We start from the raw sequence: 111,364 nt of genomic DNA on the forward strand, positions 1-111,364 counted from the left end.
AGCGCGCTTTCGCGTGCCGGGCACCGCGTATCGAGCATCGTCATGACTCCCGAACAATCGCCGCTTGGCAAACCGGCCGCCTACACCGAACAATACGATTCGTCGCTGTTGTTTCCGATCGCTCGCGCGCTCGCGCGTGAGGCGATCGGCATCGGCCCGCAGTTGCCGTTTTTCGGCACGGACATCTGGAACGCCTACGAGCTTTCGTGGCTCAACGCGCGCGGCAAGCCGCAGATCGCCATCGCGACGTTCCTCGTACCGGCCGAATCGCCGAACATCGTCGAATCGAAGTCGTTCAAGCTCTATCTGGGATCGTTCGCGCAAACCCGCATCGAGTCCGCCGATGCGCTGCGCGACATGCTCAAGCGCGACGTTTCGGCGGCCTGCGGCGCGAGCGTGTCCGTGCGTCTCGCCACACCGGCGGAGTTCCACAAGCTCGCGATGGACGAACTCGAGGGGCTCTCGCTGGACAGGCTCGATCTCGAAGCCGACGTCTATCATCCCGAGCCCGCGCTGCTGACGGCGGCGCATGGCGAAGCGCCGGTCGAAGAGACGCTCGTCTCGAATCTGCTGAAATCGAATTGCCCGGTCACGGGCCAGCCGGACTGGGGCAGCCTCCAGATTCATTACGTCGGACCTCAGATCGATCAAGCCGGGCTCTTGCGCTACATCATCTCCTATCGCAATCACACGGGGTTTCACGAGCAGTGCGTCGAGCGCATCTTCGTCGATATCCTGCGCGAATGCCGGCCCGTCAAGCTCGCCGTCTATGCGCGTTACACACGCCGCGGCGGGCTCGACATCAATCCGTTTCGCACCAACTACAATCAGCCGATGCCGGACAATGCGCGCACTGCGCGCCAGTGACGCGCTCGGCGCTTGAAAGCCAGCGGCGCTCGGCGCTTAGAAGGCCTGCGGGGAGTCGTCGCCGGTCGCCCGCGGACCACGTGCGACGAAGCAGCCGGCCCGCTCCCCGGTCGGCTCGCCGCCACGATAGCTCGCAACGCCGTTGACCCAGACGGCATCGATACCGACGGCAGCCTCCTGCGGGCGCTCGAACGTCGCCGCATCGAGCACGCGCGCGGGATCGAACAACACGAGATCGGCGTGCGCGCCGCGCCGCACCTCGCCGCGCCCCTCCAAGCCGAAGCGCCGAGCCGGAAGACCGGTCATCTTGCGAACGGCCTCCTCGAGCGGCAGCAGTTGCTCGTCGCGCGCGTAATGGCCGAGCACGCGCGGAAATGCGCCCCATAGACGCGGATGCGGCAGCGGATCGTTCGGTAACCCGTCCGAGCCGATCATCGTCGCGGGATGCGACAGAATCCGGCGTACGTCGTCCTCCGACATGTTGTGATAGACGGCACCCGCCGGTTGCAGGCGCGCAGCCGCTTCCCGTTCGCTGACGCCCCATTCGCGCGCAATTGCCGACACGCGCTTGCCCGCCTGCTCCGGATGCGGCGTCGACCACGTCACCGTGATCTCGATATCGCCCGTCACCTGCGCGAGGTCGAGCGTCGTGGAGCTGCGATCGTAGGGATAGCAGTCGCAACCGATCGGCTGCAAGCGCCGTGCGGAGTCGAACGAAGCGAGGACTTCTTTGCTGCGGCCCCAGTTGCGCGGGCCCGCGCATTTCAGGTGCGAGATGACCACCGGCACGCGCGCATGCCGGCCGATGCGGCAGGCTTCGTCGAATGCCTCGAGGATCGCGTCGAACTCGCTGCGCATATGCGTCGTATAGATCGCGCCGGCCGCCGCGAGCGGTTCAGCGAGCGCCATCACCTCTTCGGTCGGGGCCGCATTGGCGGATCCATACGCGAGCCCCGAACTCAGGCCGAGCGCGCCATGCGCAAGCGCTTCTTCGAGCTGCGCGCGCATCGCCGCGAGCTCTTCTTGCGTGGCGGCGCGATCGAGCCGGTCCATGTGATTGTTGCGCAGCGCGGTATGACCGACCAGCGCCGCGACATTGACCGCGGGCCGCGCCGCATTGACGGCGGCGCGGTAGGCCGCGAAACTCGGATAGCAAAAGGCGTCGGCGCCGCCGAGCAGATTCATCGGGTCCGGCGGATCGCCCGCGAGCGTGACGGGCGAAGCGCTGATGCCGCAATTGCCGACGATCACCGTCGTCACGCCCTGCGTCAGCTTGGGCAGCATCTGCGGAGAGCGGATCGCGTGGATGTCGTCGTGCGTGTGCACGTCGATGAAACCGGGCGCCAGCGCGCGCCCTTCGGCCTCGACGAACTCCTCGGCAACCCAGTTCGACAGGTTGCCGATCGCGGCGATGCGGCCGTCGCGCACGGCCACGTCGCGCTCGACGGGCGGGTTGCCGGTGCCGTCGTAAAGCATCGCGCCGAGGATTAGCGTATCTGCGGCTTCTGGATGGGAATGCATGAACGAGCTCCTACGGCGGATGCGGCGCCGGCAGGGACACGGGCGCGCCATGCGCACGATCGTACTCGACCATTACGCCCGATGCACGCAATGCGCCCTTTTCCGCTGGCGGATCGCCGGCCGGCCTCGTACCATCGTCGTCTGAGCGGCCTGCCTCGAGCCATGCCAGCGCCGCGTTCGAACGCTCCACCAGGATCGCCATGAAAATCGCCTACCAAACCGCCACGATCGACCCTTACGGCAAAGGGCTGGGCTCCGTGCCGAGCGCCAGCGTGCCGCTGAACCAGGCCGTCAACCTCGAGTGGAATCTGTTGGCCGAGGACGTGAGCCTGCCCGCTGCGGTGCTGCGCGCCGACCGCATGGAGCACAACCTCAAATGGATGCAGGCCTTCATGGCCGAGTACGGCGTGAAGCTCGCGCCGCATGGCAAAACGACGATGGCGCCGCAGCTCTTTCGCCGCCAGCTCGCGGCGGGCGCCTGGGGCATTACGCTCGCCACCGCGCACCAGACGCGCGCGGCCTATGCGGCCGGGGTGCAGCGCGTGCTGATGGCGAACCAGCTGGTCGGGCGACGCAATATGGCCATGATCGCCGAGCTGTTGACCGATCCGGATTTCGAGTTTTTCTGCCTCGTCGATTCAGCTGACGGTGTCGATCAGTTGGGCGCGTTCTTTCGTTCCGTGCGCAAGTCGCTCCCCGTGCTGCTGGAGCTGGGCGTACCCCGTGGACGCACGGGCGTGCGTGACGACGCACAGCGCGACGCCGTATTGTCCGCGCTCGAGCGCAACGCCGATACGGTCAAGCTCGCGGGCGTCGAACTCTACGAAGGCATTCTTGCCGACGAGCAGGCCGTGCGCGCGTTCTTGCGCCGAGCGCTCGATACCACCCGCCTGCTCGCGGCGCAAGGACGGTTCGCCCGCACGCTGGCCATTCTCTCGGGCGCGGGCTCGGCATGGTACGACGTCGTGGCCGAAGAATTCGCCCACGAATCGGCCAGCGGGCGCGTCGAAGTGGTGTTGCGCCCCGGCTGCTATCTGACGCACGACGCCGGCGTCTACGCGAAAGCCCAGGCGGGTGTACTCGCACGCAACCCGATCGCCCGCAAAATGGGGGAAGCGTTGCTGCCCGCGCTGCAACTGTGGGCCTACGTGCAATCGATTCCCGAACCGGATCGCGCGATCGCCGGCTTCGGCAAACGCGATACGGCGTTCGATGCGGGCCCGCCCGTTGCCGCGCGCCACTACCGCCCGGGAACACAGGCGCCGCGCGATATCGCGCCCGAGGAAGGCTTCGAAGTCACGAACATGATGGATCAGCATGCCTATCTGCGCATTGCGCCGGGTACCGACCTCAAAGTGGGCGACATGCTTGCATTCGACATCTCGCATCCGTGCCTGACGTTCGACAAATGGCGGCAAATCCTCGTCGTCGATGCCGACTATCGTGTGACGGAGGTCGTGGAGACCTGCTTCTGAGCCGGTTCGACGGTTTGCGCGATGCGCGTTTCGAGCTGGCACAGCGCTGACGACAATGCGGCCCGCGCATCGGCGGGTAAGGCCCCCATCGTCTCGCGCAAGAACGCGTTGCGCCGCGGCAGGCTCTCTTCGACGGCGGCGGCGCCCTCGCGCGTCAGCACGACGTTGGTGATACGGTTGTCGCGCGTATCGGTGCTGCGCGCCACCCAGCCGAGCAGTTCGAGCGCCTTCAATTGCCGCGTGAGCGCGCCCGGATCGATACGGAGTTGCTCGACGAGCCGCTTTTGCGACCACTCCCCCTCGTCCGAAGCCAGCGCGCGCAAGATGCGCCAGCGCGTCATCGGATGCCCGACTTGCGCTTCGAACGCGGACATGAATGCGCGGTAGGTCCGCCCGAATTGCTGGACGGTGGCGACGTAATCGTGTTCTTCCATGGAGCGTGGTGGCTGACTTCCAAATTCACTCTGCGGCGGGCACCGGCTCGGCGGCCCTCGTGATCTTGATGCGCGGCACCCGCCGGCACTGCCAGATCGAAAATACGGCGACCACCATTGCGACGGCGATGCCGGCATGGATGGCTGCGACGAGTGCCTCGCGCGAAGCTTCGATCAACGCAGCGCCGTCGAAGCCTCGAACGGCCAGCTCTCGCGCGAGCGCGCGCTGAGCATCGATATTCACGAGGATTTGCGGATCGCGAAATCGGGCGATCCATGCCGTGGCTCGGTCCGTCGCAAGCGCGTCGCGCACGCCATGCTCGTACATCCGCGTGACGAGCGTCCCCGTAAATGCGGTGCCGATCATACCCCCGATCATGCGCAACAACTGCAAAAGCGCCGTCGCGATTCCCAGATGCTCGCGGCCCGCGGTCTGTTGCGCGAACACCGTCAGATTCGGCAGCACGAAACCCAAGCCGAGCCCGCCGGCCATCATGAATGCCATCAGGACTGCATGCGGCATGGTGCGCGTGGCGAGCACGGTGCCCGAACACGCCAGCGCAACGAGCGTGAAGCCGACGTAGAGCATCGTATTCGGATTGCGAACGCGCGTGACGATCCGCCCATTCACGATGCTGCCGATCGTGATGAACACGACCAACGGCGTGACGACGAGGCCGGCATCGCGCGGCGAAAGGCCGAAGCCGCCTTGCAGCAACAGCGGCGCATAGAACAGCAGCGAAAACATCGAAAAACCGCCGAGCACCGAAAGCGAGAACAGTGCGGCCAGCGAGCGATTGCGAAACATGTCGAGCGGAAGGATCGGTTGGGCGTTCGAGCGTTCCCACTTCAGCAGGCCAAACGCGCAGCCGAGGCCGACCGCGGCCAGCGCGACGACGCTCGGCGTGAATCCGTCGTGCGCGACCCATTCGACGAAAAGCTGCAGCGCGCTGAGCGCCACGGCAATCAAAAGCGCCCCGATCCAGTCGAGCCGTACGCGCACGGTATGGGCGATATGTCGGAGATGCGGCAGATAACGCCACACGAAGACGAGCGAGAGCAGCCCGACGGGCAGATTCACGAAGAATGCCCACCGCCATCCCCAGTACTGCGTGAGAAAACCACCGAGCGAAGGACCGATGGCATTCGCAATGCCGAAGGCCGAACTCATCATGACCTGCCAGCGCAGGCGCACGACCGAATCGGGGAAAAGATCGGCGATACAGGCGAACGCAGTGCCGACGAGCATGCCGCCGCCAATGCCCTGCAGCCCCCGCGCGAGCACGAGGAACAGCATGCTGTTGGCCGCGCCGCATAGCGCCGACGCGCCGGTGAAAAGCGCGATCGATACGAGGACGAAAGGCTTGCGCCCGTAATAGTCGCCGAGCCGGCCGAAGATCGGGACGGTGATGACCGAGGTGAGCAGATACGACGTGGCCACCCACGCGTAGAGCTCGAAGCCTTTGAGTTCGGCCACGATGGTGGGCAAAGCCGTGCCGACCACTGTCTGATCGAATGCGACGAGCATTGTCACGAAAGAGATGCCGAGCATCGCGAGCAGCGACTCACGAAACGGCAGCACCTGCGCACGTGAATGATGAGCGGCAGTATGGACAGCCATTTTTTGTCGATACAATCGTTGATGAGTCAAAGATATCGTAATGCTAGCATGAGGCAGGCGACGGCGCTGCGAGCGCGCGGACCGCCGCTTGCGCAGGCCATCTCGTATTCGAAACAGTTTTCTGACGATGAAAACGATTCCAATCGCTACCACAACGCTGACTGAAGACGACCGCGCCGCTTTGGCGCGCGCGAAGGAAGCGCTGGAGCGCCAGCCGCTTGCCATGAAGCTTGCCTCTGCCGTCGGTGCCCCGATCGAGCGGCTGATCGAGCGGCTGCCGGCGGCAGCGCACGATACGGTCGCCGCCGCGACGCGCGTGGCGCTCGAAAAATGCCTTCATGTGGCGCTCGCGAGCGTCCCCAAATCGGGGCGGAGTGCGCCCGGTCCGCTCCGGCCCGCGCGTGACATCTGGCACAAGGTGGCCGTAGCGACGACCGGCGCGGCAGGAGGCGCATTCGGGCTGATGGCGCTGCCCGCGGAACTGCCGGTGACGACGGCCCTCATGTTTCGCTCGATCTGCGACATCGCGCGCAGCGAAGGCGAAGACCTGAACTCGGCCGAAACACGGCTTCAATGTTTATCGGTTTTCGGGCTGGGCGGCGGTGCGGCGCGGCACGCCAGCACCGACGAGGATGCCGATTTCGGCTATTTCATCGCACGCGGCGCGCTCGCGCAAGCGATCTCGAAAGCGTCGTCCGAACTCGCGTCGAAAGGGGTTGCGGCGCACGGCGCGTCCGCGCTGATGAGGCTCACCAACGCCATTGCGGCGCGCTTTTCGGTGCAAGTCAGTGAACAGGTGGCGGCCAAATCGATTCCGGCCATCGGCGCAGTGCTCGGCGCACTCGTCAATACAGCCTTCATCGATCACTTTCAGCAGACCGCCCACGGTCATTTCGCGGTGCGCCGCCTCGAACGGCAATACGGCTCCGATGCCGTGCGCCTCGCCTATGAGGCGATCGAGCGCTCGGCACGCGGCTGAACACGGCACGCCTTCGCGTGGCGGCACGCGAACGCGGCGGCCCGCTCGAGCGCCGCGCGCCCCTCGGGGATGAACGGCACGAACAATTGCCAGACATGCGGCATCTTCGGCCAGATTTCGAAATCCACTTCGACCTGCACCGCGCGCGCCCGCTCGGCCACCCGCCGGGCATCATCGAGCAGCACTTCCGTGCTGCCGGCCTGGATCAGCAAGGGCGGCAGGCCCTTCAGATCGGCGTAGAGCGGCGAGGCGTAAGGATGCGTGGTGCTCGTGGTGCCGAGATAGAACCGGGCCGCGCGCGCAATGGCGGCGCCCCGGAACATCGGATCCAGACCATCGTTGCTGACGAGCGTCGCGCCCGTCGCGGCGAGGTCGGTCCACGGGGAAAACAGCAAGCCCGCCGCGGGCAACGCATCGCCGGCATCGCGCAGCGCCACGAGCAGCGCCAGCGCGAGGCCGCCGCCGGCCGAATCGCCGGCCACGACGATGGATTCCGGCGGTATGCCGTCCCGGACCAATTGCCGATAGGCTGCCAGCGCATCGTCGAGCGCTGCCGGAAACGGGTGCTCCGGCGCTAGCCGATAGTCGAGAGAAAACGTGCGGGCGCCCGTGTGCACCGCGAGCGGAAACACGAGCGACCGATGCGACTTGGGCGAGCAGAAGTAATAACCTCCGCCATGCAGGTAAAGCAGTGTGCGCACCGGTGCCGCGCGGGCCATATCGGCGATCGGCTCGAGCCATTCGCCAGCAAGCGGCGCGTGGTTGCGCCCGCTGCTGTCGATGAAGCGCCACCCGGCCGGTACGCGCGGCGACCAGATCCGCGCGGCCGTCCTGGCCCGCGCGCGCTCCACGCTCGCATGCGGGTTTTCGGTCTCCGGGCGAAACTGCCGCTCGAGAAGCCAGCAGGCGACCCGGCTTTGCCAGCTCAAGGATTCACCGCTCAGTGCGACGGCTGCAGTTGACCGCGGATCTCGCCACCTTTGTTCTTCGCCGTATGCACGTTGAAGTACCACTTGCCGTTTTCAAGGTCGGCGATCTGCGCATCGGTCAGCGTCTGCGTTCCGGACACGTTGCCGGATGCCGCCTCCGGCACTTTCACCGGGACCACGGGCGCTGCGTTTTGTCCAACCGCCGCCGGCCCGTGAAAGTGCGCCGCCGTCGCGGGCCCGGTCAGTCCTTCATAGCTGATCGTCCATTTGAACGCTTTTGTCGACGTGTCGAGTGTGGCATCTACCGAACCCTTGCCCGGGCTCGTTGTCGGCGGCACTTCGGCCGAACCGGTCAGCGTCGCCTTGTACGCGACTTGCTCTGCATATACGGCGCTCGTCGCCGCGGCCGAAAGCAGGACGGCCATGCTCAGTTTGCGCATAAGTCCCATCTTGTTCTCCTGTCAGTGGATGCCGCCCACGCCGGAACGACGCGCCCGCGAAGCGGTGTCCACATAGTAGGCCATACCCCGAAACATTTCTCGACGCGCTTAGGCCCTTAGACCGTCCGACGGTTCGCGCTGCGCCTCAGCAGACTTTGCGGAACATGATGTCGACGACGGTGCCGGGACCGATTGCAGTCCACTCGGGGCTGGAGGGATGGACGAAGCCTGCGGGGGTGCCGTCAGCGGCGAGGTAATGCGTATCGACCGCGCGCCATCGCTTGTGGCTGCAATCGATCTGATAGCGGGTGAGCGAAACGGCGACGGGCTGAGCGGCGCCCTGCACCTTCTCCGGGACTTTCCACGTCGTCTTTCCGATGTACTCGATGTAGCCGTCGGCGTCGGTGGCGACACTATCGGTATCCACTGCATAGGAGAGATCGCGTTCGCCCGACAGGTAGCTCCACTGCGTGGCTTCCGCATGAACCATGGCGCCCATGGGCATCAGACAGACGAGCAATCGACGGAGCAATTTCATTGGTGGTTCCGATTGTGCGAAATTGGCCCAGGTACGTCGATTGAATTATTCTTTTACTGCTTTTCGCTTATGCGCGCGGCGCACGACGTCGACCGATTCTAGCAGAGCGATCTGCCACGACACCCAGGAATACGAGCAATTCACACGAAACGCGAAGCGCGGCAATTCCGCCGCGCAAAGCCGCTTTAGCGTTCGGCGCTTGCGGTCGTGGCGCTCGCGCCGGCGTTCAATTCGAAATCGCGCGCATGCAGACTCACTTTGCGGGCATAAGCCGTCGAGCCGCCATAGTTCTTGAGTGCGGCGACCACATCTCCCTGAGCAGATTCGATATAGCCGCGCAGGATGGCCGAGCCCGCATCGATATTGGCGGCCGGCTGCGTGAGATCGATATGCTGCACGAGCCGACGGTGCGCCGCGGGAACGACCTGCATGAGGCCCGTCGCGCCATGCGCGCCGCGGGCCGTCTCCTTGAACCTCGATTCGATCGAGATGATCGACAGCACCAGTGCCGGAGGCAGCGAGTACTTCGAGGCCGAAGCCATGACCGCCCGAGTGATCTGCTCCGCCTTGGCTCGCGCAAGACCGAATTTGCGCACGAGCATGCCCGATAGCTTGTGCGTTTCGCCGTCGGCGGCCGAATCGCTTGCAGCGGCCGGGGCAGACGCGAACGCATCCCCCGGTGCCTGGGGCGACGAAGCGGCGATAGCGCGAATCGTTTCGGGCTCCTCAGCAATCGCGTGCGTGAAAGAGCCGAACAAAAGCAACGATGCGCAAAGGATTCGGAGGGTTCGGAGCATGAAACATAATATGAATGAACGCTCCGCATTATAGCGATATCGATCCTTTTGGATAGCGCGCCCTTTCCCATTCAATGCCGGCATAGCGATGCGCTAAAGGAACGTTTAGATCGATTTAAGTAGTAGCTTACCTCCCGGAGGCGGCACAAATCGATCGCCGAATTGGCGAGGGACTCGTCAGGCCGCGACAGTTTCGCGCGCGGCCGCAGCCAATGCGGGCCTTCCGTCGAGCCACGGCGCGGCGCGCTCCACGGCCAGCGCAATCCGTTGCCGCAGGGTCGTGCTCGCGATTTCGTAGTGATCGAAGTCACGCTCCGAGGCATAGACACCGAGGGGCAGCGTGAGCGCTTGAAAGAACGCGAAAAGCGGCCGCAGCTGATGGTCGATGACGAGCGAATGACGCTCGCTTCCGCCGGTGGCGGCAAGCAACACCGGTTTATCGACGAGTGCAGCCTGACCGACCAGATCGAACAGGTGCTTGAAAAGCCCCGTGAAAGAGCCGCGGAACACGGGACTCGCCACCACGAGCGCATCGGCCCCTTCGATCGCTTCGACATGCGCCCTCGCCTCCGGTGGCAATTGGTTGCGATATACGGTCCGTCCCAGCGCGGGAGCGATTTCGCCAAGCTCGACGAGCCGAACGTCGAGCGCGACGAGCGCACTCAACGCCGCCACGATCTCTTCGACGAGCACCAGTGTGCGCGAGGGCCGCTGAAGTCCGCCGGATACGGCAACCAATTTCAATTGCTTCGTCATCGCTCATGTCCTCTTGAATGCCGGATGCAGCACACGCTGCAACACATCGTTTTCGATCGCGGCGAAAGCGGCGGCGCCGCGCGCCCGCGGTCGCGGTAGGTCGACTGCTCGCTCGAGTGCCACGCGCCCGTGCTCGATGAGCACGATGCGCTGCGCCAATGCCACCGCCTCATGAACGTCGTGCGTGACGAGCAGCGCGGTGAACCCGTATTCGCGCCAAAGCCGCTCGATGAGTTCATGCATTTCGATGCGCGTCAGCGCATCGAGCGCGCCGAGCGGTTCGTCGAGTAACAGCAGGTCGGGGCGGTGAACGAGTGCGCGCGCGAGCGCCACGCGTTGACGCTGTCCGCCGGAAAGCTGCGCCGGCCAATCGTGTTCGCGCGCGCCCAGCCCGACCTCCTGGAGCGCCGCGCGCGCATCGTCGCGCGCGGCGCGAGGCAAACCGAGCATCACGTTGCCGAGCACGCTCTTCCACGGCAGCAGGCGTGCGTCCTGGTACATGATCCGGATACGCGGCGGCGCCCCGTCCTCGTCGCGCGCCGAGTCCTGCGCGCGCGCACCGATATCGACTTCGCCGTCGTCGGCTGTGTCGAGCCCGGCCACGAGCCGCAGCAGCGTCGACTTTCCACATCCGCTACGGCCGATGACCGCTATGAAACTGCCTTTGTCGATCGTCAGATCGAGGTGATCGAGAACCGTGCGCGATCCGTAGCGCTTCGTCACCGCGCCTAGCCGGACGGCGGCTTCCAGTGCGGTCGCCGTCATGCCTTCGCTCCCTTGAACGAGCCCGGTGGCCGCCGCATCGCTCTCGCCCAGGGCAACGCACGGCGCCGCGTGCCGGCACTGCGCGCCGATGCGGCGAACGCGGGATGCCACGGCATCAACTGCCGCTCGAGCCAACGGGCGAGCACATCGGCCAGCTTGCCCAGCACCGCGTAGAGCAGGATGCCCAATACGACGACATCGGTCTGCATGAATTCGCGCGCATTCATCGTCATGTAGCCGATACCGGACTGCGCCGAAATGGTCTCGGCGACGATCAGCATCGTCCACATGAGACCCAACGCAAACCGTACGCCGAGCAGTATCGTCGGCAACGCACCCGGCAAAATCACGTCGCGATAGAGCGCAAATCCGTGGACATCGTAGCTCTTCGCCATTTCGACGAGATTCGCGTCGACCGAACGGATGCCGTGAAACGTATTCACGTAGATCGGGAAAAATACGCCGAGCGCGACGAGAAAAAGCTTTGCCTGCTCTTCGATGCCGAACCAGAGTATGACGAGCGGAATCATTGCCAGCGCGGGAATGTTGCGAATCATCTGGACGGTCGAATCGAGCGCCGCCTCGACCGGCTTGAAGAGTCCGCAGGCCAGGCCACACACGAATCCGGCACCGCCGCCGATCGCAAACCCCGTGAGCGCGCGCCACGCGCTGACCTTCACGTCGGCCGATATCTCTCCGCTGCGCCAGAGCCTCCATGCCGCATCGGCCACTGCAAGCGGCTCGGGCAACACGCGCGCAGCGAGCCACCCGGCGCGTGCGCTCGCCTCCCATAGCGCAACGATCAGCGCCGGCACGATCCATGGCGCAACGCGTTTGATCAGGACTCCTTGCCATTTCACGATGCTTTCTCCCAGGTTTGCAGTTGCGGTTATCGGCCCGTCATCAGCTTTGCGAAACGTTCGGCAAATAGCTGTTACCCACCACCTCGCCGAACGGGCCGGACAATGGCGCCTCGATACGTTCCCGAACGCGCCCGGGCAACCGTGGAAAGACGAGCTCCGCGAAGCGATAGGCCTCCTCGAGATGGGGATAGCCGGACAGAATGAATGTCCCGATGCCGAGCTCGGCGTACTCGCTCATGCGTGCCGCAACTTGCTTCGCGTCTCCGACGAGTGCCGTCCCCGCTCCGCCTCGCACAAGTCCGACGCCCGCCCAGAGATTGGGGTAGATCTCGAGGTCCGCCCTTGTACGCCCCTTGCCGCCGTGCAGTGCCGCCATGCGGCGCTGCCCCTCGGAATCCATCTTCGAAAAGGCCGTTTGCGCGCGGCCGATGGTTTCGTCGTCCAGGCGGCTGATGAGCCTGTCGGCTGCAGCCCACGCTTCGTCGGCCGTCTCGCGCACGATCACGTGCAGGCGAATGCCGAACTGAAGATCGCGGCCTTGCTCGCGCGCCTTGGCGCGTACCTCGGCGATCTTTTTTTCGACGGCTTGCGGCGGCTCGCCCCAAGTGAGGTACGTGTCGACGTGCGAGGCAGCGATAGCGTGCGCAGCCGGCGAGGAACCGCCGAACCAGAGCGGCGGATGCGGGCGCTGCACGCTGGGGTAGAGCAGCTTGCCGCCCTTCGAAGCAAGATGCTCGCCTTGATAGTCGACTGTGCCGCCTTCGTGGGCCGTCCGAAGCTGTTCTCGCCAGATCGTCAGAAACTCGTCCGTGATCTCGTAACGTGTGTCGTGATCGGCAAAGACACCGTCGCCCTCGAGTTCCGCCGGGTCGCCCCCCGTGACGACGTTGATGAGCAATCGCCCGTTCGAGAGGCGATCGAACGTTGCCGCCATGCGCGCCGAGAGCGCCGGTGAACTCAACCCCGGCCGTATCGCGACGAGAAACTTCAGGCGCTGCGTGACCGGGATCAAGCTCGAGGCGACGACCCATGCATCCTCGCAGGAGCGCCCCGTCGGCAGCAGCACGCCGTCGTAGCCGAGCGTGTCGGCCGCCACCGCGACTTGTTTGAAGTAATCGTAGGTCGCCGCCCTCGCGCCGTCGGACGTGCCCAGGTAACGCGTGTCGCCATGCGTCGGAATGAACCAGAACACCCGCATCATCGTTCTCCCTCTCGTCTCACGGTTTCATGCAAGCCACTGTGCGTCATGCACGGCGATGCGCTTCGGAATCAATTTGAGTTCGCCGAACGTATCGGCGATCGCCTGCTGCGAGGCCAGCACCTGAGCGGTGACCGGCGTCGCGCCATAGGCCGCGCGGCGAGCCGCGAGTTCGACCGTGGACGCGTCCAGGCCGACGAGCGGCGCAAGCTCCCGCGCCACTTCCGCCGGGTGCGCCTTGGCCCACGCGTCCGCCGTGGCGAGCTCTTCGAGGACCGCATGCACGAGCTTCGGCTCGGCCGCCGCGAACTTGCGCGCGGCGAGATAGAACTGTGTGTTGTCGACGAGGCCCGTTCCGTCCACGAGCACGCGCGCGTCGGCCTGTCGCTGGATAGCCGCAAAGTACGGGTCCCAGATCACCCAGGCATCGACACTGCCTTGCGTGAAGGCCGCGCGCGCATCCGCCGGCGCCAGGTAGGCGGGCTGAATGTCGGCGTAATCGAGACCGGCATGCCGCAGCGCACGTACGAGCAGGTAGTGAACGTTGGAGCCCCGGTTCAGCGCGACTTTCTTGCCGCGTAGATCCGCAATCGTCTTGATAGGCGAATTGCGTGGGACGACGATGGCTTCGGACGTCGGAGCCGCCGGCTCGTTGGCGACATAGACGAAATCGACCCCTGCCGCTTGCGCGAAGATAGGCGGCGTTTCGCCCACCGTGCCGAAATCGATGGCTCCGGCGTTGAGGCCCTCGAGCAATTGCGGCCCGGCGGGGAACTCGAGCCATTTCACTGTGACGCCCTCGTTCGCGACGCGTTTTTCGAGCGTGCCGCGAGCTTTCAGCAGTACCAGAGTGCCGTATTTCTGATAACCGATCCGCAATGTTTTCGCGGGCCCTTGTGCAAATACGGCGGGCCCGAAGCCGGCGGCGGCGGCGCCGGATGCGAGTACCGCACCGCCGAGCACGGCGGCTTTCAGCCAGCGGCGGCGGGCCGCCACGTGTTGGTCGTCGTTTTTTGAAGACATAGATTCCCCACGGAGCGTTTGACGCGCCAGTCAAAATATTCAGGTGTGCAAATTGATCGGAACAAAGGCACCGTTGCGAACGCAACCGGAAGAGGCAGTCTAGAAAACGATTCGCTCGGCGTGAACGATTGATTTCAGCTTTGCTCGTGACGAATCGTCATAACCGGCGCGTGCTTATTTCTTGTTGGATTTTTATTCTGGATACTTGCATGTCGAACTCATCGAGAATCTCGGGGACCACGACATGCGCGCTTTGGACCCTCATGAACGCGACAACCGCCCGAACACAGGCAGCCCGCCCCCCGCCAGCGTTGCGGCTCGGGAACGACCGCCCTCGCCCGGCAACGGCCGCATCGATGCGCGCCTGCTGAAGGCCGTTTTCGCGACTGCGCTCCTCAATGGCCTCGAACTCTTCGACTTCACCGTATTTGCCTTTTTCGGTGCAATTATGGGCGATCGATTCTTTCCGTTCACCCAACCGATGACTTCGCTGCTACTCGCCGCGGCGACGTTCGGCGTCGGTCTTCTTGCGCGCCCGCTAGGCGGCTTGCTGCTGGGCGCCTATGCCGATCGCTGCGGACGGCAGCCGGCGCTGCTCTTGAGCTGCTGGTTCGCCACGCTCGGCACGGCGGCGATTGCCCTCGCCCCGACCTACGAGCAAATCGGCATTGCCGCGCCACTGCTCGTCGTCGTGTCGCGCGTGCTGCAGGGCCTTGCCGTTGGCGGTGAAATCGGTCCCGCCGCGGCGCTTGCGATGGAAGCGGCGCCGCCGTCGAAACGCGGCTTCGTCATCGGTTGCCAATTGGCCGGCCACGGCATTGCACCGCTCTTCGGCGCATCGCTCGGCGCGCTGCTGAGCGGCATGCTGACGCCCGCCCAGCTCTTCGATTGGGGCTGGCGCGTCGCGTTCGCCATGGGGCTACCGCTGATCGGCATCGCCTACTATCTGCGCCGCAAATTACAGGAAGGCGGCATCTCAGACAGGACCGCCACGGGCGACGCACGACGCCGCCCGGTCGCGCAGCTCTTTCGGCATCATCGACGCATCATTGCAATGGCGACATTGCTGATGGGCTTTCGTACCGTACCGCTTTACGCGGTCGTCTATTTCCTGCCCACGTATACGGCGCACGTCATACACCAGCCAATGCTGAACGGCTTTCTCGCATCGACACTTTCGGCCGTGCTGCTGATCGCATTGTCTCCGGCGGCCGGCATCGTCATCGACAAGCTGCCGCGGCGCAAACCTCTGCTTTTCGCCACCGCCAGCGGGACCGCGATCGGCGTCTATCTGCTCTTCGTCGCCATGACGCCCGCCGCCACTGCGGCACGGCTCTTGATAGGCATTGCTTCGATCACCGCGTTGATCGTGCTCGGCGGATGTGCCGCCACCGTATTGGTTTTGGAAGCCTTGCCGCACAATGTGCGTGCAACGGGACACGGCTCGACCTATGCGCTCGGCACGGGGATGTTCGGTGGCACCGCGCAACTCGCCGTGGCCGCGTTGATGAAATGGACGGCCAACCCGATGTCGGTCGCCTGGTATGTCGTGCCCTGTTGCCTGCTCAGCGCGGGCGCGGCAATCGCGTTCAACGAGCGACGTCCTGAACGCTGAATATCGGAACGATGCGCCGGCATGCTCCGATGCCAACACGCTTCCCGCGAAAACCCGCACTGCGTAGCAACGCCCGAGTGCAAATTGGAGTGCCCTGCCTCGTAAGAGGTCGCAATCGCGGTACATTTGCCTCGGACATCTCCTGAGGGGCACCCATGGCAGCGCAATTTGACGACGACACACTGATCGCCGACATCTTCCGCGAAGCCGCGCGAAAAAATCTGCCGCAAAAGGAACTGGCGTCGCGAGCACAGCTCTCCGAAAAAGCGCTATCCCGCATGAAAAAACGGGGCTCCGCGCGCCTGTCCGCAGTCATGAGACTGGCCCGCGCTGCCGGCGTGCGTATCGCGATCGTCCCGGAAACGTCGGACTTGACGGCGATGTGTGCCACATCGGAAGGACCCGCGACAATTGGAAGTCCCAAACGGTTTCGCGATCGACATCCTGAACTCGTATGGTCCAATCGCGGCGCCGACGACGCCGTTTATATCCAGCGCGCCTTGCTTGATCCTCGGTTCACCACGCTGCTCGACGCAGCTCAGGAATTCGGGATCGCCCGGCTCGAACAGGAATGGGACAAATTGGCGGCCTCGCCAAGCAAGGAGGTTCAACGCGTACAGCCAGCGACAAGCCGTATGTTGAGGAACATTCGCCATGGATTCGAGCAAGCTTCGCGTTGATACGCGTGTGGTCTGGGAGCAATTGGATGGTCACCCGCTTCTCCCAAATCCCGAATGCAGCAGAGCCGGTTGCCTCATCACAGCAACCGGCTCTTGCCCGGGTGAATAGCCGGCCCCCACGGGCCTCTGGCTGTGCCGTCAGTATCGATGCGGCTCGTCATCGTCGCGATGATGGCGAATGCGACGTTCGTGTTCGTGAAGCCAAGGGTCGCGATCGCGTGGGTGGTCACGACGCCATTCGTCATGCGCCCAATAGCGGTGACCATCCCAGTACCGGTCGTTATGCACGCCAATCTCGATACTGGCACCCACCGGGATCAACCGCGCCTGACCATATGCGGATTGAAATGGTGAGTGTTGTGCGAACGCAGTTCCTGTAGTGAACGCTGCCCCTGTAGCTGCGACCGAGATCAAAGCTGAATAAATGATGGAACGTGCTTTCATGATAGAGCCCTCCCTGTTCATTTCAGCCCACCGACGCGCGCGGCCCCGACTGCAGATGGTATGCCCGTCGCCATGGCTTGCAATTCACTCTAGCGGCGATGGTTATGAGCACCTGTGCCAAGTTGTAAGGATAGATTTATCAGGTGCTTAGCCTTTGCGCATGTCTTATGTCTGCTACGTCGGAGCCTAAGGGGCTACAGCCGATGCGAGAAGAGAAGTCCCACGGGCGCTGTTAATCCCTGGTTACATCCCGGTCCTTTTTCCCCAAATGGTGGGATGAAAGACATGTAAGGCGAACGTTGAAACAGCAGACCTTCAGATCCGCTTTTTACCCCATGCCGGCGGACAAGCAATTGCTGCCATCCGCACGTAAATTGCAGGATTCCCTTACAAGCGCAAACGTTAAAACGCAACATTCGCGCGAATACAATTTCGTGCGGAACGACTTGTAACGGTTCACCTTGGCGCATTGTCTTGCGCTCGATAAAAACGAAGTACAACGACAGGTGGGTGTGGCAATGACGACAAAACGCAAATTAGGCTTCCTCTTTACCGGATTTCTCCTCGCCGCCGGATCCGCGCACGCACAGACGCTTGCGACGGGCGATAGCCGGGCGGTAACGGAGCCTACTTATCCTATCGTCTGCAAGACGCTTTACGCGAATTTCTCCAGTTCGATGCGTTCATCGCCGCCGAGCACCGATGATACGAGCCGCATCCAGGACGCGTTAAGTGCATGCGCGGGTACGGGACAAAGCGTGGTGCTTGCACCGTCCGGCCCCAACAACGCCTTCTACACGGGAAGCCTGACGATCAAGGGAGCAGGCCTCGTCATCGGTTCCGGCGCAACGCTGATCGGGAACAACTATGCGAGCAAGGCTAACCTGCTGGCATTCTCGGGCACCAACGCATCGTTGATGGGACCGGGTACGGTCGATGGGCGCGGCGACATCATCTCCGGAACGCCGAGGCTCGTGCAGGCCAGCAAGGTTTCTAACTTCATCGTCTATAACATCACGCTGACACAGGCCGCGCACCCGAATCTGTACGTCGAGGGCGGCAACGGGTTTACAGCGTGGGGCGTGTCTATCCGTACACCCGCGACGCGCAAGAACGCGGACGGTATCGACATCGATAGCCTGACCAACGCCACGGTGATCCATTCGACCATCGAAGCCGGCGACGACGGCATCGCCATCAAGACCAATTCCGGAAACATTTCGAACGTCACTGTATCCGACACGAGGCTGTACGGTACCCATGGTTTGTCCGTCGGCAGCATCGACAAGAACGCGGTCTCGAACATTCTGTTCAAGGACAATTACGTGTACGGCTACGACTTGAATGGCACGTTGTCGACGAACGACAACGGCATCAACGTCAAGACCGGACCATGTTCGCTGACAGTGAAGAATGTGAGCTACGTCAATACGTGCATGATCCATGTCAAGCACATGATCGTCATGGATACGAACTACAACAGTTGCACGACCGGCGGCAGTCCTGCGCTGTCGAACATCTTCGTCAATGGGGCTTACTCGATCCAATCGGTGTCGGGCGCGTATACGAAGATCGCCGGGCTCAACGCGAGTTACCCGGTCGGGGCATATCTGGCAAACGTCAATCTCGATGCCACTGCGCAAAGCGGGGATCAGTATGCCAAGGTTGGTTTAGATAACTCGAACGACGTTCCAGCGGGAACGGGCGTGACTACGTCGAACTTTACGACGTCGGGCAGCGTGCCGAGTTGTTCGTTCTAATGCTGTTACTGCATCGGTGACGCTTCTGCAAACGTCATGAGGCGGCGCGGCGAGACGCATCGAAGCGTCGGCCCGCTTCTACGTCGGACTCCCACCAGATTTGGGAGTGAGCAACACGTGCCGTCGACGTCGTATTTGCCGTAGCATTCGGATTCGTAGTTCTCGAATACGGCTTCATGGCTCCCGAACAGACGAACCTGCCTGCTTCAAACGACCGCCAGGCGCTCGAACGAGCGCTTGCCGAGCTGCAAGGATCGGCCTCGCAATTCAGCGCCAGCTGCATTCGCGAATGCGCTACGCCCATGACATTGCGGCAAGCTCAACGGAATTACGCGAGGCGGTCCGCGCCGGGTAGCATATGGCGCCGATGCGGGCTTCAGCGTGCTTTACCCTCGGCCCACGCGGTGACGATAGTGCGCGAACTACTGGACACCCAACGTCGAGCACCTGTGTGGGAAGCACTCGCCGAACTATTCGTCGGCCGGGAGTTACAGGAATATGACTACGTTGCAATTGCTCAGACGCTGCGTGCGTCGGGGTACGGACGCGAGGAACTCGAACGGATACTCAGAGATGAAGTCGCGCCGGCGTTGCGGGGCAACCTCTCGCCATGGGCCGTGCCGGAGATGGAAGGCTGGTCTCAAGAGACCGTGGTAGCAGTCGTACGCGGGTATATGGAACGTCGACCTGGCGGTCTGTCGAGACTGCTGAACCGCCTGTCGGGACGTCGTGCAGTGCCACAAGTTGCCCATGCTCGATGGCTTCGTGTGCTTGCGCGGCTGATCTAAGCGAATCGCCGCTTCGCGTATTCCATTGTCATTTCCAGCGGCCCGCGCGATAAGCTGGCAGATCGCATCGCGCCAGTAATCGGCAAACGCGGGACACTCCGTCCGTAGGATTCATCGCTGCGGTAGCGGCGCGCCTTGCGGCGAGCGCGCCGGACATACCGCCGACTCACTGGCCGATCTTCTTGCTCACCTGGTTTTCCTGCTGGTTCAACGTGCGCCGCTCCTGTTTGGCGATGTGGCCATTGTTCTGGCTCGCCATCATCCGCTCTCCGCAGCGAATTTTCCGGTCGTCCTTGCGGAGCTTGGCCGCCTGAGCGCGCGAGATGTCGCCTTCACGGACTTCATCATGGATGCGGCGATTCTGACCACGCGCGTGAGCGTTGTTGTGGAAAATACAACGGCAGTTGTGCAATCTACAACATAGCTCGCAAAATCGGGGACGCAGGCGTTGTTGGTTTCAACGGGCGTGCCCAGACCTCCTCAAATAGTCGTAGCCTTTCCCCTTCGATGAACCTTTCTCTGCATCCCCTATCAGGAGAATCGAAATGGCCAGCAAAAACACGATCTGTCTTTGGTACGACGGCACCGCGTTGGACGCCGCGAAGTTCTATGCCGAAACGTTCCCGGATAGCGCGGTGGGCGCAGTCCATCGCGCTCCCGGCGACTACCCGGCGGGCACGCAGGGCGACGTATTGTTGGTCGAATTCACGGTGATGGGCATCCCCTGCCTCGGCTTGAACGGAGGCCCGGGAATCAAGCACAACGAGGCATTCTCATTCCAGGTTGCGACCGATGACCAGGCTGAAACGGATCGCTTATGGAATGCGATCGTTCAAAACGGTGGCCAGGAAAGCGAATGCGGCTGGTGCAAGGACAAGTGGGGCGTGTCATGGCAGATTACTCCACGCGTTCTGATGGCCGCGATCGCCGATCCTGATCGAGCGGCGGCCAAGCGCGCGTTCGACGCCATGATGGGCATGAAAAAGATCGATATCGCGACAATCGAAGCTGCTCGACGCGGCTGACGTTGCAGCCTCCAAACCGTCCGCACCCGAAGGGGTGCGGAGCAAGCAGTCGACCAATCAGCCGAAAGTGAAGGCAAATGCGCCGACGCCGGGATCAAGGAAACGAATTTCGAACACGTGTTCCTTCACCACGCCGGACTGGCGCACGAGCTGGTAAAGACGCGTCTGGGTAACGATGCCATTGCCTGCGGGATCGGTGTCCGAACCGTGATTTTCGCCAGGCGCATGTCCATCAATCCTGACTTGAAAACGCACTGGCGTGCCATCGGCACTGGGCCCGAGAACCAGGTGCAAGTCGCGTGCAGCGAACCGATAGGCAATGCTGCCGCCCGCCCTGTTCAGGCTCGTGCGCTCCGCCCCGACGGTCCAATTGCCACCGAGGCTCCATTCGTTCAATCCCGGGTCGCTGATCGAGTAGTCATAGGCAAGGTCCCGCTTCAAGCCGCTACGCGAAACGAAGTTCGATGCTTGTTCGTAGCCGACATAGGTTTCCCCGGAACGCAGGTGCGCAATATCGGGCGCGGCCTGTTCGCCGCTGGCCTGCGGGGTGGTCAATGCGCCCATCGCGTCGCGCTTGCCGGCTTCCGCCAACAACGATTGGATGATTTTCTCCGTCTTGTCATAGTTTCCTTCGCCGACGAAATGCGCCCGTACCTGTCCTTGCGCGTCGGCGATGTAGAACGCGGGCCATACGTTGTTGTGAAAGGTGTCCCAGACGCGATGCTCGGTGTCGACGGCGATCGGATAGTCGATCTTGAAACGTGCGACCGCCTTTTCGATATTCGCGGTGTCTTTCTCGAAACTGAATTCCGGCGTGTGCACGCCGATCACGACCAGACCCTGATCGCGGTATTTCTCGGCCCAGGCGCGCACATGCGGCAAAGTGCGGATGCAGTTGATGCAGGAGTAGGTCCAGAAATCGACCAATACCACCTTGCCGCGCAACTGTGCCGTATCGAGCGGCGGCGAGTTCAGCCATGTCGTCGCGCCTGCCAGCGAAGGAAGCGCGCCCAGAAAAGGCAGGCCGCTGCGATAGGCCTGGCTTGCGTTGACACTGCCTCCGGCGGCGTCGGCAACCGGCATGCTCTCGAACATTGCAGCACCCGCACCAAGTGTGACGAGAGCGGCACCGGCGAGCCAAGCAAGGCGCTTGTGAAAAAGCTTTCTGAGATAAGACATCATGATGAATTCCCTCGGACGAAGCAGACAAACCGATGCAATCGGCTCGATGATGGGTGACCCGGGCGGGCGGCGATCGGTGCTGCCCGCCCGCGTCATGCAGCGTCGCCGGCTACGGCTTGAATGCTCTTATTTGTTGTCAGCGGCCTCTTCGATCACCTTCGCCACCGCATCCGGGTGCGAGACCATGACCACGTGAGACGCGCCCTGCACTTCGACGACGTCCTTCGCGTGCGCGCGCTTAGCCATGAAGCGCATCGCGTCGGGCGGGATGTTTTTGTCGGCAGTGCCGTACACGAAATAGGACGGCAACTGCTTCCACGCGGAGCCATTAGCCGCTTCATTGAGTGCAGCCACCGTCACCGGACGCTGGCCCGCGGCCATCAGCGCCGCACGTTGCGGCGATACATCAGCGGCAAACTGCTGCGGGAACTTGTCCTGCCGGATATAGAGGTCCTTGCCGCCGTCAGCCAGCGGCACGGGATCGGCAAGCGCATCGCCAAGTGTACTGCCGGGGAACTTGCCCGCCAGGCCTGCGACAGTCTCGCCCGCGTCGGGAGCGAACGCCGCGACATAGACCAAAGCCTTCACTTCGGCATTGCCCTCTGCAGCCTTGGAAATGACCATGCCGCCATAGGAGTGGCCGACCAGCACGATCGGCCCCTTGACGGCACCGATCACGCCGGCGGTGTACTGCGCATCGTTGCCGACGCCGCGCAGCGGATTGGCGACGCTCAACACCGGATAACCTTTGGCAGTGAGCCGCTTCGCCACACCATCCCAGCTGCTCGAATCGGCGAAAGCGCCGTGGATCAGCACGATGGTGGGCTTGGCAGCCGTGCCCTGGACCGGGGTGATGGGCATTTCCGCATGCGCCGCCGACGCGAGGGCGGCAAACGCGGTGAAAGTCGCGATCGACATCAGCCATTTACCGAGGTATTTCCTGGCATTCATGATGGATTCCTTTCTCGTTTTTCGGTGGCGGCTTATGCCAGGCTGAGGATCACGTCGACATTGCCGCGCGACATCTTCGAATAGGGGCAGATCTGATGCGCCGCCTCCATCAACTCTTGCGCAACATCGCGCGGCAGACCAGGCAGGCTTACGCTCAAGCGCGCCTGCAGGAAGAAGCCGCCAGCGCCGGTGCCCAGGTCGACTTCGGCATCGACGGCGACGCCGGGGGGCACGCTGATGTTCCGCTCTTTCGCGGCCCGTCCGATCGCGCCGATGAAGCAAGCCGACCACCCGGCTGCGAAGAGCTGTTCGGGATTGGTGCCGTCGCCTCGGCTGCCCGGAGGAGACAGCTTGATGTCGAGACGGCCGTCGTCGCTTCTCGCCGCGCCTTCACGGCCGCCGGTGGTGTGTGTCTTGCCGGTATAGAGGACGTTTTCGATCTTGCTCATGACGCTTCCTTACGGAGGATTAGTGCTTGATTGAGTGAGTCATGGAACGACAGAATGCAAACGGATGAATCGGTTGTGCGAGCGGCCCGGTAGGCCAGGCAACGCTCGCGCCCCCATCAGAGGTGATCGACTTCGATCACGGCATCAGCGAACGCGCGCGGCGCTTCCTGCGGCAGGTTGTGGCCGATGCCGCCGGTGATGAGTTCGTGCTTGTACTTGCCCGTGAAGCGCTTGGCGTAAGCTGCGGGCTCTGGATGCGGCGCACCGTTGGCGTCACCTTCCATCGTGATCGTTGGCACCGTGATGGACGGTGACTTGGCCAGGCGCGCTTCAAGCGGGTCGTACTTCGCTTCGCCCTTGGCCAGGCCGAGCCTCCAACGGTAGTTGTGGATGGTGATGGCGGTCTGGTCCGGATTGTCGAGCGCGGCGGCGCTGCGCTCGTAGGTGGCATCATCGAAGTGCCACCGCGGCGACGCGGTTTGCCAGATCAATTTGGCGAAATCGTGGTGGTTCTTTTCGTAGCCGGCACGGCCGCGCTCGGTAGCGAAGTAGAACTGGTACCACCACTGCAGTTCGGCGCTCGGCGGCAGCGGTTGCTTGCCCGCATCCTGGCTGCCGATCAGATAGCCGCTCACGGAGACGAGACCCTTGACCCGCTCCGGCCACAGTGCCGCGACGATGTCCGCCGTACGTGCGCCCCAGTCATAGCCGGCGAGGATGGCCTTGTCGATCTTGAGCGCATCCATCAGCGCGACCACATCGGAAGCGAGCGCCGCGGGCTCGCCGTTACGCACGGCATTGACATCGAGGAAGCGCGTCGTGCCGTAGCCGCGCAGGTACGGAACGATCACGCGATAGCCGGCCTTCGTCAGCATGGGCACGACGTCAACGAAGCTGTGGATGTCGTACGGCCAGCCGTGCAGCAGGATGACGACGGGGCCATCGGCCGGGCCTTCATCGACGTAGCCGACGTTGAGCACACCGGCGTCGATCTGCTTGATCGACTTGAAGGTCGCCACGCCCTGGTTTGCCGGTACGGTCGTGCTCGGCGGGGCGCTTGCCGGTTGGGCTTGGGCCGTTCCCAGCAGGCCGAATTGCGCGCCCGCGAGGGCGAGGACGGCCGCAGCCAGGCGACTGACGGTGGTGTGCTTGCTCATTTGCTTTCCCTTCTGATGAGAGGTGGTGGTCGAGTGGTGTGGAACGATCGGAGCAATTATTTATTGCGATAATCATTGTTGCGATAACTGTACACCGCCTCGCAGCCGTTTTCAAGTACGATAATCATTACTTCGATAACTATTTTTGGGGCGACCAGATGAGCACTCGATCCGACGCTCGCAAGCACACGGCCAAACTCGGCGACTTCATGTGCTTTGCCATCTACTCGACCAACCTCGCGTACTCACGCGTCTACAAGCCCGTGCTGGAGGAGCTCGGCCTCACCTATCCGCAGTACGTCACCATCATTTGCCTGTGGGAAGGGGACAACCAGACGGTCAAGCACCTGAGCGAGAACCTTTTTCTGGAGCCGAGCACGATGACGCCCATGCTGAAGCGCTTGGAGGCGATGGGGTATGTGCACCGCGAACGCGACACGGAGGACGAGCGCAGCGTGCGGGTCTCGTTGACGGAGGCCGGTCGTCAGTTGCGGGAAAAGGCGTTCGACTATCGCGAGGTGACGGCCAAGGCGGCGGGCCTGTCGCCGGAAGAATTTCGTGTGCTGCAAAAAGCCATCGTGAATCTGCGCACCAATCTATTGAATGCTGCGGCGTCGACCAACATCTAGGGGAGTTCGCGAAGCATGGCGCGCTCAAAGGACGGGCATTGAACGCGTTTGTATGCGATCGCCGGAGCAAACGCTTGCGACAGCTTGCATTCGGCAACGGGACCAAAGGCGAAGAAAATCAAGTGCTGAAACGCAAGTTTTATTGCAGCGGCGGCGAGAACGGCTCGGGCAAGGGTATGAGGATTCGGACCGAAGATTTTCCCAGCACTAGAAAGCGAAAAGCCCCGGTGAGACTCACCGAGGCCTAGACGCCGACCGGGAACTCCCAGTCCACTTGGCTATCATTATGGGGGTATCGAGCGGCTGACAAGCTCCTTGATCGTGCCGCCTGCCAACAACCCTGCGGGCCAAACCTCGCAGGCTCGCAGCCGGCCTCATGACCCATCTTTACGCCACCGGACGACGTTCCGCCTAGAACGGAATATCGTCATCCATCTCATCCAATCCACCGCCGGCCGGCGCACTAGGACGACTTGCGCCCCCACCGCTGCGCGCACCGCCACCACCGCCACCACCACCCGAACGCCCACCGCCTCGCTCATTGCTCTCGCGGCTGTATCCACCGTCATCGCCCATCCCACCGCTGCCGCCGCCCGCGCCACCGCGGCCACCCAGCATCTGCATCTGGTCAGCGACGATTTCCGTCGAATACCGATCCTGTCCATCGGTGCCCTGCCACTTGCGCGTACGCAAGCGACCTTCGACATACACCGCCGATCCTTTCTTCAGATATTCATTGACGATCTCGGCCAAGCGCCCAAAAAACACCACACGGTGCCATTCGGTGGCCTCCTTCATTTCGCCGGTCGTCTTGTCCTTGTAGCGATCGGTCGTTGCCAGCCTGATGTTCGCGATGGCGTCCCCGCTCGGCAGATAACGCACTTCCGGGTCGGCGCCCAGGTTACCGACGAGAATGACCTTGTTCACGGATGCCATGTGTTTCTCCAGTTAACTCACGCTTCGCCGCGGCCTGCGGCTTGTACCTTGCGCGGCGGCGTCTTCATATTGGCGGCGATTATAAGCCACCCGAGTACCAGCCCCGAGCACGCAAAGAAGACGGCGTTCGGCCCCGCCGACTTCATGAGCCATCCCCCCACGACACCCCCGAGCGCAAGCCCGATCGATTGCGTGGTGTTATAGACGCCCGCTGCCGCCCCCTTGCGTGTGCCCGGTGCCAGCTTCGACACGAGCGACGGCTGAGACGCCTCGAGAATATTGAAGCCGAGGAAGTAGACGAAGAGTATCGCCGCCACAGTCAGAATCGTATGCGGCGCGGCACCGAGCAGCAATTGGCCGATCAGGATAAGACCGATGGCACCCACGAGTACCGGCTTCATCTTGCCGCGCTTCTCGGCCGCGATGATGGCAGGCACCATCATGACGAACGACAGGCCCATCACCGGCAGATACACCTTCCAGTGCGATGCGACCGGCAGGCCACCGCCCTCGAGAATCCGGGGCACAACAAGGAACAGCGCCGTTTGCGTCGCATGCAGCACCAGCACGCCGAAGTTCAGGCGCAAAAGCTCGACGTTGCGCAGCACCTCCGCAAACGGTGCACGAACGTGCACGGGTTTCGGCGCATCGGGCACGATCCACAGCACCACGCCCACCGCAAGCACCGACAGCACGCCGACGAGCGTAAACAGCCCGCTCATTCCCACCAAATGAAAGACGATAGGCGCGCCGACGATCGCAACGGCGAACGAGATGCCAATGCTGCCACCCACCATGGCCATGGCTTTCGTCCGATGTTCCTCGGCCGTGAGATCCGCGATGAATGCGATGACGGCCGACGACACGGCGCCCATCCCCTGAATGACGCGGCCCACGATGATCCAGGCCATCGAATGTCCGATCGCCGCGACGAAACTGCCGATCGCGAAAATCAGCAAACCGGCTGCAATGACAGGCTTGCGCCCGAGCTTGTCCGATGCCCATCCATAAAAGATGTAGAGCATCGACTGCGTCACGCCGTACGCACCGAGCGCAATGCCGACGAGCAGCACGTTGTCGCCACCGGGAATCGTCTTCGCGTAGACGGAGAAGACCGGCATGATCATGAAAAGACCAAGCATGCGCAGCGCGAAAATGCCCGCGAGCGCCGCGGTCGCGCGCAACTCGGGCGCGCTCATGCGTGAGGAGGTAACGGAAGCGTTCGACATCGAAGGCGAGCCGGAGATCTGCAGGGGGTCTTGTCTGGGATTCGCCGAAAGCGACGGCATTCACGCCCGCCGGTAACACCTTCTCGCGCGCTGTAAGGACACCGTAACGGCGGTCTGGAAAAGTCGTTATAGTAGCAGGTTTGGCCTTCTCCCTCGCCAGGTTATGGAACAGATTCGCATCCGTGGAGCCCGCACCCACAACCTGAAAAACGTCAATCTCGACCTGCCGCGCCATCAGCTCATCGTGATCACGGGTTTGTCGGGTTCCGGCAAATCATCGCTCGCCTTCGATACGCTATACGCCGAAGGCCAGCGCCGCTACGTCGAGAGCCTGTCGGCCTACGCGCGTCAGTTCCTGCAGTTGATGGAGAAGCCCGATGTCGATCTCATCGAGGGGCTATCGCCCGCGATTTCGATCGAGCAGAAGGCGACCTCGCACAACCCGCGCTCGACGGTCGGCACGGTCACCGAAATCCACGACTACCTGCGCCTGCTCTATGCACGCGTCGGCACGCCCTACTGCCCCGATCACAATATCGCGCTCGAGGCGCAAAGCGTCTCGCAGATGGTCGACGCCGCACTCGCACTGCCCGAGGAAACGAAGCTGATGATCCTCGCGCCCGTCGTGGCGAACCGCAAGGGCGAACATGCCGAGCTCTTCGAGCAGATGCAGGCGCAAGGCTTCATCCGCTTTCGAATCCGCTCGGGCGGCGGCACCGCCAACGAAGGCACCGCCACGATCTGCGATGTCGATTCGCTGCCCAAGCTGAAGAAGAACGACAAGCATTCGATCGACGTGGTCGTGGACCGCCTGAAAGTGCGCGCCGATATGAAGCAGCGCCTCGCGGAATCGTTCGAAACGGCGCTGCGGCTCGCCGACGGCCGTGCGGTCGTCCTCGAAATGGATACGGGACAAGAGCATATGTTCAGCTCGAAGTTCGCGTGTCCCGTCTGCTCGTATTCGTTGCCCGAACTGGAACCGCGTCTTTTCTCGTTCAACAATCCGATGGGCGCGTGCCCGGATTGCGACGGGCTCGGCCAGATCACATTCTTCGATCCGAAGCGCGTGGTGGCCTACCCGTCGATTTCGCTCGCGGCGGGTGCCGTCAAAGGCTGGGACCGTCGCAATCAATTTTATTTCCAGATGCTGCAAAGCCTCGCGGCCTATTACGACTTCGATATCGATACGGCGTTCGAAGACTTGCCCGAGAAGACCAAGAAACTGATTCTCTTCGGCTCGGGCAAGGAGACGATCCCGTTCTCGTACATCAACGAGCGCGGCCGCGCGACCGTGCGCGAACACGTCTTCGAAGGCATCATCCCGAACCTGGAGCGGCGCTACCGCGAAACAGATTCGGCCGCGGTGCGCGAAGAGCTTGCCAAGTATCAGAACAATCAGCCGTGCCCGTCTTGCGAAGGTTCGCGGCTTCGCCGCGAAGCGCGTTTCGTGCGGCTCGGCACGGACGGGCAGGCACGCGCCATCTACGAAATCAGCGGCTCGCCGTTGCGCGATGCGCTCGGCTATTTCCAGACCCTCTCGCTCGAAGGCGCGAAACGCGAGATCGGCGAAAAGGTCATCAAGGAAATCGTCGCCCGGCTCATGTTCCTCAACAACGTCGGGCTCGACTACCTCTCGCTCGAACGCAGCGCGGATACGCTCTCCGGCGGCGAGGCACAGCGCATCCGCCTCGCGTCGCAGATCGGCTCGGGCCTCACGGGTGTCATGTACGTGCTCGACGAGCCATCGATCGGCCTGCACCAGCGCGATAACGACCGGCTCATCGCGACGCTGAAGCATCTGCGCGATCTCGGCAACTCGGTCATCGTCGTCGAGCACGACGAGGACATGATCCGCATGGCCGACTATGTCGTGGACATGGGCCCCGGCGCGGGCGAGCACGGCGGCATGATCATCTCGCAGGGCACGCCGGACGAAGTGCAGGACGACGCCGCTTCGATGACGGGTCAGTATCTCGCAGGCGCGCGCCGCATCGAGTTCCCCGATGAACGCAAGGATCCGGACGAGCGGCACCTGCGCATCGTCGAAGCGCACGGCAATAATCTCAAGCATGTGACGCTCGACCTTCCGGTGGGCCTGCTCACCTGCGTGACGGGCGTGTCGGGCTCCGGCAAGTCGACGCTCATCAACGATACGCTCTACAACGCCGTCGCCCAGCATCTGTACGGATCGACGACAGAGCCCGCGCCTTACGAATCGATCGAGGGGCTCGAGCATTTCGACAAGGTCATCAACGTAGACCAATCGCCGATCGGCCGAACGCCGCGCTCGAACCCGGCCACTTACACGGGCGTCTTCACGCCGATCCGCGAGCTTTTTGCCGGCGTGCCTGCCGCCAAGGAACGCGGCTACGACCCGGGACGATTCTCATTCAACGTCAAAGGCGGCCGCTGCGAAGCGTGCCAGGGCGACGGCGTGCTGAAGGTGGAGATGCACTTTCTGCCGGATGTCTACGTGCCGTGCGATGTCTGCCACGGCAAGCGCTACAACCGCGAAACGCTCGAAGTCCAATACAAGGGCAAAAACATCAGCGAAGTGCTCGATATGACGGTGGAGCACGCGCACGAGTTCTTCAACGCGGTTCCTGTCATTTCGCGCAAGCTGAAGACGCTGCTCGACGTGGGCCTCGGGTATATCCGCCTGGGGCAATCGGCCACCACGCTATCGGGCGGCGAAGCGCAACGCGTCAAACTATCGCTTGAACTTTCGAAGCGCGATACGGGACGAACGCTTTATATCCTTGACGAACCGACGACGGGCCTGCATTTTCATGACATTGCCTTGCTGCTGGAAGTCATTCACCGGTTACGCGATCATGGCAATACTGTCGTAATCATCGAGCATAATCTCGATGTCATAAAAACCGCGGACTGGGTCATCGATCTCGGTCCCGAAGGCGGAGCGGGAGGCGGGCAGATCATCGCGCAGGGTACGCCCGAACAGATTGCGAGATCGAAAGCGAGCTTCACGGGGAAATATCTTGCGCCGCTGCTCGCACGCCGCTAGCGCGGCGTATTGCGCTGCAACGCACAAGAAATAGGCATCGCGGCCTGAACTGGCTGGAGACGAAAGGCGTCATGGTCAAGCGCAACGAAGCACACGAAGACTTGCCCGTACGGGAGCAGCCGCCGCGTCATGTGCGGCTTACGAGCGACATGAGCCTGCCGAGGCTGTCGGCGGTGGAAATCGGCAGCTACGCCGTCGTGCTGTTCGGCATGTGGGCGGTGATCGAATGGAAGCTGCTGGGCGCGCTGCTCGCCGGCATGCTCGTGTACCAGCTCGTGCATACCATCGCACCGGCGATCGAGCGGCATATGTCGAGCCAGCGGGCGCGCTGGCTGGCGGTCGTCATCCTCGCAGTGGTCGTCGTGGGCGGTCTGACGAGCCTGGCCATCGGCATGATCGAGCACTTCGAGCATACGGTGCCCAATATCCAGACTTTGCTCGATCAGGTGATGCAGATCGTGGAGCAGGCCCGCGGGCGCGCTCCCGAATGGATCTCGGCGATGCTGCCGGTCGATGCGGCGCAAATGAAGGAAAAGGCCGGCATGCTCGTGCATACGCACATGGGCCAGCTCCAGCAGGGCGGGAAAAACGTCGCCCGCGGGTTCGGACATGTTCTCTTCGGCATGATCATCGGCGCGATGATCGCGATCACGACCGAGCGCCACGTTCAGCGGCTGCCGCTCGCGCGGGCGTTCGCGACACGCGTCGCCCGCTTTGCGGATGCCTTCAGACGCATCGTCTTCGCGCAGATCAAGATCTCGGCCATCAATGCGGTGTTCACGGCGCTTTACCTGTTGCTCGCCCTGCCCATCTTTCATCAACGGCTGCCGCTGTCGAAAACGCTTGTCCTCATTACGTTCATCGCGGGGCTTTTGCCCGTCGTCGGCAATCTGATCTCGAATACGCTGATCGTGGCTGTCTCGCTCTCCGTGAGCCTGCCGACAGCTATCGCCTCGCTCGGCTTTCTCGTGGCGATCCACAAGCTCGAGTACTTCCTGAACGCGCGCATCGTCGGCGGCCAGATCGAAGCCCGCGCCTGGGAGTTGCTGCTCGCCATGCTGATCATGGAAGCGGCGTTCGGCATACCGGGGCTTGTCGCCGCGCCCATCTTCTATGCCTATATCAAGCGCGAGCTCATCTATTTGCGGCTGATCTGAGACGCTGGCAGCCGCTCACCGGAACACCACGGTCTTCGTCCCGTTGAGCACGATGCGGTGCTCGACATGCCACTTCACCGCACGCGCGAGCGTCACGCACTCCACGTCCCGTCCGATCGCCGTCAACTGGTCGGGCGTCATGCTGTGATCGACTCGCTCGACTTCCTGCTCGATGATCGGGCCTTCGTCGAGATCGGTCGTCACGTAATGCGCCGTCGCACCGATCAGCTTCACGCCACGGTCGAACGCCTGGTAATAAGGCTTCGCGCCTTTGAAGCTCGGCAGGAACGAATGATGGATGTTGATCGCGCGACCCGCGAGCTTCTCGCATAGCGCCGGCGAAAGAATCTGCATGTAGCGCGCAAGCACGACGAGATCGACGTCGCTTCGCTCGATCACTTCATAGACGCGCGCCTCCTGCGCGGCTTTCGCGGCGTCCGTCGATTCGGTCAACGGGAAATGATGAAACGGAATGTCGTAGCTCGCGGCCAGTTGATAAAAGTCCCGATGGTTCGAAATGATCGCGGGGATTTCGATCGGCAGTTGACCCGTGCGATAGCGAAACAGCAAATCGTTCAGGCAATGGCCGATCTTCGACACCATGATGACGACGCGCGGCTTCGCCGTCGCATCGTGCACCTCCCAGCGCATCGAAAACTGCTCGGCCAGTTCCGAGAAAGCGGTGCGCAGCGCGTCGAGCGCCGGGCCACCGCCGACCTGCTGGAAATGCACGCGCATGAAGAACTCGCCGGTGCGGCTATCGCCGAACTGCGCCGAATCGAGGATATTGCTGCCGCGCTCGAACAGGAATCCGGAAACGGCGTGAACGATGCCGGGCCGGTCGGAACAGGACAGTTTGAGGATGAAGCTGTGTTCGGTCGACATGACCTGCGAACTCCTTTGTTGATCCGATAGCGCGCAGCGCTAAACCGATGAGAGCGGCGGCACGACGAAGAGCGCGTCGATGCCCGCGCAGCTCTCTTCGTCGATCCAGCGGTGCCGCAAGAAACATTCGAGGCAGGCAAGGCTCGCATCCACCGTCATGGCACCTTCCTCGATCCAGCGCGCGACTTCATCGACACGCGCGAGACGGTGCTCGCTGACTTCCCCGTCCTGATTGCGCGGCGAGAAGTCCAGCGGCAGCGTCAGGTCGTAGACGAAAATCTGCTCCGACTGCGTGCCCTCGGGAATCGTCTGCAGCACATGTACGCTGCGCCCCGCGACGGCGCGCGAGGCGAGCGCCTCGCCAATGCCGGCCTCTTCCCAGCACTCCTTGGCGAGCGTCGCCTCGACGCCGAGCCCCCACGCAATGCCGCCCGCGACCACGTTATCGAGCAGCCCGGGATCGGTCGCCTTGGTGTCGCTGCGGCGCGCGATCCAAAGCTGCGGCGCGCGATCCGGGTATTTTACGATGCCGTTCAGATGCACCGCATACGTCATCGTGCCGAAAAAGCGCGCGGCGGCGCGTTCGATATAGGCGAGCGGCGGCTCGTCGAACAGATTGCGCACTGCGTAAATCTCGTCGCGCCAGCCTACGATCCGGCCAGCGGCCGCCAGCGCACCGATGACGGCCCCGAGCGCCGCGGAACGCATATCGGCGTTTTCGTCGAAGCTCGGGGCAAGCGTGACGCGCGCCGCGTCGAGCGCGAAAACGTCCGGCCAGCGCGCGAGCAGCGAGACGTCGGACTCGCGAATCCATCCGACCTGCCGCCCGGCGAGCCAGAACGGTCGATGAGCGCGGGCATCGAAACACCGTGCGGCGGCAATACAAGGCAAGGTCATGATCCCTCCGTTGCCGCTCAATCGCGCAACGCGACGCGCAAGCCAAGCGCGACGAAAGTCGCGCCGGCCAGCCGGTCGAGCCAGACGCCGATGCCAGGCCGGCGCTTGAGCCATGCGCCGATCGCCCCGGCCGATAGCCCGAAAAGCGAAAAGATCACAACCGTCTCGAGCATGAACACGAGACCGAGACCGATCATCTGCACGGCCACGCTCGTCGCCGCGCCAGGATCGACGAATTGCGGCAAAAACACGATGAAAAAGAGCGTGACCTTCGGATTGAGCATGTTGCCGAGCACGCTTTGCCGAAAGACGGTCGAAAGCCGCTGCGGCGGCCTCGTATGCGCCTCGCTCAGGCCGCGGCTCGTCAGTGCTTTGACGCCGATCCAGATCAGATATGCGCCGCCCGCAAGCTTGACGAGATGGAACGCGAACGGGGAGGCGCGCAAGAGCGCGGCAATGCCGAACGCGGCAAGCGTCGTATGGAAAACGACGCCGGCCGCAAAACCGAGCGCGGCAACCAACCCGGCCGCCCGCCCCTGCGAGACGCCGCGCGCAATGACTTGCAGATTGTCGGGCCCGGGCGCGACGGTGATGGCGGCCGAAGCCGCGGCAAAAAGCGCGATCTGGTTCATCCGTTGGCTTCCTGTCTAGGTGGAACAGTCGACGGGCGAAGCTGCGGCAGCACACGAGCTCGTGCGCCGAAGCCACGCCGCGCCGGCTCAATGGCCCGAGAATTCGGCAATCGTATAGAGCGGCAGCCCGTTATCGCGCAACAGCTTCGAGCCGCCGAGATCGGGCAGATCGATGATCGCGGCGCCTTCGATCACGTGCGCGCCAAGCCGCTCGAGCAGGTTCTTGCCAGCCATCATCGTGCCGCCTGTTGCGATGAGATCGTCGACGATGACGACGCGATCGCCGGCCTTGCAGGCATCCTCGTGAATTTCCACGGTGGCCGTACCGTATTCGAGCGAATACGATTCGGACACCGTACGAAACGGCAGCTTGCCGATCTTGCGGATGGGAATGAACCCCAGGTTGAGCTCATAGGCGACGATCGGCGCAATGATGAAGCCGCGTGCGTCGAGCCCGGCGATGTAGTCGAGCTTCGCTTCGACATAGCGCTCGATGAAGAGATCGATCAGCACGCGCAGCGTTTTCGGGCGCTGCAAGAGCGGCGTGATATCGCGGAACTGGACCCCGGGCATCGGCCAGTCGGGGATGGTGCGTATCTGGCTTTTGATGAACGCGGCGGCGTCGTGCGGCTCTTGCTCGGGCGGGTTGGACATGGAAACTCTCCGAAGGACGGCCCGCCTCGCCCGGCAGGCCTGATCGATCAAAAACGAAAACGCGCTCGCCGGCGCCGCGCGTCAGGCGGTCGCCGCTCCGGCGCGGCGGTTCTTCGAGAGCCGCGCCTCGGCCAGCGCGAGCGCCTCGGGCACCCCTCGCAGCACGACGATGTCGGCCTCGCGCAGCTTGGTCTCGGGACCCGGCTCGACACCGCGAATGCCATGCCGCCGAATGGCCGTCACCTCGACGCCGAGCTCGCTCAAGCCAAGTTCCTCGAGCGTGCGGCCGACCGCCTCGGCGTTGCCGTCGACGGGCACCGATTGTAGCCGCACCTGCTCATGGCCGTCGTCATCGCCGGGATCGTCGGCGCCTCGGAAATAGCCGCGCAACAGGCTGTAGCGCGCGTCGCGCATTTCCTCGACGCGCCGCACGACGCGCCGCATCGGCACGCCCATCAGCACGAGCGTGTGCGAGGCGAGCATGAGGCTGCCCTCGACGATCTCGGGGATGACCTCCGTCGCGCCGGCGGCGAGCAGCCGTTCGAGGTCGGCGTCGTCGACGGTGCGCACGATGATCGACAGCGCCGGCTCGAGTTCGTGCACGTTGTGCAGTACACGCAGCGCGGACGATGTATTGGCGTAGGTGATCGCGACGGCCGCCGCGCGGTGAATGCCGGCCGCAACGAGCGATTCGCGGCGCGCGGCATCGCCGAACACGACCGACTCGCCCGCCGCGGCGGCGGCGTTCACACGATCGGGATCCAGATCGAGCGCGACATACGACAGCCCTTCGTGCTCGAGCATGCGCGCCAGGTTCTGCCCGGAGCGGCCGTATCCGCAGATGATGACATGGCCTTGCTGCCGCAGGCTTTGCGTCGCGATACGGGTCATCTGCAGCGACTGCTGCATCCATTCCGTCGACGAAAGCCGCAGGACGATACGGTCGGCGTTCTGGATGATGAGCGGCGCCGCAAGCATCGACAGCAGCATCGAAGCGAGAATCACCTGCAGCAGTACCGGATCGACGAGGTGCTTGTCCTCGATGAGGTTCAGCAGCACGAAGCCGAATTCGCCGGCCTGCGCGAGGCCGAGCCCGGTGCGCATCGCCACGCCCGGTGTCGCGCCGAAAAGCCGCGTGAGCCCGGTCACCATGACCGCTTTGAGCAGCACCGGTCCGACGAGCAACGCCAGCACCAGCAAGGGATGCGAAACGAGCACGCGCGGATTGAGCAGCATACCCGTCGTCACGAAGAACAATCCGAGCAGCACATCGCGAAACGGCTTGATGTCTTCTTCCACCTGGTGCCGATAGGGCGTCTCCGCAATCAGCATGCCGGCGATGAACGCCCCGAGCGCAAGCGAGAGCCCGAACTTGTCGGTGATGAACGCGGCGCCGAGCGTCACGAGCAGCAGGTTCAGAACGAAAAGCTCCTGCGAGCGCCGGCGCGCCACCAGATCGAACCAGCGCGTCATGAACCGCTGCCCGACCATGAGCAGGACCGCGAGCGCGACCACGATCTTGAGCGCGGCCACGCCGAGCGTCACCGCAAGATCGCGGGAATCGCCGCCGAGCGCCGCGATGATGATGAGCAGCGGCACCACGGCGAGATCCTGAAAGAGCAATACGCCGAAGATGTTGCGCCCATGCTCGGTCTCGATCTCGAGCCGCTCGGCGAGCATCTTGCTGACGATGGCCGTCGACGACATCGCAAGCGCGCCGCCGAGCGCGATACACCCTTGCCAGGGTACGTGCATCCAGCGCTCGAGTGCGAGCCCGCCCAGCAGCGCAAGCGCGACCGTGCCGATCACCTGCAGCAGCCCCAGCCCGAAAACGAGCGTCTTCATCGCACGCAGCTTCGTCAGCGAGAATTCGAGCCCTATCGAGAACATCAGGAACACGATGCCGAATTCGGCGAGATTCTGGGCCCGCTCCGTATTCGGTGCGATGCCGAGCGCATGGGGCCCGACGACGATGCCGACGGCCAGATAGCCGAGCATCGGAGGCATATTGAGATAGCGAAACAGCACGACTCCTGCCACGGATGCCAGGAGCAGCAAAAGCGTCATCTCGAGCGGGGATATCACGTGCGATGCGTCCTCTGGGTCTGCGGATGAGCGCCGCGCGTTGAGAAGGGCGTACCTGCGCCTCAGGACTGCCCGCCCGCTTGCCGAGGTTCGCGCAGGCTGGCCGGGCGCGGCGAACGCCTTTGTTATACTCCGCGAATGATAGCGAAAATCAATGGCAACCGGGCATTGGCGCTCGCCCGGGAGGTGCTCGAGATCGAGGCTGACGCCGTACGCGCCTTGCGCGATCGCATCGACGAAAGCTTCGTCACCGCGATCGATCTGCTACTGAGCTGCCGCGGCCGTGTCGTGGTCTCGGGTATCGGCAAATCGGGCCATGTGGCTCGCAAGCTCGCGGCCACGCTCGCGAGCACGGGCACGCCGGCGTTTTTCGTGCATCCGGCCGAAGCGAGCCACGGTGACCTCGGCATGATCGCGGCCGACGATGTCTTCATCGCGCTGTCGAACTCGGGGGAATCGGAGGAGCTCGTTGCCATCCTGCCGCTCGTGAAGCGCATCGGTGCCAAGCTCATCGCCATGACGGGCCGTCCCGAATCGAGCCTCGCCCGCCTCGCGGACGTTCACCTCAACGCGGGTGTCGCGAAGGAAGCCTGCCCGCTCAATCTCGCGCCGACGGCGAGCACGACGGCCGCGCTCGCGCTCGGCGACGCGCTCGCGGTGGCCGTGCTCGATGCGCGCGGCTTCGGCGCCGACGATTTCGCGCGTTCGCACCCGGGCGGTGCCCTGGGCCGGCGGCTGCTCACCTATGTGCGCGATGTCATGCGTACCGGCGACCAGGTGCCGAAGGTTCCGACAGCCGCGACCGTGCGCGACGCCCTGTTCCAGCTCACGGCCAAGCGCATGGGGATGACGGCGATCGTCGACGAAGACGACCGCGTCGCGGGCATCTTCACCGACGGCGATTTGCGCCGTGTGCTCGAACGCACGGGCGACTTCCGCGAGCTGCCGATCACCGATGTCATGACCCGCTCGCCGCGCGCGATCGGTGCGGACCGCCTGGCCGTGGAAGCCGTGGAACTGATGGAGCGCCACCGCATCAATCAGATGCTCGTGATCGACGACGCCGGCAAGCTGATCGGCGCGCTCAACATGCACGACCTCTTTTCGAAGAAGGTGATCTGATGACCGCAACACCGCTGAGCGCTACCGAACGCGCGAGCCGCGTGAAGCTGATGGTGTTCGACGTGGACGGCGTACTGACCGACGGCGCCTTGCACTTCACGGCCGAAGGCGACTACATGAAGTCGTTCAATTCGATGGATGGCCATGGGCTGAAGCTGCTGCGCGAAGCCGGCGTCGCAACGGCCATCATCACGGGACGGCGCTCGGACATCGTGGCACGGCGCGCTGAAGAGCTGCGCATTTCGCATCTTTACCAAGGGGTCGGCGAAAAGGCCGCGGTGCTCGCCGAACTGCTGCGGACAACGGGGGTTTCGGCCGACGCTTGCGGCTATATGGGCGACGATTGGCCCGACCTCGCGGCCATGCTCCAATGCGGCTTCGCCGCCGCACCGGCCAACGCGCATCCCGAGGTGATCGCCCGCGCACATTGGATCTCGAAGGCGCGCGGCGGCTACGGTGCCGCCCGCGAACTCTGCGAGACGATCCTGCGCGCGCAGCATCGCTACGACGCGCTGCTCGCAGCGGCATGCGGAGCGCGCGGCGCATGAATGCTTCACGCTTCACGTCGATGGTTTCACTCGTCGCGATGGCGGCACTGGCCGGCGGCACTTACTGGCTGCTGCAGGCAACCCGCCCGCCCGACGCGGCCGGGACCGCGGCTCCGAAGACCCATTCGCCCGACTATTTCGCCGATAACTTCTCGGTATCCGAGCTCGATAACTCGGGCTTGACACAGTACCGGCTCACCGCCACGCGCATGGTGCACTACGAGGACGACGAAAACAGCGACCTCACGCACCCCGCGATCCGCGCCTTCCAGCCCGGCAAGCCCGTCGTGACGGCGACGGGCGAGCGCGGCACCGTGAACGCCGATGCCTCGGTCGTCGATCTTTACGACAATGCGCGGATTCTGCGCGCGGCCGGCATGGGCGACCCGGAAATGCAGGCCGATTCGTCGCACTTTCGCGTGCTCGTGAACGACGATGTGATCGAGACGGAAAAGCCGGTTAAACTGCGGCGCGGCCAGTCCGTCATGACGGCCAGCGCGATGAAGTACAACAACGTCACCCGGTTCATGCAGCTCTTCGGCAACGTACGCGGCGCCATCGCCCCGTCGGAACAGTCCGGCAGCGCGCCGAAATGACCGGTTGATCCCAAACGTAGCGTGACCGCATGAACCCATCGTTCTTTTTTTCCGAGTACCGCCGCGCGCGCGCCTTTCTCAAGGCCGTGCTGCTGGCCGCCGTCTGCGGCGTCGGCCTCGGCGGCGCGCCGCTCGCGCATGCCGAGCGCGCCGATCGCGACAAGCCGCTCAATATCGAAGCGGACAACATGACCTACGACGACCTCAAGCAGGTCAACATCTTTACGGGTCACGTGGTTGCCACGAAGGGCACGATCGTCATCAAGGCCGACCGCGTCGAAGTGAAGCAGGACCCGCAAGGTTACCAATATGCGACGGGCACGATGACGGGCCACGGGCTCGCTTATTTCCGCCAAAAACGGGATGGCGTCGACGAATACGTCGACGGCACCGCTGAACGCATCGACTATGACGGCAAGCAGGACTTGACGACACTGACGACGAATGCGACGGTAAGGCGCTTGCAGGGCCTCTCGACGGTGATGGATCAGGTGCATGGCAGCGTCATCACCTATGACGGCCAGAAAGAGTTCTATACCGCGCGCGCGGGCAAGGACGTCGCGGGACCGGGCAATCCGACCGGGCGCGTGCGCGCGATGCTCTCGCCGCGCAACGGCGCGCCGGGGCCGCTCAACGGCAGCCCCGCCACGCTCGCGCCGGCCACCGGAATTCAAGGGACACCGCAGCAGTGAATACGCTTTCCACTACCGAGGCAGGGGCGAATGCCGCCGCGCACGCCACCGCGCCCGCAAAAACGAGCTCGCTCGTCGTGCGCAACCTCAGGAAACGCTACGGTTCGCGTACCGTCGTGAAAGACGTCTCGCTCGATGTGAAAAGCGGCGAGGTGGTGGGGCTGCTCGGCCCCAACGGCGCGGGCAAGACCACATCGTTTTACATGATCGTCGGTCTCGTGCCGCTCGACGCGGGCGACATCATGCTCGACGGCAACCCGATCAGCTTCATGCCGATCCACAAGCGCGCGGCGCTCGGTCTGTCCTATCTGCCGCAGGAAGCGTCGGTGTTTCGCAAGCTGACCGTGGAACAGAATATCCGCGCCGTGCTCGAACTGCTGCATGACGAGAACGGCAAGCGGCTCGGGAAACAAGCCATCGAGGCCCGCACCGAGGCGCTGCTCGACGAGCTGCAGATCGGCCATCTGCGCGAAAACCCGGCGCTCTCGCTTTCCGGCGGCGAACGCCGGCGCGTGGAGATCGCGCGCGCGCTCGCGACGAATCCGAGCTTCATTCTGCTCGACGAGCCGTTTGCCGGCGTCGACCCGATCGCAGTGCTCGAAATCCAGAAAATCGTCAAATTCCTCAAGCAACGCAACATCGGCGTACTGATCACCGATCACAACGTGCGTGAAACGCTCGGTATCTGCGATCACGCCTACATCATCAGCGATGGCAGCGTGCTCGCCGCCGGTGCGCCGCGCGAAATCATCGAAAACGAGAGCGTGCGGCGCGTCTATCTCGGCGAGCATTTCCGCATGTAACGCGCTCGGGCCGGGGCGCAGCACCCTGTCGGCCCGGTCGGCCTGGCCCTGTCCGTCCGCCTGCAATTTTTACCCCCTCCCGCGCCCCGGCGCGCGCGGCCCGGCCTCCATCGGGAAAAACCGCGCGCGGCGAGGTTTCGCGCTTGTGGCAAAGTCTCTACAATGAAACCCAACTTGCCATGAAAGCCAGCCTTCAACTTCGCCTGTCGCAGCATCTTGCGCTGACCCCTCAACTGCAACAGTCCATTCGGCTGCTGCAGCTGTCCACGCTCGAACTGCAGCAGGAAGTGGCGATGGCCGTCGCGCAAAACCCCTTGCTCGAGAGCGAGGAGGAATGGATCGCGAGTCCGTTGCGCGTGGCGGGCGACGGCTCGGTGATCGCCCAGACGCCCGGGCCGAGCGCGCCGGAGCCGATGAGCGGCAACGCTTCGGACGGCGCGTCGGAGCGCGCGGGAACGAGCGACTCGGGTCCTTCGGACGAGTACAACGGCATGTCCTCGTCGGACAGCGGCGATGCGTCGCAGTGGAACCTCGACGACTACGGCCGCTCGTCGACACCGTCGGACGACGACGATCTGCCGCCGCTGCAGATCCACGAGCCGACCACAACCCTGCGCGACCATCTGATGGCCCAGCTGCGCGTCACGCAGGCAGGCCTGCGCGACCGGGCACTGATCACCTTCCTGATCGAATCGCTCGATGACGACGGCTACCTCACCGCGTCGCTCGACGAAGTGATCGCCGATCTGCCCGACGAGCTGGAAGTCGATCTCGACGAGCTGAATGCCGCGCTCGCGCTCTTGCACAGCTTCGATCCGGCCGGCGTCGGTGCGCGCTCCGCCTCCGAATGCCTGCGGCTGCAGTTGCTGCGGCTGCCCGATACACCTACACGCAAGCTGGCCCTCGAGATCGTGGGGCAGCATCTCGAGTTGCTGGCCGCGCGCGATTTCACGCGTTTGAAGAAACAGCTGAAGACGACCGATGACGCGCTGCGCGAAGCGCACGCGCTGATCCGCTCGCTCGAGCCGTTCCCCGGCGCGGCCTACGGCAAAGCCGAAGCCGATTATGTAGTGCCGGATATCATCGTGAGAAAGACCGGCCAGGGATGGCAGGCCGAGCTGAACCCGGAAGTGGTTCCCCGGCTGCGGATCAACCACCTCTACGCGAACATCCTGCGCGACAACCGGGGCGACCCGGGCAGCGGCTCGTTGCGCCAGCAACTGCAGGAAGCCCGTTGGCTCATCAAGAACATCCAGCAGCGCTTCGAAACGATCCTGCGCGTCGCGCAGGCCATCGTCGAGCGTCAGAAGAGCTTTTTCGTGCACGGCGAAATCGCCATGCGCCCCTTGGTTTTGCGAGAAATAGCTGATACGCTGGGCTTACACGAATCGACGGTCTCGCGCGTCACTACCGGCAAGTACATGCTCACCCCATTCGGGACGCTGGAATTCAAGTACTTTTTCGGGTCGCACGTCTCGACCGACACAGGGGGGGCCGCCTCATCCACGGCCATTCGCGCGCTCATCAAGCAACTGATAGGAGCAGAAGACTCGAAAACGCCTCTTTCAGACAGCCGCATAGCCGAACTGCTGGCCGAACAGGGCTTCGTGGTAGCGCGTAGAACCGTCGCCAAATACCGCGAAGCGCTGAAGATCCCGGCAGTCAACCTGCGCAAGTCTCTGTAGCTTTTCGCGTTTACGCGGAAGGCATTTTCCGGCCGCGATGCCATTGGCGCGAAGGCCGGCCGAGACGACCCGCCGCTCGTCAGTCACGCGGGGTGATGTTCGAGCGGGCCGCTTTCCGACCGGTTACGCCGCGCCCATGCGCGTGAGAAGGCCATTTGTTTGGAGAGCACTATGAATCTGAAGATCAGTGGACGCCATCTCGAAGTAACGCCGGCACTGCGCGAATATGTGGTTACCAAGCTGGACAAGGTGCTACGACACTTCGATCAGGTGATTGATGGCAACGTGGTCCTCTCGGTCGACAATCAGAAGGAAAAGGACAAGCGGCAAAAAGTGGAAATCAATCTCCACCTAAAGGGCAAAGACATCTTCATCGAAAGCGCCAACGGCGACCTGTACGCCGCTATCGATCTCATGATCGACCGGCTCGATCGGCAGGTCATGCGCCACAAGGAGCGCATCCAGGAACATCAACACGACGCCATCAAGCACCAGGAGGCGCCGCTGGGCGAGCAGCCGCAGCCCTGAGTCGAGCGGGCGGCACGCAGGACGCGCGCCGCTCACCCCGCGAAGCCGCCCTGAAACGGGCGGTTTTTTCATGCGTACGCCGCACCGCCCGGACCGCTCGAATTGCGCGTTCGTCCGCACGTTTGCGCAGTGCAACACCCTATCCGGCTGATTTATAATGTGCCGGTCATTTGCGGGGCAGCCGGCCAAGTCGCCGTTCGAGGCACGGGCCACGAATCCGACCGGCCCGGTCGAAACCGACAACCCGTCAGTTGCCGCGAGGAGCGCCCAGGCGACGCGTTAGCCTGCCAACATGAATCGTTTAGCCAAATTCCTTCCCCTCGAAAACGTCGTCATCGAACTATCCGTCACGAGCAAGAAGCGCGTATTCGAGCAAGCGGGGCTGATTTTCGAAAACCAGAACGGAATCGCACGCAGCGCAGTGACGGACAACCTGTTCGCGCGCGAACGCCTCGGCTCGACAGGTCTCGGCGAAGGAGTCGCCATTCCGCACGGCCGGATCAAAGGCCTCAAGCAGCCGCTCGCCGCCTTCGTGCGCCTGGAGCAGCCGATTCCATTCGAAGCCCCGGACGGCCAGCCCGTTTCGCTCCTGATCTTCCTGCTCGTACCCGAGCAGGCCACGCAGCAGCACCTCGAAATCCTGTCCGAGATCGCCCAGTTGCTCTCCGATCGCGAAACGCGCGAACGACTGCATACGGAAGCAAGCCACGAGGAGTTGCATCGGCTACTCACCCAGTGGCACCCTTGACACTATCGTGAACTCGCCCGGGAGGGCATTCGCACACGGCCCGGACGCGTAGCCTGTCGATCGGCGGCGCGCGTCGACGGCCGGCGGGTTGTAGCAGTCTATTTGGACGGAGTCAGGGATTCATGGATACTTCCAGCATCAACGCCCAGAGCATCTTCGACGACAACGCAGCCTCGCTCAAATTGAGCTGGCTGACGGGGCATGAAGGCTGGGAACGCGGCTTTTCGGCGGAGACCGTCGCCAATGCTACCTCGAGCGCGGATCTCGTCGGCCACCTGAACCTCATCCATCCGAACCGGATCCAGGTGCTGGGCGATGCCGAGGTCAATTACTATCAGCGGCAAACGGACGAGGACCGCTCGCGCCATATGTCGGAGCTGATCGCGCTCGAGCCGCCGTTTCTCGTCGTGGCGGGCGGAGTCGCCGCGCCGCCCGAGCTGGTGCTGCGCTGTACGCGCTCCTCGACGCCGCTTTTCATGACGCCGATGTCGGCCGCCGCCGTCATCGACAATCTGCGCCTTTACATGTCGCGCATTCTTGCTCCGCGCGCGACACTGCATGGCGTATTTCTCGACATCCTGGGCATGGGCGTATTGCTGACCGGCGACTCCGGTCTCGGCAAAAGCGAACTCGGTCTCGAACTCATCAGCCGCGGCCACGGACTCGTGGCCGATGACGCGGTCGATTTCGTCCGACTCGGCCCCGATTTCGTCGAAGGCCGTTGCCCGCCGCTGTTGCAAAACCTGCTCGAAGTGCGCGGCCTCGGCTTGCTCGACATCAAGACGATCTTCGGCGAAACGGCTGTGCGCCGGAAGATGAAGCTGAAACTGATCGTCCAGCTCGTACGCCGCCCCGACGGCGAGTTCCAACGGCTGCCGCTCGAAAGCCAGACGGTCGACGTGCTGGGCCTGCCGATCAGCAAAGTCACGATCCAGGTGGCCGCCGGGCGCAACCTCGCCGTGCTCGTCGAGGCCGCGGTGCGCAATACCATCCTGCAGTTGCGCGGTATCGACACGCTGCGCGACTTCATGGACCGCCAACGCCTCGCCATGCAGGATCCCGACAGCCAGTTGCCTGGCAAGCTCATGTGATCGATGGCCGGGCCGGCGCATGCCGCGCCCGGCCCATTGTCCGCTCGAACGAGGCCCAATGCTGGTGATATGATGAGATGAACGAGTCTTCTCCCATGCGTATAGTCCTGATCACCGGCATTTCCGGCTCCGGCAAATCTGTCGCACTGAACGCGCTCGCGGACGCGGGGTATTACTGCGTCGACAACCTGCCGCCGCGCTTTTTGCCGTCGCTCGTGCAATACCTGGCGACCGAGGACGATGGCCAGGAGCGGCTCGCGGTCGCCATCGATGCCCGTTCGAGCGCCTCGCTCGACGAGATGCCCGGCATCATCCGCGATCTGGCCAGCGAACACGATGTGCGCGTGCTGTTCCTCAATGCGAGCACCCAATCGCTGATCCAGCGCTTCTCCGAAACGCGGCGCCGTCATCCGCTTTCGGGCACGCCGGCGCACGATGCCGATGTCGGATTGCTCGCCTCGCTCGAAGAAGCGATCGAGAGGGAGCGTCACCTGGTTGCGCCGCTCGCTGAGTTCGGGCATCAGATCGATACGAGCAGCTTGCGCGCGAACGTGTTGAGGGCGTGGGTGACCCGCTTCATCGAAGACCAGCGCGAGGGCTTGATGCTGATGTTCGAATCGTTCGGGTTCAAGCGCGGCTTGCCGCTCGACGCCGACTTCGTATTCGATGTGCGCGCTTTGCCGAACCCGTACTACGATGACCGTCTGCGTCCGCTCACCGGACGCGATAAGCCTGTCATCGATTACCTCGATGCACTGCCGATCGTCCACGAGATGATCGACGATATTCATACCTTCGTGATGAAATGGCTGCCGCGGTTTCGCGAAGACAACCGCAGCTACCTGACCGTCGCGATCGGATGCACGGGCGGGCAGCACCGCTCCGTGTTCATCGCGGAGACGCTCGCCGCGCGTCTTGCCCGCGAAGCGACGGTCATCGTGCGGCACCGGGACGCGCCGGTTCAAATCGGCGAATCGTCGAGACTAGTGGCTTAACCCGCCGCGCTCAAGGCAGCGGCTCTTTCGAAGCGTTGCGCCATGTCCTCCAATCCTGCCGTCTACGCCGATCTACCGCTCTTTCCCCTGCACACGGTACTGTTCCCGGACGGGATTTTGCCGCTGAAGATTTTCGAGGCTCGCTATCTCGACATGGCACGAACGTGCTTGCGCGAGGATGCCCCCTTCGGCGTGTGCCTGCTGAAAAGCGGAAGCGAAGTGGCGCACGGCGACGAGCCCGCCGTGCCCGAAGCGGTCGGCTGTCTCGCGCGCATCGAGCATTGCGATGTCGACGAGTTCGGCATGCTGCACGTTCGCGCCCGCGGCACCGAGCGCTTCCGGCTGCTCTCGCACCGGGTGGAACCGAGCGGTCTGCTCGTCGGCATGGCCGAGCCGCTCGCCCAGGACATTCCGCTCGAAGGCGCCGACGCCCTGGCGAAGTTCGGTGCCTGCGCGGAAGTGCTCGAACGCATCATCGAAACGCTTCGCGAGCGCGACCCGGAGTGTCAGCCGTTCGGCGAGCCGCTGCGTTTCGACGATCCCACGTGGGTCTCGAATCGCCTCTCGGAAGTGTTGCAAATCCCCTTGCGGGCGCGCCAGAGACTCATGGAGCTCGTCGACGTCAACGCGCGCATCGATTGCGTCCACCACTATATGCAGCAGCATCAGCTGCTCTAGCCGGCCGGAGGATGTTCGAACCGCGTTGCGTTACCGAATGGCTCGCTATTGCGCCCCTGCGTCATAGCAACGAGCCCTCGAGGCCCTTGAGCCCCTCGAGCAGCTTGCGCACCGGCGCCGGCACGCCGTAGGCGTCGAGTTCGTCCAGTGGCACCCATGCGCTCTCTTCGTCGCGCAGCTCGCGCGCACCTTGCGGCGCGCGCATATCGTAGTCGGCCAGGCGCGGCTCGATATCGAGCTTGAAATGCGTGAACGTATGCGTGAGCGGCGCGAGGCGAGCCAGCGGGTTCGCCGCGCCGAGCTCGCCCGCGCGTACGGCGAGCGCGGCTTCATCGGCCGCTTCGGGCAAGCTCCATAGTCCGCCCCAGATGCCCGTGGGCGGACGCCGTTCGAGCAGCACGGCGGGCCCATCGCGCAATATCAACATCCAGGTGCGGCGAGTCGGAATCGTCTTTTTCGGGCGTGCGACGGGCAGCTCGCGCTGCCGCCCCGTCAAGTTGGCCACGCATTCGGCGGCAAACGGACAGTGCGCGCAATCGGGTTTGCCGCGTACGCACAGCGTCGCACCGAGATCCATCAGACCTTGGGTGTAGGCACTCACTTGGGCGCTGCTGGCGTCCGCGCCGGGCATCAGCGTCTCGGCCAGCGCCCACATGGCTGTCTCCACGCGTTTGTCGCCCGGAAATCCGTCGATGCCGAAGATGCGGGCGAGCACACGCTTGACGTTGCCATCGAGGATCGTCGCACGCGCGCCGAATGCGAACGAGGCGATCGCCGCCGCAGTCGATCGGCCAATGCCGGGCAATGTGGCGAGTGCGTCCGGCGACGCCGGAAATGCGCCGCCATGCTGCGCGACGACGACTTGGGCGCAGCGGTGCAGATTGCGTGCACGGGTGTAGTAGCCGAGGCCCGCCCAAAGCGCCATCACGTCGTCGACGTTCGCCGCGGCCAGCGCGGCGACATCGGGAAAGCGCGAGAGGAACCTGGCGTAGTAGGGAATCACCGTTGCGACTTGCGTCTGTTGCAACATGATCTCGGAGAGCCAGATTCGATAAGCGTCGCGCGTGTTTTGCCACGGCAGGTCGTGACGGCCGTGCCGGCGCTGCCAGGCGATGAGGCGCTCGGCAAAGACGGCATGCATCTCGACTGGGGCGGGCGCCGTGCAATCGAGCGCGATGAGAGCAGGGTCGGACATGAGAGAAAATGTTGAGTTCAGCGCTGGCAATGCGCACAGAAATAGGTCGAGCGCTGCCCCTGCACGAGATGCCGGATCGGCGTGCCGCAAACGCGGCACGGCAAGCCGGCCCGGTCGTAGACATGACAATCGAGCTGAAAGTAGCCGCTTTCGCCGTCGCTGCCGACGAAATCGCGCAGCGTGCTGCCGCCGCGCTCGATCGCCGCGGCAAGCGTGGCGCACACCGCTTGTGCAAGCCGCTCGCAGCGCGCATTCGACAGGCGGCCGGCCGCGGTCGTCGGCCGGATGCCTGCTCGAAACAGGCTCTCGGAAGCGTAAATGTTGCCGACGCCCACGACGATGTCCCCCGCCAGGAGCGCCTGCTTGATCGATACCTTGCGCCCGCGCGTGCGCCGGTGAATCAGCGCGCCCGTGAATTCGGGCGAGAACGGTTCGACCCCGAGGTCAGCCAACAGCGGATGAGTATCGATGCTGCCCGCGGTACGCGGATGCCAAAGGACGGCCCCGAAGCGGCGCGGATCGCGGTAGCGCAGCACGAATTCGTCGAAGACCCAGTCGATATGGTCATGCCTGGCTGGCGCCGGGATGCCGGCGTTCGGCAAAACGCGCAGCGTGCCCGTCATGCCGAGATGGACGATGAACCAGCCGGCGTCGATCTCGAACAGCAGATACTTGCCGCGCCGCCCCACTGCCCTGATCTGCTGCCGGGCCAGCGTGACCGCCAGTTGCGCCGGAATGGGCCAGCGCAAAGCCGGCGTGCGCACGTCGACGCGCTCGACGCGGCGCCCGCGCACGTAAGGCTCGATACCGCGGCGGGTCACTTCGACTTCTGGCAGCTCTGGCATGTCAATTGGCCGTGAATCACTGGAGATAGGGCGCTACTTGCGCGGTCGAATCTGCGTGTATTGTAGCGAGCGCGTTACAATCGACTGAAACCCTCGAACGGATCTCCATGATTTTGTCCCTGAAGCTGCCTTCGACGCGCCCGGACAGCGTGCGCTCAGCCCGACGCGGCGCACCCGTCGGCCGGATCGCCGCGGGCCTTGTCACCGCATTCGCGCTCGCCGCGTATCCCGCGTTCGCACAAGATCCGGCGCCGTCCGACGATTCGGCCACGGCCTCATCGAGCACCGATCTTTTCTCTTCCTCGCTGCCCGAGGAGACGAAAGGTTTGCCGGACGTGCCGCTCACGAGCCAGATCGTTTTCCAGGTACTGGCGGCGGAAATCGCGTTGCAGCGCAATGAACCGGCGCCGGCTTACCAGACGTATCTGGCGCTCGCTCGGGACACCCACGATCCGCGCATGGCGCAGCGCGCCGCCGAAATCGCCATTGCCGCACAAAGCCCGGCCGATGCGCTCGCCGCCGCGCAGCTGTGGCGGCAATACGCGCCCAGCTCCGAGCGCGCCGCGCAGCTCGACGCGTCGCTGCTCGTGCTGTCGGGCAAGCCCGACGAGGCCGAACCGATGCTCGCGGCCGAGTTGGCGAAGGTCCCCGCCGCGGAGCGCGGCAGCTCGATCCTCGCGCTCCAGGTCCTGCTTTCGCGCGGGCCCAACCGCGTGGGCGGATTGCATGTGCTGCAGGATCTGTTGAAGCACGACCTCGATCGGCCCGAGGCATTGACGGCGATCGGCCGCCAGCAACTGCTGGCCGACGACCAGCCGGGCGCTCGGACTTCGTTGGTGCAGGCGCTCAAGCTCAAGCCCGATTACCTGCCCGCGGCGCTCGCACTCGCGCAAATGGGACCGGAGGCGCGCAACGACGCGATCGCCTCGTTCGAGTCGGTCGTGAAGCAAAACCCGAAATCGCACGATGCCCGGCTCGCGCTGGCGCAGCTCTATCTATCGAGCGAACGCGTCGAAGATGCCCAAAAGCAGTTCGAAGCGATGCATAGCCTCGATCCGCACGACCCGACACCGCTAATGGCGTTAGGTCTCATCAAAATCCAGCAAAAGCAGTACGACGCGGCTCAGAAGTACCTGAAGCAGTATGCCGATCTGACGGAGAAGACGCCGGGTGCCGATGCCGGGCAGGCTTACATCTTTCTCGCGCAGTTGGCCATCGAGCAGAAAGACGAGGCGCAAGCCGCCAAGTGGCTCGACAAGGTCACGCCGGACAGCCCGCGCTATGTTTCGGCCCGTGTCACGCGCGCGCAGTTGCTCGCCAAGCAAGGCAAGACCGACGATGCGCGCAAGATGCTCGCCGATCTGCAAAGCCCCGACCCTCGCGCGCAGGCGCTCATCGCGCGCACCGACGCCGCGATCCTGTTCGACGCAAAGCGCTACGGCGAGGCCGAAGCGCGCCTCGCGGCCGCTAACGACGCGTTCCCCGACGATCCCGAAATCCTCTACGACCTTGCCATGGCCGCGGAGAAAACCGGGCATTTCGACCTCATGGAGTCGAAGCTGCGCCAGCTCATCAAGGACCAGCCCGACAATCCCCAAGCTTATAACGCACTCGGTTATTCGCTTGCGGACCGCAATCAACATCTCGACGAAGCCGAAAAGCTGATCGAGAAAGCTTCCTCGCTCGCGCCGAACGATGCGTTCATCATGGACAGCCTGGGTTGGGTCAAATACCGCCGTGGCGACACGAACGACGCGGCGCGGCTTTTGCGCAAGGCATACGATCTGCAGCCGAACGCCGAAATCGGCGCGCACCTCGGCGAAGTGCTCTGGAAGAGCGGAGATCAGGCCAAGGCGAAGGCCGCCTGGCGCGACGCCCGCAAGCTCGAGCCCGACAACGATACGCTCGTGAAGACGCTCAAACGCTTCCAGGTCAACACCAACGATCTCTGATGGCTTTTTGTTTCCCCCTTCGTACTTCCCTTCGTTCGTTCGTCGCGGCGGCATGTGCGGTCGCGGCGATTTCCGGTTGCTCGGTCGCGCCGACGCGCGGGCCCTCTACGTCGAACGCGGCCACATCGCTTTCCACACAGACGAACCGCGCCTACCGGGGCCGCTTCTCGGTCAGGTACACCGATGTCAACGGCCGGCCCCGGAATGCATATGGCAACTTCGACTGGCAGGAGCAAGGCGACACGGTCACGCTGCAACTGCTGAACCCGTTCGGCCAGACGCTCGCGATCGTGACGTCGTCGCCCTCCGCCGCGACGCTCGAGCTGCCGAATCGCCAACCGATGACGGCTGACGACGTAGGGACGCTGATGCGCAACGCGCTCGGCTTTTCGCTACCGGTCGAAGGCCTGCGCTATTGGTTGCAACCGTCGCCGGCGCCGACTTCGCACGCGAAGACGGTGCCCGATCCGCAGGTCCAGTCGCGCCTCAAGGAGATCGACCAGGACGGTTGGACCATTCAGTACGTGAGCTACGCCGATGCACCGGAAACGGGCGTGAAACGCGTCGATCTGACGCGCCGCGAGCCGCCGCTGGACATCAAGCTGGTCCTGGACCGATGACATCTCCCCGCGCGAACTCTGAACGCGAAGCATGATCGAAACGACCGAATCGCTGCGGGACTGTCCGGCCCCCGCCAAGCTCAATCTGTTCCTGCATATCACGGGCCGTCGGCCGGACGGCTATCACGCGCTCCAATCGGTGTTTCAGCTGCTCGATTGGGGCGATACGCTGCATTTCACGCTGCGTGCCGACGGCGAGATACGCCGCCGGAACGCCATTGCCGGAGTGCCCGAGGCAAGCGATCTCGTCGTCCGCGCGGCGAAGCTGCTCAAAGCGCAAACTGGGACCCCCCTGGGGGCCGATATCGACATCGAGAAACGGCTGCCGATGGGTGCCGGCCTGGGCGGCGGCAGCTCCGATGCGGCAACGACGCTGCTCGCGCTGAATCGGCTCTGGAAGCTCGGCTTGTCGCGTGAAACGCTCTGCTCGCTCGGGCTCACGCTCGGCGCCGACGTTCCGTTTTTCGTCTTCGGCCGCAACGCGTTCGCCGAAGGCGTCGGCGAGGCCCTGCGGCCCGTCGCGCTGCCATCGCGCTACTTCCTCGTCGTCACGCCTAAAGTCCATGTACCGACTGCAGCGATTTTCTCCGACAAGTCGTTGACACGCAATTCGGAACCCGTCACAATTACGGACTTTCTCGCACAGCAAAGTTGCGATGCAAGATGGCCTGACAGCTTCGGCCGGAATGACATGCAGCCCGTTGTCGTGGGAAAATACGCGGAAGTCGCGCAGGTGCTGGAGTGGTTTGATCGCGTCGCACCCGCGCGGATGACTGGATCGGGTTCAAGCGTTTTTGCCGCCTTCACCAGCATCGCCGAAGCGGAAGCGGCACAAGCCAAACTGCCAGCAGGTTGGACGAGCGCCGTGGTACGGAGTCTGGATACGCATCCACTCCTCGCTTTCGCGTCATGAGTTTTCGCCTCGCCGGAGGTCAATCGCAATCCGGCGGAGCTCAGAGTCAGTGTAGGGGAGTCGCCAAGTTGGTCAAGGCACCGGATTTTGATTCCGGCATGCGAGGGTTCGAGTCCTTCCTCCCCTGCCAAACATTCCCGCAGTCCCCGCCTCCAGCAGCAGGTGCATGATGAGCAGCCATGACGGCCTAATGGTTTTTACTGGCAACGCGAATCCGGCGCTTGCGCAAGAAGTCGTCAGAATTCTCGGCATACCCCTCGGCAAAGCCATGGTCAGCCGTTTTTCGGACGGCGAGATCCAGGTCGAGATCCAGGAGAACGTGCGCGGCAAGGATGTCTTCGTGCTCCAGTCCACCTGTGCGCCCGCGAACGACAATCTGATGGAGCTGATGATCATGGTCGATGCGCTCAAGCGCGCCTCGGCCGGTCGCATCACCGCCGCCATCCCCTACTTCGGCTATGCCCGCCAGGATCGCCGCCCGCGCTCGGCGCGCGTGGCGATTTCGGCGAAGGTCGTGGCGAACATGCTGGAAATCGCCGGTGTCGAGCGGATCATCACGATGGATCTGCACGCCGACCAGATTCAAGGCTTCTTCGACATTCCCGTCGATAACATCTATGCGACGCCGGTGCTGCTGGGCGATCTGCGCAAGCAGAACTACGAGAACCTGCTCGTGGTATCGCCCGACGTCGGCGGTGTGGTACGGGCGCGTGCGCTTGCGAAACAGCTCAATTGCGATCTGGCCATCATCGACAAGCGCCGTCCTAAAGCGAACGTCGCCGAAGTGATGAACATCATCGGCGAAGTCGAGGGCCGGACCTGCGTGATCATGGACGACATGGTCGATACGGCCGGTACGCTGTGCAAAGCCGCACAGGTGCTCAAAGAGCGCGGCGCGAAGCAGGTCGTCGCTTACGCAACGCACCCCGTGCTATCCGGCGGCGCGGCCGAGCGGCTGACGAATTCCGAGCTCGACGAGCTCGTCGTGACGGACACGATTCCGCTCAGCGACGAATCGCGCGGTTGCGAGAAGATCCGCTCGCTCTCGTGCGCGGGGCTGCTGGCGGAGACGTTCTCGCGCATCCGCCGCGGCGATTCGGTGATGTCGCTGTTCGCCGAAAGCTGAGCATCGCAAACAAGACATGACTGGAGGCGCTGCTTCGTGCAGCGCCTTTGGCTTGAGAGGCACCTTCCTATCGGATGTGCCGCGTTACCATGGGGCCGACGCGCCAAATGCGCCGATGCCCCGTTTCGCTGCCTGGTCGCGGGCAGTTATGGAGATTGAACATGAAAGTCGTCGCCTTCGAGCGCAACAAGCAAGGTACGGGTGCGAGCCGCCGCCTGCGCAATTCCGGCAAGACGCCGGGAATCGTGTATGGCGCCAACAGCGAGCCGCAACTGGTCGAACTCGATCACAACGCCCTCTGGCACGCCCTGAAGAAGGAAGCGTTCCACTCGTCGATCCTCGATCTCGAAGTGGCCGGCAAGTCGCAAGCCGTGCTGCTGCGCGATGTGCAATATCATCCGTTCCGTCAGATCGTGCTGCACGTGGACTTCCAGCGCGTCGATGCGAACAAGAAGCTGCATACGAAGGTGCCCGTGCACTTCATGAACCAGGAAACGAACCCTGCCGTGAAGCTCGGCGGCGCGGTGATCTCGCACGTCGTGACCGAAGTGGAAATCGAGTGCCTTCCTGGCGATCTGCCTGAATACGTGGAACTCGATCTCGCGAAGATCGAAGCGGGCCAGTCACTGCACGCGAAGGACATCGTATTGCCCAAGGGCGTGTCGCTGACGGCTCACATCGAAGCGGAAAATCCCGTGATCGCCGCTGCTGCGGTGCCGGCCGGTGCCGTGTCGAGCGAAGCCGCTGCCGAAGGCGAAGGCGAGACGCCGGCAGCCTAAGGATTTCGTCGATCGATATCCTCTCGATCCGTTTCAATGGGACGGACGACGTGACCCGCCGCGGCATGCCCGGCGGGTTTTTTTTTCATCTTTCGGCCGGTGGCTATAGCTGAGGGCTGATGGCTGAGACGAACCATGATCAAACTGATCGTCGGGCTCGGTAACCCGGGCGCCGAATACACCGCGACACGCCACAATGCGGGCTTCTGGCTCGTCGATCAACTCGCGCGTGACGCCGGCGCCACGCTGCGCGACGAGCGGCGCTTTCACGGCTTTTATGCCAAAGCGCGACTGTTCGGCGAAGAGATCCATCTGCTCGAACCGCAAACCTACATGAACCGCTCGGGTCAGTCGGTCGTCGCGCTCGCGCATTTCTTCAAGATATTGCCCGACCAGATCCTCGTCGCTCACGACGAACTCGATCTGCCGCCCGGCGCCGTCAAGCTCAAACTCGGCGGTGGGAGCGGCGGTCATAACGGCCTCAAGGACATTTCAGCGCATCTCTCGTCGCAGCAGTATTGGCGCCTGCGCATCGGCATCGGACATCCGCGCGACCTGATTCCCGAGGCTGCGCGCGCGGGCGCAAAACCCGATGTCGCGAACTATGTGTTGAAGCCTCCCCGCAAGGAAGAGCAGGAAGACATCGATACGGCGGTCGAACGGGCGCTAGCCGTCATGCCGCATGTGGTGAAAGGGGAATTGGAGCGGGCGATGATGCAGTTGCATCGCGCGGCGTGACACGGTGCGTGTGGTGAGGTCCGCTCGCGTGCTGCGCGTGTAAGCGGGACGACACAAGCACACAAGCCGCGAATCAGCCGGCCTTGTTATCGGCGTCGTTCTCGTTCTTGTTTGCGCTGTTATCCCCGCTGCCGCCGCCATTCGGTGCAGCGGCTTTCGCTGCCTGCAGCTTGCGGTATTTGACGAGCAATTCCTCGGCGCTTTCCACGTGTTGCGGATCGCGAGGAATGCATTCGACGGGGCAAACCTGCTGACACTGCGGCTCATCGAAATGGCCAACGCATTCGGTGCACTTCGACGGGTCGATCACATAGATCTCCGGTCCCATCGAGATTGCGTCGTTCGGGCACTCGGGCTCGCACACGTCGCAATTGATGCATTCGTCGGTAATAATCAGGGCCATACTGCCGCAACCTTCCTGAAAGATTCCACATTATAGCTTCGCCGTTCCAGGCCCGATCGACGGCGTAAGGCTGCCGCGAGCGTCACGGCGCCGCGGAATGCGGCCCCATTTGAGCGACCTTCTCCTTGAGCCACTTTTCGACCGACGGGAACACGAACTTGCTCACGTCGCCGCCCAGCTGTGCAATCTCGCGCACGATCGTTCCCGAAATGAACTGGTACTGATCCGACGGCGTCATGAACATCGTTTCCACGTCAGGCAGCAGATAGCGGTTCATGCCGGCCATCTGGAACTCGTATTCGAAATCGGAGACCGCGCGCAGGCCGCGCACGATCACGCGTGCGTTGTTTGCCCGTACGAAGTCCTTGAGCAGCCCGCTGAAGCTCATTATCTGCACATTGGAATAATGCCCAAGCACCTCTTGAGCGATGTCCAGCCGCTCTTGCAGCGTGAAAAACGGCTTCTTGTTGCGGCTGTCCGCAACACCGACCACGAGCGTGTCGAATATGCTCGCCGCGCGGCGCACGAGGTCCTCATGACCCCGGGTGAGCGGGTCGAACGTACCCGGGTACACGGCGACTACCATGGACATCTCCTCTCGTTATCCGTCGGGGCGCCCCGCCATCCGCGGGCCGCTGCGGACCGGGAGCGGCTCCCTGCCCGCCCGGTATCGCGTTCGAAACGGGCATTATTCATCATTTTCGCGCTGCAGCAAATGATAGTGGACCGCGCCGGCCTTGCCGCGGCGGACAATGCTCCACCCGCCGAGCAGCGGCTCCTCTTCGTCGAGCGGCTCGCCCGACTCGACATACAGCCAGCCGTCGTCCGCGACGAGCGGCAGGGCGAGCTCCAACGCACGCGAGAGCATCCCCTCGCCGAAGGGCGGATCGAGAAAAACGACGTCGAACGAGCGCGGAGCGAGGCTCCCGGCCAGCTTCAGCCCATCGGCCTCGGCGATCTCGATCGCGCGAGCGGCCAAACGCGCCTGGTTCTCGCGTAGCTGCCTCGCGGCGCGCGCGTTGCGCTCGACCATCACGACCCGCTCGGCCCCTCGCGATGCCGCTTCGAACCCCAGCGCACCGCTGCCCGCGAACAGGTCCAGGCAACGTTGACCGTCGAGCCGCTGGCCCAGCCAATTGAAGAGCGTTTCCCGGACGCGGTCGGGCGTCGGGCGCAGGCCTTCGAGATCGAGCACGGGCAACGGCGTGCGCTTCCAGTCGCCGCCGATGATACGGACCGTATGGCCTTTGCCGCGGGCGGCTGATTGCTGCGGCGTGCGCGAATGAGAAGTGGAGCGAGGCATCGAACGGAACTCGAGTGAAACGGGCAAGCGCACACGACGACAGCGCCGCTCAGTACGCAACGGCGCCCACGTTACCACAGCATCTATCCTGACGCGCCGTTCGGCGCGGGCGACGCGGGCCGCGTCGACGGCGCCTGATAAAATAGCCATCTTTTGCCGCGCAGCGCGGGCCGCGTCATCTGCCCCGCCCGCGACAGGCGCCACCGCAAGCGTCGCGGCGCACCAAGCCCAATCCACCGTCCAGGCCATGTTCAGTTTTTTCAAGCGATTCAAGGGCTCGAAAGCGCCCGAAACCGTCGAGGCGCCACCCGCGCCCGCCGCAGAAGAACCGGCCGCCGAGCCTGCGCGGGCACCCGCGCCGGCACCCGCGCCGGCGCAGGTAACGCCTAGTACGCCCACCGTCGACGCTGTGCGCGCGCCGCAAGCCGAGCCGGGACCCGAGCTGCAGCCGGCTCAGCCGCCGCTGCAGGCTGTCTCCGGCGCCGGGGCGCAAACAGCCCCCGCGCGAGCGGAGCCATTGGACGAGTCCGCAAACGAGGTCGTCGAGATCGTCCCCCCCGCCCCCGAGCCTGCCGCAAAGCAATCATGGCTTTCACGGCTGAAGGCCGGCCTGTCGAAGACGAGCGCAGGGCTGACCGGTATTTTCGTCGGGACGAAGATCGACGATGCGCTCTATGAGGAGCTCGAAACCGCGCTGCTGATGTCGGATGCCGGCGTCGAAGCGACGGAGTACCTGCTCGGGGCCCTACGCGAGAAGGTCCGTGCCGAACGCCTCACCGATCCGCAGCAAGTGAAATGGGCCCTCCGTTCGCTGCTCGTCGAGCTACTGAGTCCGCTCGAAAAGTCGTTGATGCTGGGACGTGCGCAGCCAATGGTCATGATGATCGCCGGCGTCAACGGCGCCGGAAAAACCACGAGCATCGGCAAGCTGGCCAAGCATTTGCAACGGTTCGAGCAGTCGGTGTTGCTCGCGGCCGGCGATACCTTCCGCGCTGCCGCCCGTGAACAACTCGCGATCTGGGGCGAGCGCAACAACGTGACCGTCGTATCGCAGGAAAGCGGCGACCCGGCGGCCGTGATTTTCGATGCGGTAAGCGCTGCGCGCGCTCGCAAGGTCGATATCGTGATGGCCGATACGGCAGGTCGTCTGCCCACGCAGCTTCATTTGATGGAGGAACTGCGCAAGGTCAAACGCGTGATCGGCAAAGCGATGGAGGGCGCGCCGCAAGAGGTGTTGCTCGTGATCGATGCCAACACGGGGCAGAACGCGCTCGCGCAAGTGAAGGCCTTCGACGATGCGCTTTCACTGACCGGCCTCATCGTCACGAAGCTCGACGGAACCGCGAAAGGCGGCATTTTGGTCGCGATCGCGCGCCAACGGCCGGTGCCCGTCTACTTCATCGGCGTGGGCGAGAAAGTCGAGGACTTGCAGCCCTTCAGCGCCGAAGAATTCGCCGACGCCCTGCTCGGCTGAACATGCCGCCTGCGGTCGGCCGCAGCCTCACTCCGCGTCCGGCTGCGCACCGGGCGCGGCACGCGCGAACGCATCGAGCCCGCTTGCGTGCTCGTAAAGACGCTGCAACGTCGGATAGGGCGCGATATCGATCTTGAACCGCAGCGCGTTGAATACTTGCGGCACGAGGCAAACATCGGCGAGCGTCGCCGTATCGCCGAATACGAACGTGCCTGTACGCGGATCGGCCGATAGCCGTGCCTCCAGCGAAGCGAACCCGTTTTCGATCCAATGCCGGTACCAGCCGTTCTTGGCCTCCTCGGAAACGCCCATCTCGCGCACGAGATAGCGCAGCACGCGCAGATTATCGAGCGGATGGATCTCGCAGGCGATCTGCAAGGCAATGGCCCGCACATACGCTCGATCCGCGGCCGCCGCGGGCAAAAGCGGTGGATTCGGATGCGTTTCCTCGAGATATTCGATGATCGCCAGCGACTGCTGCAATACCACGTCGTCGCCGTCCACGAGCGTCGGCACGATGGCGTCCGGACTGAGCTTGCGGTAATCGGCCGTGAGCTGCTCGCCGCCCGCGCGCAGCAGATGAACGGGCATGTACTCGTACGGCAGGTTCTTCAAATTGAGCGCAATGCGCACTCGGTATGCGGCCGAACTCCGGAAGTAGCTGTAAAGCTTCATGGTCGACTCCGACGACGCGCACGGTCACACAACGCGTACGCTGAATTCTCCGAGACCCTCGATGCCGCCCCTCATCGAATCGCCCTTGACGATCGCGCCCACACCTTCGGGTGTCCCCGTAAAAATCAGGTCGCCGGAGTTCAACTCGAACAACGTCGACAAATAAGCGATCGTTTCCGGTGTCGACCAGATCAATTGCGATACATCGGAGCGCTGTTTCTCGGTGCCGTTCACCTCGAGCCAGATGGCGCCCCGATCGATGTGGCCAACTCGCGCGACGGGGTGGATCGGGCCGATCGGCGCCGAATGATCGAAGCCTTTTGCGGTCTCCCAGGGCCGTCCCAGCTTTTTCGCTTCGGCCTGGAGATCGCGCCGCGTCATGTCGAGCCCGAGCGCGTAGCCGTAGACGTGCTCGAGCGCGTGCTCGACGGGAATGTCCCGACCGGCCTTGCCGATCGCAACGACGAGTTCCATTTCGTAATGGACATTGGTCGAACACGACGGATACGGAAATTCGCCCGTTGCGCCCGGCGCCACGTTCAGGACCGCGTCGGCCGGCTTCGAGAAAAAGAACGGCGGCTCGCGGTCCGGGTCATGGCCCATTTCGCGCGCGTGCGCCTCGTAATTGCGTCCGACGCAATAGATGCGGCGCACAGGGAAGCGCCGGCCGGTGCCCGCAGCGGCGGTCGTTTCCGCGACCGGCACCGAGACGGTGGGCGCCGGAGCAAACACGTAATCCATTCCCCTCTCCCTGCAATGAAAGAAACCAGTTTAACGCGCGTGCAGGAGCCACGGCTTGCAAGATCGCGGCGAATGCGGTACTCAATGAGATTGCACAGCCTACTTACTTCGACGGGTTCTCGTCGCACCCGCTTCCTGTCATGACTGAATCCGCCGCCTCGCCGGGCACCTTTGCCTGCGCCCGTTTCATCAAGGAAATCGGACGCGGTCCGAACGGAGCCCGCGCGCTCTCGCCCGAAGACACGCACGCGTTGTATAGCGCGATGCTCGATGGCCGCGTCTCGGATATCGAGCTCGGCGCGGTGATGCTCGCCTACCGGCTCAAAGGCGAGACGGCTGCGGAACTCGCCGCCATGCTCGAGGCCGCGCAAGCGTCGTTCGCGTTACTGCGCGTGCCGGCCGGTGAGAGCCGGCCCGTCTCCATTCCGAGCTACAACGGCGCGCGCAAGCAGCCCAACCTGGTGCCGCTGCTCGCGCTGCTGCTCGCGCGCGAGGGCGTACCGACGCTCGTGCACGGCGTGAGCGAGGATGCCGGGCGGGTGACGAGCGCAGAGATTTTCGCGAGGCTGGGGATCGCGCCGGCCAAGTCCCATCCCGAGATCGAGGCCCAATTGGCCAGCCGCGCGCTCGCCTTCGCGCCGATCGAGGTGCTGGCGCCGAAGCTCGCGCGGCTTTTGGCGCTGCGCCGGATCATGGGCGTGCGCAATTCGACGCATACGCTCGTGAAAATCCTGCAGCCGTTTTCGTCTCCGGGCCTGCGGCTCGTCAACTATACGCATCCGGAGTATCGCGAGAGCCTCGCCGAACTCTTCGCCGGCCATCCGGCAGCAGCCGTCGGCGGAGCGTTGCTCGCACGCGGCACCGAGGGCGAGGCTGTAGCCGACACGCGCCGCCAAGTCCAGATCGACTGGCTGCACGACGGCGTGGCCGAAACGCTCGTCGCGGCCGAGCGCAGTTCCTCCGAAGCGCAACCGGCCGCTCTGCCCGAATCGCGCGATGCGGACACGACCGCGGCGTGGACCCAGGCCGTGCTGGACGGCCGGCAGCCCGTGCCGCCGACGCTCGCGCGCCAGGTGGAGACGATCGTAAGGGTCGTGCGGCAGGATTAGCCGAACGGCGACGGTTGACAGCGTCGCCGTCGCTGACATACAGTGCGCTTCATGCGTTCCATTTCGAACACCCTCCGAATTACCTCCGGCCGACTAGCGCGGCCTCTATCGCTACGACTAGCGTAAGCCAGCCGTAGCGCCGCGTGTCGTTTGCGCGGTCCTCCTGCAGTTCCCGCAGTTCCGTTTCGCCCAAACCGCAGTTCCCTACAAACCGTAGTCGTCAGCATTCGGCCGAATACCGTTCGGGCGAATCGCGAAATGCGCCGGCGCGTTGTGCGCCCCGGCACGGCTGGCCAGCCGCCGAGCCTGCCTCGCGTTTCGCAGACGACGCAACGAACGAGGTTCGCCATGCTCCGCAATCCCGCCGGGAAGTACCGACCGTTTCAGCCTGTTCGCCTCGCCACGCGCAAGTGGCCGAGCCGGACGATCGAGTCCGCGCCGATCTGGATGAGTACCGATCTTCGCGACGGCAATCAGTCGCTGATCGACCCGATGACGATCGAGCAGAAGCTCGAGTTCTTCGAGATGCTCATTGCTATCGGGTTCAAGGAGATCGAGGTCGGCTTCCCGTCGGCATCGCAAACGGACTTCGACTTCGTACGCAGGCTGATCGACGAGCGGCGGATTCCTGAGGACGTGACGATCGAAGTCCTCGTGCAGTCACGCGCCGATCTCATCGCGCGCACATTCGAAGCTCTCGAAGGCGCCCCACGCGCCATCGTCCATCTGTACAACGCGATCTGCCCCTCGTTCAGGCGCATCGTATTCGATGCTTCGAAGGAAGACGTCAAAGCGCTCGCCGTCGAGGGCACACGGCTCATCAAGGAAGAGGCCCAACGACGGCCCGGCACGCGGTGGACGTTTCAATACTCGCCCGAGACGTTCAGCATGACCGAGCTCGCCTTCGCGCGTGAAGTCTGTGACGCTGTCGCGCAAACCTGGGCGCCGACGCGCGAGCACAAGATGATCCTGAATCTTCCGGCCACGGTCGAAGCCGCTACGCCCAATGTGTTCGCCGACCAGATCGAATGGATGGATCGCAACCTTGCCTGGCGCGACAGCATCGTGCTTTCGGTGCATCCGCACAACGATCGCGGCACGGCAGTCGCAGCGGCCGAGCTGGCGTTGCTCGCGGGAGCCGAGCGCATCGAAGGGTGCCTGTTCGGCAACGGCGAGCGCACGGGCAACGTCGATCTCGTGACGCTCGCGCTGAACCTTTATACGCAAGGCATCGATCCGGGCCTCGATTTCTCCGATATCGACGCGGTGCGCCGCGTCGTGGAGCGTTGCAACGCAATACCCGTCCATCCGCGCCACCCCTACGCGGGCGATCTCGTCTTCACAGCCTTCTCCGGCTCGCACCAGGATGCGATTCGCAAAGGCTTCGCGCGGCGATCGGCCGAGGCGGTTTGGGAAGTGCCCTACCTGCCCGTCGATCCGGCGGACCTCGGTCGCAGCTACGATGCGGTCATACGCGTGAACAGCCAATCGGGCAAAGGCGGCTCGACATTCCTGCTCGAGCGCGGGCTCGGCTTTGCGCCACCGCGCCGCCTGCAAATCGAATTCAGTCATGTCGTGCAGCAAATCGCCGACGAATCCGGCGTCGAAGTCACGGGCGAAGCGATCTGCGAACGGTTCGCCCGCGAATATCTCGGCGTGCGGGGACCGGCCACGCGCACCGACCCCGCCACGGTGCGCTGGCAGCGTCGCGAAGTGGCCCGTATCGGCGGAGACCCGGCGCATGCGCAAGGCGATGCACTCGTCGAAGCGGTGGCGTGCGCGCTCAGCGCCGAGGCCGCCTGCCCGATCGATGTCTGCTCCTACGAGACTGCACGCACGGCCGACGGCGGCTGGGCCGCGTTCGTCGGCTGTCGTGCGGGCAGCGCGCCGCTGCGTTTCGGCGTCGGCGTGCATGCCGATGCCGCGACGGCCGCGGTGGATGCGCTCATCAGCGCGGTGAACAGGTTCGAGTGGAGCGACGACGAGCGTCAGGCCGCAGCGTGAGACGAATACGCTGCCGGTAAGGGAACGCGCGCGCGCCGACGCGTCATTCGAGCGCGCAGCGCGTCGCGTGCCACGCCACGAGACGCCATTGGCCGTCTTCTTGCGCCTGAATGGCCGTATAGGCGATCGGATAGAGCAAGGCGCCGTTGTTCGCTTCCATTTCGATCAACGCGCGCCCCGTCACAACACACGTCTCGCTGCCGACGGGCAACACGTCTTGCGATTGCACTTCGATTTGCCGGTAGCGCCGTCGGCCCGCGGAGATGGCGTCGATGAATTGCTGCTTCGTCTCGCGCTTGCCGTTGGTATGAACGAAGCTCACGTTCTCGGACAGCAACTCGTTGAGCATCGGCACGTCGCCGTCGACCATTGCGCGAAACCGGTCCCGCTCGAGTACGCGAATCGCTTCGATCATCTTTGCCGCCATCGCTCAGCTCCCATGCACCCGAATGCCGCACGGGACATTCGCGTCAGAAGTTGTATTGCAGATATAGCTGGCTGAAATTTATACCAGGATTCGGCTCTTTGATACCGGCATTCGAGACATGTTGAAATCGAAAGCCGGCCTGGTACTGCTGGTGGCCGCCGAATTGCGCGCCGACGCCGACGATCTCGGTGAACTGAAAGGCCGTGCCCATCGAGTAACCATCCTTGATCGTCACACGTGAGACCCCGCGCACACCCGCGCCCGCCTCGATGAATGGGCGAACGGCGCCAGCGCTTTTGATGAAGCGGACCATGGGCTGTACACCGAACGTGTAGACGTCATGACGCGACGTTCCGTTGCCCGGGTGCCAATAGTCCACATGGGCTTCGCCGACGAGAGAAAAATGCCAGCCGCCCATTTCCCACCAATTGATGCCCGGGTCCCAGACGAGGCCCAGGTCGAGCTTGTTGACATCGTGCTCGCCAAATCCTCCTCCGAGCTGCACGCCGAAAGTATCGGCCCGCGCGAGGCCCGGTGCCGCGGCAAGCATGGTGGCCGCCGCCAGTGCCGCTATGACGAAAACGCTCAAGGGACGTTGCCGGATCCGGTTCTTCTTTTTCATTCGCATACTCCGAAGGGGCTCGTTGATGATCGGGCCACTACCACGCGCCATGCGGCCCGAAGCGCGTCTATCTTACGGTATGGTTTTTCCGCGCGTCGTATCGTCTCGCGCAATACACAATCTCGGAAAAAGGGGATGCTTCAGTTCGATTCAACCCCAATTCCTGCTCGCGTCCCCCTTCGCGGCCGGCTTGCGACCAATAGAGTAGAATTGCCTATCGACTCAACGGAATCGATAGCTTCGCGGAACTTCCGGCGCCATTTGAGACTCCAACACTTAGCACTCGGCTTCCGGGAGTGCTAATATCCCCCGGAGTCGTACTTGTGACTGAGCGGTAGTCCGATTTCAAGGAGTTTCCTACGTGAGCAACGCAATGACCCTTCCGAGCCCTCTCGCCCCGGCGTCCGCCATGGCCGCTTCGGCAGGTGCTCTGACGCTCGCGCCAACGTCGATGCTGCCCGGCCAGTTGGGCAACATCGACGCCTACATCCAGGCTGTCAACCGCATTCCGATGCTGACGGCGGAGCAAGAGCGCCGGTTCGCCACTGAATATCGCCTGCACAACAACCTCGATGCCGCGCGTCAGCTCGTGCTGTCGCACCTGCGTCTCGTCGTATCGATCGCACGCAATTATCTCGGCTACGGTCTGCCCCATGCGGATCTCATCCAGGAAGGCAACATCGGGCTGATGAAGGCGGTCAAACGGTTCGATCCCGAGCAAAACGTGCGCCTTGTGTCGTACGCGATCCACTGGATCAAAGCGGAGATCCACGAATACATCCTGCGCAACTGGCGCATGGTGAAAGTCGCGACGACGAAGGCTCAACGCAAGCTGTTCTTCAATCTGCGCAGCCACAAGCAAGGGCTGCAAGCGTTCTCGCCCGACGAGATCGAAGGCCTCGCGAAAGAACTGAACGTCAAACGCGAGGAAGTCACCGAGATGGAAACGCGGCTCTCCGGTGGCGACATCGCGCTCGAAGGGCACGTCGAAGACGGCGAGGAATCGTACGCGCCGATCGCCTATCTGGCGGACGCGCACAGCGAGCCGACGGCCGTGCTGGCCGCCCGTCAACGCGACAAGCTGCAAACGGACGGCATCGCCGAAGCGCTCGAATCGCTCGACGCACGCAGTCGCCGCATCATCGAAGCGCGGTGGCTCAACGTCGACGATGACGGATCGGGAGGCTCGACGCTGCATGAACTCGCCGCCGAGTTCGGTGTATCGGCCGAGCGCATTCGTCAGATCGAAGCGAGTGCGATGAAAAAGATGCGCAACGCCCTGGCCGCGTACGCTTGAGTTTCGTCGGCCCGCCCGTTCGGCGGACCAAAAGAAAGAGCGGCATCAGGTCACCCTGGCCGCTCTTTTGCATTGCCTGAAGCGAGTTCAGGCGCGCATCGACCTCAGACGGGCTGTGGCGAAACGCCCGCGGCCGGCGGGAGGCGCGTGGCCAGTTGCTTGGCGTAGCGCTGGGCCGCAGTGCCGCAGACGATGTGGAACGTATCGGCCGATACCCAGGCAACATCGAGCTCGCCGAGCCGCTGGCGGTCGACTGCGCCCGGATCGCGTACGACTACGCGCAACCGCGTGGCCGCCACGGCATCGAGTGCCGCGACGTTCGTCGCACCGCCGAACACGGCGAGCCAGCGCATCGGATCGGGATCGAGCGGTCCGCTCGGTCCTTGCTCGGCGCCGGCAGCGGCCGGCGCGGCCTGCCCTGCCGGACCTGCCATGGCCGCGCGGATTTCGTCGGCGATCATGTCGGCTTCCGGCCCGATGACGACCTGCACGTTGCGCGCATCGCGCTTGAGTACGCCGCGTGCGCCGATGGCCTTCAACTGCGGCTCCGAAATTTTTTCGGCATCGACCACTGAAAGACGCAGGCGCGTGGTGCAGGCGTCGACGAGCGTCAGGTTCGAAGCACCGCCGAGCGCAGCGATGTAGCGCACGGCACGCGGCGCCGCGGCGCCCGCCGTCGGCGCGACATAACCGCCAGCCCCGAACGATTCGATCTGGGCGTCGGTCGTCGCGGGTTCGCGGCCCGGTGTGGCCATGTTGAACTTGCGGATGAAGAACCGGAACAGCCCGTAGTAGACCGCCGCGTAGACGAGTCCGATCGGAATCGCGAGCCAGCCTTTGGTCGACAACCCGTAGTTCAGTACGTAGTCGATCGCACCGGCGGAGAACGTGAAGCCAAGATGGATGCCGAGCGCCTGACAGATCGCGAGCGAAAGGCCGGTGAGCAACGCGTGGATCACATAGAGCACCGGTGCTAGGAACATGAAGCTGAACTCGACGGGTTCCGTCACGCCAGTCAGAAACGATGTCAGCGCCATCGAAAACAGCAGGCCACCCACCATCGCGCGGCGCTCCTTCGGCGCTTCGTGCAGCATGGCAAGGCACGCCGCCGGCAGGCCGAACATCATGATCGGGAAAAAGCCCGTCATGAAGCCGCCCGCGGTGGGATCGCCCGCAAAGAAGCGATGGAGATCGCCCGTCACCGCGGCGCCGCCGCCCGGAGGCGTGAACGTGCCGAATACGAACCAGGCGAGCGAATTGATGATGTGATGCAGACCCGTCACGAGCAGCAATCGGTTCAGCGTGCCATAGACGAATACGCCGATCGCGCCGGCCGTCGTCAGCCAGTGGCCCGTCGCGTCGATGGCCGCCTGCACGGGTTGCCAGACGTACCCGAAGACGACGCCCAATACCACACAGGCCAGCCCGGTCACGATCGGCACGAAGCGCTTGCCGCCGAAGAACGCCAGATAATCGGGCAGCTTGATGTCCTTGTAGCGGTTATAGAGCATCCCCGCCACGATCCCCGCGATGATTCCCGACAGCACGCCCATGTTGAGCTTGTCGTTGATGTCCTTCATCACGGCGATTTCGATCAGATAGCCGATCGCACCCGCCAATGCGGCAACGCCATTGTTGTCCTTCGCGAAGCCCACCGCCACGCCGATCGCGAACAGCAACGGCAGATTGTCGAAGATCGTGCCGCCGGCGTCGGCAATCATCTTGATGTTGAGCACGTCGGCCTGGCCGAGGCGCAGCAAGATGCCCGCGACCGGCAGCACCGCAATCGGCAGCATCAGCGCTCGCCCTAGCCGCTGGACCTTCATAAATGGATTTCCGTCCATGAGTGCCTCCAATGTCTTCTCGTCGTCGATGCTTGTTTGAGTGCGATGCCGGCTCGCTCGAAAAAGCGCGGTGCGCCTAGTCGAGCGGCCAGATTTCGCGGCTTGCTGCTCTTACCGCCTGCGCCGAGTCGAGCTCCAACGCATCCAGCGCGCGTTGGCGGCACAGTTGATAATCGAGTCGGCGCACACGCGCCTTGATGCCCGGTACGGCAACCGGATCAACCGAAAGCTCTGTCACGCCGAGGCCGACGAGAAGCGGCACGGCAAGCGGATCGCCCGCGAGCGCCCCGCAGACGCCGACCCACTTGCCGTACTTCGCGGCACCGCGCGTCGTCGCCTCGATGAGACGCAGCACGGCCGGATGCAGGCCGTCCGCCTGCGAGGCGAGATCGGGCTGGCAGCGATCCATCGCCAGCGTGTATTGCGTGAGGTCGTTTGTGCCGATCGAGAGGAAATCGGCGTGGCGTGCGAGCTGGTCGGCGAGCAGCGCCGCGGACGGCACCTCGATCATCACGCCCACTTCGATCGGATCGGTACGTCCCGCGGCACGGCCGAGCTCGTCGATATGGGCACGCAGGCGCATCAGCTCGTTGGCGTCGGTCACCATCGGCAACAGAATCCGCACCGAGCCATGAGGCTCGACCTCGATCAGGCCGCGTAATTGATCGTCCAGTAGATCGGGCCGCAATTGCGCGAGGCGTACGCCGCGCAGCCCGAGCGCCGGATTCGCTTCGGGCGGCAGCGTCAGATAAGGCACTTCCTTGTCGGCGCCGACGTCGAGCGTGCGGATGATGGCGCGGCGCCCTTGCAAGGCATCGACGATCGCCTGATAGCTTGCGCAATGCTCGCGAGCGCTCGGCGCCGTCTCGCGATGGATGAAAAGCAGCTCGGTTCGCAAGAGGCCAACGGCATCGGCTCCGTTTTCGATCGCGGTGCGAGCATCGTCGAGCGTGGCGATGTTGGCGGCGACCTCGATCGCCCGACCGTCGGCCGTCGACGCGGCTTCCTGCGATACGCGACGGTTGGCCTCGCGCACGCCGGCCAGACGCTGCCGCTCGAGACGCGCGCGCTCGACGTCGAGCGCCGTCGGTGCGTACTCGATGCGTCCCGCGCTGGCGTCGACGACGACTTGTGTGCCGTCGGGAATCGCATGCAGCGCGTCGCCGACAGCGACAAGCGCCGGAATGCCAAGCTGCCGAGCGATGATGGCCGCATGCGAGGTCGCACCGCCGCCGGCCATGACGAGCGCCGCCACGCGCTTTCTGTCGAGCGACGACAGATCCGACGGCGTGAACTCGGTGGCAGCGAGCACGGCATCGTCGGGCAACGCGCGAGCATTCTGCGCCCCGTAGCCGAGCTCGCGCAGCACGCGCTTTTCGATATCGCGCAAATCGGCTGCGCGCTCGGCGAGCAGCATGTCTTCCACGTTCGCGAGCACGCCGATCTGTGCGCGAATGGCCTCGCGCCACGCGAAGCCCGCGCTTTTACCGAGGCTGATGAGATCGCGGGCCGTATCGATCAGCGTCGGGTCCTCGAGCAGCACGCGATGCACGGCGAAGATGCCTGCTTCGCCGACGGCGCCGCGTTGCGAGGCGTCGCGCACCGTGGAGTTCAATTGCGCGTCGACGGCCGCCAACGCGCGATCGAGCAGGCGGCTTTCGGCCGCAGGCGTCCCGCTCCCGGCCTCGGGCAGATCGAATTGCGTATCGTCCCAGCGCGTGAGCGTGCCGACGGCAATGCCCGGCGCGGCGCACACGCCGGCGAGCGTGTTCGGATCGGCCGGCACGCCGGCTATGACCGCCGCGGGGCGCGGCGCGGGGGAGGCAACGCGCGCGGGCGTTTCCTCCAGCTCGCCGTGCACTTCGCGCAGCAGCTCGCGCACGACCGCATCCACGGCCGCGGCCGCATCGGCGCCGGCGGCTCGCACTTCGACGGCCGCGCCCTCGCCGGCGCCCAGCCCCATGAGTCCGACGACGCTCTCTATGCTCGCGCACCGCGTGCCATGGCAGACTTCGATCCGGGCATCGAGGCCGCGAGCGGCCTCGCGCGCACGCGCCGCAGGACGCGCATGGAGCCCGCCCGCGACCGCCAGCGTGATTTCGCGCGATGCTTGCGGTACGTCGGCCGCGTGCAGGGCCTCCGCCTGCGCGCGAGCCTTCGACGAGCCCGACACCGCGGTTTTCGAGCGCAGCACGAGCAGCGGCTCCCCGGTCCGAATCATGCCGCGGCGGGTTTCGCCGGGCCGCTCGACGATCTCGAAGACGTCGGTATTCGCCACGGCGACGATCGATATGAGACTGGGCGCTTTGGTCGCAACGAAGTCCTGATCGAATTCGATCAGGATGTCGCCGGCTTTCACGCGCGCGCCTTGCGCCACTTTCGCAGCAAATCCCTGTCCATTCAGATCGACGGTGTCGATGCCGATATGGAGCAGGATTTCCGCACCCTGCGTCGTTTGCAGGGTCAACGCATGACCCGTGCGAGCGAGATGCGTCACCACACCTTCACAGGGCGCGACGAGCTTTCCCTCGAGCGGGTCGATACCAATGCCGTCGCCGAGCATGCCATCCGCGAAGACGGGGTCTGGCACGTCGGCAAGCGGCACGACCAGGCCGGTCATGGGCGCGAGCAGGACGATCGAGTCCTGGGTCTCGCTCTTCAATCGGGACTCTTGCGCAAGTTCCATCCGAATTTCTCGCTAGTGGGTTTCGGTGATCTTGTTGAGATAACGGGGCTGATCGGCGTCGCGCCCACGCGCGACGGCGAGTCCCGCAGCCATGACATAAAAGGTCTGAATCGCGGCAATGGGATCGAGCGCCGGATGCCGCGTCGTCGCGAGCGGCAGCGTGGCCTCCGCCACATCGCCTGGCGCCGCCAGCAACACGCGCGCGCCGCGCGCACGCATATCGGCGGCAAGACGCACGAGCCCGGCTTGTTCAGGTCCGCGCGGCGCGAATATCAGCAGCGGATAGTTCTCGTCGATGAGTTCCATCGGGCCGTGACGCACCTCAGCACTCGAAAAGGCCTCGGCCTGTATCCCGGATGTCTCCTTCAGCTTGAGCGCCGCCTCCTGCGCAATCGCGAGTCCGAGGCCGCGGCCGATCACGAACATGCGCTCGGCACTGACCAATGCTTCGATCGCGCGCGACCAGTCGAGATGCGCGCTTTCGTCGAGCGCGTCGGGCAACGCGCGAAGCGCCTCGAGCAATGGCTCATCGCGCTCCGGGCGTTGCCAGAAGGCGACGAGCTGCGCCGAAAGCGAGAGCATGGCGATATAGCTCTTCGTCGCCGCGACCGAGCGCTCAGGCCCCGCGAGAAGCGGCAATTGCCACTCGCACGCACTCGCGAGCGGCGAATCGGGCGCGTTGACACATGAGACGGTAAGCGCACCCGCGCGCCGCAGGGTCGTCATCGTTTCGACGAGATCGGGGCTTTTGCCCGATTGCGAGAATGCGATGGCGAATTCGCCGGCCACGCGAAGCGGCGCGGCCTGCAGCGTTGCAATCGACATCGGCAGCGATGCGACGGGCACGCCGATGCGGCTCATCGCGAGGCTCGCGAAATAGCTGGCCGCATGGTCCGAGCTGCCGCGCGCGACCGTGAGCGCGACATGACGCGGCTTTTCGGCCAGTGACGCGGCCAGCGCCTCGACACGACCGCTGTCGGCGCATTGCGCGGCAACCGCATGGCGGGCGGCACGCGCCTCGTCAAGCATATTCGACAATCTGCTCTCCTTCGACATAAGTCGCTGCGAGCGTGAGATCGCGCTCGAATACGACGACGTCCGCCCATGCGCCCCGCACGAGCCGGCCGCGGTCTTCGAGGCCCAGGTAATCGGCGGCATGGCGCGACATGCGATCGGACACATCCGCCAGCGGCAAGCCGAGCGAAACGAGGTTGCGCAGTGCATCGTCCATCGTGAGGGTGCTGCCAGCCAGCGTGCCATCCGACAACCGTACACCGCCGAGGCACTTCGTCACCTGCTGGCTGCCGAGCCGGTATTCGCCGTCCGGCATGCCCGTGGCCGACGTGCTGTCGGTCACCACATAAAGGCGCGGAATGGCGCGCAGCGCGGCCCGGATCGCGCCGGGGTGGACGTGCAGCAAATCGGGGATGATCTCGGCGAACTCGGCGTGCGCGAATGCGGCGCCGACGAGCCCCGGGTTGCGGTGATGCATCGGCGACATGGCGTTGAACAGATGCGTGAACCCGCACGCGCCGTGCTTGAGCGCCGCGACCGCGTCGTCGTAAGTCGCGAGCGAGTGGCCCAGTTGCACGCGCACGCCGCGTGCGGCCATCTCCGAGATGATGTCCATGTGACCCGCGATCTCGGGAGCCAGCGTGACCACGCGAATCGGCGCGATCGACAGATATTTGAGCACTTCGTCGAGCGCGGCCGAGACAGCCGCATCGGGCTGTGCCCCGAGCTTGCCCGGGTTGATGTACGGCCCTTCGAGATGCACGCCAAGTACGCGCGAACCGCCGGGCGTGCGGCAGCGCGTGATATCGCCGAGTCCGGCCACCACGGCCATCAGCTCCGCGCGCGGGGCCGTCATCGTCGTGGCCAGCAGGCTGGTCGTGCCGTGACGGGCATGCGTGCGCGCGATCGTCTCGATGGCGCGACCGCCCTCCATGACGTCGGCACCGCCGCCGCCGTGGACGTGCAGGTCGATGAAGCCGGGCAGGATATAGCAGCTGTCGTTCGTCGACGGATCGACGCGCGCACCGTCGAGCACCGTGATGCGGCCGTTTTCGAATTGGAGCGCACCGTGAATCCAACCGTCGGGCGTCAGGATGTTTCCATTGAGCATGGGATCTTCGATTTCGATATTGCGGGGAACAGCGGACGTGGGCGCACGATCCAGGCCAGCGCCAACATCGGCGGTTCGAGAGCAGTAAGCTGCACTGGCACGTGCGTGGCCGGGCTGCGAATTGGAGCCCATTATATAACCACAATAATACCAGTCAATTAGCGCGTGCCGAACCCCGACAAACGGTAGAAAGCCTTGCCTGGAAAGGGTTTCATGACCGCTACTGGGCCGTTCTCGGCCATGAACGGGCATCGGGATTTACCCGAACTCGGAGCCCAGTTGACGTCTGGGCGGCGCAGCGACGGTCACGCATTGCCGTCGCACAACGAAACAAGCCAGCCCGGATGAGGGCTGGCTTGCTCAGAGCGTCGGATCGACGTGCGCGGCTCAGAACGACGGCACGACCGCACCCTTGAATTCGCTGTTGATGAACTGGCGCACTTCCGGCGATTGATACGCCGCCACGAGCTTCTTCACCCAAGGCTTGCTCTTGTCCTGCGTGCGCACTGCGATGAGGTTCGCGTACGGACTATGCACATCTTCCCGGGCGATCGCGTCCTTCGCCGGCTGCAGCCCTGCCGAGAGGGCATAGTTGGTGTTGATCGCGGCCGCATCGACATCGTCGAGCGAGCGCGGCAACTGCGCGGCGTCCAATTCCACGAGCTTGATCTTCTTCGGGTTGGATTCGATATCGAGCGGCGTCGCGTTGCTGCCGTTCGCACCGGCTCCCGCCTTCAGCTTGATGACACCTTGCGTTTGTAGCAGCAGCAGTGCGCGGTTCTCGTTCGACGGGTCGTTGGGCAGCGATACCTTCGCGCCCTGCGGCAGGTCCTTCAGCGACTTGAGCTTCTTCGAATAGATGCCGAGCGGAGAGATATAGGTCAGGCCCACGTTGACGATCTTGTAGCCCCGTTGCCTGATCTGGCTGTCGAGATAAGGTTGATGCTGAAACGCATTGGCGTCGAGATCGCCCGCGTCGAGCGCCGCATTCGGCTGCACATAATCGTTGAATTCGACGAGTTTGATATCGAGCCCTTCTTTCTGTTTCGCCACCTTTTTGACGACCTGCCAGGTCTGCGAATCGGGGCCTGCGATCACACCGACCTTGATCGGCTTGTCTTGGGCGCACGCGCCGGTGCTCATGACCAGGGCCGCACCCGTTGCCGCGGCGAGAAGGAGTTTCAGTAGCGTTTGGGGAAGCGTTTTGAACTGCATGGGGAGCTCGCTTTCTTGATGGATGAACGTTTGACACAGCGAGGTCAATCGTCTCACACGCATGCTGCACCGCAAAATACGATGATGGCATATCGATATGCGGCGAGAGCGCGCCGGCTATCGCGACGCAACACGAGCTGCGTTTATTGCGGCATCGGCTGGTAAAAAGCGCAGCTGGAAATCAGTCGAGCAGCAACTTCAGATCGTGCACCCAGGGCTCAGCGCCTTGCCCGTCGCGTGCAAAGAGCCGCAGCTTGCCGGAGGGATCGAACACGTAGCTCGCGGCGGTATGGTCCATCGTGTAGCCGTCTGGGGTCTTGCCGGGCACTTTCGCGTAGTAGATGCGGAAGTCCTTGGCGAACCGGGCCAGTTGCGCGTCGCTCGGCCGCAAACCGATGAACGACGGGTTGAAAGCATGCACGTATTGCGACAACACTTCCGGCGTGTCACGCGCCGGATCGAGGGTCACGAAGAGCACTTGCACGCGCGCCGCGTCGGGGCCGAGTTGCTGCATCGCCTGCGAGAGTTCGGCCATCGTGGTCGGGCAAACGTCGGGGCAATGCGTGTAGCCGAGAAAAAGAACGACCGCCTTGCCTTTGAAATCGCCGAGCGTGCGCGTCTTGCCATTTGTGTCGGGTAACGCGAACGCCGAGCCGAATTGCGAGTTACCCGTGATATCGAGATTGTCGAACGCCGGCGCCTTGTCGCCGCAACCGGTCACCGCGAGTGCGATACCGGCCGCGCATGCAGCGAGCACGATGCGCGTGCGATGCGCGACGGAATGAACGAACATGGCCTGGATGTCACGCGCCGAGCAGTGCGCGCGCATAGTGATCGACGAGCAGCGCGGCAAAGAGCAGCGACAAGTAGACGATCGAATAGCGAAACGTCTTGCGCGCGAGCACATCGGAGTATTCGCGATAGATCTTCCACGCATACGCGAGAAAGATGGCGCCGAGCAGGACGGCCGCACTCAGATACACCGCTCCGCTCATGCCCGAAATGAACGGCATCAGCGTCACGACGAAGAGCACGATCGTGTAAAGCAGAATATGCAGGCGCGTGAACTGCTCCCCGTGCGTGTTCGGTAGCATCGGCAGGCCGGCGTTTTCGTAGTCCTGGCGGCGATACAGTGCAAGCGACCAGAAATGCGGCGGTGTCCAAACGAAAATGATCAATACGAGAATCCAGGCATCCCCGGGGACCGCGCCCGTCACCGCAGCCCAGCCGAGCGCGGGGGGCATCGCACCCGATGCGCCGCCGATCACGATGTTTTGCGGCGTGGCCGGTTTGAGCAGCAGCGTGTAGATCACGGCATAGCCGACGAAGGTGGCCAGCGTGAGCCACATCGTCAGCGCATTCGTGAAGGTATAGAGCGTCCACATGCCCAGGCCGCCGAGCGCAGCCGAAAACAGCAGGATCTGCGTCGTGGTGATCTCGCCGCGCGCGGAAGGCCGCCACGCCGTGCGCCGCATCATCGAATCGATCTTCTGCTCGACGAGGCAGTTGATCGCGAACGCGGCGCCCGCGAGCAGCCAGATACCGACAGTGCCGCCGATCAGAACCGTCCACGGCACCATGCCCGGCGTCGACAGGAACATGCCGATCACCGCGCAGAAAACGGCGAGCTGTGTGACCCGTGGCTTCGTCAGCGCGAAGTACTGTGAAAGCCGGGAGCCGAGAGTATGAGGGAGCGTTGTGCTGTCCATGAGAGTCACGCGGTTGCGGTGCCGCGCGCTGCAAGCGCCGCGCGGCCGGGACGGCTGGAAGCGGTTCGAAAGTTTAGCACAACGAGCAAAAGCAGCAGGACGGCTGCGCCGCCGTTATGCGCGACCGCGATCGGCAGCGGCCACGCTAGCACGATATTCGACAGGCCGGTGGCGAATTGCACCGCGATGACGACCAGTACGCCCATCGCCGGACGCGCAAGCGATGCGTACCGCCGCAATTGGAGTGCCAGCCAGACCAGATAGGCAATCACCACGAAGGCGAACGTGCGATGCGTCCAGTGAATCGCCACGAGTGCATCTTGCGTGATGGCGTCTCCGTCGCTCGTCATGCCGAGCGCACGCCAGAGATGAAAGCCGTGCGCGAAGTCCATCGACGGAATCCATTGCCCGTTGCAGGTCGGGAAATCGGTGCACGCCAGTACCGCATAGTTCGTACTGACCCAGCCGCCCAATGCGATCTGCACGACGAGCAGCGCGAGCCCGACGCGTGCCGCGGTGCGATAGCGTGCGGCGCCCGGCTCGTACGCCGGCATCGGCGTGACGCGCGCCGCGAGCCATCCGAGCGAGCCCAGCAATGCGAGGCCGAGCAGCAGGTGCGTCGTGACGATGATGGGCTGGAGTTTCATCGTGACGGTCCACGCACCGAAGATGCCCTGCACGCCGATCAGCGCAAGCAGCGCGGTCGGCCACCACGGCGAAACGGCGAGCGGGCGGCGCTTGATACGCGCGACCCAGGCGATCAGCGTCTGCGCGACGATCAGCACACCGATAGCCATGGCGAAATAGCGGTGGATCATTTCGATCCAGGCCTTGGTCATGCTGACCGGTCCTGTCGGCAGCGCCGCGTGGGCTGCGACAATTTGCGCATGCGCGATGAACGGCGACGCCGTGCCGTAGCAGCCCGGCCAATCGGGGCAACCGAGCCCCGAATCGGTCAGCCGCGTAAAGCCGCCGAACATGACGAGGTCGAGCGTGAGGAACGTCGTCACCCAGACGAGCTTGCGAAATTTGTCGTCGCTGGCTTTGACCCAGACATAGCTGAGCGGCAACAGAGCGATGCACAAGCCGATCAGCGCAAGTTGAATTAAAAACATTTCGGATCCCTAATCACTGCGCCCGCCAAGGCAGCCCCCGCATCATCCGATGCTCGACCATTTGAGCAGCTTCGTCACATCGCCCTTGATCTTGCTCGGGTTCGGGTTCTTCGGAAAACGCATCATCAGGTTCCCGTTCGGGTCCACGAGATAGATGTGGTCGGTATCGCGCGTGCCCGTTTCGGCAGGCAACCACGCGGCGACGGCAGCAGGATCGGCGACGAGCATGCGCGTGTCGGCATAAGCCGTCTTGATGGCATCGGGCACCGGCGACTGATCGGTACGCAGCCATATCGTGACGATGCGCACCCGTTCGCCGGCCTGCGTCGCGCGAATCTGGCGCATGAAATAGAGCTTCGTTGCACAAGCCTTGTCGCACGCACTCGTATCGGCGGCGATCATCAGCCAGACGCCGCGCAGCGAAGCAAGCTTCATCGGCTTGCCGGATTCATCGGTCACGACGAGCCCTTCGGGGATCGGACGTTGAGGCTCGACGAGCGTGCCGTAGTTGGTCGTGCCCAGGCTTGGCTTGAATACGTAATAAGCAAGATAGGACGCAATGACCGGCGCGGCACTCACGAGGGCGAGCAGCAGCAACACCCAGCGGCCGCGCCGCCAGGAGCCTCGTGTGGCGCGCTCAGGTGGATTCGGGGAACGAGTGGACGGCATAGACAAAACGGGAAACCTCTTCAAGTCGCTTTCTTCGCGGCACGTCGCGCCGCATACAGACCGAACGCCAATGCCGCCGCGGCCATACCCCACCACTGCAGCATATAACCGTAGTTGCGCTCGACGCCGGTGGTCGGGGCCGGCCAATCGCGCACGAGCCGGTCGCCGGTATCGTTCGTCTGCTGAATCACGAACGGTTGGAGCGGCAATCCGGTTTCGGCCGCATAGGCGGCCGTGTCGAGATTTTGCCGGATCGGCTGATGTGCCGCCGAGCCGCCCTCGCCAAGCTCGAATGCACGAGAAGCGTTGCCGCGGGCGATGCCCTCGATCCAGAGGTCGCCGGCGGGCGTCGAGTACGGAGCGATCGCCGTGCGCACATCGGCGTTGCGCGGCAACCAGCCGCGGTTGACGAGAATATAGCCGCCGTCGGCCAGTTGAAGCGGCATCACCACATAAAAGCCCGGCTGATCGCGGTACGGCCGATTGTCGAGATAAACCACGCGCTGTGGCACAAAGTGTCCGTAAGCGCGCACGCGGTGATATTCCATCGCCTGCGCCGCGATCGGTGCCTTTGTCACGATCTGCGGCGGCGCGCTTTCATAACGCGAGATGCGGGCCTCGATCGCTTCCTTCTGATGGGCGCGGTCGAGCTGCCAAAAACCGAGCCGGATCGTCACCGCCATCACGAAGAGGATCAGCAGCGCGGGAACCAGGCGGAATTTCATGCGGCGTCAGCTATACGATCACCGGACGCCCATGCGCGGCGAACGGGTGAGATAATTGTGGCTACTGCTTCGCAATGCCGAATATTCGTTGATTCCATGCACATCATCATCGCTATCGCTTTCGTCCTCATCATCGCCAGCATGGCATCGGCGCTCTACTTCATGATGCATGACCGGGGCCGCACGAAGCGCATGGTCTGGTCGCTCGCCACGCGCGTGGGCCTGTCGATCTCGCTTTTCCTGTTCATCCTGATCGCGCACTGGCTCGGCTGGATTCAGTACAACCGAATTCCGCTCGGACATTGATCGCCGGCTCGTTGCACGCCGGCCCATCGAGGGCCGTAAAGACAAACGCCGCCCCGATCGTCTCGAAGGCGGCGTCAAAGCCTGGGCAGTCCGATATTCGAAGCGCGGGCACACGACGGGGCAGGCACCTCGCGCGAGGCACGTGCCCGCCAGCCAGGATCAAAGCCAGTAGACGACGACGTAAAGCCCCAGCCACACGACGTCGACGAAGTGCCAGTACCACGCGGCGCCTTCGAACGCGAAGTGGTGATCGGCCGTGAAGTGACCGCGGATCAGCCGCACCAGCACGACCGAGAGCATCGTTCCGCCGAGAAACACGTGGAAGCCGTGAAAGCCCGTGAGCAGGAAGAACGTCGAGCCGTACACGCCCGAGGCCAGCGTCAGGTTCAACTCGTTGTACGCATGGAAGTACTCGAAGCCCTGCATGAAGAGGAACGTGATGCCGAGCAAGACCGTCGCGGCGAGCCACGCGATCGCCTTCGTCCGATGGTTGTCGCGCAGCGCGTGGTGCGACACCGTCAGCGTCGCGCCCGAGCTCAGCAGCAAGGCCGTGTTGATCGTCGGCACCGGCCACGGCGTCATCGACTTGAAATGGCCGGCGAGCGCTGCCGGACCCTCGTTCGGCCACACGGCGCTGAAATCCGGCCAGATCAGCTTGTAGTCGAGGCTGCCGAGCTGATGCATCGCGATTTCGCGCGCGTAGAAGAGCGCACCGAAGAACGCGCCGAAGAACATGACTTCGGAGAAGATGAACCAGCTCATGCTCCAGCGGTACGAACTATCGACACGCTTGCCGTACATCCCGCCTTCCGATTCGGAAATGGCGTCGCCAAACCAGTGCCACAACACGAACAGCAACCAAAGCAGCCCGACGAACATCGTATAGGGCGCCCACGGGCTTTCGTTGAGCCAGAGCCCGAGCGATCCGAGCATGATCAAGACGCCGATGGACGCGGTGACCGGGTGCCGGGACGGATTCGGCACGAAGTAATACGGGCTATCGTTTTGACCGCTCATTGTTGATTCTCCACTTCAGTCCAGTCAGTCCAGTTTGTTGTGCCAGTGAGCGCTTCAGCCCTTACTGACCACCATATGCACGATTGCGATCAATACACCGATGAATACGGCCGCCGCGATCACCGCCGCCGCGATCACGTGCAGCGGGTTCAACTGCGTCGCATCCGCCGCGTGGTCGCGGCTCCTGCGCACGCCGAAAAACGACCACATCACCGCTTTCATCGTCCGAGCGAAACTGCTCTTGCCCTTCTGTTCCATGGCCGCCTCCATCAACGGACCAGCCACTGCTTGACGACGGCACCCAAAAAGAAGACGGCGACGACACCGATCAGGATCAAGGCCAGCCGCAGGTTGCCGGCGCGCATCTGCGCCGGCGATCGTCTTTTTTGTGGGTCCAGAGTCATCCTTCCTACTGCTCGTCCATGCCGGGCGGCACATACCGCCCGGCGCGCATGCTACCCGGCCCGCCGGGGGCCGGCCGTTCACTCTACCGTCGGGGGATTCTCGAAGGTATGGAACGGAGCCGGGCTCGGCACCGTCCACTCGAGGCCCATCGCGCCGTCCCACGGCTTGTCGGATGCTTTTTCGAGCTCGCCACCGCCGCGATAGGCCGGCAGTACGACAGCGAACAGGAAATAGACTTGCGCGAGACCGAAGCCGAATGCGCCGATCGACGCAACCTGGTTCCAATCCGTGAACTGCGCCGGGTAATCCGCATAGCGGCGCGGCATGCCCGCGAGGCCCACGAAGTGCATCGGGAAGAACGTCAGGTTGAAGAAGATCATCGACGCCCAGAAGTGGATCTTGCCGCGTGTCTCGTTGTACATCCAGCCTGTCCACTTCGGCGCCCAGTAGTACCACCCTGAGAACAGCGCGAACAGCGAGCCCGCAACGAGCACGTAGTGGAAGTGCGCGACGACGAAATAGGTACCGTGGTACTGGATGTCGAGCGGGGCCATCGCCAGCATGAGACCGGTGAAGCCGCCCATCGTGAACACGAAGAGAAAGCCGATCGCAAACAACATGGGCGTTTCGAACGTCAGCGAGCCACGCCACATGGTGGCCAGCCAGTTGAACACCTTTACGCCCGTCGGCACGGCGATCAGCATCGTCGCGTACATGAAGAACAGCTGGCCCGTGACCGGCATGCCCGTCACGAACATGTGGTGCGCCCAGACCATGAACGAGAGGATCGCGATCGAAGCCGTCGCATAGACCATCGAGCTATAGCCGAACAGCGGCTTGCGCGAGAACGCCGGGATCACCTGGGAGATGATACCGAACGCCGGCAGAATCATGATGTACACCTCGGGGTGGCCGAAGAACCAGAAGATGTGCTGATACATCACCGGGTCGCCGCCGCCGGCCGCGTTGAAGAACGAGGTGCCGAAATGACGATCGAACAGCAACATCGTGATCGCACCGGCCAGCACCGGCATGACAGCGATCAGCAGATAAGCCGTGATGAGCCACGTCCAGACGAACATCGGCATCTTCATCAGCGTCATGCCAGGTGCGCGCATGTTGAGGATCGTCACGATGATGTTGATGCTGCCCATGATCGACGACGCACCCATGATGTGGACCGCGAAAATCGCGAAATCCATACCGGGTCCCATCTGCGTCGAAAGCGGCGCATAGAGCGTCCAGCCGGCCGCCGTCGCGCCGCCAGGCGCGAAGAACGAGCCGACGAGCAACGCCGCCGCGGCGGGCAACAGCCAGAAGCTGAAGTTGTTCATCCGCGCGAACGCCATGTCGGCCGCGCCGATTTGCAGCGGGATCATCCAGTTCGCGAAACCCACGAACGCCGGCATGATCGCGCCGAACACCATGATGAGGCCGTGCATCGTGGTGAGCTGATTGAAGAACTCGGGACGCATGATCTGCAAGCCCGGCTCGAACAGCTCGGCGCGGATCATCAACGCCGCCACCCCACCCGACAGGAACATGGTGAACGAGAACACCAGGTACATCGTCCCGATGTCCTTGTGATTGGTGGCGAACAGCCACCGGCGCCAGCCATGCGGCGTCGCATGCGCATGGTCGTCATGCGCGTGGCCATGACCGGCTACATCGTGTCCGATGCTAGACATGTGAATCTCCTAGAGCAAATAGTGCACCGACTGTGACGAACACAGCGACACGTCAAGCCGCCGGTGCCGCAGCGGCACGCGCCGCGACGCGAGCGCGCGCATTGCCTGCCGCCGCTTCCGGCTTGTCCTGCGAAGGGGCGACGCTTGCCTGCGGCGCGCTTGCGGCCGGCGCGCCGCTTGCGGGCGCGGCCGTCTGGGCACCCCCGCCTTCGGGCAGCTTGCCGTTGCGCGCGTCGGCAACCTGGCGCGGCTGCAAAATGTCGCCCGTATGATTGCCCCAGGCGTTACGCTCGAACGTGATGACCGAAGCGATCTCCACGTCGTTGAGCGTCTTGCCCCAGTTCGGCATGGCGTTCTTGCCGTTCAGCACGATGCTCACATGCTGCGCGATCGGGCCGTTCACGATCTTGCTGCCGTCGAGCGCCGGAAACACACCGGCGCCCTTGCCGGTCGGCTGATGGCAGACCGCGCAGTTCGCCGTGTAGACTTTTTCGCCGCGAGCCTTGAGCTCGGCGAGCGTATAGGTCTTGTTCGGGTCGTCGTTGCTGGCGGCCATCTTCTTTTGCTGCTCGTCGACCCACTTCGCGTAATCGTCATCCGACTTCACGACGACGACGACGGGCATGTAGGCGTGTTCCTTGCCGCACAGCTCCGTACAGAAACCGCGGAAGGTTCCGGTCTTGTCGGCCTTGAACCAGGTGTCGCGCACGAAGCCGGGAATGGCATCCTGCTTGACGCCGAATGCCGGCACGTACCACGAGTGCACGACATCGGCGGCGGTCGTGATCACCCGGATCTTCTTGCCGACGGGCACGACGAGCGGATTGTCCACTTCCTGCAAATAGGTGTCGGTGATCGGCGCCTGGCCGTTGACCTCGCTGCGCGGCGTCGTGAGCGTCGAGAAGTAGCTGATGCCTTCGCCAGGACCCTTGACGTACTCGTAGCCCCACTTCCACTGGTAGCCGGTGACCTTGACGGTGACGTCGGCGTTGCTCGTGTCCTTCATCGCCACGACCGTGCGCGTGGCGGGCAGCGCCATCAGCACGACGATGATGAACGGCACGATCGTCCAGATGATTTCGACGGTGGTGCTTTCGTGGAAATTGGCAGCTTTGTGTCCTTTCGACTTGCGATGCATGAAGATCGAATAGAACATCACGCCGAATACGCCGAGAAAAATCACCGTGCAAAGCACCAACATCCACATGTGGAGGTGGTACAGCTCCTCGGCGAGTTTCGTGGCGGGCGGTTGAAAGTTGATCTCGCCGACGGCTGGACCGCCCGGGCTGTCGCCGACCGCCCATGCGGCCGAGGCGAAGAGGAGCCCGCTTGCGGCCAGCACGCCCCAGAGGGCTCGCTTGATTGTTTTCATAGCTTCCTTAGCCAAAATTTCCATTCAAATCCTCGCCCCTTCGCCACCTCTTTCAGCCGCACCGCCGAAGCGTCAGGCGCAACTCGTTCGCGAACTGCGCGCGCCGATGATGCGCGAGATGCAGCCCGATCACGACAGCTTGTCCGCGCGATACGAGCTTGATCGGATCGCGCGGCGACGCACCTTGCTCGACCCGCACCCAGCGCGGATTGAATTCGAACTGCGTCAACCGCTCGGCACTCACCTGCTCGATCACGAGCCGGTTCGGGAAAAGCCGGATGCGCTCGTAATCGACCGCATGACGCGCGTAAATCACGAACGCGATGCCCACCGCCAGCAACTCGATACCCGTGAACGGCAGGACCAGCCATGCACCGCACACGACCAGCAACAGCGCAATCGCCGACGAGCAGAATGTCAGCGACACATAGAACCACACGAACTGCTTCGGCGACACCGAACAGTTTCGCTTCATGAGCCAGTCTTCGATGACCGGCTCCGCATCCATCAGCAGGGCTTGCACCGCCATCGCCACCTCCCGCGCATGCCGCTCGCATACCGCGCGCCCCGGGGCTCGCCGCCTTGTATCGTGGGTCTTCGCGGCGACAAACTGACGCATTATAGGCGCGATCAATGGCATCCACAAGCAAACGCCTATCGCCCCGCAACCCAGTCCTGGCAAGCCTTTGCGAGCTTTTCGCATGCGCTCGGCGAGGGTGCCGCGACTCAGCCCGGACGCCTTCGACCGATGTCCTCTATCCGCACGATACCGTGCCCTTCGGCGGTCGTACGCGGCACCGCCTTCCAGGCGTGGCCGTATATCACTTCGAATGTCAGCGCGATCGTGCCGTCCTTGCCGCGGCGCGCGTCGAGCGCCGCGGCAAGCGCGCGATGAAGCCGTTTCGATGCCGGCGCGCCCAGCGCACTGCCCGCCTGGCCGCAATCGCGCGCAAACGGATAGGCGCCCCAACGGCGCACGTCGGCCAGCAGCGTTTCCGGCGATCGATAGGTAATGGTCAGCGTCTCCTGATCCATCACGGGAATTTCGAAGCCGCTCTCGACGAGCATGTCGCCGAGATCGTGCATGTCGACGAAATCGAGTACGTGAGCCCGGCTTCCCACGCCATGCGCGGCCTCCACTTCGACGAAGGCACTGCGCAACTCGCGCAGCGTGTCAGGCCCCAGCGTGCTGAACATCAGCAGGCCGCCGACTTTGAGCACGCGCTGCCATTCGGGAAGCACGAGATCGGGACGGGGATGCCAGTGCAGTGCGAGGTTCGACCACAGGACGTCGAAAGCGTCGCCCGCGAACGGCAACGCGGAGAAATCGGCCTGAGCGATGCGCGGCCCCGCGTTGCCGAGCGCACGCGCGAGGGGTGCGGGCAAGAGGCGGCGCCAGCTGGTATCGCCGAGAGCATGCGGTGCGGCACGCGAGAGCATCGCGTGGGACAGATCGACCCCGAACACCGGCGCATCGGGAAAGCGCTCGCGCAAGACCGGCAGATCGTCGCCCGTGCCGCAGCCGGCGTCGAGCACGCTCGCCGGCTTCGTTCGAATGTAGTCGAGCCGCTCGCGCATGCGCTGCGCGATCTCGCGCGGCAGGAATGCAACGTCCCCGAACGCCGCTGCGCGGCGATCGAATATTCGCCGTGCAAGCCTCGGATCATAGGCCGGACGGCCAGATTTAGCGGGAGTGGGGGACATGACGGTCGATCTGGCGAAGAGCCCGAAGTATACTCGCTCGCTCGGTCGAGTCCAGCGAGGGGAAAGCCCATGTGCAAGCCCGGCAGCGCGATGCCGAGTACCGGTTACGCGCTCGCGGCAGGCACGCGCCGCGAGCGCGCACCGCTTGCGTTCGCGGCGCGCGTTGCGCTGCGGGTGGCGCATTGCGCGCTTCCCCAATCGTGTGTGTTGTGCGGCGCGTTATGCGTCAATATGTCGCAACAGCCGATGTGTCGCGGATGCGACGCGCAATACTGGAACGAACCGCGCCTGCGGTGCCTGCGGTGCGCCATGCCGCTCACGCTCGGCGGCACACGCCCGCATGGCCCGGGCCGCTACGTCTGCAGTCCATGCGCGACGCGTCGGCCGCCCTTCGACAGAACGCTCGCGCTCGCGGATTACCGGCCGCCGCTGGACCGCCTTGCGCTCGGCCTCAAGTTTCGCGGACGGCTTCTCGTAGCGAAGGAATTTGCGCGGGGCCTCGCCGCACTGGCCATCGATCGCCTGGCGCCCGACGCGTGGCCGGACCTCGTCGCGCCGGTGCCGCTCGCGCACGAGCGGCTCGTCGAGCGCGGCTTCAATCAAGCGTGGGAGATCGCCAAGCCGCTCGCACGCGCGCTGAACGTGCCCGCCGATGCGGCGCTGCTGTGGCGCACGACCCATACGGTCGCGCAGTCCCGGCTCGATCTCGACGCGCGCAAACGCAATGTGGGCGCCGCCTTCCGCGCGATGCGCGAGGTACGCGGCATGCATGTCGCGCTCGTCGACGACGTGATGACATCGGGCGCGACGCTCGAAGCCGCGGCGCGCACACTGAAGACCGCGGGCGCGCGCGAGGTGACGAATTTCGTCGCCCTGCGCACTGCGAAAGACTGATTACGAGCCAACGCACCAACCGATACCATGTTCAACGTCGTTCTCGTCGAACCCGAAATTCCGCCGAACACCGGCAACATCATCCGCCTGTGCGCCAATACGGGCGCACAGCTGCATCTGATCGAACCGTTGGGTTTTCCGCTCGACGATGCGAAGCTGCGCCGCGCCGGCCTCGACTATCACGAATACGCACGGATGCAGGTCCACCGTGACTGGGAGAGCTTCATCGCCACCGCCTCGCCCGATCCCGAGCGAATGTTCGCATTTACGACGCGCGGCGCAAGTCCATTTCACGGGCACCGCTTTCATCCCGGCGACTGGTTCGTATTCGGTGCGGAAACGCGCGGCCTCGCGCCTGCCCTGCTCGATCGTTTCGGCGCCGAACAGCGGGTCCGGCTGCCGATGCGGCCGAACAACCGCAGCCTCAATCTTTCCAACACCGTTGCGGTGGTGGTATTCGAGGCCTGGCGCCAGGCCGGCTTCGAAGGCGGTCAGTGACGCGCGAGCGCCGCGCTACGCGCGATCGACCCGGTGCGATTCCGCACGGGCGTCGCGGCGCAACAGGGCGCTGACGGCTGCACGCGGCGCGACGCCATCGAACAGCACGCTGCAGACCGCTTCCGTGATCGGCATATCGATACCTTTTGCGCGCGCGATGCCCAGGACCGCCTGAGCGCAGCGTACGCCTTCGGCCACGTGGCCGAGTGCGCCGAGAATATCGTCGAGCGAGCGGCCGCCCGCCAGTTGCAACCCGACTGTGCGATTGCGTGAAAGATCGCCCGTGGCCGTGAGAATCAGATCGCCCAGCCCCGTGAGCCCCGTGAACGTATCCGGCCGGCCGCCCAGCGCGACGCCGAGGCGCGACATTTCCGCAAGCCCACGCGTGATCAGTGCGGCGCGCGCGTTCAAGCCGAGCGCGAGACCGTCCGAGATGCCGGTGGCGATCGCCAGCACGTTCTTGACCGCACCACCGACTTCGACACCGATCAAATCGTCGCCGGTATAGATGCGCATCGCGCCGTGATGGAATGCGGATACGGCGAGATCGCGGCAAGCCGCACTGGTGCTGGCGACCGTCAACGCGACAGGCAAGCCGAGCGCGACTTCGCGCGCGAAGCTCGGCCCCGAGAGCACGCCATGACTGGCATGACCGGCGAGCTCGGAGGCGACGACCTGATGCGGCAGCATCTGCGTATCGGCTTCGAACCCTTTGCAGACCCAGACGAAGTGCGCGGGAACGCGGCCAAGCTCGCGCAACGCACGACTAAGCGCGCGCAGCCCGGCCACCGGCGTGGCGATTACGCACAGCGCATCCTCGGCGCCGCAATGCTCGAGCGCCGTCGCGAGCCCGGCTTCGTAGCGCAACTGCGCCGGCAGGGCGACGCCTTGCAGATAGTGCTTATTTTCGCGGCGCGCGGCGAATTCGGCCGCGAGCGCGGGCTCGCGCGCCCACAAGAGCGTGTCGTGGCGCGCGGCCAGATGCGCAGCGAGCGCCGTACCCCATGCGCCCGCGCCGAGAACGGCGACTTTCATGGCGGGCACCGCCCTCGCCGCTCAGTGCGTGGCGCCGTTCGATGCTTCGTTTTGCGCACCCATCTGCGCAAGACGCTGCTCGTAGAGCGCCTGGAAGTTGATCTCGGCGAGGTGGATCGGGGGGAATCCCGCACGGGTGATCGCATCGGCGATATTGGAGCGCAGATACGGGAAGATGATCGTCGGGCACGCAATGCCGACGAGCGGATCGACCTGATCGGCCGGAATATTGCGGATCTCGAAGATGCCGGCCTGCTTGGCCTCGATGAGGAAAGCGACCTTCTCGGCCACCTTCGCGGTGACCGTGCCCGTCACCGCGACCTCGAAGATGCTCTCCGCAAGACGGTCGGCCTTCACGTCGACCTCGACCTCCACCGACGGCATGTCCTGCTCGAGGAAAATGGCCGGCGAATTAGGCTGTTCGAGCGACAGGTCCTTCAGGTAGACGCGCTGGATGTTGAAGAACGGCTGGTTGTTCTGGTCCGACATGGTGGCTCCGATGGATGAATTCATCTTGGCCGGCGGCGCGCCGGCCAAGCAGGGAATGTATGAGGCGCTGAGCGCGACATCGAGCCAAAGCCCGAGGCACGCCCGCGAGTATGCGCAGCGCGCTCAACGCGCCTATGGCGCGCCGAGCGGCTGGCGCCCGTCACGCGGAGGCGGCGTTCACGCGGGTTCGAGCAGCGGCACGAGGCCGCCCGCGCGATCGAGCGCGGAAAGATCGTCGTAACCGCCGATATGCTTATCGCCAATGAACACCTGCGGTACCGTGCGTCGTCCCGTGCGCTCCATCATCTCCTCACGGCGCGCGGGATCGCGGTCGATGAGGACTTTTTCGATGTGCTCGACGCCGCGCGATTTCAAGAGCCGCTCGGCCATCTGGCAATAGGGACAGACCTGGGTGCTGTACATCACGACCGAATTCACGCTTGCCACTCCTTTACTTGACGACCGGCATGCCGGCCTGCTGCCAGGCGTTCAAACCGCCTTGCAACACATGGACTTCGGCGTAGCCGGCCTCGCGCACGACGCGCGAGGCCTTGTTCGACTGCAAACCGTTCTGGCAGACGAGCAACACCGGATTCCCCTTATTCTTGGCGATCTGGCCAATTTTTGCTTGAAGCTCCGCGAACTCGAGGTGGCGGGCGGACGGCAGATGTCCGCCCGCGTACTCGGCGGCCGGCCGCAGATCGACGATCACGGCGTTGCGCCGGTTGATCAGCTGCGTCGCCTCGGCCGCGGACAGGCCGCCGCGGCCACGCCCCGAAAGCGTCGGCCAAAGCAGCAAGCCGCCCGAGACGACAAGGGCCGCGATGAGCACGAGGTTCGTGTAATCGGTTAGAAACGTCACGAAATATCCGCCAAAAAGGGAAGAAAAGGAAACAGGCAATCCGACCATTATAAAATATCCGCTTGACGCGATGGCGGGTGCTCCTCGGACGGTGCACCGGCCTCGCATCGGGCGCTTCCTCACTACCGACCTCTTACGCTCATGCACAAGCTCGTCCTCATCCGCCACGGCGAATCGACGTGGAACAAGGAAAACCGATTCACCGGCTGGGTCGACGTCGACCTGACCGAACAAGGCATTCGCGAAGCCAACGAGGCGGGCCGGCTGCTTCGGGAAGCCGGCTACCGCTTCGACATCGCCTACACCTCGGTGCTCAAGCGCGCGATCCGTACGCTCTGGCACGTGCAGGACCAGATGGATCTCATGTACCTGCCCGTTGTCCACTCGTGGCGCCTGAACGAGCGTCACTACGGCGCGCTGGCCGGCCTGAACAAGGCGGAAACGGCCGCTCAGTACGGAGACGATCAGGTGCTCGTCTGGCGTCGCAGCTACGACACGCCGCCGCCCGCGCTCGAGCCGACCGATCCGCGCGCCTCGTACGACGATCCGCGCTATGCCAAGGTGCCGCGCGAAGCGCTGCCGCTCACGGAGTGCCTGAAAGACACCGTCGCGCGCGTGCTGCCGGTCTGGAACGAATCGATCGCCCCGGCCATCAAGGCGGGCAAGAAGGTGCTGATCGCGGCGCACGGCAACTCGCTGCGCGCGCTCATCAAGTATCTCGACGGTATTTCCGACTCCGACATCGTCGGCCTGAACATCCCGAACGGGGTGCCGCTCGTGTACGAGCTCGACGATGACCTCAAGCCGATACGCCATTACTATCTCGGCGACGCCGAAGCCATCGCCAAGGCACAAGCCGCCGTTGCCAAGCAAGGCAAGGCAGGCTGAGCACCGTCGATACCCCGGGGGCGGCACGGCACAGGCAGGGCCGGGAGCGTTTCTTGCCCCCGGCTGTCGAACACCGACACATGAGTACCGCCGCAGCCGGCTGATCGAGCAGTTATACTTGACCGTCCTTCGCCACCGGCGCTCATACCCGTTTTCCGAACGCAACCGACTCTATGCGCACGAAACTCAAGAATATCGGCCTGATCGCAGCGGGCCTCGCCGCCGGCGTGTTCGCAACCCTGCAATTTTCTGCCGCGGCGCAGCAGGCCACCTCCACTCCGCTGCCGCTCGAGCAGTTGCGCCTTTTTGCGGAAGTGTTCGGCCAGATCAAGCATGACTATGTCGTGCCGGTCGACGACAAGAAACTGCTGACCGAAGCCATCAAGGGCATGGTCTCGAGCCTCGATCCGCACTCGTCGTATCTGGACAAGACCGATTATCAGGAACTGCAGGAGCAGACGAAGGGGCGCTTCGCCGGTCTCGGTATCGAGATTTCGCAGGAAGACGGGCTCATCAAGGTCATCTCGCCGATCGAGGATACGCCCGCGTTTCGCGCCGGCATCCGCCCGGGCGATCTGATCACCCGCATCAACGACAAACCCGTGCGCGGCATGACGCTCGACCAGGCCGTCAAGCAAATGCGCGGCGACCCGGGCACGAAGGTCACGCTGACGCTGTTCCGCAAGAGCGAGGACCGCACATTCCCCGTCACCGTCACGCGCGCGATCATCCGCGTACAGAGCGTGAAGGCGAAGGTCGTCGCCCCGGGCTATGCCTACGTGCGCATCACGAGCTTCCAGGAACGCACGGTGCCCGATCTCGCGACCAAGCTCGCCGACATCGCGCGCGAGCAGCCGAATCTGAAAGGCCTGATCCTCGATCTGCGCAATAACGGCGGCGGCCTGCTGCAAAGCGCGGTAGGCGTGGCCGGCGCGTTCATGCCGCCCGATTCGGTCGTCGTTTCGACGAACGGACAGATTCCCGATTCGAAGCAGGTCTATCGCGATACCTACGCGAACTACCGGCTGCCGTCGTTCGACTCCGATCCGCTCAGGAATCTGCCCGGCATCTTCAAGACGGTGCCGATGATCGTGTTGACGAACGCCTATTCGGCATCCGCGTCGGAGATCGTGGCCGGCGCGCTGCAAGATGCGCATCGCGCCATGATCGTGGGCAAGACGACGTTCGGCAAAGGCTCCGTGCAAACCGTGCGTCCGCTGACCTCGGATACCGCGCTGCGTCTCACGACGGCGTACTACTACACGCCGAGCGGCCGCTCGATCCAGAACAAGGGCATTCGTCCTGACGTCCCGGTCGATCAATATGCGGACGGCGATCCTGACGACGCCTTCGTCACGCGCGAAGTCGACTACACGAACCACCTTGCCAATACGCAGGATCCGAACGAGAAGAAAGAACACGAGCAGCGCGAAAACGACCGGCTGCAGCAGTTGCAGCAGCTCGAGCAGGAAAACGACAAGAAGACGCCCGAGCAACGCGCCAAGGATCGCGAGCGCAAGCCCGTGGAGTTCGGCTCGGCCGACGATTTCATGCTGCAGCAGGCGCTGAACAAGCTGCAGGGCAAGCCCGTGCAGGAGTCGAAGTCGATCGCCGAGCGCAACCTCGCTCAGCGCAAGGTCCCGACATCGGCCTCGGCGCCGGTCGCGGTCAAGCCGGGCACGCCCGCGCCGGCCTCGGCTCCCGCCAAGTAGTCCCCGTTGCTGCGCGTGCCGTGAACGACGATCAACTGCTTCGATACTCGCGGCATATTCTCGTCGACGAACTGGGCATCGAAGCGCAGCAGCGGTTTCTCGATGCGCACGCGATCGTCGTCGGCGCCGGCGGCCTCGGCTCGCCGGCCGCTATGTATCTCGCCGCGGCGGGCGTCGGCAGGCTGACGCTCGTCGATGCCGACACCGTCGATCTGACGAATCTGCAACGGCAAATCCTGCACGTCACCGCATCGGTCGGGCGGAAAAAGGTCGAATCGGGTCGCGAAGCAATTGCACGGCTGAACCCCGATGTCATCGTGAATGCGGTGGACGAGCGTATCGACGACGCTTGGCTCGACGTTCACGTGCCGGACGCGAGCGTGGTGCTCGATTGCACGGACAACTTCGCGACGCGCCACGCGATCAACCGCGCCTGCGTCAAGCACGGCATACCGCTCGTGTCGGGCGCCGCGTTGCGCTTCGACGGCCAGATCAGCACGTTCGATTTCCGCGACGCACACTCCCCGTGCTACGCCTGCATCTTTCCCGAAGACCAGCCATTCGAAGAAGTTGCATGCGCAACGATGGGGGTGTTCGCACCCACCGTCGGCATCGTCGGTGCAATGCAGGCAGCGGAAGCGCTGCGTGTCGTGGCGGGTATCGGCGAAACGCTCGTAGGGCGTCTCATGATGCTCGATTCGCTGCGCATGGAATGGACGACGATGAACATCGCACGGCAGCCCGATTGCCCCGTGTGCAAAGCCCGCGGGCGCCAGCAGAGCGCGCCGGGCGACGGTACTCAGCGCGCGGACTAGCCGACACGGCTTCGCGCGCGTTCCAGGACTTTTGCAGGCGTCATAGCTGAGCGACGCATTTGAGCGCCGCTTGCACTTCCTCGGGCTCGAAAGCGGCCAGCACGTCCGCCACCGGTTTTTCGAGCGCCCGCAAATCGGCGCGCAAGATCTCCTGCTTGACCACGAGCAACTGGCTCGGGTGCATCGAAAACTCGGTCAACCCCATGCCGAGCAACAGCCGTGTCAGCTGCGGGTCGCCCGCCATCTCGCCGCATACCGATACCGGCACACCCGCGCGCTTCGCCTCGCGCAGCGTGAACGCAATCAGATGCAGCACGGCCGGGTGCAACGGGTCGTACAAATGCGCGACGGCATTGTCGGCCCGGTCGATCGCGAGCGTGTATTGAATGAGGTCGTTCGTCCCGATCGAAAGAAAGTCGACGCGCTTCAGGAAGAGCGGCAAGGCGATCGCCGCAGCCGGAATCTCGATCATCGCTCCGACCTGTACGCCCGGATCGTAGGCGAGGCCAGCATCGTCGAGCTGCCGCTTCGCTTCGCGTATGAGATCGAGCGTCTGATCGATCTCCTGGGCGTGGGCGAGCATCGGCACGAGAATCTTGACCTTCCCCAACGCCGAGGCGCGCAGGATCGCGCGCAGCTGCGTCAGAAACATCTGCGGCTCGGACAGGCTCCAACGGATCGCCCGAAGCCCGAGCGCTGGGTTCGGTGCCGCCTCGTGCCCCTCGCCTCCTCCGAACGTTTCGAGCGGCTTGTCGGCGCCCACATCGATCGTACGGATCGTCACCGGCAGGCCGGACATGAGATCGACCGCCCGGCGGTAAGCCTCGAACTGCTCCTCCTCCTCGGGCAGATGATCCTTGCTCATGAAGAGAAACTCGGTCCGGAAAAGACCGACGCCGACCGCGCCCGCCTCCACGGCCGTTCGCGCGTCCTCGGGCAGCTCGATGTTCGCGCACAGCGAGATCTTCGTGCCGCAAAGCGTCTGCGTCGGCGCAAACTTCAGGCGCTGAAGCTTCTTTTGCTCGAGCGCCTTTTCGCTCTGGCGATAGGTGTACTCCTCGAGAACGATCGGCGCGGGATCGACGATCACGATGCCATGGTCGCCGTCGACGATGATCAGATCGTCCTGCCGGATCAGCGCACTCGCGTGCTGTACGCCCACGGCCGCGGGAATACCGAGGCTGCGCGCGACGATCGCGGTGTGCGAGGTGCGCCCGCCGAGATCGGTGACGAAGCCTTGAAACGTTTGCGTCTTGAACTGCAGCATGTCGGCGGGCGAGATGTCATGCGCAACGACGATCATTTCGTCGGTCGCGTCCCCGTTCGCGCCATCGACGAGCGCCACCGCCGACGGTGCGCCTGCGAGCGCCTTCAGGATTCGCTCGACCACCTGCTGAATGTCCGCCTTGCGCTCGCGCAGATACTCGTCCTCGATATCGTCGAAATGACGCACGAGGCGCTCGAGTTGCTCGGTCAACGCCCATTCGACGTTGTAGCGGCGCGTGCGGACGAGGTCCATCGTCTCCTGAACGAGCATGGCGTCGTTGAGGATCATCGTATGGACGTTGATGAAGGCCCCGACCTCGCTCGGGGCGTCGGCAGCGAGATCGCCGCTCAAGCGCTCCAGCTCGCCTTGCACGGCCTTGAGTGCCGCGCGGAAGCGCTCGAGTTCGCCTTCGATCTGAGGCGGCTCGATCAGATAGTGGTCGACGTCGAGCGCCGCCGGTGCGATGAGATAAGCGCGCCCGATCGCGATGCCGCGTGACACTGGGATTCCATGCAGCGAGAACGACACGCGCACCTCCTCGAATTATGTAATGCTGCGGGAGCCATACCGCTGCTATGGGCGTGCAACCCTAATCCGGAATTATAAATTCCATTGTCGTGCCTGACTGCTTGCGCTGCAGCATGTACAGACTTTTCCGCGTGCTCGGCGACGCGCGGAGCCCCGCCCGCGCCCGAGGATAGCGCTGAAGACAGCATAAAAAAAACCGCGGACTGCCGCGGCTCGTCGCCAGCGCCGGCGCCGCGTTACTGGCCTTCGCCGAACTTGTCGGCGATCAGCTTCAATAGCGCCTGCATCGCCTCGGCTTCATCCGGCCCCTCCGTTTCGATCGTCACCGTGCTGCCGATGCCGGCCGCGAGCATCATCACGCCCATGATGCTCTTCGCATTGATGCGCCGTCCGTTGCGTGTCATCCAGATTTCCGACTGAAAGTTGCCCGCGAGCTGAGTCAGTTTGGCCGACGCACGTGCGTGAAGCCCCAGTTTATTGACGATCGTCGTTTCGTTTTGAAGCATCTACGGTTCCCTGCGGCCCGATAGGCGTTGGCAAGAGTCGGTGAAATCGAAAAAAGGCGCATCAGGCGCCGCTGCCGCGCGTACCGGTGCGCGGCGCTTGCATGGCTGTGGCTGGCAACGGCTCGGCGGCACTCAGCGGCGCACCGGTTGTCGGCAGACAGGGCGACGGCGCGCAAACCCCGCCCGGCGATGTCTGCGGTCCGATTGCATGTACCCCCTTCGCCGCACCGGTCAATGCTTTGTCGGCAAGCGTATCGAGCGGGGTCGTGCGGTAACAGACAGCGCGCACGAGCATCGGTAGGTTGACACCGGCCAGCACACGCACATCGGCGAGGCTCGCGAGCCTGCTGGCGATATTGGCGGGCGTCGCGCCGTACATGTCGGTGAGCACGAGCACCCCGTTGTCCTCGCGCAGGCGCTCGACTTCGGATTGCGCGAACGCGCTCACCTGTGCCGGATCGCAATCCGGCGTAACGTCGATCACGCCGATGCGCGCCGGAATCCCGCCATAAATGTGCGCGATGCAGTCTCTTAGCGCCGTGGCAAACGGCGCATGCGCGATGATCAGAATGCCTGCCATATCAGCCCTGCAACGAAAAACGACGACCTGCGCACAACCGGTGCAGGCCTACCCGGAAACGCAGGTGCGCCCCGGTTTGTTTTGCAATACAGCAATTGTAGCAGTCCATTTTCGCGCGAAACGCAACGTCATGCCGGCGCCGCACGCTCCAGTGCATCGACGAACATGCCGGCGACATCGAAGCCGGTTTGATCCATGATCTCGCGAAAGCAGGTGGGACTCGTGACGTTGACCTCGGTGAGCCAGTCCCCGATCACATCGAGCCCGACGAGCAGCAGCCCGCGCGAACCGAGCACCGGCGCGAGCGTTTCGGCTATTTCCATATCCCGCACCGACAGCGGCTGCGCCACCCCGACGCCGCCCGCCGCAAGGTTGCCGCGCACCTCGTTGCCCTGCGGTATTCGCGCCAGCGAAAACGGCACGACTTGCCCGCCGATCAGCAGGATGCGCTTGTCGCCGGCCGATATCTCGGGAATGAACTTTTGAGCCATGACCGACCTCGCCCCGTCATGGCTCAACATTTCGATGATCGAGCCGAGATTCATGCCGTCGCTCTTGACGCGGAATACGCCCATGCCGCCCATGCCGTCGAGCGGCTTCAGGATGACGTCGCCGTACTCGGCATGAAAGGCGCGCAATCGCGCCGCGTCGCGCGTCACGAGGGACGGCGCGACGAACTGCGGGAATTCGCCGATGGCGAGCTTCTCGGAGTGATCGCGAATCGTCTGCGGCTTGTTGAACACGTGCGCCCCGGCGCGTTCCGCGAGTTCGAGCAGCCAGGTCGATGTCACGTACTCCATGTCGAACGGCGGATCCTTGCGCATCAGCACGGCGCCGAACGACATCAGCGAGCGGTGCTCGTTGGGCCCGTTCTCGTGCCACACGTTACGATGCAAATCGGCCGTGTCGCCGACGATCGTGACCCGATGCACCGTTGCTTCGACGTTGCCCCCCGTCCACGCAAGGTGCTTCGGCTCGCACGCGAAGATCGCATGGCCGCGGCGTGCGGCCTCGGCCATCATCGCGTAGGTCGTGTCCTTGTAGATCTTGAAGCGTGAGAGCGGATCGGCGATGAAGAGGATATCCATGAAGCTCCTGCGCCCCCTTGCGGGGTTGTCGTTTGTTCAAAGGGGCCGCTCGTGGCCTGGGCGATGCGCGCGACGGCGCGCGCAGCTCAGACCTGGATGGCCTCGGGATCGGTCTTTTCGAGTTCGACGGACGCGGCGAGCAGGCCGAGCCGTGCCACGACGCCATACATATAGAAGCGGTTCGGCGGTGCTGCGCCAGGCTTCGCGTGCGCATCGGGCAGCGCCGTGTGCTCGAAGCCGAGCGGCACGAAATGCATGCCGGGGGCGTTGAGGTTCTGATCGCGCTCGCGCGAGCCGTGCACGCGGTAAAAACCGCCGACGACGTACCGATCGATCATGTAGACGACCGGTTCGGCCACTTCTTCGCCGATGCGCTCGAACGTATACACCCCTTCCTGCACGATCAGATCATGCATGGGCCGACCGCCTTTCGTCGCGGCCATGCGCGTGCGCTCGCCCTTCGAAAGGTGGGCCAGTTCGGATGCGTCATGCACGGTCATCACGCCGCGCCCGCCCGTGCCCGCATCGGACTTGATGACGACATACGGCTTTTCGCCGATACCGTACTCGCGATACTTGCGCGCGATCTTCTTGATGACGGCGTCGATCGCGTCGGTCAGCGCTTCTTCGCCGGTGTGTGCCTCGAAATCGACGTCTTCGACATGCGCGAAATAGGGATTGACCATCCACGGGTCGATCTCGACGAGCTTGGCGAACTTCTTGGCGACGTCGTCGTAGCAGGAAAAATGCGTCGACTTGCGGCGCACGGCCCAGCCCGCGTGCAGCGGCGGCAGCACGTACTGCTCGTGCAGATTCTCGAGTACCGGCGGCAATCCCGATGAGAGATCGTTATTGAGCAGGATCGAGCAGGGATCGAAATTCTTCAGACCCAGCCTGCGCGGCGTGCGCTCGAGCGGTTCGAGGACGATTTTCTGGCCGTCTTTGAGGGAAATCGTCACCGGGCCCGCGATGTTTTCGTCGAGCGTGCCGAAGCGCACGTTCAGGCCGGCTTGGCGCATGATCGTCGCGAGACGCGCCACGTTCTCGAGGTAAAACGCGTTGCGTGTCTCGTGCTCGGGGATCACGAGCAGGTTCTTTGCATCGGGGCAAATCTTCTCGATGGCCGCCATTGCCGCCTGGACAGCGAGCGGCAGCACTTCGTTCGGAAGGTTGTTGAATGCGCCCGGAAAGAGGTTCGTATCGACGGGCGCGAGCTTGAAACCCGCATTGCGCAGATCGACCGAACAATAAAACGGCGGCGTATGCTCCTGCCATTCGAGCCGGAACCAGCGCTCGATCGCCGGCGTGGCATCGAGGATCTTCCGCTCGAGATCGAGCAGTGGACCGTTTAACGCCGTAACTAGATGCGGAACCATGGAGCACTCGCAGACAGGGGAAAAAAGATTGTAGAGCAATTGCCCTGCCGATCTGGGGGCAGTTTTACCCTCCGCAAGCCTTGCCGGCCACCATATTTTCTATTGACCTGATTGGCGAAAGGGTCGTTCCATCCCCCGTACACGCGAAAAAACGAAAAAAAGCCCGCCTGAAAAGGCGGGCTGAATCGCTGTTGCTTAGTCGTTGGAAAGGCGGGCGCCTTATTCGACGTGCTCGCCGTGCAGGACGACGTCGAGACCCTCGCGCTCTTCCTCCTCGGCAACACGCAGGCCGATGACCATATCGATGACCTTGAGCAGCACGAAGCTGACGACACCGCTATAAGCGACCGTCGTGAGCACGCCTTTCGCCTGCAGAATCAGGCTGCCGTCCATGCCGCCGATGTCCTTGACCGCAAAGACGCCGGTCAGGAGCGCACCGAGAATACCGCCCACGCCGTGCACGCCGAAGCAATCGAGCGAGTCGTCGTAGCCGAGCTTCATCTTGAGCCAGGTGGCCGACCAGAAGCAGACGACACCCGCCGCGATGCCAATGGCGAGCGCACCGCCCACGCCGACGAAACCGGATGCCGGCGTGATCGCCACGAGGCCGGCAACGGCGCCGGATGCGATGCCGAGCGCCGACGGCTTGCCCTTGGCGATCCATTCGACGAACATCCACGCGAGCGCGGCGCAGGCAGTGGCGATCTGCGTCGTCAGCATCGCGAAACCGGCACGGCCGTCGGCCGCCACGGCGGAACCCGCGTTGAAGCCGAACCAGCCCACCCACAGCATGGCCGCGCCGATCAGCGTGAGTACGAGATTGTGCGGTGCCATCGCTTCGCGACCGTAGCCGACGCGCTTGCCCAGCACGAGGGCGCAAACGAGCCCGGCAACACCGGCGTTGATGTGCACGACCGTGCCGCCCGCGAAATCGAGGATGCCCGCGGCCGAGAGCCAGCCCGTCGGTTCCCAGACCATATGGGCGATCGGCGAGTAGACGATCAGCGACCACAGCGCCATGAACACGAGCATCGCCGAGAACTTCATGCGATCGGCGAATGCGCCGGTGATGAGCGCCGGCGTGATGATCGCGAACGTCATCTGGTAGACGAAATAGACCGATTCGGGGATCGTCGGCGCGAGATGGCTCACGGTCAGCGTCGTTGCCTTATCGCCCTTGATGAATGCCATCCCGGCGAGCATCGTGCGCGACAGACCGCCGATGAACGCGTTACCCGGCGTGAAGGCGAGCGTGTAGCCGATCACCGTCCACAGCACCGTCACGAGACACGTGATCGCGAAGCTTTGCATCACCGTCGCGAGCACGTTCTTCTTGCGAACCATGCCGCCGTAAAAAAGCGCGAGTCCCGGAATCGTCATGAACAGCACGAGCGCCGTCGAGGTCAGCATCCAGGCCGTATCGCCGGAACTGATCTTCGAGGAGTCGACGGAGAACGGCGCGGTCGGTGCGGCCTCGGAGGCCGCGGCCGGGGCCGCAGCCGATGCCGGTGCTGCGGACGCGGGAGCCGCGGCGCTCGCATCGGCAGCCGGGGCGGACGCCGCGGCGGCGGGTGCTGAAGCGGCGGCGGCGCCCGACGCGTCGTCCGCGAGGGCGGCGCCGATACCGCCCGCCAGCAGCGAGGCGGCCATCGCCAGGGACATCAGAAATTTGCGCATCTTTCGGTTTCCTCTTATCGCTAACTTTTTGACTTACAGGGCGTCGGCGCCCGTTTCGCCGGTACGGATCCGGATGACCTGCTCGATCGGCGTCACGAAGATCTTGCCGTCGCCGATCTTGCCGGTGCGCGCGGCACGCTCGATGGCTTCGATGGCCTGGTCGACGATGTCGTCCGATACGGCGGCCTCGATCTTCACCTTCGGCAGAAAGTCGACGACGTATTCCGCGCCGCGATAGAGCTCCGTATGGCCCTTCTGGCGCCCGAAGCCCTTCACTTCGGTGACCGTGATGCCCGAGACGCCGATCGCCGACAACGCTTCGCGCGCCTCATCGAGCTTGAACGGCTTGATGATTGCGGTAATGAGCTTCATGAAAATCCTCTTTTTCGTTGCGAGAACCCGTTTTCGTGCGGCCGCCGTGGCATGCCGGCCATATCGGCACCGCCGCCGCGAAATGGGGCGCCGGCCGATGCGGGTCCGAGTAGAGCAACTTATGTGCCATCACCTCCCTACGCGAATGCGCAGAACGAGAAGCGGACAAAACGTCCGAAAGCAGGCCGAACGGCCAGCGTCGGCTGGCCCCGCTGGCGCGGGCCGTCGATCGTTGCTAGAGTGTTCGCACGGTCTACGCTAGAGCGACGCACCATCGCCGCTCATGACTGTCTGATTCGGCGCACCGCGCGCACCGTTTCGGGTCATCGGTGCGTTATAGACGTTACTTTTCGAATGGGCTGCACTTTTTTTGTGCGTCCGAGGGGAACCATCATGAAGCAACCGAACGATATCTTTCAGGACTTCCAGGCGCGCATGAGCGACCTGCTCAAGCACTCGCCGGCGAAAGACGTCGAGCGCAACGTGAAGGCCATGCTCTCCCAGGGTTTCTCCAAGCTCGATCTCGTCACGCGGGAGGAGTTCGATACACAAGCGCAGGTGTTGCTGCGCACGCGCACGCGCCTCGAAGAACTCGAGCGGCGGGTGGCAGAGCTCGAGCAAAAGCTCGCCGCCTCGCAAGAATCCTGAGTCACCCTCCCTCTTTTCGCCCGGCGCGCGCGTAACGCGCTGCCGCGGCGTATCGCTCCTTGCCGTATCCGCAGGCGGCGCACCAGCCGCCTGCTTCATTCCCCGGAGAATCCATGTCGCTTGCCGTGGTGCGTTCGCGCGCGCCGGCTGCCGGCCGCGCGCCTGAAGTGACCGTCGAAGTGCATCTCGCCAATGGCTTGCCGTCATTTTCCATCGTCGGTTTGCCTGATCTCGAAGTGCGCGAAAGCCGCGAGCGCGTGCGCGCTGCGCTGCAGAATTGCGGCTACGAGTTTCCGGTCCGCCGGATTACCGTCAATCTCGCGCCGGCCGATCTTCCGAAAGAATCGGGGCGCTTCGATCTTCCGATCGCGCTCGGCATCCTGGCGGCGAGCGGACAAATTCCCGCTGCGGCGCTCGGGCCGCGCGAGTTTGCCGGCGAGCTTTCATTGACGGGAGCTTTGCGACCGATGCGCGGTGCGTTCGCGATGGCCTGCGGGACGGCGCGGCGCCGGCGGCACGATGGCGCCAGTCATTCGAGCCGGGACACGCCGCGCGAGCGGACCGGCATCGATGGCGGCGTGCAAGAGGCCGCCGCTGCGGAGCCTGGTCTGGGGCTGGGCCTGCCGGAACTCTATCTGCCGCTCGCCAGTGCGGGCGAGGCGGCGCTCGTGCCGGGAGTACATGTCTACGGGGCGCCCGATTTGCCCTCGTTATGCGCGCATCTCGCTGGAGCCGAAGATGGAACGTTGCGCCCTATCGAGGCGCCCTCGCTCGAGGCCCTCGCTGCACCCGCCGTACCCGACATGGCCGACGTGATCGGGCAGCCCGGTGCGCGCCGGGCGCTCGAGGTCGCAGCCGCCGGAGGGCATCACATGCTGATGGTCGGCCCGCCCGGAGCCGGCAAGTCGATGCTCGCGGCCAGGCTGCCGGGCTTGCTGCCGCCCATGTCCGACGAGGAAGCGCTCGCATCGGCCGCGCTGCTCTCGGCGAGCATGCTCGGTTTTTCCCCGGCGCAATGGCGCCGCCGCCCATTTCGCGCGCCGCACCATTCGTCGAGCGCCGCCGCACTGGTCGGCGGGCGCAATCCGCCGCAACCCGGGGAAATCACACTCGCCCACCTGGGCGTGCTGTTCCTCGACGAACTGCCTGAATTCGATCGCCATGTACTGGAGACGCTGCGCGAGCCGCTCGAGGCGGGCCGTATCACTGTCTCGCGCGCGGCCCAGCAAGCCGATTTCCCCGCGGCCTGCCAGCTCGTCGCGGCCATGAATCCCTGTCCCTGCGGGTGGCGGGGCGACCCGGCGGGTCGCTGCCGGTGCACGCCCGATGCGGCCACCCGCTACCTGCGCAAGCTGTCGGGGCCGCTCGTCGATCGCATCGATATTCAGATCGAGTTGCCCGCGCTGAGCGCAGCCGAGCTGTCCGCCCGTGCCGGAGCGTCCGGCGAGCCCACCGCCACTATCGCTCGGCGCATCGTCGCGGCCCGGGATCGCCAGTGTGCGCGGCAGGGCAAGACCAACCGCGAACTCGCAGGACGCGAAGTCGACGAGGTGTGTCGACCGGACGCCGGCGGCGAGCTGCTATTGAGGGAAGCGAGCGAACGCTTCGGCTGGTCGGCGCGGGCCTACTACCGGGTTTTGAAGGTCGCGCGAACCATCGCCGATCTCGCGGGCGATGACATGCCCAACAGCGCGCATGTGGCCGAAGCGATCCAATATCGGCGCGTCGCGTCGCTGTCATGAGCGCCGCAGTGCGCGCGGCCGGTCGTGCCCTTTATGCCAACGCCACGAGCTCCATGTTTTGGTAGGCTTGACTTATACACATATCTGGATTTGCGATTGATCATCGCTGTTTTGAAGGCATCACCCGAGAAAATTATCCCAAGCTATTGATTTTCATAGGAGCTTGCGCGCAAACAGCGAATGAATAGGTTGACTACAAGCCACCCGCGCAAGCGTTTGCGCCCGTGTTACACCGGTTTTCAACAAAGTTATCCACAACCTGGAGCAAATAGTCCGAAAAAACGGGCGAAGCGCAGCCCTCGGTGGGCTCCATCATCGTCAGAAGACCTTGAACGACTGAAAAAACTGGTCGGTTTGCTCTTCCGGCGGCGCGTCGTCGGCTATCACGGCGGCTTGATAAACGTGCGTGCCGCGCGCTACGAGCCAAGCGTGAATGGTCTTGTGCCTGCCCGTCGCCCCCACGGGGCCGTTGACTTCCAGTTCGAGTGCGGGGACATGGCCGCCATCGGCCACCGGGACGTCGATAGCGCGTGCGTCCGGTTTTGCGCCGACATTGCGCGCCAACGCGTCGCGCATCGAGTCGAGCACCGCGCGCTGCAGCTTCGGGTCGTCGCTCGGCATCGCAACGGTGCCCACAGAGAACATGGCGTTCTGAGCACGGGCGGCCCGGACGTGCATCCGCATGGTAGTGCCCGCAATGTCGATCGGTCTTTCGTCGATGAGCGGTTTGGCCGGCAAATCGATTGTGTAGCCGTTCGTGTCGTCGGTGATGGTGCGCCAATCGTAGGCCGGCGAGCAGGCGGCCACGGTGAAGGCGGCAAGCAGGAAGAGCAGCGCGGCAGGACGGCGGGGCATTCGAAGCATAAACAAGCGGTATCCGCCTTGAACTCCTTGAAGTGGCAGCAATTTACCAGAAGCCGATGGATAGAAGTCCGGCGCACGCGTCAGCGTGCCGTGCACGGCACGCGCCCGCAGGCAAATGGCGTTAAAATTGCGGCGCCGTTACCGCGCTTCGCGCTTTCGAGGTTTCATCCATGAGCCAGACCCCCGCTTCCGCCCGCCGCAGCCCACCGCGTTATGTCGTGCTGGCGCTCGCCGCGGCTGCCATTGCCGTCGCCGGCTATTTGACGTTCGGCACCTCGCAACGCGTGCCCGACGCAACGTTCACACTGCTGTCTGGGCAGAAAGTCTCCACGGCCGATCTCAAGGGCAAGGTGTACCTCGTCAATTTCTGGGCAACGAGCTGCGCCACCTGCGTCAAGGAAATGCCTCAGATGGTCGAGACCTATAATCGTTTCAAGGGCCGTGGGCTCGAGTTCGTCGCCGTCGCGATGAACTACGACGCACCGATGTACGTCGCGAATTACGCGCAAACGCGCCAGTTGCCATTCAAAGTGGCCATGGATGACGGTAGTGCAGCCAAGCAGTTCGGTAACGTCCAGCTGACACCCACCACTTTCGTGGTCGACAAGAACGGCACGATACTGAAGCGCTACGTGGGCGAGCCGCAATTCGCAGAGCTCGACAAGTTACTGCAAAACGCGCTGGGGGCTTGAGCAGGCTGCGCTCCACTGCGCTGCCCAAACGCGTTAGGCGAAGGTCGCGCGGCTCCGCGCGGAACGCACCACCCGCTCAGCCCGTTTCTTTTCCGGCCTCGCCGCGTTCGGCGAGGCCGTATCGTTTGATCTTCTCGTAAAGCGTCGCCTTGCCGATCTGCAGCCGGTCGGCTGCGGCCGCCACCGAACCGCCCGCCGCTTCGAGCGCATCGGCAATCGCTGCGCGCTCGAATTGCTCGACACGTTCTTTGAGCGCAGCCGCGGGCACGTTGGCGCCCTCCTCGCTCGAATCGAATGCGCCTTGTCCGTCGGCGATGCCGAGCACGAAACGCTCAGCGGCGTTGCGCAACTCCCGCACGTTGCCGGGCCAATCGCGTTCGATCAGGCGCGACCGCTGGCGCTCGGAAAGTACGGGCGCCGCACACTGGTAGCGCACGGCCGCATCGAGCAGAAAATGCTCGAAAAGCGGCACGATGTCTTCGCGGCGCTCGGTCAGCGGCGGCAGTGTGATCGTCACGACATTGAGCCGATAAAGCAGATCGCGCCGGAACGTGCCGGCTGCGACGTGCTCGGCCATCTCCCCCTTCGCCGCAGCCACGATGCGGCAATCCACGCGAATAGGCTGATTCGAGCCAAGCCGCTCGAGCACGCCCTCTTGCAGCACGCGCAGCAGTTTGACCTGCAGCGAGAGTGGCATGCTTTCGATTTCGTCGAGAAAAAGCGTGCCGCCCGAGGCGTACTCGAGCTTCCCGATGCGGCGTTTTGCCGCACCGGTGAAGGCGCCCGGCTCGTATCCGAACATCTCCGATTCGAACATCGGTTCGGGCAGCGCACCGCAATTGACCGCAACGAAGGATTTGGCGCGGCGGGGCGAGAGCTCGTGCAGACAGCGCGCGATCAGTTCCTTGCCGGCGCCTGTGTCGCCGTTGACGAGCACCGCGGCATCCGTTGGCGCAACCTTCGCAATGAGGCGCCGCACCTGTTCGATCGCGGCACTTCGTCCGATGATGCGCGGCACGAGCGCGTCGCGCTGACTGAGCTCGCGCCGCAGTGCGTCGTTTTCGAGCATCAGACGCCGGCGTTCCAATGCCCGACGCACCGTCTCGATGAGGCGCTCGGAAGCGAACGGCTTTTCGACGAAGTCATAGGCACCGTCGCGCATTGCTTGCACAGCCATCGAGATGTCGCCGTGACCGGTGACGAGAATGACCGGCACCTCCGGCACGTGCTCGCGGCAGTGTTCGAGCAGTTGCAGCCCACTGGCTCCGGGCAGCCGGATATCGCTCACGATGACCCCCGGGCCCGCGCCCGCTGCCTGGGCCCTGGCAAGAGCCACCTGAGCCGCTTCGACGGAGGGGTAGCCCGTCACATCGAAGCCGGCAAGCTGCAGGCTCTGCACGCTGGCCCGGCGCACGAGTTCGTCGTCTTCGATGAAGATCACTTGAAGGCTGTCGCTCATCGCTGCTGTCGCTGTCATGCCGGATATCGTAAAAACCGAAGGAGAATACGCTGCACGCGCAGTGGATCAACGCGCCGACGCGTCGCTCTGTGCATTCGACGCAAGGGCGCGGCGCAATATCAGTACGAAGGCCGCTCCGCCTTCCGGCATATTGCGCGCGCTCAGCGTTCCTCCGCAATCCCTGGCGATCGACGAGGCGATTGCCAGGCCGAGACCGAGCCCTTCTCCCATGCCCTTCGTCGTAAAAAACGGTTCGAACAGTCGCGGCAGCACATCCGCGGGGATGCCCGGACCATTGTCGCGCACCGTCAGCGAAAGGCTCGCGAACGACGCGCCGATCTCGATGCCGATGCGCGGCGCGTCGACACCGCTAACCGCGTCGAGCGCATTGCCGATCAAATTGATCAGCGCCTGCTCCAGCCGCAGTTCGTCGCAGTAGGCAACGAGCTCCGGGTGCTCGGCAGCGAGGTCGAGCGGCTCGCTGCACCCGCCGGACATCGTTTCGGAATCGTGGAGCGTGACATCGAGCACGACACCCTGCAACCGCTTTTGCAGCACGTTCAGCGAGTTGCACACCGCACGCACGACAGGCGCGCGCGCAGTGCGCGGCTGTGCCCTGCCGACGAAGAGCTTGAGCTGGTTCGTGATCTTGCCCATGCGCTCGGTCAGCGCCGCGATCGCCTCGAGATTTTCGCGCGCGGCGCCCTGCTCGCCGCGCTCGAGCAGCACACGCGTGTTGTCCGAAAAGGCTCGCAGCGCCGCCAACGGCTGATTGAGTTCATGCGTGATGCCCGCTGCCATCTGGCCCAGTGCCGCCAGCTTGCTCGTCTGGACGAGCTCGTCGTGGGCCGCGCGCAGCTCGCGCTCCGCACGGGTCCGCTCGCCGACTTCCGTCTGCAATCGCGCGTTGGCCGCGGAAAGATCTGCCGTGCGTTCGGCTACGCGCTCGTTCAGTTCGGCATAGGCGGCTTGCAGCATCGCTCGGCCTCGGATCATTTCGGCGAGCCGGGCGCGGCGCGTTCGCCAGTAAAACGCAAGCAAGCAGATCGACGCGAAGCCGAAGCCGACCGCTGCCGCTGCGTTGCGCGCATCGGCTCGCACCGGGTCGATCGAGGAGAGCGTAATCAGTTGCCAGGCCGGCGAGCCCAGCCACCGCCGGGTCGCAAGAAAGTGCGGGCCGAAGCGCGCGTCGCCGACGCGCACGATCTGCGCATTCGCATCGATCGTACGAACCGTGGCCATCGGCAGCTCGGCGATCGTCTGTTGGGCATATTGGCGTGTGCGCTCGATCGCCGCGGTGACCGACGCGGGCAGCGGCGCCACGGCACGGTACTTCCATGCCGGCACCGAGGACAAAAAGATAACGCCATGATTGTCGGCGACGAGCAACGGCTCGCCTGCATCCGAGCCGGGGAACCATTCGAGGTTGAGTTTGACGACGGCGGCGCCAATGATGCGTCCTTCGCGATAGACCGGCTGGGAGATGAAATAACCGGGCTCGTGCGAGACAGTGCCGATACCGAAGAAGCGGCCCACCTGGCCCTTCATGGCATCGATGAAATACGGCCTGAACAGGTAGTTGGAGCCGACGAACGTATCCGCGAGATTCCAGTTGCTGGCTGCGAGACAGAGCCCGTCGGCTCGCACGATGTAAGTCACCGTCGCATGCGCATGCCGGTTGGCATCTTCGAGATAGTGGTTGGCACGCGCGATGGCGTCAGCCGTCGGATGTTCCAGTGCTTCCTGGACGAGCGGGTGACTTGCGAGGAGGTAGGAAAGCGATTCGTAGCGATCGAGCGTGCTGCTCAATGCATTCGCCGTGCGGTCGGCTCGCACGGCGGCTTGTTGCTGGATGTCGTCGACACCGCGCAGCCAGGTGATGCGCCACGTAACGACGCATGCCGCGATGAGCACGGCGGCGAGCGCGAAAACGACGACAGCACGACGTTTCACAGCAGCGGGTTCCGGGCGAGGATAAAGGGCCATTGTGGCACAGCGCGCGAAATCCGCCGGCGCCGGCCGGAGCGCCGGCGCATCGAGGTTCAAGCTTTGACCGCCTCGCCTACTTCGACGTCGCCGCCGCTCAGGGCGCGCTTGAGCTTCGCACGGTCCAGCTCCTTTTCCCATGCCGATACCACGACCGTGGCTACGCCGTTACCGACGATGTTGGTCAGCGCGCGGCATTCGCTCATGAAGCGATCGATACCGAGAATCAGCACCATGCCCGAGACAGGGATCGTAGGCACGACGGCAAGCGTCGCGGCGAGCGTAATGAAGCCTGCGCCCGTGACGCCGCTGGCCCCCTTCGAGGTCAGCATGGCAACCGCGATCAGCGTGAGCTGCTGAGCCAGCGTGAGGTCCGTGTTCGTGGCTTGTGCGATGAAGAGCACGGCCATCGTCATGTAGATGTTCGTTCCATCGAGGTTGAACGAATAGCCCGTGGGCACGACGAGGCCGACGACCGAGCGCGAGCAGCCGAGCTTTTCGAGCTTTTCCATCAGTTGCGGCAGCGCGGCTTCGGACGAACTCGTGCCGAGCACGATCAGCATCTCTTCCTTGATGTAGGCGATGAACCGGATGATGTTGAAGCCCACGAGGCGAGCGATCGTTCCGAGCACGACGAGCACGAAGACGATAGCCGTCAGATAGAACGTGCCGATGAGCTTCATGAGCGGCAGCAACGAACCGAGGCCGTACTTGCCGATGGTGAAGGCCATGGCGCCGAAGGCGCCGATCGGCGCGAGCTTCGTCACGATGCGCACGATGCCGAACAGGACGTGCGACAAGCTTTCGATGAAGTTCGTAACGGGCTTGCCGCGCTCGCCGATCGTGGCGAGTACCGTACCGAAGAGCAGCGCGATCAGGAGGATCTGCAGAATGTCGCCGTGCGCGAATGAGTCGGTGAACGTCTTCGGAATGATGTGCAGGAAGAAGTCGACGGCGCTGTTGCCATGCGCCGCCTTCTCGGCGTACGAGGCGACGGCCTTGCCGTCGAGCGTTGCGATATCGACATTGAAGCCGGCGCCGGGCTTGAGCACATGGGTGGCGATCAGGCCCAGTACGAGCGCGAACGTGGAAACGACTTCGAAGTACAGGAGCGCCTTGCCGCCGACGCGGCCGACCTTCTTCATGTCCTCCATGCCCGCGATGCCGGTTACGACCGTACAAAAGATGATCGGCCCGATCACCATCTTCACGAGGCTGATGAATGCGTCGCCGAGCGGCTTCATGTCGATCGCGAGCTTGCTCGCGAAATGACCGAGCACGATGCCCGCGACGATCGCCGCGATCACCTGGACATATAGGATTCGATAGAAGGGTTTCTTGAGCGGGCGCATCGGCTGTCTCCTTGCTTGATTAATGGGTAGGGCCCGGGGGCCGCAGGCCATCTATCTGCAAGGTCGATGCCAACGTTAAGCACCATCTAACTGCTTGATTTTTATGGAATATTTTGCCGGCGCGGCACCTTCGATTCCGGAGTTCCGGAATCGCGGAACGAGGCCGTCCGGATAGCTGGACGGTTCCGTCCGTCCCTCAAAGCCGGAAGAACGCTTTTTTATATTTCCGCCACGACACCGGCGCCGTGCGCCTGCACATCCGCGTGGTAGCTCGAGCGCACCATCGCGCCGACCGCGGCATGCGTGAAGCCCATCTTGTAAGCCTCGGCCTCGTATATCTTGAAAACGTCCGGGTGAACGTACGCACGCACCGGCAGATGATGTTCCGACGGCTGCAGATACTGGCCGATCGTCAGCATATCGACATCGTGCGCGCGCAGGTCGCGCATGACCTGAAGGATCTCTTCCTCCGTCTCGCCGAGTCCCACCATCAGCCCGGACTTCGTCGCGACTTCCGGATGCAGCGCCTTGAAGTCCTTCAGCAGCTTCAGCGAATGGGCGTAGTCGGAGCCCGGTCGGGCTTCCTTATAAAGCCGCGGCACGGTTTCGAGATTGTGATTCATGACATCGGGCGGTGCGCTCGTCAGGATCGAGAGCGCACGGTCGAGCCGGCCGCGAAAGTCCGGCGTGAGAATTTCGATGCGGGTTTGCGGCGAAAGCTCGCGAACCTTCTGAATGCATTCGACGAAGTGCGCGGCGCCGCCGTCCCGAAGATCGTCGCGATCGACGCTCGTAATGACCACGTACTTGAGCTTGAGCGCCGCTATCGTTCGGGCCAGATTGAGCGGCTCCTCAGTATCGAGCGGGTCCGGACGGCCATGGCCCACGTCGCAAAACGGGCAGCGCCGCGTGCATTTGTCGCCCATGATCATGAACGTGGCCGTGCCCTTGCCGAAGCACTCGCCGATGTTCGGACAGCTCGCTTCCTCGCAGACGGTATGCAGGTTGTGCTCGCGCAGGATCTGCTTGATCTCGCTGAAGCGCGAGCTGCCCGTCGCCGCCTTCACGCGAATCCACTCCGGCTTTTTCAGCTTTTCGATCGGCACGATCTTGATCGGAATCCGTGCCGTCTTGGCTTGGGCCTTTTGCTTCGCGCTGGCGTCATATGCGGCGGTGGCGGGCTCGCGGACGTCGGCGGCGCCTGTCGTGGCGGCGTCGGCCGGTTGGGCATGAAGGTCTGTCATTCGGTAGATCCAGTCGATGAGCGATGCGCGAGAGCGATGTCGAGGTTGGCGGCAAGGCGCGCGGCCAGCGTGCCGGCGACATCGCGCCAGCCGGCGGTGACGCCGAAGGTGGCCATATCCACCGTTTCGAGCCCCGCATAGCCGCACGGATTGATCGCGAGAAACGGGCGCAGATCCATGTTCACGTTGAGACTGACACCGTGATAGCTGCATCCGTTGCGAATCTTCAGGCCAAGCGCCGCGATCTTCGCGCCGGCGTGCGTCCCCGCGCGTGGCCCGGGCGCCACATAGATGCCGGGGGCACCGGCACGGCGCTCGCCGGCGAGATTATACGCCGCGAGCGTCTCGATCACGGCCTCCTCGATCAGCGTGACGAGTTGACGCACGAGAATGCCGCGCCGCCTCAGATTCAGCAGCAAATAGGCGACGACCTGACCGGGCCCGTGGTAAGTGATCTGCCCCCCGCGGTCGACTTTGACCAGCGCAATGGCAGGGTCCGCCGCCAGCAAATGCGCCGGATTGCCGGCCTGGCCCAGCGTGAAAACAGGGGGATGTTCGACCAGCCAGAGTTCATCGGCCGTGGCGTCGGTACGCGATTCGGTGAACTCGCGCATCGCGGTAAAGCTGGCCTCGTAAGGTTCGAGTCCACGCCAGCGGACGGTCAGACCGGCGTCAGCCGTCGCCCTCGGGCTTTGCGGAATGAGTTCCGGAGAGACGGCGGTTTCGGGGTTCGACGCGGGACACATGATTCGCGCAGTTTACCGGAATCGGACCGACGCCGCCCGGCCGCCACTGCGCCTGCGCACGCGGGCGGCAGCAAGACGCCACCGCCCCGGTGGCCGCGAGCCTGCATCAGACCGCGTGCCACCCACCGCGCCAGCGCGCGGCGAGACGCTCCGTGAGCGCACCGAGCCAATCCTGAACGAGCGCACGGCTCGTCAGCGGCGCGACGAATCGTGCCTCGGCCTTCTCGCTGCCTTCGACGCTGAGCCACAAGCGCTCGCCGCGGCGCAGATGCAGCGCAGTGCCGGGCTGGAGCCAGTAATCTTCGACGTCATTGCTACGCGTCACCCAGAGCGGCCCACCCTCGGCCGTCAGCCGGGTGCTGTCGCCGATCAACATGGAAGCCGTTTCGCCAGGTTCGATTTCGAACGTGATGCTTGAGGATATTTTTCTCATGATCGTTTTCCAAAAAGGGGCCTTCGATGACTAGAATCCTAGGCGTGGCGGACCTCAGCGTAAAACGATCAATTCTCACCGATATGTGAAATAAATTCACAATGAACCTCCGACACCTCCCCCCGCTCAACGCGCTGCGCGTGTTCGAGGCCGCTGCGCGGCACGAGAGCTTTTCGCGCGCCGCCAATGAATTGTTCGTCACGCATGGCGCGGTCAGCCACCAGATTCGCGCATTGGAAGAGCAGCTCGGCACCGCCCTTTTCGCTCGCGACGGCAGACGGGTCCGGCTCACCGAGACCGGCGCCCGCTATGCCAAGGCCGTACGCGCCGCGCTGATGGCGCTCGCCGATGCGACATACGACGTGCGCTCGTCCGACCGCGAGCGGCGCCTCATCGTCTCATCGGCTTCGTCGTTCTCCGCACGCTGGATCACGCCGCGCATCGGCAGCTTCATCGAACGCAACCCGCAAATCGACGTGGAGCTGCTATCGACCAATGCGCTCACCGATTTCACGCGCGACGACGTCGATCTCGCGATCCGCTACGGCAGCGGACACTATCCGGATCTATATGTCGAGCCACTGCTGGATGAAGTGTTCTTTCCCGTGTGCGCGCCGTCTTACAACGGTGGGGCGCTGCCGAAGACGCCGGCCGATCTGGTGGACGCGCGGCTTTTGCGGTCAGATGACGAGCTTTGGCGCCCTTGGTTCGATGTGGCGGGGCTCGGCAATATCAGCGAACCGCGGCGGGGCGTGCTCTATCAGGATTCGTCGAATTTGCTGCAGGCGGTCATCGACGGCCAGGGCGTTGGACTCGTGCGCCGGTCGATCGCTACGCACGAGCTCGCGGCTGGACGGCTCGTGCGCCTTTTCGACATCGATGCGCCGAGCACCGCCAGCTATTACTTCGTGTGCCCGCCGTCTCTCATCGCAACCGCGCGGGTGCAGGCCTTCCACACATGGATATTCGAGGAGGTGGAGCGCTTCCGGGCGTTATACGTGAAGGCCTGCAGGGGTGCGGCTGGCGCGCAGGCGGCGGATAGTGCGCTGATTTCGCCTGCGACCGGCTAGATACTATGGATGTCGGAGGCCTGCGAAAATGCGCAAAGCTCAGAGCACGACCGACACCATAGGGTGCCCGGTGAGTGCGCGATAGATGTCGTCGAGCTGCTCGCGGCTCGTGGCGCGCACGGTCACCGTCAAGCCGATGTAGTTGCCGCCGCTCGAAGCCCGCATTTCGATGCGGGACGCCTCGAAGGTCGGATCGAAATCGCGCACGACGGTCACGATCGTTTCCGCGAAATCGGGGTGGGACTTTCCCATCACCTTGATCGGAAAGTCGCATGGAAACTCGAACAACGATTCATTGACCGGGCTCATTTCGCGTGGCTCCACTTCACTTCTTGCTGAACATCAGCATCAACGAGTCCCAGATACGCCCACCGATGCCGGCAGCCGGCACCGGCTGAAGCGCGACGATGGGGAACTGGGTGAGCGTCTTGCCATCTCCGACGATCTGCACCGTTCCGAGCGGCTGCCCCTCGGCGATCGGCGCGACGAGCGGCGCATTCAGCGTCACCTGCTGCTTGACCTTGTCGCCCATGCCGCGCGGCACGGTGATGTACTGGTCGCTCTTCACGCCGACGGGCACGCTGTTGGCCGCGCCCTTGTACACGCGCGGCGTCTGCACCACCTGATTCGCCTTCACGAGCCGGACCACGTCATAAGCGCTATAGCCATAGTTCAGCATCTTCATGCTGTCCTGTACGCGCTCGTGTTCTTTTTGCTCGCCCATCATGACGCTGACGAGACGGCGCGATGCATCGGGCACGCCAGGCAACGAGCGCTTCGCCGACGCGATCAGGCAGTAGCCTGCCGCCTGCGTGTGACCCGTCTTCAGACCGTCGACGCTCGGATCGAGCCACAGCAGACGATTGCGGTTCGGCTGCTTGATCTTGTTATAGGTGAATTCCTTGACCGCGAAGATCGAGTAGTACTCGGGATAGTCGCGAATCAGATGCGCGGAAAGCGTCGCCAGATCGGCCGCCGTCGTGTAGTGCTGCGGGTCGGGCATGCCGTTGACGTCGGCATAGTGCGTGCCGGTCATGCCGAGCTTCTTCGCTTCGGCATTCATCATTTCGACGAAATGCCCTTCCGTCCCGCCGACGAGTTCCGCCAGCGCGATCGCGGCATCGTTACCCGACTGCACGATCATTCCGTAGACGAGATCGTGCACCGTCACCGGCTTTTCGGCTTCGATGAACATGCGCGATTCGTCGTTGCGCACGCGCCGCACGGCGAGGCTCGGCGTCACGACCTGATCCATCGAAATCTTCTTCGTGTGCAGGGCCTCGAAGACGAGATAAGCCGTCATCAGCTTCGTGAGCGAAGCCGGCTCGACGCGTTCGTTCGCGTTGCCCGAGGCAAGAACCTGGTTGCTCGTGGCGTCGATGAGCACCCACGAACGCGCCGTCACCGCCGGCGGCGGCACTTGCGCCGCGGCGCCCGGCGCATAGCATGCAGCCGCCAACGCGGCGGCGGATGCCAGTGTCGCAGGCAGCGTGCGGACGATCGAAGGGCAAACGAAAGACGAGGCAATGGACGGCATGCCGAAGAAGGAAGAGCGCATAGGATTCAGTTCGTGCGAGAGAAGTCAGCGTGGCGGCCGCGCCGCCCGGCGCAAAGCGAGCGTTGGACAGGCGGTGGCGCGTTCGGTTCGGCGCTCGAGCGCCGGATCGCCGAGCGGTGGAACGCCCGTCGCGCGGCGACGCTCGTGCAAAAAAATTGCGCCCATTATACGCGGCGCAATCGCGTCGATTTGCATTTTCCGCGTACCTGTGGCCCCCAAACGCCGATGAGCGGTACCGCACCGGCACTCGCGCCGGCTACCGCCACGCGTCGGTCACGATCCGCTTGAGGATATGCAGCTTGCGATGC

General features: G+C 63.9%; 113 protein-coding genes, 1 tRNA gene and 3 pseudogenes (2 of these 117 running past the window's edge). 44 read left to right on the forward strand and 73 right to left on the reverse strand.

What is annotated here, in order from left to right:
• Position 1 carries a 1-nt sliver of a threonine ammonia-lyase, biosynthetic gene (ilvA, locus tag ACR9ZC_RS24750; RefSeq protein WP_331569627.1) on the forward strand. The gene continues 1,529 nt to the left of window position 1, outside the view, so a 1-nt sliver of its 1,530-nt coding sequence is all that appears in the window; its start codon lies off the left edge, out of view; the stop codon is cut by the window's left edge — 1 of its three bases falls inside, at position 1.
• A 41-nt stretch (positions 2–42) separates the two neighbouring features.
• Positions 43–867 (forward strand): NADPH-dependent 7-cyano-7-deazaguanine reductase QueF, encoded by an 825-nt coding sequence (queF, locus tag ACR9ZC_RS24755; RefSeq protein WP_481582282.1) that lies wholly within the window; start codon positions 43–45, stop codon positions 865–867.
• A 36-nt stretch (positions 868–903) separates the two neighbouring features.
• On the opposite strand, the gene ACR9ZC_RS24760 is transcribed toward queF, so the two are convergent.
• Together ACR9ZC_RS24760 and ACR9ZC_RS24765 are read right to left on the reverse strand one after the other, a co-directional pair.
• Positions 904–2,388 (reverse strand): N-acyl-D-amino-acid deacylase family protein, encoded by a 1,485-nt coding sequence (locus ACR9ZC_RS24760; protein WP_481582283.1) that lies wholly within the window; start codon positions 2,386–2,388, stop codon positions 904–906.
• Between the two features lie 10 nt (positions 2,389–2,398).
• Positions 2,399–2,590 (reverse strand): hypothetical protein, encoded by a 192-nt coding sequence (locus ACR9ZC_RS24765; RefSeq protein WP_481582284.1) that lies wholly within the window; start codon positions 2,588–2,590, stop codon positions 2,399–2,401.
• Here ACR9ZC_RS24765 and ACR9ZC_RS24770 point away from each other — a divergent pair.
• Positions 2,589–3,863, forward strand: coding sequence for an amino acid deaminase (locus ACR9ZC_RS24770; protein ID WP_481582285.1), 1,275 nt, complete (start codon positions 2,589–2,591; stop codon positions 3,861–3,863). The two genes, ACR9ZC_RS24765 and ACR9ZC_RS24770, sit on opposite strands and share 2 nt — an antisense overlap.
• On the opposite strand, the gene ACR9ZC_RS24775 is transcribed toward ACR9ZC_RS24770, so the two are convergent.
• Both ACR9ZC_RS24775 and ACR9ZC_RS24780 read right to left on the reverse strand, forming a co-directional pair.
• Positions 3,827–4,297, reverse strand: coding sequence for a MarR family winged helix-turn-helix transcriptional regulator (locus tag ACR9ZC_RS24775; protein WP_440558817.1), 471 nt, complete (start codon positions 4,295–4,297; stop codon positions 3,827–3,829). The two genes, ACR9ZC_RS24770 and ACR9ZC_RS24775, sit on opposite strands and share 37 nt — an antisense overlap.
• Positions 4,298–4,322: 25 nt before the next feature.
• A complete protein-coding gene (locus tag ACR9ZC_RS24780) occupies positions 4,323–5,918 on the reverse strand; it encodes an MFS transporter (RefSeq protein WP_481582286.1) in 1,596 nt (531 codons plus the stop codon).
• Positions 5,919–6,045: 127 nt separating this feature from the next.
• Between ACR9ZC_RS24780 and ACR9ZC_RS24785 the strand changes: the two genes are divergently transcribed.
• Positions 6,046–6,897, forward strand: a complete 852-nt coding sequence (locus ACR9ZC_RS24785; protein ID WP_481582287.1) for an EcsC family protein — start codon at positions 6,046–6,048, stop codon at positions 6,895–6,897.
• On the opposite strand, the gene ACR9ZC_RS24790 is transcribed toward ACR9ZC_RS24785, so the two are convergent.
• The 9 genes from ACR9ZC_RS24790 to ACR9ZC_RS24830 form a co-directional block, all read right to left on the reverse strand.
• Complete coding sequence (locus tag ACR9ZC_RS24790) at positions 6,864–7,826, reverse strand: alpha/beta hydrolase fold domain-containing protein (protein ID WP_481582288.1); 963 nt, start codon at positions 7,824–7,826, stop codon at positions 6,864–6,866. The genes ACR9ZC_RS24785 and ACR9ZC_RS24790 overlap by 34 nt on opposite strands.
• Positions 7,827–7,837: 11 nt before the next feature.
• Positions 7,838–8,275, reverse strand: a complete 438-nt coding sequence (locus tag ACR9ZC_RS24795) for a CHRD domain-containing protein (RefSeq protein WP_481582289.1) — start codon at positions 8,273–8,275, stop codon at positions 7,838–7,840.
• 136 nt (positions 8,276–8,411) lie between these two features.
• Positions 8,412–8,804, reverse strand: coding sequence for a surface-adhesin E family protein (locus ACR9ZC_RS24800; RefSeq protein WP_481582290.1), 393 nt, complete (start codon positions 8,802–8,804; stop codon positions 8,412–8,414).
• Between the two features lie 185 nt (positions 8,805–8,989).
• On the reverse strand, positions 8,990–9,601 hold the full coding sequence (locus ACR9ZC_RS24805) for a transglycosylase SLT domain-containing protein (protein ID WP_481582291.1): 612 nt from the start codon (positions 9,599–9,601) through the stop codon (positions 8,990–8,992).
• 177 nt (positions 9,602–9,778) lie between these two features.
• Entirely contained in the window at positions 9,779–10,357 is a 579-nt protein-coding gene (gene msuE, locus ACR9ZC_RS24810) for an FMN reductase (protein WP_481582292.1), read from the reverse strand.
• 3 nt (positions 10,358–10,360) lie between these two features.
• Positions 10,361–11,212 carry an ATP-binding cassette domain-containing protein gene (locus ACR9ZC_RS24815; protein ID WP_481582766.1) on the reverse strand — a complete coding sequence of 284 codons (852 nt, stop codon included), beginning with the start codon at positions 11,210–11,212 and terminating at the stop codon, positions 10,361–10,363.
• The gene (ssuC, locus tag ACR9ZC_RS24820) at positions 11,119–11,982 is read right to left on the reverse strand and encodes an aliphatic sulfonate ABC transporter permease SsuC (RefSeq protein ID WP_481582293.1); all 864 of its coding nucleotides are present in this window, start codon (positions 11,980–11,982) and stop codon (positions 11,119–11,121) included. Before ssuC ends, ACR9ZC_RS24815 begins: the two co-directional genes overlap by 94 nt.
• A gap of 43 nt (positions 11,983–12,025) precedes the next feature.
• Positions 12,026–13,183 (reverse strand): FMNH2-dependent alkanesulfonate monooxygenase, encoded by a 1,158-nt coding sequence (gene ssuD, locus ACR9ZC_RS24825; RefSeq protein ID WP_481582767.1) that lies wholly within the window; start codon positions 13,181–13,183, stop codon positions 12,026–12,028.
• Positions 13,184–13,210: 27 nt separating this feature from the next.
• Positions 13,211–14,206, reverse strand: a complete 996-nt coding sequence (locus ACR9ZC_RS24830) for a sulfonate ABC transporter substrate-binding protein (protein WP_481582294.1) — start codon at positions 14,204–14,206, stop codon at positions 13,211–13,213.
• Positions 14,207–14,450: 244 nt separating this feature from the next.
• Between ACR9ZC_RS24830 and ACR9ZC_RS24835 the strand changes: the two genes are divergently transcribed.
• Together ACR9ZC_RS24835 and ACR9ZC_RS24840 are read left to right on the forward strand one after the other, a co-directional pair.
• Positions 14,451–15,821: an MFS transporter gene (locus ACR9ZC_RS24835; RefSeq protein WP_481582295.1), complete on the forward strand. Its 1,371-nt coding sequence runs from the start codon at positions 14,451–14,453 to the stop codon at positions 15,819–15,821.
• Between the two features lie 155 nt (positions 15,822–15,976).
• Complete coding sequence (locus tag ACR9ZC_RS24840) at positions 15,977–16,501, forward strand: hypothetical protein (RefSeq protein ID WP_481582296.1); 525 nt, start codon at positions 15,977–15,979, stop codon at positions 16,499–16,501.
• 77 nt (positions 16,502–16,578) lie between these two features.
• Here ACR9ZC_RS24840 and ACR9ZC_RS24845 read toward each other — a convergent pair whose 3' ends face one another.
• On the reverse strand, positions 16,579–16,767 hold the full coding sequence (locus ACR9ZC_RS24845) for a hypothetical protein (RefSeq protein WP_481582297.1): 189 nt from the start codon (positions 16,765–16,767) through the stop codon (positions 16,579–16,581).
• Positions 16,768–17,463: 696 nt separating this feature from the next.
• Between ACR9ZC_RS24845 and ACR9ZC_RS24850 the strand changes: the two genes are divergently transcribed.
• Positions 17,464–18,705, forward strand: coding sequence for a glycosyl hydrolase family 28 protein (locus ACR9ZC_RS24850; RefSeq protein WP_481582298.1), 1,242 nt, complete (start codon positions 17,464–17,466; stop codon positions 18,703–18,705).
• 302 nt (positions 18,706–19,007) lie between these two features.
• A complete protein-coding gene (locus ACR9ZC_RS24855) occupies positions 19,008–19,493 on the forward strand; it encodes a DUF7079 family protein (RefSeq protein WP_422664590.1) in 486 nt (161 codons plus the stop codon).
• Positions 19,494–19,659: 166 nt separating this feature from the next.
• Here the strand turns inward: ACR9ZC_RS24855 and ACR9ZC_RS24860 are convergent.
• Positions 19,660–19,860, reverse strand: a pseudogene (locus ACR9ZC_RS24860) (hypothetical protein); the annotation flags it as partial.
• A 178-nt stretch (positions 19,861–20,038) separates the two neighbouring features.
• Here ACR9ZC_RS24860 and ACR9ZC_RS24865 point away from each other — a divergent pair.
• Positions 20,039–20,518, forward strand: a complete 480-nt coding sequence (locus ACR9ZC_RS24865) for a VOC family protein (protein WP_481582299.1) — start codon at positions 20,039–20,041, stop codon at positions 20,516–20,518.
• A gap of 57 nt (positions 20,519–20,575) precedes the next feature.
• On the opposite strand, the gene ACR9ZC_RS24870 is transcribed toward ACR9ZC_RS24865, so the two are convergent.
• From ACR9ZC_RS24870 to ACR9ZC_RS24885, 4 genes are all read right to left on the reverse strand, one after another.
• Entirely contained in the window at positions 20,576–21,700 is a 1,125-nt protein-coding gene (locus ACR9ZC_RS24870) for a thioredoxin family protein (RefSeq protein WP_481582300.1), read from the reverse strand.
• A 126-nt stretch (positions 21,701–21,826) separates the two neighbouring features.
• Complete coding sequence (locus tag ACR9ZC_RS24875; RefSeq protein WP_481582301.1) at positions 21,827–22,618, reverse strand: alpha/beta fold hydrolase; 792 nt, start codon at positions 22,616–22,618, stop codon at positions 21,827–21,829.
• A 65-nt stretch (positions 22,619–22,683) separates the two neighbouring features.
• Positions 22,684–23,100, reverse strand: coding sequence for an organic hydroperoxide resistance protein (locus tag ACR9ZC_RS24880; protein ID WP_481582302.1), 417 nt, complete (start codon positions 23,098–23,100; stop codon positions 22,684–22,686).
• Between the two features lie 116 nt (positions 23,101–23,216).
• Positions 23,217–24,257, reverse strand: a complete 1,041-nt coding sequence (locus ACR9ZC_RS24885) for an alpha/beta fold hydrolase (RefSeq protein ID WP_481582303.1) — start codon at positions 24,255–24,257, stop codon at positions 23,217–23,219.
• Between the two features lie 158 nt (positions 24,258–24,415).
• Here ACR9ZC_RS24885 and ACR9ZC_RS24890 point away from each other — a divergent pair, with 158 nt between their 5' ends.
• Entirely contained in the window at positions 24,416–24,886 is a 471-nt protein-coding gene (locus tag ACR9ZC_RS24890) for a MarR family winged helix-turn-helix transcriptional regulator (RefSeq protein ID WP_481582768.1), read from the forward strand.
• 411 nt (positions 24,887–25,297) lie between these two features.
• Here the strand turns inward: ACR9ZC_RS24890 and ACR9ZC_RS24895 are convergent, their stop codons facing one another.
• Both ACR9ZC_RS24895 and ACR9ZC_RS24900 read right to left on the reverse strand, forming a co-directional pair.
• Positions 25,298–25,822 (reverse strand): single-stranded DNA-binding protein, encoded by a 525-nt coding sequence (locus ACR9ZC_RS24895; protein WP_481582304.1) that lies wholly within the window; start codon positions 25,820–25,822, stop codon positions 25,298–25,300.
• A gap of 17 nt (positions 25,823–25,839) precedes the next feature.
• Positions 25,840–27,051, reverse strand: coding sequence for an MFS transporter (locus tag ACR9ZC_RS24900; RefSeq protein WP_481582305.1), 1,212 nt, complete (start codon positions 27,049–27,051; stop codon positions 25,840–25,842).
• A gap of 163 nt (positions 27,052–27,214) precedes the next feature.
• Between ACR9ZC_RS24900 and uvrA the strand changes: the two genes are divergently transcribed.
• Positions 27,215–30,076: an excinuclease ABC subunit UvrA gene (uvrA, locus tag ACR9ZC_RS24905; RefSeq protein WP_481582306.1), complete on the forward strand. Its 2,862-nt coding sequence runs from the start codon at positions 27,215–27,217 to the stop codon at positions 30,074–30,076.
• Positions 30,077–30,147: 71 nt separating this feature from the next.
• The gene (locus ACR9ZC_RS24910; RefSeq protein ID WP_481582307.1) at positions 30,148–31,233 is read left to right on the forward strand and encodes an AI-2E family transporter; all 1,086 of its coding nucleotides are present in this window, start codon (positions 30,148–30,150) and stop codon (positions 31,231–31,233) included.
• A gap of 15 nt (positions 31,234–31,248) precedes the next feature.
• Here ACR9ZC_RS24910 and purU read toward each other — a convergent pair whose 3' ends face one another.
• The 5 genes from purU to ACR9ZC_RS24935 all read right to left on the reverse strand — a co-directional run bounded on the left by purU (position 31,249) and on the right by ACR9ZC_RS24935 (position 36,386).
• The gene (gene purU, locus ACR9ZC_RS24915) at positions 31,249–32,118 is read right to left on the reverse strand and encodes a formyltetrahydrofolate deformylase (RefSeq protein WP_481582308.1); all 870 of its coding nucleotides are present in this window, start codon (positions 32,116–32,118) and stop codon (positions 31,249–31,251) included.
• Between the two features lie 39 nt (positions 32,119–32,157).
• Positions 32,158–33,015: an NUDIX hydrolase gene (locus ACR9ZC_RS24920; RefSeq protein ID WP_481582309.1), complete on the reverse strand. Its 858-nt coding sequence runs from the start codon at positions 33,013–33,015 to the stop codon at positions 32,158–32,160.
• Between the two features lie 17 nt (positions 33,016–33,032).
• Positions 33,033–33,647, reverse strand: coding sequence for a LysE family translocator (locus ACR9ZC_RS24925; protein WP_331569252.1), 615 nt, complete (start codon positions 33,645–33,647; stop codon positions 33,033–33,035).
• Between the two features lie 87 nt (positions 33,648–33,734).
• The gene (locus ACR9ZC_RS24930) at positions 33,735–34,301 is read right to left on the reverse strand and encodes an adenine phosphoribosyltransferase (protein ID WP_331569254.1); all 567 of its coding nucleotides are present in this window, start codon (positions 34,299–34,301) and stop codon (positions 33,735–33,737) included.
• Between the two features lie 81 nt (positions 34,302–34,382).
• Positions 34,383–36,386 (reverse strand): monovalent cation:proton antiporter family protein, encoded by a 2,004-nt coding sequence (locus ACR9ZC_RS24935; protein WP_481582310.1) that lies wholly within the window; start codon positions 36,384–36,386, stop codon positions 34,383–34,385.
• A 138-nt stretch (positions 36,387–36,524) separates the two neighbouring features.
• Here ACR9ZC_RS24935 and kdsD point away from each other — a divergent pair, with 138 nt between their 5' ends.
• The 11 genes from kdsD to ACR9ZC_RS24990 all read left to right on the forward strand — a co-directional run bounded on the left by kdsD (position 36,525) and on the right by ACR9ZC_RS24990 (position 45,872).
• The gene (gene kdsD / locus ACR9ZC_RS24940) at positions 36,525–37,508 is read left to right on the forward strand and encodes an arabinose 5-phosphate isomerase KdsD (RefSeq protein WP_481582311.1); all 984 of its coding nucleotides are present in this window, start codon (positions 36,525–36,527) and stop codon (positions 37,506–37,508) included.
• Positions 37,508–38,056, forward strand: a complete 549-nt coding sequence (locus tag ACR9ZC_RS24945) for a KdsC family phosphatase (protein ID WP_481582312.1) — start codon at positions 37,508–37,510, stop codon at positions 38,054–38,056. The genes kdsD and ACR9ZC_RS24945 overlap by 1 nt, the downstream gene beginning before the upstream one ends.
• Positions 38,053–38,652, forward strand: coding sequence for an LPS export ABC transporter periplasmic protein LptC (gene lptC, locus ACR9ZC_RS24950; protein WP_331569261.1), 600 nt, complete (start codon positions 38,053–38,055; stop codon positions 38,650–38,652). The genes ACR9ZC_RS24945 and lptC overlap by 4 nt, the downstream gene beginning before the upstream one ends.
• 29 nt (positions 38,653–38,681) lie before the next feature.
• Entirely contained in the window at positions 38,682–39,344 is a 663-nt protein-coding gene (lptA, locus tag ACR9ZC_RS24955) for a lipopolysaccharide transport periplasmic protein LptA (protein ID WP_481582313.1), read from the forward strand.
• 77 nt (positions 39,345–39,421) lie between these two features.
• The gene (lptB, locus tag ACR9ZC_RS24960; protein ID WP_173255154.1) at positions 39,422–40,147 is read left to right on the forward strand and encodes an LPS export ABC transporter ATP-binding protein; all 726 of its coding nucleotides are present in this window, start codon (positions 39,422–39,424) and stop codon (positions 40,145–40,147) included.
• A 179-nt stretch (positions 40,148–40,326) separates the two neighbouring features.
• A complete protein-coding gene (locus ACR9ZC_RS24965; RefSeq protein WP_481582314.1) occupies positions 40,327–41,832 on the forward strand; it encodes an RNA polymerase factor sigma-54 in 1,506 nt (501 codons plus the stop codon).
• 171 nt (positions 41,833–42,003) lie between these two features.
• Entirely contained in the window at positions 42,004–42,360 is a 357-nt protein-coding gene (gene hpf / locus ACR9ZC_RS24970) for a ribosome hibernation-promoting factor, HPF/YfiA family (protein ID WP_173255078.1), read from the forward strand.
• Positions 42,361–42,652: 292 nt separating this feature from the next.
• A complete protein-coding gene (gene ptsN, locus ACR9ZC_RS24975; RefSeq protein WP_331569267.1) occupies positions 42,653–43,108 on the forward strand; it encodes a PTS IIA-like nitrogen regulatory protein PtsN in 456 nt (151 codons plus the stop codon).
• A gap of 122 nt (positions 43,109–43,230) precedes the next feature.
• Complete coding sequence (hprK, locus tag ACR9ZC_RS24980) at positions 43,231–44,199, forward strand: HPr(Ser) kinase/phosphatase (RefSeq protein ID WP_481582315.1); 969 nt, start codon at positions 43,231–43,233, stop codon at positions 44,197–44,199.
• Positions 44,200–44,294: 95 nt separating this feature from the next.
• Entirely contained in the window at positions 44,295–45,194 is a 900-nt protein-coding gene (gene rapZ / locus ACR9ZC_RS24985; protein ID WP_440561623.1) for an RNase adapter RapZ, read from the forward strand.
• A gap of 42 nt (positions 45,195–45,236) precedes the next feature.
• A complete protein-coding gene (locus tag ACR9ZC_RS24990) occupies positions 45,237–45,872 on the forward strand; it encodes an LON peptidase substrate-binding domain-containing protein (RefSeq protein WP_481582316.1) in 636 nt (211 codons plus the stop codon).
• A gap of 61 nt (positions 45,873–45,933) precedes the next feature.
• Here the strand turns inward: ACR9ZC_RS24990 and mutY are convergent, their stop codons facing one another.
• Positions 45,934–47,067, reverse strand: coding sequence for an A/G-specific adenine glycosylase (mutY, locus tag ACR9ZC_RS24995; RefSeq protein WP_481582317.1), 1,134 nt, complete (start codon positions 47,065–47,067; stop codon positions 45,934–45,936).
• Positions 47,068–47,084: 17 nt separating this feature from the next.
• Complete coding sequence (mutM, locus tag ACR9ZC_RS25000; protein WP_481582318.1) at positions 47,085–47,912, reverse strand: bifunctional DNA-formamidopyrimidine glycosylase/DNA-(apurinic or apyrimidinic site) lyase; 828 nt, start codon at positions 47,910–47,912, stop codon at positions 47,085–47,087.
• A 107-nt stretch (positions 47,913–48,019) separates the two neighbouring features.
• On the opposite strand from mutM, the gene ACR9ZC_RS25005 reads away from it, so the two are divergent.
• The 7 genes from ACR9ZC_RS25005 (at position 48,020) to pth (ending at position 54,040) form a co-directional block, all read left to right on the forward strand.
• Positions 48,020–49,864 (forward strand): tetratricopeptide repeat protein, encoded by a 1,845-nt coding sequence (locus ACR9ZC_RS25005; RefSeq protein ID WP_481582319.1) that lies wholly within the window; start codon positions 48,020–48,022, stop codon positions 49,862–49,864.
• Positions 49,864–50,484 (forward strand): lipoprotein insertase outer membrane protein LolB, encoded by a 621-nt coding sequence (lolB, locus tag ACR9ZC_RS25010; RefSeq protein ID WP_481582320.1) that lies wholly within the window; start codon positions 49,864–49,866, stop codon positions 50,482–50,484. The genes ACR9ZC_RS25005 and lolB overlap by 1 nt, the downstream gene beginning before the upstream one ends.
• Positions 50,485–50,515: 31 nt before the next feature.
• The gene (ispE, locus tag ACR9ZC_RS25015; protein ID WP_481582321.1) at positions 50,516–51,397 is read left to right on the forward strand and encodes a 4-(cytidine 5'-diphospho)-2-C-methyl-D-erythritol kinase; all 882 of its coding nucleotides are present in this window, start codon (positions 50,516–50,518) and stop codon (positions 51,395–51,397) included.
• A gap of 53 nt (positions 51,398–51,450) precedes the next feature.
• Positions 51,451–51,527: transfer RNA gene (locus tag ACR9ZC_RS25020), tRNA-Gln, on the forward strand.
• Positions 51,528–51,566: 39 nt separating this feature from the next.
• Positions 51,567–52,523 (forward strand): ribose-phosphate pyrophosphokinase, encoded by a 957-nt coding sequence (locus tag ACR9ZC_RS25025; RefSeq protein WP_331569400.1) that lies wholly within the window; start codon positions 51,567–51,569, stop codon positions 52,521–52,523.
• Between the two features lie 161 nt (positions 52,524–52,684).
• The gene (locus ACR9ZC_RS25030; protein WP_331569281.1) at positions 52,685–53,302 is read left to right on the forward strand and encodes a 50S ribosomal protein L25/general stress protein Ctc; all 618 of its coding nucleotides are present in this window, start codon (positions 52,685–52,687) and stop codon (positions 53,300–53,302) included.
• A 135-nt stretch (positions 53,303–53,437) separates the two neighbouring features.
• Positions 53,438–54,040, forward strand: coding sequence for an aminoacyl-tRNA hydrolase (pth, locus tag ACR9ZC_RS25035; RefSeq protein ID WP_481582322.1), 603 nt, complete (start codon positions 53,438–53,440; stop codon positions 54,038–54,040).
• Positions 54,041–54,188: 148 nt separating this feature from the next.
• Here the strand turns inward: pth and ACR9ZC_RS25040 are convergent.
• The 3 genes and pseudogenes from ACR9ZC_RS25040 to rsmD all read right to left on the reverse strand — a co-directional run.
• Positions 54,189–54,443: pseudogene (locus tag ACR9ZC_RS25040) on the reverse strand (YfhL family 4Fe-4S dicluster ferredoxin); the annotation flags it as partial.
• Between the two features lie 82 nt (positions 54,444–54,525).
• Positions 54,526–55,029: a pantetheine-phosphate adenylyltransferase gene (gene coaD, locus ACR9ZC_RS25045; RefSeq protein ID WP_481582769.1), complete on the reverse strand. Its 504-nt coding sequence runs from the start codon at positions 55,027–55,029 to the stop codon at positions 54,526–54,528.
• A 102-nt stretch (positions 55,030–55,131) separates the two neighbouring features.
• The gene (gene rsmD / locus ACR9ZC_RS25050) at positions 55,132–55,746 is read right to left on the reverse strand and encodes a 16S rRNA (guanine(966)-N(2))-methyltransferase RsmD (RefSeq protein ID WP_331569286.1); all 615 of its coding nucleotides are present in this window, start codon (positions 55,744–55,746) and stop codon (positions 55,132–55,134) included.
• Positions 55,747–55,993: 247 nt separating this feature from the next.
• Here rsmD and ftsY point away from each other — a divergent pair, with 247 nt between their 5' ends.
• Positions 55,994–57,220: a signal recognition particle-docking protein FtsY gene (gene ftsY, locus ACR9ZC_RS25055; RefSeq protein ID WP_481582323.1), complete on the forward strand. Its 1,227-nt coding sequence runs from the start codon at positions 55,994–55,996 to the stop codon at positions 57,218–57,220.
• A gap of 27 nt (positions 57,221–57,247) precedes the next feature.
• On the opposite strand, the gene maiA is transcribed toward ftsY, so the two are convergent.
• Both maiA and ACR9ZC_RS25065 read right to left on the reverse strand, forming a co-directional pair.
• The gene (gene maiA / locus ACR9ZC_RS25060) at positions 57,248–57,895 is read right to left on the reverse strand and encodes a maleylacetoacetate isomerase (RefSeq protein WP_481582324.1); all 648 of its coding nucleotides are present in this window, start codon (positions 57,893–57,895) and stop codon (positions 57,248–57,250) included.
• Positions 57,896–57,919: 24 nt separating this feature from the next.
• A complete protein-coding gene (locus tag ACR9ZC_RS25065) occupies positions 57,920–58,636 on the reverse strand; it encodes a fumarylacetoacetate hydrolase family protein (protein ID WP_481582325.1) in 717 nt (238 codons plus the stop codon).
• A 140-nt stretch (positions 58,637–58,776) separates the two neighbouring features.
• Between ACR9ZC_RS25065 and ybiB the strand changes: the two genes are divergently transcribed.
• A complete protein-coding gene (gene ybiB / locus ACR9ZC_RS25070; protein WP_481582326.1) occupies positions 58,777–59,745 on the forward strand; it encodes a DNA-binding protein YbiB in 969 nt (322 codons plus the stop codon).
• A 348-nt stretch (positions 59,746–60,093) separates the two neighbouring features.
• Positions 60,094–61,749: a 2-isopropylmalate synthase gene (gene leuA, locus ACR9ZC_RS25075; protein ID WP_481582327.1), complete on the forward strand. Its 1,656-nt coding sequence runs from the start codon at positions 60,094–60,096 to the stop codon at positions 61,747–61,749.
• A 43-nt stretch (positions 61,750–61,792) separates the two neighbouring features.
• On the opposite strand, the gene ACR9ZC_RS25080 is transcribed toward leuA, so the two are convergent.
• Both ACR9ZC_RS25080 and ACR9ZC_RS25085 read right to left on the reverse strand, forming a co-directional pair.
• Positions 61,793–62,176, reverse strand: coding sequence for a nuclear transport factor 2 family protein (locus ACR9ZC_RS25080; protein ID WP_331569296.1), 384 nt, complete (start codon positions 62,174–62,176; stop codon positions 61,793–61,795).
• Positions 62,177–62,219: 43 nt separating this feature from the next.
• Positions 62,220–62,798: an acyloxyacyl hydrolase gene (locus ACR9ZC_RS25085; protein WP_481582328.1), complete on the reverse strand. Its 579-nt coding sequence runs from the start codon at positions 62,796–62,798 to the stop codon at positions 62,220–62,222.
• Between the two features lie 361 nt (positions 62,799–63,159).
• Here ACR9ZC_RS25085 and rpoH point away from each other — a divergent pair, with 361 nt between their 5' ends.
• Positions 63,160–64,095 carry an RNA polymerase sigma factor RpoH gene (gene rpoH / locus ACR9ZC_RS25090; RefSeq protein WP_481582329.1) on the forward strand — a complete coding sequence of 312 codons (936 nt, stop codon included), beginning with the start codon at positions 63,160–63,162 and terminating at the stop codon, positions 64,093–64,095.
• Positions 64,096–64,199: 104 nt separating this feature from the next.
• On the opposite strand, the gene nagE is transcribed toward rpoH, so the two are convergent.
• The 10 genes from nagE to ACR9ZC_RS25140 form a co-directional block, all read right to left on the reverse strand.
• Positions 64,200–65,939, reverse strand: a complete 1,740-nt coding sequence (nagE, locus tag ACR9ZC_RS25095) for an N-acetylglucosamine-specific PTS transporter subunit IIBC (RefSeq protein WP_481582330.1) — start codon at positions 65,937–65,939, stop codon at positions 64,200–64,202.
• Between the two features lie 76 nt (positions 65,940–66,015).
• Positions 66,016–68,625: a phosphoenolpyruvate--protein phosphotransferase gene (ptsP, locus tag ACR9ZC_RS25100; RefSeq protein WP_481582331.1), complete on the reverse strand. Its 2,610-nt coding sequence runs from the start codon at positions 68,623–68,625 to the stop codon at positions 66,016–66,018.
• A gap of 12 nt (positions 68,626–68,637) precedes the next feature.
• On the reverse strand, positions 68,638–69,654 hold the full coding sequence (locus tag ACR9ZC_RS25105) for an SIS domain-containing protein (protein WP_481582770.1): 1,017 nt from the start codon (positions 69,652–69,654) through the stop codon (positions 68,638–68,640).
• A complete protein-coding gene (gene nagA / locus ACR9ZC_RS25110; protein WP_481582332.1) occupies positions 69,647–70,750 on the reverse strand; it encodes an N-acetylglucosamine-6-phosphate deacetylase in 1,104 nt (367 codons plus the stop codon). Before nagA ends, ACR9ZC_RS25105 begins: the two co-directional genes overlap by 8 nt.
• Before the next feature lie 387 nt (positions 70,751–71,137).
• Positions 71,138–71,965 (reverse strand): MetQ/NlpA family ABC transporter substrate-binding protein, encoded by an 828-nt coding sequence (locus ACR9ZC_RS25115; RefSeq protein WP_481582333.1) that lies wholly within the window; start codon positions 71,963–71,965, stop codon positions 71,138–71,140.
• 181 nt (positions 71,966–72,146) lie between these two features.
• Positions 72,147–72,758: an SCO family protein gene (locus tag ACR9ZC_RS25120; RefSeq protein ID WP_481582334.1), complete on the reverse strand. Its 612-nt coding sequence runs from the start codon at positions 72,756–72,758 to the stop codon at positions 72,147–72,149.
• A gap of 10 nt (positions 72,759–72,768) precedes the next feature.
• Entirely contained in the window at positions 72,769–73,674 is a 906-nt protein-coding gene (gene cyoE / locus ACR9ZC_RS25125; RefSeq protein WP_481582335.1) for a heme o synthase, read from the reverse strand.
• Positions 73,675–73,679: 5 nt separating this feature from the next.
• On the reverse strand, positions 73,680–74,789 hold the full coding sequence (locus ACR9ZC_RS25130; protein WP_481582336.1) for a COX15/CtaA family protein: 1,110 nt from the start codon (positions 74,787–74,789) through the stop codon (positions 73,680–73,682).
• Positions 74,790–74,831: 42 nt separating this feature from the next.
• Entirely contained in the window at positions 74,832–75,458 is a 627-nt protein-coding gene (locus ACR9ZC_RS25135; protein WP_331569314.1) for an SCO family protein, read from the reverse strand.
• Between the two features lie 20 nt (positions 75,459–75,478).
• Positions 75,479–76,183 (reverse strand): SURF1 family protein, encoded by a 705-nt coding sequence (locus ACR9ZC_RS25140; RefSeq protein ID WP_481582337.1) that lies wholly within the window; start codon positions 76,181–76,183, stop codon positions 75,479–75,481.
• A gap of 96 nt (positions 76,184–76,279) precedes the next feature.
• Between ACR9ZC_RS25140 and ACR9ZC_RS25145 the strand changes: the two genes are divergently transcribed.
• Positions 76,280–76,489 carry a twin transmembrane helix small protein gene (locus tag ACR9ZC_RS25145; protein WP_173255048.1) on the forward strand — a complete coding sequence of 70 codons (210 nt, stop codon included), beginning with the start codon at positions 76,280–76,282 and terminating at the stop codon, positions 76,487–76,489.
• 159 nt (positions 76,490–76,648) lie between these two features.
• Here ACR9ZC_RS25145 and ACR9ZC_RS25150 read toward each other — a convergent pair whose 3' ends face one another.
• From ACR9ZC_RS25150 to ACR9ZC_RS25180, 7 genes and pseudogenes are all read right to left on the reverse strand, one after another.
• Positions 76,649–77,506 (reverse strand): cytochrome c oxidase subunit 3, encoded by an 858-nt coding sequence (locus ACR9ZC_RS25150; protein ID WP_331569318.1) that lies wholly within the window; start codon positions 77,504–77,506, stop codon positions 76,649–76,651.
• Between the two features lie 54 nt (positions 77,507–77,560).
• Entirely contained in the window at positions 77,561–77,764 is a 204-nt protein-coding gene (locus ACR9ZC_RS25155) for a DUF2970 domain-containing protein (protein ID WP_173255046.1), read from the reverse strand.
• 11 nt (positions 77,765–77,775) lie between these two features.
• Positions 77,776–77,910, reverse strand: coding sequence for a cytochrome oxidase small assembly protein (locus ACR9ZC_RS25160; RefSeq protein ID WP_173255045.1), 135 nt, complete (start codon positions 77,908–77,910; stop codon positions 77,776–77,778).
• A gap of 78 nt (positions 77,911–77,988) precedes the next feature.
• Positions 77,989–79,599: a cytochrome c oxidase subunit I gene (ctaD, locus tag ACR9ZC_RS25165; protein WP_481582338.1), complete on the reverse strand. Its 1,611-nt coding sequence runs from the start codon at positions 79,597–79,599 to the stop codon at positions 77,989–77,991.
• Positions 79,600–79,654: 55 nt separating this feature from the next.
• A pseudogene (coxB, locus tag ACR9ZC_RS25170) lies at positions 79,655–80,995 on the reverse strand (cytochrome c oxidase subunit II); the annotation flags it as partial.
• A gap of 28 nt (positions 80,996–81,023) precedes the next feature.
• A complete protein-coding gene (locus ACR9ZC_RS25175) occupies positions 81,024–81,500 on the reverse strand; it encodes a DUF2244 domain-containing protein (protein WP_331569324.1) in 477 nt (158 codons plus the stop codon).
• Positions 81,501–81,697: 197 nt separating this feature from the next.
• Positions 81,698–82,675, reverse strand: a complete 978-nt coding sequence (locus ACR9ZC_RS25180; protein ID WP_481582339.1) for a methyltransferase domain-containing protein — start codon at positions 82,673–82,675, stop codon at positions 81,698–81,700.
• 90 nt (positions 82,676–82,765) lie between these two features.
• Between ACR9ZC_RS25180 and ACR9ZC_RS25185 the strand changes: the two genes are divergently transcribed.
• Both ACR9ZC_RS25185 and trmL read left to right on the forward strand, forming a co-directional pair.
• A complete protein-coding gene (locus ACR9ZC_RS25185) occupies positions 82,766–83,569 on the forward strand; it encodes a ComF family protein (RefSeq protein WP_481582771.1) in 804 nt (267 codons plus the stop codon).
• Between the two features lie 27 nt (positions 83,570–83,596).
• Positions 83,597–84,067, forward strand: coding sequence for a tRNA (uridine(34)/cytosine(34)/5-carboxymethylaminomethyluridine(34)-2'-O)-methyltransferase TrmL (gene trmL, locus ACR9ZC_RS25190; protein WP_331569328.1), 471 nt, complete (start codon positions 83,597–83,599; stop codon positions 84,065–84,067).
• A gap of 15 nt (positions 84,068–84,082) precedes the next feature.
• Here the strand turns inward: trmL and ACR9ZC_RS25195 are convergent, their stop codons facing one another.
• The 4 genes from ACR9ZC_RS25195 to ACR9ZC_RS25210 form a co-directional block, all read right to left on the reverse strand.
• A complete protein-coding gene (locus ACR9ZC_RS25195; RefSeq protein ID WP_481582340.1) occupies positions 84,083–85,102 on the reverse strand; it encodes an NAD(P)H-dependent glycerol-3-phosphate dehydrogenase in 1,020 nt (339 codons plus the stop codon).
• A gap of 21 nt (positions 85,103–85,123) precedes the next feature.
• Positions 85,124–85,591 carry a protein-export chaperone SecB gene (gene secB / locus ACR9ZC_RS25200; RefSeq protein ID WP_331569332.1) on the reverse strand — a complete coding sequence of 156 codons (468 nt, stop codon included), beginning with the start codon at positions 85,589–85,591 and terminating at the stop codon, positions 85,124–85,126.
• Positions 85,592–85,768: 177 nt separating this feature from the next.
• The gene (gene grxC / locus ACR9ZC_RS25205; protein ID WP_481582341.1) at positions 85,769–86,029 is read right to left on the reverse strand and encodes a glutaredoxin 3; all 261 of its coding nucleotides are present in this window, start codon (positions 86,027–86,029) and stop codon (positions 85,769–85,771) included.
• Between the two features lie 13 nt (positions 86,030–86,042).
• Complete coding sequence (locus ACR9ZC_RS25210; protein WP_481582342.1) at positions 86,043–86,453, reverse strand: rhodanese-like domain-containing protein; 411 nt, start codon at positions 86,451–86,453, stop codon at positions 86,043–86,045.
• Between the two features lie 141 nt (positions 86,454–86,594).
• Between ACR9ZC_RS25210 and gpmA the strand changes: the two genes are divergently transcribed.
• The 3 genes from gpmA (at position 86,595) to ACR9ZC_RS25225 (ending at position 89,868) form a co-directional block, all read left to right on the forward strand.
• Positions 86,595–87,341, forward strand: coding sequence for a 2,3-diphosphoglycerate-dependent phosphoglycerate mutase (gpmA, locus tag ACR9ZC_RS25215; RefSeq protein ID WP_331569339.1), 747 nt, complete (start codon positions 86,595–86,597; stop codon positions 87,339–87,341).
• A 173-nt stretch (positions 87,342–87,514) separates the two neighbouring features.
• The gene (locus ACR9ZC_RS25220; protein WP_481582343.1) at positions 87,515–89,053 is read left to right on the forward strand and encodes a S41 family peptidase; all 1,539 of its coding nucleotides are present in this window, start codon (positions 87,515–87,517) and stop codon (positions 89,051–89,053) included.
• 20 nt (positions 89,054–89,073) lie between these two features.
• Entirely contained in the window at positions 89,074–89,868 is a 795-nt protein-coding gene (locus tag ACR9ZC_RS25225) for a HesA/MoeB/ThiF family protein (protein ID WP_481582344.1), read from the forward strand.
• Positions 89,869–89,908: 40 nt separating this feature from the next.
• Here ACR9ZC_RS25225 and ptsP (ACR9ZC_RS25230) read toward each other — a convergent pair whose 3' ends face one another.
• From ptsP (ACR9ZC_RS25230) to ACR9ZC_RS25260, 7 genes are all read right to left on the reverse strand, one after another.
• The gene (ptsP, locus tag ACR9ZC_RS25230; RefSeq protein ID WP_481582345.1) at positions 89,909–91,663 is read right to left on the reverse strand and encodes a phosphoenolpyruvate--protein phosphotransferase; all 1,755 of its coding nucleotides are present in this window, start codon (positions 91,661–91,663) and stop codon (positions 89,909–89,911) included.
• Positions 91,664–91,899: 236 nt separating this feature from the next.
• Positions 91,900–92,169 carry an HPr family phosphocarrier protein gene (locus tag ACR9ZC_RS25235; RefSeq protein WP_331569347.1) on the reverse strand — a complete coding sequence of 90 codons (270 nt, stop codon included), beginning with the start codon at positions 92,167–92,169 and terminating at the stop codon, positions 91,900–91,902.
• Positions 92,170–92,230: 61 nt separating this feature from the next.
• Positions 92,231–92,749, reverse strand: coding sequence for a PTS sugar transporter subunit IIA (locus ACR9ZC_RS25240; protein WP_481582346.1), 519 nt, complete (start codon positions 92,747–92,749; stop codon positions 92,231–92,233).
• Positions 92,750–92,877: 128 nt separating this feature from the next.
• Positions 92,878–93,837: a glutathione synthase gene (gene gshB, locus ACR9ZC_RS25245; RefSeq protein WP_481582347.1), complete on the reverse strand. Its 960-nt coding sequence runs from the start codon at positions 93,835–93,837 to the stop codon at positions 92,878–92,880.
• A gap of 86 nt (positions 93,838–93,923) precedes the next feature.
• Positions 93,924–95,213, reverse strand: coding sequence for a glutamate--cysteine ligase (gene gshA, locus ACR9ZC_RS25250; RefSeq protein WP_481582348.1), 1,290 nt, complete (start codon positions 95,211–95,213; stop codon positions 93,924–93,926).
• Between the two features lie 219 nt (positions 95,214–95,432).
• Entirely contained in the window at positions 95,433–96,890 is a 1,458-nt protein-coding gene (locus ACR9ZC_RS25255; RefSeq protein ID WP_481582349.1) for an ammonium transporter, read from the reverse strand.
• Positions 96,891–96,923: 33 nt separating this feature from the next.
• Positions 96,924–97,262 (reverse strand): P-II family nitrogen regulator, encoded by a 339-nt coding sequence (locus ACR9ZC_RS25260; protein ID WP_020566534.1) that lies wholly within the window; start codon positions 97,260–97,262, stop codon positions 96,924–96,926.
• Positions 97,263–97,655: 393 nt separating this feature from the next.
• Between ACR9ZC_RS25260 and ACR9ZC_RS25265 the strand changes: the two genes are divergently transcribed.
• Both ACR9ZC_RS25265 and ACR9ZC_RS25270 read left to right on the forward strand, forming a co-directional pair.
• Entirely contained in the window at positions 97,656–97,910 is a 255-nt protein-coding gene (locus tag ACR9ZC_RS25265; protein WP_173255026.1) for an accessory factor UbiK family protein, read from the forward strand.
• A 113-nt stretch (positions 97,911–98,023) separates the two neighbouring features.
• Positions 98,024–99,652 carry a YifB family Mg chelatase-like AAA ATPase gene (locus ACR9ZC_RS25270; protein ID WP_481582350.1) on the forward strand — a complete coding sequence of 543 codons (1,629 nt, stop codon included), beginning with the start codon at positions 98,024–98,026 and terminating at the stop codon, positions 99,650–99,652.
• Between the two features lie 318 nt (positions 99,653–99,970).
• Here ACR9ZC_RS25270 and ACR9ZC_RS25275 read toward each other — a convergent pair whose 3' ends face one another.
• The gene (locus tag ACR9ZC_RS25275) at positions 99,971–100,516 is read right to left on the reverse strand and encodes a hypothetical protein (protein ID WP_481582351.1); all 546 of its coding nucleotides are present in this window, start codon (positions 100,514–100,516) and stop codon (positions 99,971–99,973) included.
• A gap of 170 nt (positions 100,517–100,686) precedes the next feature.
• Between ACR9ZC_RS25275 and ACR9ZC_RS25280 the strand changes: the two genes are divergently transcribed.
• The gene (locus ACR9ZC_RS25280) at positions 100,687–101,208 is read left to right on the forward strand and encodes a TlpA disulfide reductase family protein (RefSeq protein ID WP_481582352.1); all 522 of its coding nucleotides are present in this window, start codon (positions 100,687–100,689) and stop codon (positions 101,206–101,208) included.
• Between the two features lie 76 nt (positions 101,209–101,284).
• Here ACR9ZC_RS25280 and ACR9ZC_RS25285 read toward each other — a convergent pair whose 3' ends face one another.
• From ACR9ZC_RS25285 to ACR9ZC_RS25310, 6 genes are all read right to left on the reverse strand, one after another.
• Positions 101,285–102,667, reverse strand: a complete 1,383-nt coding sequence (locus tag ACR9ZC_RS25285) for a sigma-54-dependent transcriptional regulator (protein WP_481582772.1) — start codon at positions 102,665–102,667, stop codon at positions 101,285–101,287.
• A gap of 66 nt (positions 102,668–102,733) precedes the next feature.
• Positions 102,734–104,653, reverse strand: coding sequence for a sensor histidine kinase (locus tag ACR9ZC_RS25290; protein WP_481582353.1), 1,920 nt, complete (start codon positions 104,651–104,653; stop codon positions 102,734–102,736).
• Between the two features lie 56 nt (positions 104,654–104,709).
• Entirely contained in the window at positions 104,710–106,005 is a 1,296-nt protein-coding gene (locus ACR9ZC_RS25295; RefSeq protein WP_481582354.1) for a dicarboxylate/amino acid:cation symporter, read from the reverse strand.
• A 218-nt stretch (positions 106,006–106,223) separates the two neighbouring features.
• Entirely contained in the window at positions 106,224–107,249 is a 1,026-nt protein-coding gene (lipA, locus tag ACR9ZC_RS25300) for a lipoyl synthase (RefSeq protein WP_481582355.1), read from the reverse strand.
• A complete protein-coding gene (gene lipB, locus ACR9ZC_RS25305; protein ID WP_481582356.1) occupies positions 107,246–107,995 on the reverse strand; it encodes a lipoyl(octanoyl) transferase LipB in 750 nt (249 codons plus the stop codon). The genes lipA and lipB overlap by 4 nt, the downstream gene beginning before the upstream one ends.
• A gap of 106 nt (positions 107,996–108,101) precedes the next feature.
• On the reverse strand, positions 108,102–108,428 hold the full coding sequence (locus ACR9ZC_RS25310; protein WP_440560611.1) for a DUF2917 domain-containing protein: 327 nt from the start codon (positions 108,426–108,428) through the stop codon (positions 108,102–108,104).
• A 101-nt stretch (positions 108,429–108,529) separates the two neighbouring features.
• Here ACR9ZC_RS25310 and ACR9ZC_RS25315 point away from each other — a divergent pair, with 101 nt between their 5' ends.
• The gene (locus ACR9ZC_RS25315) at positions 108,530–109,498 is read left to right on the forward strand and encodes a transcriptional regulator GcvA (protein ID WP_481582357.1); all 969 of its coding nucleotides are present in this window, start codon (positions 108,530–108,532) and stop codon (positions 109,496–109,498) included.
• A 39-nt stretch (positions 109,499–109,537) separates the two neighbouring features.
• On the opposite strand, the gene ACR9ZC_RS25320 is transcribed toward ACR9ZC_RS25315, so the two are convergent.
• The 3 genes from ACR9ZC_RS25320 to ACR9ZC_RS25330 all read right to left on the reverse strand — a co-directional run.
• Positions 109,538–109,807: a DUF493 family protein gene (locus ACR9ZC_RS25320; protein ID WP_173255016.1), complete on the reverse strand. Its 270-nt coding sequence runs from the start codon at positions 109,805–109,807 to the stop codon at positions 109,538–109,540.
• Positions 109,808–109,823: 16 nt separating this feature from the next.
• Complete coding sequence (locus ACR9ZC_RS25325; protein ID WP_331569373.1) at positions 109,824–111,056, reverse strand: D-alanyl-D-alanine carboxypeptidase family protein; 1,233 nt, start codon at positions 111,054–111,056, stop codon at positions 109,824–109,826.
• A 256-nt stretch (positions 111,057–111,312) separates the two neighbouring features.
• Positions 111,313–111,364: the 3' end of an alpha/beta hydrolase gene (locus ACR9ZC_RS25330; RefSeq protein WP_481582358.1), read on the reverse strand. The gene runs 575 nt beyond the window's last position; the window shows 52 of its 627 coding nt (coding positions 576–627); its start codon lies beyond the right edge, outside the window; the stop codon is at positions 111,313–111,315.

The organism is Trinickia sp. HAY1-2D (assembly GCF_056754935.1).

Coding starts and splice junctions, on each gene's coding strand:
- queF (WP_481582282.1), top strand. CDS start 43: ATGACTCCCGAACAATCGCCGCTTGGCAAACCGGCCGCCTACACCGAA.
- ACR9ZC_RS24760 (WP_481582283.1), bottom strand. CDS start 2,388: ATGCATTCCCATCCAGAAGCCGCAGATACGCTAATCCTCGGCGCGATG.
- ACR9ZC_RS24770 (WP_481582285.1), top strand. CDS start 2,589: ATGAAAATCGCCTACCAAACCGCCACGATCGACCCTTACGGCAAAGGG.
- ACR9ZC_RS24765 (WP_481582284.1), bottom strand. CDS start 2,590: ATGGCGATCCTGGTGGAGCGTTCGAACGCGGCGCTGGCATGGCTCGAG.
- ACR9ZC_RS24775 (WP_440558817.1), bottom strand. CDS start 4,297: ATGGAAGAACACGATTACGTCGCCACCGTCCAGCAATTCGGGCGGACC.
- ACR9ZC_RS24780 (WP_481582286.1), bottom strand. CDS start 5,918: ATGGCTGTCCATACTGCCGCTCATCATTCACGTGCGCAGGTGCTGCCG.
- ACR9ZC_RS24785 (WP_481582287.1), top strand. CDS start 6,046: ATGAAAACGATTCCAATCGCTACCACAACGCTGACTGAAGACGACCGC.
- ACR9ZC_RS24795 (WP_481582289.1), bottom strand. CDS start 8,275: ATGGGACTTATGCGCAAACTGAGCATGGCCGTCCTGCTTTCGGCCGCG.
- ACR9ZC_RS24800 (WP_481582290.1), bottom strand. CDS start 8,804: ATGAAATTGCTCCGTCGATTGCTCGTCTGTCTGATGCCCATGGGCGCC.
- ACR9ZC_RS24805 (WP_481582291.1), bottom strand. CDS start 9,601: ATGCTCCGAACCCTCCGAATCCTTTGCGCATCGTTGCTTTTGTTCGGC.
- msuE (WP_481582292.1), bottom strand. CDS start 10,357: ATGACGAAGCAATTGAAATTGGTTGCCGTATCCGGCGGACTTCAGCGG.
- ssuD (WP_481582767.1), bottom strand. CDS start 13,183: ATGCGGGTGTTCTGGTTCATTCCGACGCATGGCGACACGCGTTACCTG.
- ACR9ZC_RS24830 (WP_481582294.1), bottom strand. CDS start 14,206: ATGTCTTCAAAAAACGACGACCAACACGTGGCGGCCCGCCGCCGCTGG.
- ACR9ZC_RS24835 (WP_481582295.1), top strand. CDS start 14,451: ATGCGCGCTTTGGACCCTCATGAACGCGACAACCGCCCGAACACAGGC.
- ACR9ZC_RS24840 (WP_481582296.1), top strand. CDS start 15,977: ATGGCAGCGCAATTTGACGACGACACACTGATCGCCGACATCTTCCGC.
- ACR9ZC_RS24845 (WP_481582297.1), bottom strand. CDS start 16,767: ATGGTCACCGCTATTGGGCGCATGACGAATGGCGTCGTGACCACCCAC.
- ACR9ZC_RS24850 (WP_481582298.1), top strand. CDS start 17,464: ATGACGACAAAACGCAAATTAGGCTTCCTCTTTACCGGATTTCTCCTC.
- ACR9ZC_RS24855 (WP_422664590.1), top strand. CDS start 19,008: ATGACATTGCGGCAAGCTCAACGGAATTACGCGAGGCGGTCCGCGCCG.
- ACR9ZC_RS24865 (WP_481582299.1), top strand. CDS start 20,039: ATGGCCAGCAAAAACACGATCTGTCTTTGGTACGACGGCACCGCGTTG.
- ACR9ZC_RS24870 (WP_481582300.1), bottom strand. CDS start 21,700: ATGATGTCTTATCTCAGAAAGCTTTTTCACAAGCGCCTTGCTTGGCTC.
- ACR9ZC_RS24875 (WP_481582301.1), bottom strand. CDS start 22,618: ATGTCGATCGCGACTTTCACCGCGTTTGCCGCCCTCGCGTCGGCGGCG.
- ACR9ZC_RS24880 (WP_481582302.1), bottom strand. CDS start 23,100: ATGAGCAAGATCGAAAACGTCCTCTATACCGGCAAGACACACACCACC.
- ACR9ZC_RS24885 (WP_481582303.1), bottom strand. CDS start 24,257: ATGAGCAAGCACACCACCGTCAGTCGCCTGGCTGCGGCCGTCCTCGCC.
- ACR9ZC_RS24890 (WP_481582768.1), top strand. CDS start 24,416: ATGAGCACTCGATCCGACGCTCGCAAGCACACGGCCAAACTCGGCGAC.
- ACR9ZC_RS24895 (WP_481582304.1), bottom strand. CDS start 25,822: ATGGCATCCGTGAACAAGGTCATTCTCGTCGGTAACCTGGGCGCCGAC.
- ACR9ZC_RS24900 (WP_481582305.1), bottom strand. CDS start 27,051: ATGTCGAACGCTTCCGTTACCTCCTCACGCATGAGCGCGCCCGAGTTG.
- uvrA (WP_481582306.1), top strand. CDS start 27,215: ATGGAACAGATTCGCATCCGTGGAGCCCGCACCCACAACCTGAAAAAC.
- ACR9ZC_RS24910 (WP_481582307.1), top strand. CDS start 30,148: ATGGTCAAGCGCAACGAAGCACACGAAGACTTGCCCGTACGGGAGCAG.
- purU (WP_481582308.1), bottom strand. CDS start 32,118: ATGTCGACCGAACACAGCTTCATCCTCAAACTGTCCTGTTCCGACCGG.
- ACR9ZC_RS24920 (WP_481582309.1), bottom strand. CDS start 33,015: ATGACCTTGCCTTGTATTGCCGCCGCACGGTGTTTCGATGCCCGCGCT.
- ACR9ZC_RS24925 (WP_331569252.1), bottom strand. CDS start 33,647: ATGAACCAGATCGCGCTTTTTGCCGCGGCTTCGGCCGCCATCACCGTC.
- ACR9ZC_RS24930 (WP_331569254.1), bottom strand. CDS start 34,301: ATGTCCAACCCGCCCGAGCAAGAGCCGCACGACGCCGCCGCGTTCATC.
- kdsD (WP_481582311.1), top strand. CDS start 36,525: ATGATAGCGAAAATCAATGGCAACCGGGCATTGGCGCTCGCCCGGGAG.
- ACR9ZC_RS24945 (WP_481582312.1), top strand. CDS start 37,508: ATGACCGCAACACCGCTGAGCGCTACCGAACGCGCGAGCCGCGTGAAG.
- lptC (WP_331569261.1), top strand. CDS start 38,053: ATGAATGCTTCACGCTTCACGTCGATGGTTTCACTCGTCGCGATGGCG.
- lptA (WP_481582313.1), top strand. CDS start 38,682: ATGAACCCATCGTTCTTTTTTTCCGAGTACCGCCGCGCGCGCGCCTTT.
- ACR9ZC_RS24965 (WP_481582314.1), top strand. CDS start 40,327: ATGAAAGCCAGCCTTCAACTTCGCCTGTCGCAGCATCTTGCGCTGACC.
- hpf (WP_173255078.1), top strand. CDS start 42,004: ATGAATCTGAAGATCAGTGGACGCCATCTCGAAGTAACGCCGGCACTG.
- ptsN (WP_331569267.1), top strand. CDS start 42,653: ATGAATCGTTTAGCCAAATTCCTTCCCCTCGAAAACGTCGTCATCGAA.
- hprK (WP_481582315.1), top strand. CDS start 43,231: ATGGATACTTCCAGCATCAACGCCCAGAGCATCTTCGACGACAACGCA.
- rapZ (WP_440561623.1), top strand. CDS start 44,295: ATGCGTATAGTCCTGATCACCGGCATTTCCGGCTCCGGCAAATCTGTC.
- ACR9ZC_RS24990 (WP_481582316.1), top strand. CDS start 45,237: ATGTCCTCCAATCCTGCCGTCTACGCCGATCTACCGCTCTTTCCCCTG.
- mutY (WP_481582317.1), bottom strand. CDS start 47,067: ATGTCCGACCCTGCTCTCATCGCGCTCGATTGCACGGCGCCCGCCCCA.
- mutM (WP_481582318.1), bottom strand. CDS start 47,912: ATGCCAGAGCTGCCAGAAGTCGAAGTGACCCGCCGCGGTATCGAGCCT.
- ACR9ZC_RS25005 (WP_481582319.1), top strand. CDS start 48,020: ATGATTTTGTCCCTGAAGCTGCCTTCGACGCGCCCGGACAGCGTGCGC.
- lolB (WP_481582320.1), top strand. CDS start 49,864: ATGGCTTTTTGTTTCCCCCTTCGTACTTCCCTTCGTTCGTTCGTCGCG.
- ispE (WP_481582321.1), top strand. CDS start 50,516: ATGATCGAAACGACCGAATCGCTGCGGGACTGTCCGGCCCCCGCCAAG.
- ACR9ZC_RS25025 (WP_331569400.1), top strand. CDS start 51,567: ATGAGCAGCCATGACGGCCTAATGGTTTTTACTGGCAACGCGAATCCG.
- ACR9ZC_RS25030 (WP_331569281.1), top strand. CDS start 52,685: ATGAAAGTCGTCGCCTTCGAGCGCAACAAGCAAGGTACGGGTGCGAGC.
- pth (WP_481582322.1), top strand. CDS start 53,438: ATGATCAAACTGATCGTCGGGCTCGGTAACCCGGGCGCCGAATACACC.
- coaD (WP_481582769.1), bottom strand. CDS start 55,029: ATGGTAGTCGCCGTGTACCCGGGTACGTTCGACCCGCTCACCCGGGGT.
- rsmD (WP_331569286.1), bottom strand. CDS start 55,746: ATGCCTCGCTCCACTTCTCATTCGCGCACGCCGCAGCAATCAGCCGCC.
- ftsY (WP_481582323.1), top strand. CDS start 55,994: ATGTTCAGTTTTTTCAAGCGATTCAAGGGCTCGAAAGCGCCCGAAACC.
- maiA (WP_481582324.1), bottom strand. CDS start 57,895: ATGAAGCTTTACAGCTACTTCCGGAGTTCGGCCGCATACCGAGTGCGC.
- ACR9ZC_RS25065 (WP_481582325.1), bottom strand. CDS start 58,636: ATGGATTACGTGTTTGCTCCGGCGCCCACCGTCTCGGTGCCGGTCGCG.
- ybiB (WP_481582326.1), top strand. CDS start 58,777: ATGACTGAATCCGCCGCCTCGCCGGGCACCTTTGCCTGCGCCCGTTTC.
- leuA (WP_481582327.1), top strand. CDS start 60,094: ATGCTCCGCAATCCCGCCGGGAAGTACCGACCGTTTCAGCCTGTTCGC.
- ACR9ZC_RS25080 (WP_331569296.1), bottom strand. CDS start 62,176: ATGGCGGCAAAGATGATCGAAGCGATTCGCGTACTCGAGCGGGACCGG.
- ACR9ZC_RS25085 (WP_481582328.1), bottom strand. CDS start 62,798: ATGAAAAAGAAGAACCGGATCCGGCAACGTCCCTTGAGCGTTTTCGTC.
- nagE (WP_481582330.1), bottom strand. CDS start 65,939: ATGGACGGAAATCCATTTATGAAGGTCCAGCGGCTAGGGCGAGCGCTG.
- ptsP (WP_481582331.1), bottom strand. CDS start 68,625: ATGGAACTTGCGCAAGAGTCCCGATTGAAGAGCGAGACCCAGGACTCG.
- ACR9ZC_RS25105 (WP_481582770.1), bottom strand. CDS start 69,654: ATGCTTGACGAGGCGCGTGCCGCCCGCCATGCGGTTGCCGCGCAATGC.
- nagA (WP_481582332.1), bottom strand. CDS start 70,750: ATGCTCAATGGAAACATCCTGACGCCCGACGGTTGGATTCACGGTGCG.
- ACR9ZC_RS25115 (WP_481582333.1), bottom strand. CDS start 71,965: ATGCAGTTCAAAACGCTTCCCCAAACGCTACTGAAACTCCTTCTCGCC.
- ACR9ZC_RS25120 (WP_481582334.1), bottom strand. CDS start 72,758: ATGTTCGTTCATTCCGTCGCGCATCGCACGCGCATCGTGCTCGCTGCA.
- cyoE (WP_481582335.1), bottom strand. CDS start 73,674: ATGGACAGCACAACGCTCCCTCATACTCTCGGCTCCCGGCTTTCACAG.
- ACR9ZC_RS25130 (WP_481582336.1), bottom strand. CDS start 74,789: ATGTTTTTAATTCAACTTGCGCTGATCGGCTTGTGCATCGCTCTGTTG.
- ACR9ZC_RS25135 (WP_331569314.1), bottom strand. CDS start 75,458: ATGCCGTCCACTCGTTCCCCGAATCCACCTGAGCGCGCCACACGAGGC.
- ACR9ZC_RS25140 (WP_481582337.1), bottom strand. CDS start 76,183: ATGAAATTCCGCCTGGTTCCCGCGCTGCTGATCCTCTTCGTGATGGCG.
- ACR9ZC_RS25145 (WP_173255048.1), top strand. CDS start 76,280: ATGCACATCATCATCGCTATCGCTTTCGTCCTCATCATCGCCAGCATG.
- ACR9ZC_RS25150 (WP_331569318.1), bottom strand. CDS start 77,506: ATGAGCGGTCAAAACGATAGCCCGTATTACTTCGTGCCGAATCCGTCC.
- ACR9ZC_RS25155 (WP_173255046.1), bottom strand. CDS start 77,764: ATGGAACAGAAGGGCAAGAGCAGTTTCGCTCGGACGATGAAAGCGGTG.
- ACR9ZC_RS25160 (WP_173255045.1), bottom strand. CDS start 77,910: ATGACTCTGGACCCACAAAAAAGACGATCGCCGGCGCAGATGCGCGCC.
- ctaD (WP_481582338.1), bottom strand. CDS start 79,599: ATGTCTAGCATCGGACACGATGTAGCCGGTCATGGCCACGCGCATGAC.
- ACR9ZC_RS25175 (WP_331569324.1), bottom strand. CDS start 81,500: ATGGCGGTGCAAGCCCTGCTGATGGATGCGGAGCCGGTCATCGAAGAC.
- ACR9ZC_RS25180 (WP_481582339.1), bottom strand. CDS start 82,675: ATGTCCCCCACTCCCGCTAAATCTGGCCGTCCGGCCTATGATCCGAGG.
- ACR9ZC_RS25185 (WP_481582771.1), top strand. CDS start 82,766: ATGCCGAGTACCGGTTACGCGCTCGCGGCAGGCACGCGCCGCGAGCGC.
- trmL (WP_331569328.1), top strand. CDS start 83,597: ATGTTCAACGTCGTTCTCGTCGAACCCGAAATTCCGCCGAACACCGGC.
- ACR9ZC_RS25195 (WP_481582340.1), bottom strand. CDS start 85,102: ATGAAAGTCGCCGTTCTCGGCGCGGGCGCATGGGGTACGGCGCTCGCT.
- secB (WP_331569332.1), bottom strand. CDS start 85,591: ATGTCGGACCAGAACAACCAGCCGTTCTTCAACATCCAGCGCGTCTAC.
- gpmA (WP_331569339.1), top strand. CDS start 86,595: ATGCACAAGCTCGTCCTCATCCGCCACGGCGAATCGACGTGGAACAAG.
- ACR9ZC_RS25220 (WP_481582343.1), top strand. CDS start 87,515: ATGCGCACGAAACTCAAGAATATCGGCCTGATCGCAGCGGGCCTCGCC.
- ACR9ZC_RS25235 (WP_331569347.1), bottom strand. CDS start 92,169: ATGCTTCAAAACGAAACGACGATCGTCAATAAACTGGGGCTTCACGCA.
- ACR9ZC_RS25240 (WP_481582346.1), bottom strand. CDS start 92,749: ATGGCAGGCATTCTGATCATCGCGCATGCGCCGTTTGCCACGGCGCTA.
- gshB (WP_481582347.1), bottom strand. CDS start 93,837: ATGGATATCCTCTTCATCGCCGATCCGCTCTCACGCTTCAAGATCTAC.
- gshA (WP_481582348.1), bottom strand. CDS start 95,213: ATGGTTCCGCATCTAGTTACGGCGTTAAACGGTCCACTGCTCGATCTC.
- ACR9ZC_RS25255 (WP_481582349.1), bottom strand. CDS start 96,890: ATGCGCAAATTTCTGATGTCCCTGGCGATGGCCGCCTCGCTGCTGGCG.
- ACR9ZC_RS25260 (WP_020566534.1), bottom strand. CDS start 97,262: ATGAAGCTCATTACCGCAATCATCAAGCCGTTCAAGCTCGATGAGGCG.
- ACR9ZC_RS25265 (WP_173255026.1), top strand. CDS start 97,656: ATGAAGCAACCGAACGATATCTTTCAGGACTTCCAGGCGCGCATGAGC.
- ACR9ZC_RS25270 (WP_481582350.1), top strand. CDS start 98,024: ATGTCGCTTGCCGTGGTGCGTTCGCGCGCGCCGGCTGCCGGCCGCGCG.
- ACR9ZC_RS25275 (WP_481582351.1), bottom strand. CDS start 100,516: ATGCTTCGAATGCCCCGCCGTCCTGCCGCGCTGCTCTTCCTGCTTGCC.
- ACR9ZC_RS25280 (WP_481582352.1), top strand. CDS start 100,687: ATGAGCCAGACCCCCGCTTCCGCCCGCCGCAGCCCACCGCGTTATGTC.
- ACR9ZC_RS25285 (WP_481582772.1), bottom strand. CDS start 102,667: ATGAGCGACAGCCTTCAAGTGATCTTCATCGAAGACGACGAACTCGTG.
- ACR9ZC_RS25290 (WP_481582353.1), bottom strand. CDS start 104,653: ATGGCCCTTTATCCTCGCCCGGAACCCGCTGCTGTGAAACGTCGTGCT.
- ACR9ZC_RS25295 (WP_481582354.1), bottom strand. CDS start 106,005: ATGCGCCCGCTCAAGAAACCCTTCTATCGAATCCTATATGTCCAGGTG.
- lipA (WP_481582355.1), bottom strand. CDS start 107,249: ATGACAGACCTTCATGCCCAACCGGCCGACGCCGCCACGACAGGCGCC.
- lipB (WP_481582356.1), bottom strand. CDS start 107,995: ATGTGTCCCGCGTCGAACCCCGAAACCGCCGTCTCTCCGGAACTCATT.
- ACR9ZC_RS25310 (WP_440560611.1), bottom strand. CDS start 108,428: ATGAGAAAAATATCCTCAAGCATCACGTTCGAAATCGAACCTGGCGAA.
- ACR9ZC_RS25315 (WP_481582357.1), top strand. CDS start 108,530: ATGAACCTCCGACACCTCCCCCCGCTCAACGCGCTGCGCGTGTTCGAG.
- ACR9ZC_RS25320 (WP_173255016.1), bottom strand. CDS start 109,807: ATGAGCCCGGTCAATGAATCGTTGTTCGAGTTTCCATGCGACTTTCCG.
- ACR9ZC_RS25325 (WP_331569373.1), bottom strand. CDS start 111,056: ATGCGCTCTTCCTTCTTCGGCATGCCGTCCATTGCCTCGTCTTTCGTT.